86 protein-coding genes (1 of these 86 running past the window's edge) are annotated in these 115,343 nt (G+C 47.4%); 60 read left to right on the forward strand and 26 right to left on the reverse strand.

What is annotated here, in order from left to right; genetic code table 11:
* From AC1DXC_RS19775 to AC1DXC_RS19870, 20 genes are all read left to right on the forward strand, one after another.
* The coding region (locus AC1DXC_RS19775; protein ID WP_477460907.1) for a cadherin-like beta sandwich domain-containing protein at positions 1-915 on the forward strand (915 nt) is incomplete at its 5' end.
* 235 nt (positions 916-1,150) lie between these two features.
* A complete protein-coding gene (locus tag AC1DXC_RS19780) occupies positions 1,151-2,086 on the forward strand; it encodes a PorP/SprF family type IX secretion system membrane protein (RefSeq protein WP_477460908.1) in 936 nt (311 codons plus the stop codon).
* An 80-nt stretch (positions 2,087-2,166) separates the two neighbouring features.
* On the forward strand, positions 2,167-6,912 hold the full coding sequence (locus tag AC1DXC_RS19785) for a DUF6603 domain-containing protein (RefSeq protein WP_477460909.1): 4,746 nt from the start codon (positions 2,167-2,169) through the stop codon (positions 6,910-6,912).
* A gap of 4 nt (positions 6,913-6,916) precedes the next feature.
* Complete coding sequence (locus AC1DXC_RS19790) at positions 6,917-8,578, forward strand: hypothetical protein (protein ID WP_477460910.1); 1,662 nt, start codon at positions 6,917-6,919, stop codon at positions 8,576-8,578.
* A 24-nt stretch (positions 8,579-8,602) separates the two neighbouring features.
* Positions 8,603-9,544: a hypothetical protein gene (locus tag AC1DXC_RS19795; RefSeq protein ID WP_477460911.1), complete on the forward strand. Its 942-nt coding sequence runs from the start codon at positions 8,603-8,605 to the stop codon at positions 9,542-9,544.
* Positions 9,534-13,529 carry a hypothetical protein gene (locus AC1DXC_RS19800; RefSeq protein WP_477460912.1) on the forward strand — a complete coding sequence of 1,332 codons (3,996 nt, stop codon included), beginning with the start codon at positions 9,534-9,536 and terminating at the stop codon, positions 13,527-13,529. The genes AC1DXC_RS19795 and AC1DXC_RS19800 overlap by 11 nt, the downstream gene beginning before the upstream one ends.
* A gap of 26 nt (positions 13,530-13,555) precedes the next feature.
* A complete protein-coding gene (locus AC1DXC_RS19805) occupies positions 13,556-14,815 on the forward strand; it encodes a hypothetical protein (protein ID WP_477460913.1) in 1,260 nt (419 codons plus the stop codon).
* Positions 14,816-14,819: 4 nt separating this feature from the next.
* Positions 14,820-15,377 (forward strand): phage tail protein, encoded by a 558-nt coding sequence (locus tag AC1DXC_RS19810; protein WP_477460914.1) that lies wholly within the window; start codon positions 14,820-14,822, stop codon positions 15,375-15,377.
* A 22-nt stretch (positions 15,378-15,399) separates the two neighbouring features.
* Positions 15,400-15,960 carry a tail fiber protein gene (locus AC1DXC_RS19815; protein ID WP_477460915.1) on the forward strand — a complete coding sequence of 187 codons (561 nt, stop codon included), beginning with the start codon at positions 15,400-15,402 and terminating at the stop codon, positions 15,958-15,960.
* Positions 15,961-16,033: 73 nt separating this feature from the next.
* On the forward strand, positions 16,034-16,567 hold the full coding sequence (locus AC1DXC_RS19820; protein WP_477460916.1) for a phage tail protein: 534 nt from the start codon (positions 16,034-16,036) through the stop codon (positions 16,565-16,567).
* Between the two features lie 56 nt (positions 16,568-16,623).
* Positions 16,624-17,262, forward strand: a complete 639-nt coding sequence (locus AC1DXC_RS19825) for a phage tail protein (RefSeq protein ID WP_477460917.1) — start codon at positions 16,624-16,626, stop codon at positions 17,260-17,262.
* 30 nt (positions 17,263-17,292) lie between these two features.
* A complete protein-coding gene (locus AC1DXC_RS19830) occupies positions 17,293-17,889 on the forward strand; it encodes a phage tail protein (protein WP_477460918.1) in 597 nt (198 codons plus the stop codon).
* Positions 17,890-17,989: 100 nt separating this feature from the next.
* A complete protein-coding gene (locus tag AC1DXC_RS19835) occupies positions 17,990-18,541 on the forward strand; it encodes a phage tail protein (RefSeq protein ID WP_477460919.1) in 552 nt (183 codons plus the stop codon).
* Between the two features lie 12 nt (positions 18,542-18,553).
* Positions 18,554-19,096: a phage tail protein gene (locus AC1DXC_RS19840; protein ID WP_477460920.1), complete on the forward strand. Its 543-nt coding sequence runs from the start codon at positions 18,554-18,556 to the stop codon at positions 19,094-19,096.
* Positions 19,097-19,150: 54 nt separating this feature from the next.
* Entirely contained in the window at positions 19,151-19,672 is a 522-nt protein-coding gene (locus tag AC1DXC_RS19845; protein WP_477460921.1) for a tail fiber protein, read from the forward strand.
* Positions 19,673-20,162: 490 nt separating this feature from the next.
* Positions 20,163-20,462, forward strand: coding sequence for a hypothetical protein (locus AC1DXC_RS19850; protein WP_477460922.1), 300 nt, complete (start codon positions 20,163-20,165; stop codon positions 20,460-20,462).
* 10 nt (positions 20,463-20,472) lie between these two features.
* Positions 20,473-23,034 (forward strand): DUF5686 and carboxypeptidase-like regulatory domain-containing protein, encoded by a 2,562-nt coding sequence (locus AC1DXC_RS19855; RefSeq protein ID WP_477460923.1) that lies wholly within the window; start codon positions 20,473-20,475, stop codon positions 23,032-23,034.
* 46 nt (positions 23,035-23,080) lie between these two features.
* Entirely contained in the window at positions 23,081-23,557 is a 477-nt protein-coding gene (locus AC1DXC_RS19860) for a MarR family winged helix-turn-helix transcriptional regulator (RefSeq protein ID WP_477460924.1), read from the forward strand.
* Between the two features lie 158 nt (positions 23,558-23,715).
* Complete coding sequence (locus tag AC1DXC_RS19865) at positions 23,716-24,633, forward strand: ChbG/HpnK family deacetylase (RefSeq protein WP_477460925.1); 918 nt, start codon at positions 23,716-23,718, stop codon at positions 24,631-24,633.
* Between the two features lie 122 nt (positions 24,634-24,755).
* Entirely contained in the window at positions 24,756-25,445 is a 690-nt protein-coding gene (locus AC1DXC_RS19870) for a hypothetical protein (protein WP_477460926.1), read from the forward strand.
* Here the strand turns inward: AC1DXC_RS19870 and AC1DXC_RS19875 are convergent.
* Positions 25,442-25,780, reverse strand: a complete 339-nt coding sequence (locus tag AC1DXC_RS19875) for a hypothetical protein (RefSeq protein ID WP_477460927.1) — start codon at positions 25,778-25,780, stop codon at positions 25,442-25,444. The genes AC1DXC_RS19870 and AC1DXC_RS19875 overlap by 4 nt on opposite strands.
* Positions 25,781-25,888: 108 nt before the next feature.
* On the opposite strand from AC1DXC_RS19875, the gene AC1DXC_RS19880 reads away from it, so the two are divergent.
* The 4 genes from AC1DXC_RS19880 (at position 25,889) to AC1DXC_RS19895 (ending at position 38,031) form a co-directional block, all read left to right on the forward strand.
* Positions 25,889-26,539, forward strand: a complete 651-nt coding sequence (locus AC1DXC_RS19880; protein ID WP_477460928.1) for an NAD(P)-dependent oxidoreductase — start codon at positions 25,889-25,891, stop codon at positions 26,537-26,539.
* Positions 26,540-26,846: 307 nt separating this feature from the next.
* Positions 26,847-30,263 (forward strand): T9SS type B sorting domain-containing protein, encoded by a 3,417-nt coding sequence (locus AC1DXC_RS19885; RefSeq protein ID WP_477460929.1) that lies wholly within the window; start codon positions 26,847-26,849, stop codon positions 30,261-30,263.
* A 465-nt stretch (positions 30,264-30,728) separates the two neighbouring features.
* A complete protein-coding gene (locus AC1DXC_RS19890; protein WP_477460930.1) occupies positions 30,729-34,136 on the forward strand; it encodes a T9SS type B sorting domain-containing protein in 3,408 nt (1,135 codons plus the stop codon).
* A 457-nt stretch (positions 34,137-34,593) separates the two neighbouring features.
* Positions 34,594-38,031, forward strand: coding sequence for a T9SS type B sorting domain-containing protein (locus tag AC1DXC_RS19895; protein WP_477460931.1), 3,438 nt, complete (start codon positions 34,594-34,596; stop codon positions 38,029-38,031).
* A gap of 106 nt (positions 38,032-38,137) precedes the next feature.
* Here the strand turns inward: AC1DXC_RS19895 and AC1DXC_RS19900 are convergent, their stop codons facing one another.
* The 4 genes from AC1DXC_RS19900 to AC1DXC_RS19915 form a co-directional block, all read right to left on the reverse strand.
* Positions 38,138-38,320, reverse strand: coding sequence for a hypothetical protein (locus tag AC1DXC_RS19900; protein ID WP_477460932.1), 183 nt, complete (start codon positions 38,318-38,320; stop codon positions 38,138-38,140).
* Positions 38,321-38,513: 193 nt separating this feature from the next.
* Positions 38,514-38,993, reverse strand: a complete 480-nt coding sequence (locus AC1DXC_RS19905) for a GyrI-like domain-containing protein (RefSeq protein ID WP_477460933.1) — start codon at positions 38,991-38,993, stop codon at positions 38,514-38,516.
* A gap of 60 nt (positions 38,994-39,053) precedes the next feature.
* The gene (locus AC1DXC_RS19910; protein ID WP_477460934.1) at positions 39,054-39,218 is read right to left on the reverse strand and encodes a hypothetical protein; all 165 of its coding nucleotides are present in this window, start codon (positions 39,216-39,218) and stop codon (positions 39,054-39,056) included.
* Between the two features lie 205 nt (positions 39,219-39,423).
* Positions 39,424-41,247, reverse strand: coding sequence for a M61 family metallopeptidase (locus tag AC1DXC_RS19915; RefSeq protein WP_477460935.1), 1,824 nt, complete (start codon positions 41,245-41,247; stop codon positions 39,424-39,426).
* A 181-nt stretch (positions 41,248-41,428) separates the two neighbouring features.
* Here AC1DXC_RS19915 and AC1DXC_RS19920 point away from each other — a divergent pair, with 181 nt between their 5' ends.
* The 3 genes from AC1DXC_RS19920 (at position 41,429) to AC1DXC_RS19930 (ending at position 43,978) form a co-directional block, all read left to right on the forward strand.
* Complete coding sequence (locus AC1DXC_RS19920; protein WP_477460936.1) at positions 41,429-41,935, forward strand: DinB family protein; 507 nt, start codon at positions 41,429-41,431, stop codon at positions 41,933-41,935.
* A gap of 182 nt (positions 41,936-42,117) precedes the next feature.
* Positions 42,118-42,987, forward strand: a complete 870-nt coding sequence (locus AC1DXC_RS19925) for a pirin family protein (RefSeq protein ID WP_477460937.1) — start codon at positions 42,118-42,120, stop codon at positions 42,985-42,987.
* Between the two features lie 136 nt (positions 42,988-43,123).
* On the forward strand, positions 43,124-43,978 hold the full coding sequence (locus AC1DXC_RS19930) for a pirin family protein (RefSeq protein WP_477460938.1): 855 nt from the start codon (positions 43,124-43,126) through the stop codon (positions 43,976-43,978).
* Here the strand turns inward: AC1DXC_RS19930 and AC1DXC_RS19935 are convergent.
* The 3 genes from AC1DXC_RS19935 to AC1DXC_RS19945 form a co-directional block, all read right to left on the reverse strand.
* Positions 43,942-46,359 (reverse strand): GAF domain-containing protein, encoded by a 2,418-nt coding sequence (locus tag AC1DXC_RS19935; protein ID WP_477460939.1) that lies wholly within the window; start codon positions 46,357-46,359, stop codon positions 43,942-43,944. The two genes, AC1DXC_RS19930 and AC1DXC_RS19935, sit on opposite strands and share 37 nt — an antisense overlap.
* Before the next feature lie 44 nt (positions 46,360-46,403).
* Complete coding sequence (locus AC1DXC_RS19940; RefSeq protein ID WP_477460940.1) at positions 46,404-47,546, reverse strand: putative sensor domain DACNV-containing protein; 1,143 nt, start codon at positions 47,544-47,546, stop codon at positions 46,404-46,406.
* A gap of 219 nt (positions 47,547-47,765) precedes the next feature.
* A complete protein-coding gene (locus AC1DXC_RS19945) occupies positions 47,766-48,461 on the reverse strand; it encodes a phosphatase PAP2 family protein (protein WP_477460941.1) in 696 nt (231 codons plus the stop codon).
* 137 nt (positions 48,462-48,598) lie between these two features.
* Between AC1DXC_RS19945 and AC1DXC_RS19950 the strand changes: the two genes are divergently transcribed.
* The 8 genes from AC1DXC_RS19950 to AC1DXC_RS19985 all read left to right on the forward strand — a co-directional run bounded on the left by AC1DXC_RS19950 (position 48,599) and on the right by AC1DXC_RS19985 (position 58,040).
* On the forward strand, positions 48,599-49,849 hold the full coding sequence (locus tag AC1DXC_RS19950; protein ID WP_477460942.1) for a Pycsar system effector family protein: 1,251 nt from the start codon (positions 48,599-48,601) through the stop codon (positions 49,847-49,849).
* A gap of 6 nt (positions 49,850-49,855) precedes the next feature.
* Complete coding sequence (gene ppk1 / locus AC1DXC_RS19955; RefSeq protein ID WP_477460943.1) at positions 49,856-51,907, forward strand: polyphosphate kinase 1; 2,052 nt, start codon at positions 49,856-49,858, stop codon at positions 51,905-51,907.
* A 2-nt stretch (positions 51,908-51,909) separates the two neighbouring features.
* A complete protein-coding gene (locus AC1DXC_RS19960) occupies positions 51,910-52,809 on the forward strand; it encodes an SdiA-regulated family protein (protein WP_477460944.1) in 900 nt (299 codons plus the stop codon).
* Between the two features lie 67 nt (positions 52,810-52,876).
* The gene (locus tag AC1DXC_RS19965) at positions 52,877-55,456 is read left to right on the forward strand and encodes a BamA/TamA family outer membrane protein (RefSeq protein ID WP_477460945.1); all 2,580 of its coding nucleotides are present in this window, start codon (positions 52,877-52,879) and stop codon (positions 55,454-55,456) included.
* Between the two features lie 315 nt (positions 55,457-55,771).
* Complete coding sequence (locus tag AC1DXC_RS19970; RefSeq protein WP_477460946.1) at positions 55,772-56,707, forward strand: ring-cleaving dioxygenase; 936 nt, start codon at positions 55,772-55,774, stop codon at positions 56,705-56,707.
* Between the two features lie 2 nt (positions 56,708-56,709).
* On the forward strand, positions 56,710-57,333 hold the full coding sequence (locus AC1DXC_RS19975) for an alpha/beta hydrolase (RefSeq protein WP_477460947.1): 624 nt from the start codon (positions 56,710-56,712) through the stop codon (positions 57,331-57,333).
* A gap of 61 nt (positions 57,334-57,394) precedes the next feature.
* Positions 57,395-57,682, forward strand: coding sequence for a GNAT family N-acetyltransferase (locus AC1DXC_RS19980; RefSeq protein WP_477460948.1), 288 nt, complete (start codon positions 57,395-57,397; stop codon positions 57,680-57,682).
* Positions 57,683-57,686: 4 nt separating this feature from the next.
* A complete protein-coding gene (locus AC1DXC_RS19985; RefSeq protein ID WP_477460949.1) occupies positions 57,687-58,040 on the forward strand; it encodes a cupin domain-containing protein in 354 nt (117 codons plus the stop codon).
* A gap of 42 nt (positions 58,041-58,082) precedes the next feature.
* Here AC1DXC_RS19985 and AC1DXC_RS19990 read toward each other — a convergent pair whose 3' ends face one another.
* The 3 genes from AC1DXC_RS19990 to AC1DXC_RS20000 all read right to left on the reverse strand — a co-directional run bounded on the left by AC1DXC_RS19990 (position 58,083) and on the right by AC1DXC_RS20000 (position 62,173).
* Positions 58,083-60,704: a PAS domain-containing protein gene (locus tag AC1DXC_RS19990; RefSeq protein ID WP_477460950.1), complete on the reverse strand. Its 2,622-nt coding sequence runs from the start codon at positions 60,702-60,704 to the stop codon at positions 58,083-58,085.
* 359 nt (positions 60,705-61,063) lie between these two features.
* The gene (locus AC1DXC_RS19995) at positions 61,064-61,627 is read right to left on the reverse strand and encodes a hypothetical protein (RefSeq protein WP_477460951.1); all 564 of its coding nucleotides are present in this window, start codon (positions 61,625-61,627) and stop codon (positions 61,064-61,066) included.
* Positions 61,628-61,648: 21 nt separating this feature from the next.
* Positions 61,649-62,173, reverse strand: a complete 525-nt coding sequence (locus AC1DXC_RS20000; protein ID WP_477460952.1) for a DUF6702 family protein — start codon at positions 62,171-62,173, stop codon at positions 61,649-61,651.
* Positions 62,174-62,239: 66 nt separating this feature from the next.
* On the opposite strand from AC1DXC_RS20000, the gene AC1DXC_RS20005 reads away from it, so the two are divergent.
* Entirely contained in the window at positions 62,240-62,824 is a 585-nt protein-coding gene (locus tag AC1DXC_RS20005) for a HupE/UreJ family protein (RefSeq protein ID WP_477460953.1), read from the forward strand.
* Positions 62,825-62,850: 26 nt separating this feature from the next.
* Positions 62,851-65,256, forward strand: a complete 2,406-nt coding sequence (locus AC1DXC_RS20010) for a M1 family metallopeptidase (RefSeq protein WP_477460954.1) — start codon at positions 62,851-62,853, stop codon at positions 65,254-65,256.
* A gap of 421 nt (positions 65,257-65,677) precedes the next feature.
* Here AC1DXC_RS20010 and AC1DXC_RS20015 read toward each other — a convergent pair whose 3' ends face one another.
* A complete protein-coding gene (locus AC1DXC_RS20015; protein ID WP_477460955.1) occupies positions 65,678-68,347 on the reverse strand; it encodes a T9SS type B sorting domain-containing protein in 2,670 nt (889 codons plus the stop codon).
* A gap of 192 nt (positions 68,348-68,539) precedes the next feature.
* Between AC1DXC_RS20015 and AC1DXC_RS20020 the strand changes: the two genes are divergently transcribed.
* The 4 genes from AC1DXC_RS20020 to AC1DXC_RS20035 all read left to right on the forward strand — a co-directional run bounded on the left by AC1DXC_RS20020 (position 68,540) and on the right by AC1DXC_RS20035 (position 71,671).
* A complete protein-coding gene (locus AC1DXC_RS20020) occupies positions 68,540-69,370 on the forward strand; it encodes an MBL fold metallo-hydrolase (protein ID WP_477460956.1) in 831 nt (276 codons plus the stop codon).
* 4 nt (positions 69,371-69,374) lie between these two features.
* Complete coding sequence (locus AC1DXC_RS20025) at positions 69,375-70,052, forward strand: pseudouridine synthase (RefSeq protein ID WP_477460957.1); 678 nt, start codon at positions 69,375-69,377, stop codon at positions 70,050-70,052.
* A gap of 71 nt (positions 70,053-70,123) precedes the next feature.
* Positions 70,124-71,362, forward strand: coding sequence for a beta-ketoacyl-ACP synthase II (gene fabF, locus AC1DXC_RS20030; protein ID WP_477460958.1), 1,239 nt, complete (start codon positions 70,124-70,126; stop codon positions 71,360-71,362).
* Positions 71,363-71,374: 12 nt separating this feature from the next.
* Positions 71,375-71,671 carry a DUF1456 family protein gene (locus AC1DXC_RS20035; RefSeq protein ID WP_477460959.1) on the forward strand — a complete coding sequence of 99 codons (297 nt, stop codon included), beginning with the start codon at positions 71,375-71,377 and terminating at the stop codon, positions 71,669-71,671.
* Positions 71,672-71,765: 94 nt separating this feature from the next.
* Here AC1DXC_RS20035 and AC1DXC_RS20040 read toward each other — a convergent pair whose 3' ends face one another.
* The 11 genes from AC1DXC_RS20040 to spt form a co-directional block, all read right to left on the reverse strand.
* Positions 71,766-72,341, reverse strand: a complete 576-nt coding sequence (locus AC1DXC_RS20040; protein ID WP_477460960.1) for a CAP domain-containing protein — start codon at positions 72,339-72,341, stop codon at positions 71,766-71,768.
* Between the two features lie 120 nt (positions 72,342-72,461).
* Entirely contained in the window at positions 72,462-73,244 is a 783-nt protein-coding gene (locus tag AC1DXC_RS20045; RefSeq protein ID WP_477460961.1) for a hypothetical protein, read from the reverse strand.
* A 221-nt stretch (positions 73,245-73,465) separates the two neighbouring features.
* On the reverse strand, positions 73,466-74,404 hold the full coding sequence (locus AC1DXC_RS20050) for a phosphatase PAP2 family protein (protein WP_477460962.1): 939 nt from the start codon (positions 74,402-74,404) through the stop codon (positions 73,466-73,468).
* Position 74,405: 1 nt separating this feature from the next.
* Positions 74,406-75,023: a sterol desaturase family protein gene (locus tag AC1DXC_RS20055; protein WP_477460963.1), complete on the reverse strand. Its 618-nt coding sequence runs from the start codon at positions 75,021-75,023 to the stop codon at positions 74,406-74,408.
* Positions 75,024-75,028: 5 nt separating this feature from the next.
* Positions 75,029-75,631, reverse strand: coding sequence for a DUF4833 domain-containing protein (locus tag AC1DXC_RS20060; RefSeq protein ID WP_477460964.1), 603 nt, complete (start codon positions 75,629-75,631; stop codon positions 75,029-75,031).
* Positions 75,624-76,340 carry a CDP-alcohol phosphatidyltransferase family protein gene (locus tag AC1DXC_RS20065; RefSeq protein WP_477460965.1) on the reverse strand — a complete coding sequence of 239 codons (717 nt, stop codon included), beginning with the start codon at positions 76,338-76,340 and terminating at the stop codon, positions 75,624-75,626. The genes AC1DXC_RS20060 and AC1DXC_RS20065 overlap by 8 nt, the downstream gene beginning before the upstream one ends.
* 34 nt (positions 76,341-76,374) lie before the next feature.
* A complete protein-coding gene (locus AC1DXC_RS20070) occupies positions 76,375-78,924 on the reverse strand; it encodes a DUF5686 and carboxypeptidase-like regulatory domain-containing protein (protein ID WP_477460966.1) in 2,550 nt (849 codons plus the stop codon).
* Between the two features lie 382 nt (positions 78,925-79,306).
* On the reverse strand, positions 79,307-80,629 hold the full coding sequence (locus tag AC1DXC_RS20075) for an inositol-3-phosphate synthase (protein WP_477460967.1): 1,323 nt from the start codon (positions 80,627-80,629) through the stop codon (positions 79,307-79,309).
* A gap of 104 nt (positions 80,630-80,733) precedes the next feature.
* On the reverse strand, positions 80,734-81,717 hold the full coding sequence (locus AC1DXC_RS20080) for an NAD-dependent epimerase/dehydratase family protein (protein WP_477460968.1): 984 nt from the start codon (positions 81,715-81,717) through the stop codon (positions 80,734-80,736).
* Positions 81,714-82,832, reverse strand: a complete 1,119-nt coding sequence (locus AC1DXC_RS20085; RefSeq protein ID WP_477460969.1) for a hypothetical protein — start codon at positions 82,830-82,832, stop codon at positions 81,714-81,716. Before AC1DXC_RS20085 ends, AC1DXC_RS20080 begins: the two co-directional genes overlap by 4 nt.
* Positions 82,833-82,928: 96 nt before the next feature.
* The gene (gene spt, locus AC1DXC_RS20090) at positions 82,929-84,143 is read right to left on the reverse strand and encodes a serine palmitoyltransferase (RefSeq protein WP_477460970.1); all 1,215 of its coding nucleotides are present in this window, start codon (positions 84,141-84,143) and stop codon (positions 82,929-82,931) included.
* 342 nt (positions 84,144-84,485) lie between these two features.
* Between spt and AC1DXC_RS20095 the strand changes: the two genes are divergently transcribed.
* The 4 genes from AC1DXC_RS20095 (at position 84,486) to AC1DXC_RS20110 (ending at position 91,398) form a co-directional block, all read left to right on the forward strand.
* On the forward strand, positions 84,486-85,823 hold the full coding sequence (locus AC1DXC_RS20095) for a TolC family protein (RefSeq protein ID WP_477460971.1): 1,338 nt from the start codon (positions 84,486-84,488) through the stop codon (positions 85,821-85,823).
* Between the two features lie 9 nt (positions 85,824-85,832).
* Positions 85,833-87,014, forward strand: a complete 1,182-nt coding sequence (locus tag AC1DXC_RS20100; protein ID WP_477460972.1) for an efflux RND transporter periplasmic adaptor subunit — start codon at positions 85,833-85,835, stop codon at positions 87,012-87,014.
* A 59-nt stretch (positions 87,015-87,073) separates the two neighbouring features.
* Entirely contained in the window at positions 87,074-90,253 is a 3,180-nt protein-coding gene (locus AC1DXC_RS20105) for an efflux RND transporter permease subunit (RefSeq protein WP_477460973.1), read from the forward strand.
* Between the two features lie 608 nt (positions 90,254-90,861).
* Positions 90,862-91,398 (forward strand): hypothetical protein, encoded by a 537-nt coding sequence (locus AC1DXC_RS20110; protein WP_477460974.1) that lies wholly within the window; start codon positions 90,862-90,864, stop codon positions 91,396-91,398.
* 186 nt (positions 91,399-91,584) lie between these two features.
* On the opposite strand, the gene AC1DXC_RS20115 is transcribed toward AC1DXC_RS20110, so the two are convergent.
* Positions 91,585-92,778: a pyridoxal phosphate-dependent aminotransferase gene (locus AC1DXC_RS20115; RefSeq protein ID WP_477460975.1), complete on the reverse strand. Its 1,194-nt coding sequence runs from the start codon at positions 92,776-92,778 to the stop codon at positions 91,585-91,587.
* Between the two features lie 498 nt (positions 92,779-93,276).
* Here AC1DXC_RS20115 and AC1DXC_RS20120 point away from each other — a divergent pair, with 498 nt between their 5' ends.
* The 5 genes from AC1DXC_RS20120 (at position 93,277) to AC1DXC_RS20140 (ending at position 97,700) form a co-directional block, all read left to right on the forward strand.
* Entirely contained in the window at positions 93,277-94,113 is an 837-nt protein-coding gene (locus AC1DXC_RS20120; RefSeq protein WP_477460976.1) for a hypothetical protein, read from the forward strand.
* Between the two features lie 253 nt (positions 94,114-94,366).
* Positions 94,367-95,281 (forward strand): hypothetical protein, encoded by a 915-nt coding sequence (locus AC1DXC_RS20125; protein ID WP_477460977.1) that lies wholly within the window; start codon positions 94,367-94,369, stop codon positions 95,279-95,281.
* Positions 95,282-95,443: 162 nt separating this feature from the next.
* Positions 95,444-96,058, forward strand: a complete 615-nt coding sequence (gene recR, locus AC1DXC_RS20130) for a recombination mediator RecR (protein ID WP_477460978.1) — start codon at positions 95,444-95,446, stop codon at positions 96,056-96,058.
* A 6-nt stretch (positions 96,059-96,064) separates the two neighbouring features.
* On the forward strand, positions 96,065-96,901 hold the full coding sequence (locus AC1DXC_RS20135; protein ID WP_477460979.1) for a glycosyltransferase family 2 protein: 837 nt from the start codon (positions 96,065-96,067) through the stop codon (positions 96,899-96,901).
* Positions 96,885-97,700, forward strand: a complete 816-nt coding sequence (locus AC1DXC_RS20140; RefSeq protein ID WP_477460980.1) for an SDR family oxidoreductase — start codon at positions 96,885-96,887, stop codon at positions 97,698-97,700. The genes AC1DXC_RS20135 and AC1DXC_RS20140 overlap by 17 nt, the downstream gene beginning before the upstream one ends.
* A 141-nt stretch (positions 97,701-97,841) precedes the next feature.
* Here AC1DXC_RS20140 and AC1DXC_RS20145 read toward each other — a convergent pair whose 3' ends face one another.
* Together AC1DXC_RS20145 and AC1DXC_RS20150 are read right to left on the reverse strand one after the other, a co-directional pair.
* Positions 97,842-98,129 (reverse strand): hypothetical protein, encoded by a 288-nt coding sequence (locus tag AC1DXC_RS20145; RefSeq protein ID WP_477460981.1) that lies wholly within the window; start codon positions 98,127-98,129, stop codon positions 97,842-97,844.
* A 251-nt stretch (positions 98,130-98,380) separates the two neighbouring features.
* Positions 98,381-99,319 (reverse strand): ion channel, encoded by a 939-nt coding sequence (locus AC1DXC_RS20150; RefSeq protein ID WP_477460982.1) that lies wholly within the window; start codon positions 99,317-99,319, stop codon positions 98,381-98,383.
* A gap of 211 nt (positions 99,320-99,530) precedes the next feature.
* Between AC1DXC_RS20150 and trpD the strand changes: the two genes are divergently transcribed.
* From trpD to AC1DXC_RS20200, 10 genes are all read left to right on the forward strand, one after another.
* Positions 99,531-100,520 carry an anthranilate phosphoribosyltransferase gene (gene trpD / locus AC1DXC_RS20155; RefSeq protein ID WP_477460983.1) on the forward strand — a complete coding sequence of 330 codons (990 nt, stop codon included), beginning with the start codon at positions 99,531-99,533 and terminating at the stop codon, positions 100,518-100,520.
* A gap of 1 nt (position 100,521) precedes the next feature.
* A complete protein-coding gene (locus AC1DXC_RS20160; RefSeq protein ID WP_477460984.1) occupies positions 100,522-101,142 on the forward strand; it encodes a phosphoribosylanthranilate isomerase in 621 nt (206 codons plus the stop codon).
* 5 nt (positions 101,143-101,147) lie between these two features.
* Entirely contained in the window at positions 101,148-102,329 is a 1,182-nt protein-coding gene (gene trpB, locus AC1DXC_RS20165) for a tryptophan synthase subunit beta (RefSeq protein WP_477460985.1), read from the forward strand.
* A gap of 336 nt (positions 102,330-102,665) precedes the next feature.
* The gene (locus AC1DXC_RS20170; protein WP_477460986.1) at positions 102,666-105,092 is read left to right on the forward strand and encodes an ABC transporter permease; all 2,427 of its coding nucleotides are present in this window, start codon (positions 102,666-102,668) and stop codon (positions 105,090-105,092) included.
* A gap of 95 nt (positions 105,093-105,187) precedes the next feature.
* Entirely contained in the window at positions 105,188-107,584 is a 2,397-nt protein-coding gene (locus AC1DXC_RS20175; protein ID WP_477460987.1) for an ABC transporter permease, read from the forward strand.
* Positions 107,585-107,687: 103 nt separating this feature from the next.
* Positions 107,688-110,099, forward strand: a complete 2,412-nt coding sequence (locus tag AC1DXC_RS20180; RefSeq protein WP_477460988.1) for an ABC transporter permease — start codon at positions 107,688-107,690, stop codon at positions 110,097-110,099.
* A 153-nt stretch (positions 110,100-110,252) separates the two neighbouring features.
* The gene (locus AC1DXC_RS20185) at positions 110,253-112,664 is read left to right on the forward strand and encodes an ABC transporter permease (RefSeq protein WP_477460989.1); all 2,412 of its coding nucleotides are present in this window, start codon (positions 110,253-110,255) and stop codon (positions 112,662-112,664) included.
* 392 nt (positions 112,665-113,056) lie between these two features.
* The gene (locus tag AC1DXC_RS20190; RefSeq protein WP_477460990.1) at positions 113,057-113,734 is read left to right on the forward strand and encodes an ABC transporter ATP-binding protein; all 678 of its coding nucleotides are present in this window, start codon (positions 113,057-113,059) and stop codon (positions 113,732-113,734) included.
* A 13-nt stretch (positions 113,735-113,747) separates the two neighbouring features.
* Positions 113,748-115,088 (forward strand): TolC family protein, encoded by a 1,341-nt coding sequence (locus AC1DXC_RS20195; protein ID WP_477460991.1) that lies wholly within the window; start codon positions 113,748-113,750, stop codon positions 115,086-115,088.
* 177 nt (positions 115,089-115,265) lie between these two features.
* Positions 115,266-115,343 carry the 5' end (the start) of a porin family protein gene (locus AC1DXC_RS20200; RefSeq protein ID WP_477460992.1) on the forward strand. 522 nt of this gene lie beyond the right edge of the window, so 78 of the gene's 600 nt are visible here — the first part of the coding sequence; it begins with the start codon at positions 115,266-115,268; the stop codon falls past the right edge of the window.

Below are 115,343 nucleotides of genomic sequence, written 5' to 3' on the forward strand. Positions count from 1 at the left end.
CTGGTGTCTGCAACGGGGAGCGGTGATGAGAATTATAAAACATCGGTAGCCAATACCGCAACAAGCATCGTACTGACGCCTACGGCATTGGAGGCCCATGCTGTTATCCGTGTAAACGGTACTGTCGCAAGCAGCGGCTCTCCGCTTTCGATACCTCTTACCGGTGCCGTTACGCAGGTTACCATCCAGGTAACCGCAGAGGATGGTGTAACCACCAGGACGGCGACGCTTCAGGTAAATAAAACAGGGTCTACCAATGCCTGGTTAACACAGGTGGTTTTAAGCCCATATGTAACGTTAAGTTCTGTTTCCGGCAGCAGCGATTATAATTTTTCGGCATCGGTAGGTGCTAATATTAGCAGCGTTACATTAACCGCCACGCCAAGTGATTCCAAAGCTATCATACGGGTTAATAACGTAGTGGTAGCCGGTGGGGCAGCCTCCGGGGCGATAGCGCTTTCAGCGGGATCCAATGTGATCAGTACGGTGGTAACAGCCGAAGATGGCATAACCACTAAAACCTACACTATAACGGTAACTCGCGCCTCGCCACCGGTTATAGCAGCCATTACACCGAATAAAAACCAAATAGACGTACTGCAAAAAACAGAGGTAACACCTGATGCGCTGCCGGAATTGGTAGTAAAGCAAGCACTATCGCCCAATGGAGACGGCGTAAACGATAGGTTTACCATACAAGGCATCAACGCTTTCCCTGATAATACGGTAAGGATTATGAACCGCAACGGCGATGTGATTTACGAAGCTAAAGGGTACGACAACTTTGGCCAATCTTTCGACGGGCACTCGTCTAAAGGTACGCTGCAGCAACCGGGCACCTACTTCTACTCGTTAGAGTATAAGAACGGCGCGGAGACCAAGCGTAAAACGGGCTATCTCGTAATCAAATATTAAGTATTGTTTTGCCCTGTGATACTTGTTTATTACAGGGCAAAGCCTTAAATATAGGTAGCCCGATACCTGATAAAACCCTCACGAAAAGCTGTATTTACCCTTTAGAAAAATACAATTTTTAGGCAAGTTTGTATAGTAGCAGGCACAGAGATGAGAAAGCATATACAGCAGGCTATATCACAATTAAATATTAAGTCCTGGTAGATATATCTTTGGACTCCGGTATATTTTGAAAATGAATAAGCATAAACAGGCCGCTGCAATCATGACGAAATACATAAAACTGATGGCCCTAACCCTGCTGCTCTTAACAGGCGGCGGGGCGATGGCCCAGCAGAACATGTTCAGCTATAACCAATATGCAGATAACCTTACGCCGGTAAACCCGGCTTATTCACTGCTTGATAAGGCCAACAGCCTCAACGTGCTGGGCCGCAGGCAGCTGATAGGGCTGGAGGGCGCGCCGAGCAGCCTTTTTATAAGCGGCAGCTTTGCGCTGGAGCAGATGGGGGCAGCGGCAGGGTTCTTCGTGGTGAACGATAAGTTCGCGGTAGAGAACCAAACGGAGGTTAACGCTTTCTTCGCCAAATCGGTACAGTTGAGTGGTGGCAGCTACCTTTCGGTATCATTGAATGCGGGCATCCGCAGCTACGTTGCCAATTATTCCACACTGGATGCCAGCGACCCGCTCTTCAGCCAGGACGTGCGGGAGACCAAGCCGAACATCGGCTTCGGGGTAATGTTCTACGGCGATAATTATTACGTGGGATTATCAGTTCCCGAACTGAGTTTCCGCAACCTGGGCAATGCCTCGGTACAGCAGGCCAACTACCTGCGCAGCCACTACTACTTTAGCGGCGGCTTCCTGGCCAAACTGAATGATGACGTGCAACTGAAACCGGCGGCGCTGGTATCGTACCTACAGGGTTCGCCCGTGGTGGCCGATTTCTCGGGCACGTTCTACCTCAAGGAGCAGCTGGGCCTCGGGGTAAATTACCGCACCAACAAGCAGGTGGCGGGCATTATCTCGGTAAACGCCAACAGCTTTAAGGTTGGCTACAGCTACCAGTTCAATACATCATCTACCAATTTGGGGGGCTTCAACAACGCCACCCACGAGGTAAGCATCAGCTACCGCTGGGGTACCGACCTACAAAGGAAACTTTTATAACAGCTAAGGCCAAGGCTGTTATTCTATATACAAGTGTTCTGAACCTACTACGTCTACGTTCCTAATTTTTATTTACAACTATGAGTACACCCGACCTAAAACAAATAGGTTCCGAGGCTATTGACCTTGGGCTATTAATTGGTTTGCTGAAAGGCACCAAAGCTGAGCCGAAGCCAAATTTGGAATGGTTCCCTCATCCAAAAGATGAGTTAACCAAAGCCTTTAACTGGCCCCACCTTAAGCCCGTTGTTGAATCTTTTATGGGCAAGGCGAAAAACCCTATCGATAATAAGGAAGGCAGCATCTTCAACGAAAACTGGTTCCCGGTTACCGTAGACGATGGCAAAGGCGGCACAAAGAACTCCGGCTTTTACCTGGTGCAGAAAACGGCAGATCCGCTGGCCTTGCTGGGTATCGGCATGCACAAAGAATTCAAATTCAAAAATGACGCGGTTACCATCAACCCTTTTGTATTTACGCCTATTTTCCAGATGCCGGGTAAGGCCGATACCACCGAACCGCTTTTTGCCGTGGATAAAAACGGCCCGATCGAAATAGGTTTTAAATTGAGCGTCGATATCGCGCGGGCGAAATTCCTTTCCTGCAAAGAGGTGCTATTTTGGGTAACGTTCGATCTGAAAGAAAATACGATTAAACCCGAAATAAAGCTGATAGACCCTGTAAAGCCCGAGGGGCTGCAAATACCCACGCTACGGGAAATGCTCGATAAGGTGCTAGGGATAGATGGCGTAAAAGATTTCCTCAAGAAAAAGATAATTGCCGATAACGAAACCATTACCACAACCTGGGCCGATTTGCTTAAAACCCTCGGCTGGCTGGTAGAAGAGGCCGACGGTACTTATAAAGCAGGCGATATCATACTCCCCGGCAAACAGGTGCTGGATTACGTTACCGATACTATCAAAACCGCGTTTGAAGAATTCATGGCGGAAGACCATGAGTTCACCCTGATGGAGCACAAAGCCAAGGAGGGCGAAGATGAGGCTACCTGGAAGATATCGCTGGTGAAAAAAGCAGGCCGCTATGGCGTCAATATACAGGTTGCCGATGTAGTTGTAAACAGCAGCCCGCTAATGAAATTGCAGCTAGGCAGTTTTACTGCCGACGAGACCGACTGGATAGAAGCCGCAGGCGGCACCGCGCCCGAAAGCACGGGACTGAATTTTTATGTACTTAGTGAGGATACGAACGGCCTGGGCGTTTCTTTCGACCCGCAGTTTGAGGCTATAAGCGTTGGCGTGGATATTTCAAAAGCCGACGGGCAGCCCTTGTTCGATGTGCAAGGCTACAGCCTGGAGCAAGCCCAACTACGAGGCTTTTTCTCCAGCCTAAGCAACGAGTGGGGAGTAGCTGCCGCAATTAATGATGTCTCGCTGCCGCTTGGTCCATCTGCCGAAGGCGAAGGCGTGGCGCAAACCCTGCTAGCATCGGGCGGAGAAGCAAAGGAGGAAGAAGGAGACAAGAAACCCACCGTAAACCCGGCATTCTCATTGCTCGCAGCGTACCAAACCAATTTCTACCTGCAATTATTCGATGAAGACGGGCAACCGCAGAACATCGTAAGCATACCGCTGCACAAATCCTTCGGCCCTGTGGCCCTAAAAGATGTGGGCATAGGCTGGAGCGACGAAGATAGGGCCCTGTTGTTCCAATTAAGCGGCGGCCTTAACCTTGATGCCCTGAAGCTTGACCTTGATAAGCTAACCGTAGGCGTGCCTGTAGCCACACCAGGCAGCCCAAACACATTTTCGCTCGGCCTCGAAGGCTTCGACCTTACCTTTAAGAGCGGTGCCGTAAGCATGGCCGGCGGTTTCCTCAAAAACGTAATAGATGCCGGGAAAGAAACCGAGCGTACGGAATACAATGGTGCTGTAGCCATACAGGCAGCAAGCTGGGGCATCACGGCCCTGGGTTCCTTCGGCACGGTAGGAGAAAGCCCATCGCTGTTTATCTTCGGCGTGTTGAATGCCGCATTGGGCGGCCCACCGGTATTCTTCGTAACGGCCCTGGCCGCAGGTTTTGGCTACAACCGCAAAATTGTAATGCCGGCCATAAACCAGGTACAGAACTTCCCTTTCGTAAAAGCAGCCATCAACCCCGGGTTATTCACCGGTAAAGATACCGACAAGGTGCTGGCAAGCATGTCTGAATCTATTCCGCCCGAACTTGGCCAGTACTGGTTTGCGGCCGGCGTTAAGTTCAACTCCTTCGAGCTGCTTAATTCATTCGCGTTGTTGATACTACAGTTCGGCAAGAAATTCGAAGTGGATATTTTGGGCCTCAGTACGCTGCAGTTGCCAAAACTCCCTGCCGACGCTAAATTGAAGCCTTACGTAAACGCGCAGATGGCCATCAAAGCCACCTTCGAGCCCGAAGAAGGCTTGCTGGCCGTGCAGGCGCAACTGGCCGATAGCTCTTACGTAATACACCCATCTTGTAAAATCACCGGTGGCTTTGCCTACTATTCCTGGTTCAACGGACCACACTCCGGCGATTTTGTAGTGAGCCTTGGTGGTTACAATAAAAACTTCGATAAAGCGGCGTACCCGCATTATCCAACCGTGCCGCGTTTGGCATTCAACTGGAAAGTTTCCAGCAGCATCAATTTCAATGGCGAAGCCTACTTTGCGCTTACCCCATCATGCGTTATGGCAGGCGGCAAGCTGTCGCTCACCTACCAGGAGGGCGATTTGCAGGCCTGGTTTAAGGCCGTGGCCGATTTTCTTATCGCCTGGAAACCGTTTCATTACGATATCGGCATCAGCATAAATATCGGCGTATCGTACCGGGTTAATATTGCTTTCATCCACAAAACCATTACGGTAGAGCTTGGGGTCGATGTGCAGATGTGGGGCCCTGAATTTGGCGGCGTGGCAGAGATAAGCCTGTATATCATTTCCTTCACCGTAGGCTTTGGTGCCGACAAAAGCACCGAGCAAAAAACCATCAGTTGGAAAGACTTCGCCAGCTACTTCCTATCGGGGGGCGATGCCAAAACCCAACTGCAGGACTTTGCCGATGCACCAAAGACCGACAATATCATCACCATAAACACCAACGCGGGGCTAAAACAAAAGATAAAGAAAGGCGCGGAAGAGATCTGGGTGGTAGATGCCGGTACCTTCGCTTTCAACGCTATGTCGTCGTTCCCGGTATCGCGTATCACCTTCATAACTAAAGAGGGCAGGGTAGATGCGCCGAAGATTGACGGCAAAGCATTTGGTATAAAGCCGGTTGGTAACGTAACCCTTGATGGCGATGCCTCTAGGCTCAATTTAACCATCCGGAAGGAAGATGGCACCGTATTTAAGGCCTACAGCTTGGAAGGATGGCAGTTAAGGCCAAACACAGATAACGTACCGGAGGCTATGTACGGAGCCGTTAAAAACCCTAAAGAAAAACCTGAGGCAAAACTGCTGGGAGGGGTAACCAAGGGCATCAAGTCGGCGCTTCCGCCTTTGCATCCCGCAACAGGGCCTGATAAGTTTGGTTCTATAAATCTGGCTTATTCCAAGCTGGCCGGGAAAAATTACGGCCTTGATGCTACGGCCCGCGCAACAGAAATAACCTTAAGCACAAGCGGTTCGCTGGATGTGATAAAAGCAAGCGTTGCAAGCGATGCTGTAAGAGATGCCCGTAAAGGTATCATTGATGCCCTGGGCCAGGTTCTTTCGCTGGCCAGTGCCAACAATGATATGCATGCCATGGCTTCAGAACCTAAGAATATATTCCAGGGTTCGCCTATGCTGGCCAATGCGGCCGCACAGCCGCAACCGGTTAATACTGCCGATAAGATGGTTGCCGGTACCCGCACCACCTTAAGGCGCAATGCCGTGTTGACCGGTGGCCACCAGCTAAAGGCCACCATCATCAAATACAGCTTCGATAAATCCGTGCAAACGGGCCTCATCATGCGCACCGGCTTGTACAATACCGCGGCTTCTAAAGGCCGCTACGGGCGAGCCAATCCTGTAGACACATTTGATCTTACGGCCGGCATGCTGCAGGTATGGGAATTGGATCACACGGCCGGTGCCGAAACGCTGCAACACTCGGGCGCGGTTGCCGCACGTATGATATTATTCGATGAGTATCTGCGGGTAATTACCGATAAGGTGCTAAGTTGTGCCGGTATAGCAACCGAAGCAATCCCGGCTAATGCAACCCAGATGTGCCTGCAGGGGCTCAATGGGGTAAATACAGCCCTCGCCGGCTGGCACGAGCAATCGTGCCTGGTTTTGGTAAACCCCAAATACCTGGTGGGCAAAGGCTGCCTCGTCCGCCCCAAAAACTCGCATAGCGTGGGCAAGAAGCAATACATACATGATACAGGCTTGGTTGAGGGCCGTTCGTTGGTACTCAATAACAGCAATGCCGAAAAGGAGGGCTGGATAGAGACGCGTTTTTACCCCGGCGTAAAGCAAGTATTCGTGCTGGTAAGGCCCGATGCTGATGCCACATCCGCAGCACCGGCATTCGATACGGTGGTGAAACTTATCTATACCGATGATGCAGGCAGCAAGGCGGCTTTGGTACTGTCGGCAGATGCTGTAGGCGCGAACGGTGCCGAAGCTTGGGCCGCCTTTACCCTGCCCGATGTGGTTGCCGGCAAACACTTCAGCATATGGGCCGAGACCGAATCTAAAGCCGGGTTGCAACTGGCTGGCACAGCCGGTACAGCGCAGGCGATATCCGCGTGGACTGCCGGGCTAAGTAAGCAGCTGGCAACACAGGATGCCGGGCTTGACGAAGGCAACGCAAAGAATAAATTAACTGTCAGCTTAAAAAACGTATTAAACTACTAAAGCCATGAGCAACTTAACTACAATAGGCCCTAATGAGATGCAGTTTCTGGATAGCAGCATACCCGTACTTACGGGCGGTACCTATAGGATAGATGTAACGCACGATATAACAGAGAAGTCCTACGGCGTAGAAGGCAATTACAAGCTCAGCCAGGAATTCAAGGTGTTGGCAGCGCGGTTCGCTTTACCGCCGGGCAGCGTACAGGGGCAATACCCCATGCCGGATAGCCGTACCGATTTCCATACCAACCTGCCTTATATCGTATTCAATGAGCAAAATTTGCCCTGGGCACGCCAAATCAGCGGCGATACAGGCAGCACACCCTGGATGGCCCTGATGATATTCCGTGCAGACGAGATCATATACGATAACCCCATCAACGCAGTGCCTAACCCCACGTTATCCACCATGCGCACGGTAAAAACCGAAGTGGCCGGGTATAATGCCAACAAAACCCTGGGGCCGGATATTAAGTTGGATGATGAGCTGGAAAGAAACATTTTGCCGGCGCTGCGGGCAAACACTATTGATGTATTGGCGAGCACGTTCCAGCAACTGGCGCCTACGCTGGCCGAATTGGAATACCTGGCGCATATACGCAAAATAAACAGTGGCGGCCTGGTAGCCGATGGGCAAACCGGCGAGCGCACCTATGCAAACCTGCTGGCCAATCGCCTCGCCAACCCCAATAACGAAGCGCTTTATTATGCCCACCTGGTATCGTTAGAAGGATGGGCCGAATACCTGCCGGGTGCTACCCCGGCCAAAACCCTCCCTGCCGATCAGAAACTGCGCCTGGTGAGCCTATACAGCTGGAAATTCAACAACAAAAAAGAAGGGGTAAGTTTCGGCAGGCTGATGGAGAAGATGAGTTCGGGTACGCTGCAATTACGTTTCGATGCGCCTGCCGCCTGGCCCCAAAAAGATACGGATTACACCGATGCGCAGAAAGAAGTCAAAGCGCGTTACGCCGATGGTTATGTGGCACTTAACCATGATACCCGTACCGGCGAAAAGAGTTTTGCCTGGTACCGCGGCCCATTTAGCCCTGTAAAGCCGGTAATCATCAGCAATATAAAACCGGTTATTGCCGCGGGCGACTTCCTCACCCATATCACATCGGCAGATAAAGCCATGATTTACGACGCCAAAACCGGCGTGTTCGATCAAAGCTACGCCGTTGCCTGGGAACTGGGCCGCCTGCTAACGCTGGCCAACCGCCCCGCAGCCATTGCCATTTGGCAGTGGAAGAAACAGGGCATGAAAAAACTGCAGGTGCTTAACCTGATGATTGGCCACCAGCTAAAAAGGAAAAGGAAACTGCTGGGCGCCGAAGCTACATTGGAGCTTAACGCCCTGCTTGATGGCGTAAACTGGCTGCAATTGAAAGATGACCTGATGGACGACCAGACGGGCAAATACATTTTCATGAACTACCTGGGCCGCAGGCTTGGCAAGCACATACTGGGAACAGGCGGCGAAAACGGGCCGGCCGTAGCTATACTGGATCCCTCGGGCGTGCAAAAACATTTGGAGAAACTGCCGGGCGTGCTAAGCAAGGGCGAACTGCAATCGGCACTGGAGAACGGCACCGATCCGCACGTGGCGATTTTTGAAAAACTGGATGCCGCACATCGTGTTTACAGCACTCCTAAACAAGATTAACCCCATTACCTAACCATTACAACCATGAATACTGATATAGGGATAACCCAGATAAAGAATATATTGCAGCACCAGTCCGCACAGCACCTGTTGCACGATGTAGCCGCTACAGACGGTGCGGTTGATAAGTGGCTGGCCCGCCTCATCCTGCTTGGCGATGTGCCTTTCCAGGATTTGATTGCCGATACCCGGCTGCTGCCGCAAAATGCCATCCGTTTTTTTTATGTAGACCCAAGCTGGCTTTACGCATTGATAGATGGTGCGCTAAGCATAGGTACCAACACTTCTGCCGAGGGCCTTTTTACCGCCGTTATGGCCGAAAGCGTGCGCGACCGGTCATCAGTAGTGGCCAATAAAATGCGTGCGAAGCTATTGGGCATGGACAACGCGCTGACTGCCGAGATGGAACCCCTACAGGATAACCTGGTGGCGGGCCTGTTGATGCGATCAGAAATCGTAAGGTCATTCCCGGGGCTTAAGATTATCCCTACCTATTCCTCTAACAGGATCATAAACCCAGTGCCACTGCGATACGAAACCCTGAGCGACGATTTGCTGCTGGTGATATTCCCGGCGGTGCCGCAATCTATAAAAATACAGCAGCCGCCACAGGGGCTACAGTTCGGGTTTATAGATAAAGCCACTGCCACCGCGCCGTACCAGGCGCGGCTGCGCAACATCAGCGGCCCAACAACGGGCATGCAGGTGGTGAAGGATGGCAAGGAGGTTTTGGCCAACATTCCGTCGGCTACGCTGTTCCGCCCCGATGCAAGCACGAGCGACAAAAAATACGTGGTGGATATTAATACCCTTAAAGGCACCATACAGGCCAGCCTGCAGGCCAGCGGGGCATATCCCCAGCCGGTGAAGCCTATAAGCGCATCGCAGTTTGCCATGCAGATAATCAACACCCCCGAAGAAGCCATATTTGTTAACACCCCAAAAAAAGAAGAAGATGAGCAATAATTCAATTTGGGCAGGGCCAAGGCTTTTGGTGCCCATTACCGTAAACGGGCTGGTGGTTACACAAGTGCCCAATACCACCAAATTCTCCATACAATCATTAAACCTTAAACAGGAATTCGAAGAATTTGGCCCGCTGAGCCCGCGGCTTTTTACGCCAACCACGGCTAAAACGCGGCCCGACCCTGGCGTGCACCTCAACTGGGCCCTGCCCGATGGCATGACCAAGGGTAAAATAAATAAAGAAGGCAAGGTAGAATACCCTTACCTACCCAATCGCTGGATGATAACCCGCTTTAGCACCGACCCTGGTAAACGCCGGGCCTGGATAGTGAAAAGCGACGAAATGAGGGAAACCCCATTTCCCGACCAAAAGGTAAACCCGCAAATTATTAAGGACAACAACGGCGTTGCCGAGGTAAAATACATTGGCCACTGGTACGATTTCGAGAATTTTAACGAGCCCGGCGAACCGGCCGAACTGATACTGACAGCAGTGGGCAACTCCGACCCTATGTTTACGGCTTATGCGGGTAATAACGCTTTCGTATTCAGCTTTATAGATAAGCTATCTGATAGTAATGCCTTGAATGTAAGCTACATGGTATCGGGCTGGTATTCTAATGCGTTGTACGATGTATTGTACACCAAGCCCAAAGTAGGCAAGGAGTGGGAAGACCGTACCGGTTGGCTGGCCACCATGAATAAACTGCAGTGGAGCGTAGGCAGCCAGGCCATAACAGATAATGAGGACCTGCGCAAAGCCATAGCGGCCGGGCAAAGGTACCTGGGCCAGCAGGGGGTTGAGCCATCTAAGGAAATAGAGGGTACATATGCGGCACAAACGCTTTGCCATGGCCTTCTTTTAAACGTAGAGTGGCCGGGAATAACGCACCAACCATCCAGCATGGTGCCGAATGCACGCTTAGATAAATCGAGCGTTTACATATCGGCAGCCAATAGTGCTACAGATTGCCTTGCAGCGTTTATGCAATGGCAGCTGAATTTCAACAACCCTATAAAGAGCGAAGTACCTGGCGACGATAGCGAGGTAGAGATAATGCTGGAGGCTTTTGCCAATAAAATGCTTAACCAGCCCGGCGGCGTGTACGATACGCCCGAATTGCATAATGCCATCCGCGAAGCGTGGTTTGGCAAACTGCCGGGCGGGCGCATATGGGTTGCGCAGGCAATACCCAAAAATGGCACGCCCAACCCTAACGATAGCAAGAGCAGCCTGGCCGAATTGCCCACCAACCGCGCCGATGAATTGGCCGCGCTGAACGGGCTGCAGGCAGATTACGACAGCAAATACCGCGATTTGATCAGCCGCCAAAAACTGCTATATGCCGATTGGCTTAAATGGAATATTGCTAAACAAAGTCTGACGCCGCCGGTGGCCTTGCCGGAGCTGGAGCGCGTACTGAATATATCCTTGCAAAAAGTAAACGAGCTGATGCTGCCTTTACCAGCTGCAAAAAAAGTGATAGAGGATACCAGCATAGCCCTCAAGACCGAAATTGAGAAAGAATTTGAACTGAAAGATAAGCCCGCGAACGAGTTTTACCGCCCCAACGACCCCGTATTGCTGGTAAACAATGCTAAGCGCAGCTATAAACGCGGCGAGGATATCGTTTACAGCGAATTCGACGATATGCTGTTCACCCGTTTCAGCGGGCAGTTTATCAACAGCTTGGATGTAAAACCCGGCAACGAAGTAAAACGGGTAACCGCGCGCGATATTTGCGAGCCGATGCCTGCCAGGGAAGGCATACCATCAGAAGTTTACGCCTTGCTTGATGAGGCCCACCTGCTCGATACCAATTTTGCGCTACGTATTGCAACAGTGGCCACGGGTGATCCTAAGCCGGATTCTCAATCGGAATTCGTAAAAACAATCATGAAACAGCAAACGCTGGTATGGAACAAACTGCCCGATACGCCTATAGATCAGCGCACTATTGAAGAAATATCGGGCTTCAACGCAAGCGACGAATTATTTCACGTACCCTCTAAAATAGGCGTTACGCAATGGGAGCAACCCTGGACACCGCTTTACCTGGAGTGGCAGGTTGGCTTCGTGCCCAAAATAGATACCGATTTAAGCAACTGGGAGTTCGACGGGCGCGATTTCAACTGGAAGAAAGGCACACCCATCCCAGATCCGCGCCCCGGCGATAAAGTTTTTCAGGGCCGGTCTATCCTTACGCCGGCGCAGGCTGCTATCATGCGCAACCGCCTCGAGGAATTCATAAGTACTTTCGATGGCAAAAAAATCCCGCCCGATTACGAACCGCTGCAGGATGTTTTGGACGGCGTAGGCAATTGGGACGTGCTTTCGCAAACGCTTACCGGCTTTAGCATGCAAATGCTGCAATGGGATCTGGAGCAGTTTGGCTACCAGCCGCAGGATGCCTTTGCCGGCCCGGTTGGCGATGAAGCGCACGGTATGGTGCTTGCCGGTTTCCCAAACAATTTCTTCCCCGTGCGGGCTGGTTTCGTAAATATTAAAAGATTGTGGATAGTAGACGATTTTGGGCAGGTGTACGATATCACTGCCGACTATGTTCCCTCGGGCAAGGTATTTAACGCCATACCAGGCATAGGCGTACGCCCCGGCGACTATGACATTAAGCTGCAGTTGCCCACTTCTTTCCAGTTGCCGCCGCGCTTGTCGCAAGGCTCCAGGCTCAACTTCGATTTCATATCGGCCGCCAATGATGCGGTACGCAGCAGCCAATCGTTACTTACTACACCGGTGTGCGGCTGGGTATTGCCCAACCACCTTAACCATAGCGTAATGGTGTATGATAATGCCGGCATATTTATTGGCGAGGTAATGTTGATGGGCGCAACGGGGGCTTACCACGCCCAGTGGGTGCCTGCACCTTTTGATGGCTGCCATGCCGATGGTATCAACAACAGGCATTTGAAAGGCTTTGTGCGGGGCTTGCTTGGCAGTGCCAGGGGAGATGAAGGCACGCAGATGAGCGGCAAGGCCCTCAGGAACTTCTCACAGGCCATTGATGAAACCCTTTGGGGCGTCGACCCCTTGGGCGAGCGTAACAACCAAAGCTTATCTATATTGGTAGGCCGCCCCATAGCAGTGGTAAGGGCTGCCATGGGCCTCGAGCTTTATGGCAATGCCAGCACCAACCTGGCTTGGGAGCGCACAGGTCAAAATGATACCGGAGGCGTAAATAACTACAAGTTCCCGGTACAGATAGGTAGCCTGGAACTGGGCCAGGATGGCGTGATGGGGTATTTCGCTAACGATGATTATTCGGCTTTCAATACCGTACACAACGCCATGATAATGGACCCTGCATCGCCGCCATACATCGTAAACAAGTACACACCCGTGCAGCCAAATGCAGCAGCCGTGCATATAACCCTGCTGCTGGATCCACGTGGTGCCATCCATTGCTCCACCGGCGTGCTACCCGTTTTGAATGTAGAACTGCCCGAATTGTACATAGGCAAGGTACTTGACGATATGCTGGTTGAATTTAAGGCCGGGCCGTTGCTGGTTGATAAAACCCAATGGTGGCTGCCATTGCCGGCTGGCGTGGGGCAACAATGGAGCTGGCTGCAGCCTTACCGGGAGGGTGATGAGCTGGAGTGGTCTGAAGTGCACGATCTGGTGGCGGCCAATGCAGTACCTCAGATGAGCGCAAGCCCTAAAACCATCGTTGAGGGCAGGCTTAAGCTTACGGGCGTACTGGGCGATCAAATGCTGTTGCTCTTCCTGGAAGTTGTTGGGCAAAAACAACCTTACAGCTTCCCTGTCGATACCACCGTACAGGTTGGCTGGGCATCGCAGGGCGCAACAAGCGCTACGCTGGCTATAGGTAATGCGGATGCGGAAACCGTACCTGCCAATGAGTCGGCTTACGCTTATACAGTAACAAAAACACAGGATATTACCCTAACCATCACCGATGGCAAAAGCACGCAAAAGCTAACCATCAATATAGCCTTAGCATAATTAACCTTAAATAATTAAAACAAACAATGAGCACAAACACAACTCATAGCACAGATAGCCCGATAGTAGCTTCTTTATATCCACCGAAGGTAAAAATATCAGCAACAGATACCCAACAGGCCTTCGATGCCATCATCGTGATTATTGAAAATACCGGGCCCGATGTTTACCTGAAGCACGTGCAAATAGACCTCCCCGTAGGCCCGGATGAGAACCAACTGGTACTGGATAATACCGAAGGCGACATACAGCCGGAGGACGACAAGGACTCGCCATGGAAAATAGACAAAAAAGGAGATAAGGCGCATTTTGAAATTAAGCCCAAGGTTTCCGGCGTAACGAAAATACTGTTGGAATCTAAGAAAAGCTTTAGCTTTAAGCTAAACAATGTCATCTTTAACTATAAAGAGGGGACCGCGCAAATTACGGTGAAGGTAGCAGTAGATCCGGATACGAACCTGGAATACAAGTTGGATATTACCAAGGTTATCAATACCGAGGCCAGGCTGATTTTCACTATCGACCACCAGACGATAGACCCGGGCACTGTTTGCAACCTCAATTGGGATGGCGATTTTATTGATACTTACACGCTATCATCGTCTATCAGTCACGATAAAACGGAGTATAAGAAGCATGGTGGCTTGCAAGTTAGCCCAACGCGCACCACCCAATACATCATGGACGCTAAGAGCAAAGACACCAATTTGCAAATACAGCGTACCGTTACCGTTTTTAACCCTTTGCTTTCTCCTGTTAAGGTTAGTGCCAAAGCTGTAGACAAGGGGGAATCGGTAGAGCTTACCTGGGCCACCGAGTATGCTGATGGGGTAAAACTGGAGTGTACTGATAAGAGCATCATCTTGAAAGAAAAATATCCGCCGCAGGCACCCGGAAAGTTGCCGGAGCCGGCTCCCCAACCTGAAAGGGTATTTATAGGGCCCATCACCAAACCAATAACCATTACTGCCTGGGCCGTAAAAGGATCGGTAGAAAGCGCTAAGCAGCACCCGAACGTAGTAATTAACCCACCCTTGATAGAGGCTTTCAATATTACCGCAGAGCCGTTAGCGGCCAACAAAAAATGCAGCTTTAAACTCGATTGGAAGATAAAAAACTACAGTTCTTTCGAAATAATAGAACAAAACGGTCACACGCAGGATATCAGGTTGCCTATACCCGCCGGTGCAGTTGAGTTTGTGGTTGAACCCGCGTACGAACAAACTAAATATAAACTGAACGTTTTCGAGATAGCCACAAAAAAGGGGGAAACAAACGAAGATTGATATTATGGAAAATACAATCAGGACTGCCACACAAGAGGTAACCGCTATAATAAACAATATGCCTGTGGGCACTATAATGCCCTTTGTGGGCACAGATGCCAAACTTGCAGCTTTAGATGCGAAAGGATGGCTGCTTTGCAACGGGCGCAGGGTAAGCAAAACCAAATACCCCCAATTATTCGACACCATAGAATACATGTGCGGCGGCGAGGGGAACGAATTTGATTTGCCCGATCTGCAGGGGGTGTTCCTACGGGGGGTAGATTCAGCTGATGGGGCCAAACAACGCGACCCTGATTCGGCCGAACGCACATCGCAAAGTAGCGGAGAAAAAATAGGCCGCAGGGTTTTAAGCCGCCAGAGCGATCAGTTTGCCGAGCATAACCACAATATCCACATCGTGGTGCATCACGATAACATACACATGGCAAATAAACCCGAATACTGGAAACCGGCAGTAGACGTAAAATTAGAGAACACATCTAACGCAGGCGGCAAAGAAACGCGGCCCAAGAACGTGTACGTGTACTATATCATATTTGCGGGGCTGCCAACCTCTTAACCATTAATCAAGCTAATACACGATGGAAACGATCACTAATGGGCTGGTAACGGCCGACGCTGTAGCCAATATATTTAATTTGCCTATAGGTACCATAATGCCCTTCGTGGGCGATAAAGATGCAGCTTCAGCGCTGCGCAACCAGGGCTGGCTGCTTTGCGATGGCGCGCTGGTAAGTAAGGATAAGTACCCGCAGTTGGACGCTGTGATGAAGAATGCGGCCGGTGCAAAGGGAACTGATTTTAATTTACCCGATTTCCGCGGCTTTTTTATGAGGGGACACGACCCGGACGCAAAGATGGACCCCGATGCTGCCAACCGCACCCGCCAGGGCGAAGGCGGTAACGACGGCAATAAAGTGCTTACCCAGCAGCCCGATGCCATGATAAAACATGTGCACGGCTATAGCAGGCATAAGGCCGACGGCGTTTACTCTATAGGCAAACCCGAAGGTGGTTACCACTGGGATAAGTTCGTAGCAGATGCCGGTGACACCTTCGAAGCGGGTACCAGCGTAGAAACACGCCCCAAAAACGTAACGGTAAACTATATCATATTTGCCGGTTTGCCTAAAACCGCATAACCCGCCTAAATAATTGATGATGGAAGATCTACTAAGAAGCGTTGCAGCGCCCATAAATATTTGGCCCATAGGCATGATAACACCTTTTTCGGGAGATAAAGGCATGATTACTAAACTGGAAGCTGAAGGCTGGTTGCCCTGCGACGGCAAAGAATTGGCCCAGGCAGCCCATCCCCGTCTTTTTCAGATATTAGGATACAAATGCGGTGGGGCATCCCCAAATTTTTGCGTGCCCGACCTCCGCGGCGTGTTTTTACGCGGTGTAGACGGCGAAGGCGCAATTAGCCGCGACCCGGATGCGGCTACGCGTAAAAGTCACACCTCTGATGCGCTGGCCCCTAACCAGGTTTTATCCCGCCAGGATACGGAGGTAAAAAGCCATGCCCATATAATGCCGCAGGGTTCGCAGTGCGAAGAAAAAGCACATGCCTTCGGCAATTGGATGTATGGATCGCATGGGTACCAAAGATTTGATAGGGCCACGGCAGTAGACGAGCTTGTTACTACTGAAACGGGCGCTGCCGAAAGCCGTGGGGTGAACGTATCCGTAAACTATATCATTTTTGCCGGCCCTGCAGTGAAGCCCGCTTCAACCCAAAACCTTTAATAGAAAATGTATTTGCGGCTGCTGCCGGCATCGTAAACTTTATAAACCCAATAAACATGGAAAATGAAAAGCATGAACCGCTCGTATCACAAACAGTGTCTGCCCGTATTGATGCATTGCCTGTGGGTACTGTAGTGCCCTTTGCCGGGAATGATGAAACAGCAGCAGACCTAAGCGGCATTGGCTGGTTTCTATGCAACGGGGCAACGCTGGGCAGGAATGATTTCCCCGTTCTTTACGACATATTAGGTTACACGTGTGGCGGCAAGGGCCTAGGCTTCTGTGTGCCCGACCTTCGCGGCGTGTTTTTGAGAGGGGTGGATGTACCTGCAGGAGACGCCGGAACACACCGCGATCCCGATGCGGATAAACGCACCAGCCATACTTCCAATGAGGAGAAAGCTCCCAATAAGGTTTTATCGCGCCAGGTTGATGCGTTAAAAAGCCATAAACATAATATACCGAACGGGCCGGTGTATGTAGACACTATAACGGTAGGGGCGTCTTTGTTCGATCAATCGCCCCCAACACTTTATCTGCAAAGGTTTGACAGGGCGACGAAAGAAATTATACTCCCAACGCTTGATACCGGCGGCAAAGACACCCGCCCGGTAAACGTATCGGTCAACTATATCATTTTTGCGGGGTTGCCACGAAATAAAGAACAATTGATACAGCAGGCGCAACCGGCATAGCCAACATTAACCCTTATAAGACAATAATATATGGAAAATAGAGAGCATGAGCCGCAGCCGAAATCGGTTACGCAAGCTTTTATAAATACAATGCCGGTGGGCACCATAATGCCTTTTGCAGGCGATGCAGAGGCAGCCCGGGAACTGAATGAATACGGCTGGTATTTGTGCGACGGTACCGGAGTAGGCCTGGCAGGCCACCAACGCCTTTTTAATATATTGGAAGAAACATGCGGGAAAAAAAACATGGAAATCGTCCTGCCCGACCTGCGCGGCACATTTTTAAGAGGGGTAGATGCGCTCGACGAAAAAGAGGGCACCATCCGCGACCCGGAATCAGGTGTGCGTACGCGCCATAATAACGGCGAAATAATTGGCAATAAGGTTTTATCGCGCCAAGCGGATGCACTTAAAAGCCACAGGCACGAAATAGAGCATGGAAAGGGCTCGCGGTATGCGGATACAGTAAAGGTAATGATGGGCGATTCGCATGAGTTCGACAATTTCCACAAAGCAGCGGAAGGACAAACTATCTCCACGGCCGATACCGGGGGGAAGGAAAGCCGCCCGGTAAACGTATCGGTAAACTATATCATTTACGTAGGCTTAAACAACAGCCCGCTATAAAATGGGTTAGCCCGGTGAGTAAGGCATTGATAAACTACATTGTTTTCGCGGGTTTGCCGGGGTAATCAACTAATGTAAACGACATAATATATTTCATCAAATGGAAAATGCAATAATAGCAACAGCCGAGGTAACCGCACATATAGAGTGTTTGCCAATTGGTATGGTAATGCCTTTTTTTGGCGATTTAACAAAGCTTTCCGGGCTTACACACAGAGGTTGGCTGCATTGCAACGGCGATATGCTGAACAAGGATATCTTTAATCAACTGTTCGATGTAATTGGTTACAGCTGTGGCGGAAGCGGGGCCAGTTTTGCTTTGCCCGATATGCGTGGCGTATTCGTGCGAGGTGTTGATGGGGGCAGAGGGCAGGACACCGATAAGGATAGCCGCACCCGGCAAGGCAGTGAAGACAAAATTGGCGATACCGTCGGTAGCTACCAAAAAGACGAGTTTAAGGCCCATAAGCACAGTACCGAGATCTATAAGAACGACGGCTTTCAACTGAATGATGCCAAAACCGGTTGGTGGCCACCCAATCAGTATAGGCCGCAGGATTCTACGACGGTTGGGGGCAGCGAATCGCGCCCCAAAAACATCTCAGCCTACCACATTATTTTCGCAGGATTACCTAAACAAACCCAAGTATAAAAAGAATACATTATGCAGAGCGATAACACAACAGCGGCTGATACCGCGCAACTGTACAACGTACCGGTTGGCACCGTAATGCCATTTATGGGCAACGCTGCCAAACTTGAAGCATTGAAAGCCAAAGGCTGGCTTTACTGCAACGGCGACGCCATTAACAAGAATATGTATAACGACCTGTTCGACGTGATCGACTATAACTGCGGCGGCGGCGGCGATAATTTCAATCTGCCGGATATGCGAGGCGTATTCGTGCGGGGCGTAGATGGCGGCAGGGGGCAAGATACAGATAAGAACGACAGGACTAAACAAGGTACCGATACCAAAACACCCGATGCCGTAGGTAGCTATCAAAAAGATGAGTTTAAGGCCCATAAACACGTTACAGAGATTTATAAGAACGACGGCTTTCAGCTTGATGATGCCAAAACGGGCTGGTGGCCGCCACACGTTTACAAACCACAAGATTCTACAACGGTAGGAGGCAGCGAAACCCGACCCAAGAACATATCGGCATACTACGTTATTTTTGCCGGGCCGCCAAAAACTGTTTAACTAATTGATTTAATAAAGATATGGAAGTAAACGATTTAAAAGCTGTAACAGATAATGCAACTGCCAACCAATATCTACAATATGCCGGTAGGCACGGTAATGCCTTATATGGGCTTGTTCGAAAATTTGATAGGGCTGCGCGCTCAAGGCTGGCTACCCTGCGATGGTACGGCATACCTGCACACCGAATTTCCCTTGTTACACCTAGCAATTGGAAACTCCAGTGGTGGCGATACCAGCAGCTTTAACGTACCCGATTTGCGCGGCGTTTTTATAAGAGGTGTAGACCGGGCCGAGAATCCCCGCGACCCCGATTCTGGTGCCCGCGAGGCACAACACCCGGGAGGGTTAGCCGGTAATAACGTGGGCAGCTACCAGGGCGATGAATTTAAAAGCCATAACCACACAACAAATGTATGGAAGCCTAAGATTGGGTGGGACGTACAAAGTCCTACTGGCGACTGGTGCCCGCCACATGATGAAAAACCAGTGGCCTCAGACAGCAAGGGCGGAAACGAAACCCGCCCAAAAAACGTAGCTGCTTACTACATTATTTTTGCCGGCTTGCCCGCCTGATAACATTCCTTTTCCTCCTGATTAATTATAGGCCTCGCTCTGTTTATCAGACCGGGGCTTTGTTGTTTACTACCGCCGCTTTGGCGAAATACCAACCCCAGCGTTCGTTGATTATCGAAATACCGTTAATGTGGCTTTTGATTTTATTATTTAATTTATTGATTATCAATTAGTTGATTATCTGGCGTGTCTTTGGGTTGTAGTCATCCAAATCACCATTTGCAAACGCATGTCATCTACCAAAATCAACCTTTCGTCAGGCCCTTAACCATCTTGAGGATGGGGCTCTTTTCTCATCTTAGTGTCATAAACACACCCGGTTTGAAATGTTTGTCCTGGCTGGCCGTCTACAATCGTAACAGCAAAAACACACAGGATGCTCACAAAATTCATTTTAGTGTCACAAACACACTAATAGTCAAAATAATCGTAAACTAAGTTGACCATATTAGTCAACTTAGTTTACCTTTGTGCTATCATTTACAAAGTCATGAAAAACGTTGCCACCTACCAAACAGATACTACCGCAGCCGCTGCCAACAGGGCCGCAAATGCTACCCTTCTAAAAACGTCTGCCAAATATATGGTAGAGGCACTGGGTGAGGGTATCAAGCAAAGCCTTAACGGTATGGATATCAACGTGGAGTTCATCACCCTAACCGTTCGCAGCGTAGCGCATGCATCGGGCAAAGGCGTAAAAAAGCTAATAGAAAAATACGGCGCCGCGGGCCGCCAACTGGCCCAAAAGCGTTTCCATTATAACAGTACAACTACCTTATCTCATTCCTAATACCAATACAATGAAAACGATTTTCAAACCGCTCATAAAAAGTTTTATTTTATTACTGCTCTCGTTTGCGGCCATTACCAGCCTGCACGCGCAAAACACCGTAGTAAAAGGCATTATAACCGATGCCAAAACGCATAAGCCCATGCCTTACGTAACCGTAACGTTTGCGGGCAGCACTATTGGCAGCGGCACCAATACCCAGGGCCGCTACAGCATCAGCACTACCGAAAAATACAGCCAGATACAGATAACCTTCGTAGGCTTTAAAACTACAACCCGCACCATAGAAGCCGGCAAAGAGCAGGAAATCAACATCGCCCTGATAGAAGATAACCAAACGCTGAACGAAGTGGTGGTAAAATCGGGCAAGAAGAAAAAATATACCAATAAAGATAACCCCGCCGTTGCACTGATACGCCAGGTGATTGCGCATAAAAAACAAAACCAACTGGAGGACTACAACTTTGCCGAGTACAAACAGTACGAGCGTATGAGCTTTTCGCTGAGCAACCTGAGCGAGAAATTCAAGAACAAACGCATATTTAAAAACTACCAGTTTTTGTTTAAAGAGCAGGATTCTACGCTCATCGGCGGTAAAACATTGCTGCCGTTATATCAGGAAGAAAAACTATCTGATAACTACTACCGCAAATCACCATATGCAAAAAAGCAAGTGATATCTGCCAACAAACAGGTGAAATACGATGAAAGCTTCGTAGATAACCAGGGCCTCACTACATACTTTAACCGTATGTACCAGGATATCAATATCTATGATAACAACGTATCGTTGCTGAGTAATCAACTACTGAGCCCGATAGCAGATCACTCGCCCGATTTCTATAAATTCTTTATTACCGATACCCTCAAGGATCAAAAACCAAACCTGATAGAACTGAGCTTTACGCCGCGCAATACCAACGGCCTGTTATTCGAGGGGAGGATATACATTACTATGGACGGCAACTACGCGGTGCAGAACGCGGTGTTGAATGTAAACAAGAACATCAACCTCAACTTCGTTCGCCAGATGCAGGCCACGCTTGCCTTCGAAAAAAACAACGATGGCAAATACCACCTGAGCCAAAGCGATTTGAAGATAGAGTTCGGTATCAACAAAAATAAAGGCGGCGGCGTATATGGCGAGCGTTTGGTATCTATCAACAACTTTGTGGTAAACTCGCCCCGTACAGATGATACTTACAAAGGCCCCGCGCAGGTTTTTGCAACTAACGCCGACGATAAAGACGATAAATATTGGCTGATGAGTCGCCCCGACACGCTCGATGCAGCAGCTGCCAGCATCTACAAAAATATCGATAGCCTGCAAACTATCCCATCGTTCAAAAAAACCATGGATATTGCTACGCTGGTGCTTGCCGGGTATAAAAATTATGGCAAGTTTGAGGTTGGCCCCGCCAATACATTCTACAGCTTTAACCCGGTAGAAGGCTTCCGCCTGCGTTTAGGCGGTCGCAGCACGCCGCAACTGAGCAAGCGCTATTACTTTGAAACTTATGGTGCCTACGGTACCAGGGATAAAGAGTGGAAATACTTCTTAAGCAGCACTTATTCCATCAATAATAAATCCATCTATTCGTTCCCGCAGAATTATATAAGGGCAAGTTTCCAGCACGATACCAAGGTGCCGGGCCAGGAACTGCAATTCGTGCAGGAGAGCAGCGTGCTGCTATCATTCAAGCGCGGTGCAAACGATATTTGGCTGTATAATGATATCTTCCGTTTGGATTACGTGCACGAATTCAGCAACCACCTTTCGTATGCTATCGGTTTCAAAAAATGGAACCAGGATGCAGCAGGTGCGTTGAAGTTTCAGAACCTGCTGCCAAACGGTAACCTGAACGATGTGGGCACTATCCACACCTCCGAGCTTTCAGCATCTTTGCGCTGGGCCCCGCACGAGAAATTTTACCAGGGCAAACTATACCGCACGCCTATACCTGATAAGTACCCCATTTTTACCTTGAACTATGCACAAGGCGTTAAGGGCCTTGTGGGCGGCGATTACAATTACCAAAACGTAACGGCCAATATCACCAAGCGTTTCTACCTTTCGCAATTGGGCTTTACCGATGTAAGCACAGAGGGCGGCTACTTGTTTGGCCAGGTGCCTTTCCCCTTGCTGGATATTCACCACGCCAACCAAAGTTATGCGTTCCAGCTGTACTCGTACAACTTAATGAATTTTCAGGAATTCGTGAGCGACCATTATGCCAGCATTAGCATAGACCATAATTTCAATGGCTTTTTGTTTAACCGCGTGCCTTTGCTTAAGAAATTGAAGCTGCGCGAGATTATCGACTTTAAAGCACTTTGGGGCGGCGTACGCAGCGAGAACGACCCAACTAACAATGCCAACCTCCTGCGTTTCCCATCGGGGGCTAACGGCGGTACCTATGCGCTGGGTTCAACCCCGTATATTGAAGGAAGCGTTGCCGTAGGTAACATCTTCAAGGTGCTGCGGATCGACCTGGTAAAACGCTTTACCTACCTGGATAACCCCGGCGTATCTGAGTACGGTGTAAGGGCCTTTGTTAAGTTCGATTTTTAATGTATATTCGTTTAAACCAGTTGTATCTTTTAATCGTTATATAATCATGGCAGACGACTGCAACACAATTGAAGATTCTAAAAGGATCACCTGTAAATTGGTGTACCTGCTGAAACGTTCGATAGACGATTGGAGCATGAAAAAGCTCTGCCGCATGGATAACCCCGATTTCAACAATGCGCATATCCCTTTTTTTATGAGCATAGGTACAACAGGTATTACTAACAATGCACTGGCTGGTAAGATGGGCGTAAGCAAACAGGCAGCCAGCAAAATTGTAAAGGAATTGGAAGCCACTAACATGGTACGAAGCGAAAAAAGCGCTGAAGATGCCCGCGCCTCTATGCTTTATTTAACCCCGCAGGGAGAGAAATTTTACCTGCACTTAAAAAAACAGGTAGATAATTTAGAGAACGAATACAAAAAGGTAGTTGGCGTAAAAAACTACGAGGCTGCTATAGACGTAATGCTTAAGCTGGTGAAATTCCACGAGGATTATAATTGCGCGGGAGAGCCGGTTTAGCCATATAAAGGATAATTTTTAATCGATATATAGTTTTCAATAAGAGCCACGGGGATATTCCTTGTGGCTCTTATTATATTAGGCAAACTCAGATCCATTCCCTTCGTTATTTGGTTTTAATTGGCGAGATTAGGGCATCTCACAATTATAAAGTCCTTATGAAATTTCCTCTTAAATCATGCTTCGCGATAGCCCTGCTACTCGCCTTCGCGGTTAATCTTTCGGCACAAAATAAATTGCCGCAACTGTTGATACGGCTGGATGATATAGGCATGAACCATTCCGTAAACATGGCCATGGAGCAGGTGGCCAAAACGGGGATGCCCTTCTCTGCTTCGGTACAGTTTGCCTGCCCCTGGCACCAGGAGGCTGTGGCCATACTGAAGAAGAACCCGCAGATAAGCGTGGGCGTGCACCTTACGCTTACTTCCGAGTGGCGGTATTACCGTTGGGGGCCGGTGCTGGGCAAAGGAGCTGTGCCCAGCCTGGTTGATGGGGTAGGATATTTCCACCAGTCAACCGGCGATTTTGCGCACAGCGGCTACAAAATGGAAGAGGTGGAGCGCGAGCTCACCGCCCAGATAGCGCGCGCGCTTGCGACGGGACTGAAAATTACCTATCTCGACCCGCATATGGGCGTTGCGCTATCCACTCCGGCCATGCGCGCTCTTACCGAAAAGCTGGCCCATAAATATAAACTGGCCATATCGCCGCTAAGTACGGTAAGCTATTTCGGCGAAACCTACCTGGAAATGTGGGGCGAACCCGTAGCCACGAAAAAGAAAGCATTTTTGGCCTATGTAGGAGGAAAGCTGAATCCAACGCGACCCAATCTGGTAGTGATACACGTTGCCCAAATGGGGCCGGAAATGGATGCATTGTTTGATATGAACGCCGGTATGATGAATACCAAAGAAGGCAAACCCCTCACCAGCCTGCACCGCCAAACCGAACTGAATATGCTGCTTTCGCCCGAGTTTAAAGCCATGCAAGGGAAGAAATTCGTGGTAGTAAACTATGAGCAAATGTTGAAAGGTAAAGATATTAGTGTGTTGAATGCGGTGGATGGGAAGTAGGGGCTGCGGATGTGCAAATTTTTGATTTCAGATGTGCAAATGCGAAAAGGGTGCGTTATTCACGCGTCATTGCTTCGTGCCCCGCTATGAAGTAATTGTTAATATGATAACTAAACAAATAAATGAATAGGTCATTTTCTTTTCCGGCAATTTTAATTTTTAGCGCTCTTTTACTCTCAATGGAGGCAAAAGCACAAAATATACCCGGATACTCCGTTTACAAAGTGGGCGACTTTATAGTTTCCTCCAGGCAACCCATGAAGGTGGATTTCATGATGAAAAATACGCAGTTTAAGAATGCGCTAAACAAGGATACCTTGTATGATGATGGCAAATATCTCATTTTAGGTAATTCGGATGTGCTAGCGGGTGTGTATAAAAAATACAAAGTTCCATATGATTTTTCGGCTTATAAAGTAAGTGTTTATAAAGGCAAGCTCGCCCAGCCCGATTTTAGAACAGATACCGCAGCTTGGGAATTTCGCACCCAAATAAGAAGTCAATGCAAAGAAAATGGAATTAATTTCGCAGGACATTTTACTGTGGTACAATGGGGATGTGGCACTGAATGTAGCGAATTTGCAATCGTTGATAGGATAACCGGGCATATATATTACTCCAGTATTTATCATAGTGGAATAAATTATTTGTTCAACACATTACTTTGCAAGCCTGACAGTAATATGGCAATTATGAACGACTGGATGCTGGACGGATTTAAGGGCTATGTTTATTGTGACAGGCCCTACTGGAAATTAAAAGTAGTGGAGTGGGTTGACTTTAAGTTTCGCGTTTTAACAATTCAAGATTAAACCGGTAACGTCGGGTCAACCTTCGCGGTAACTTTTTTGTAGATAGAAAACCCGCCATAAGCGTAAACCACAGCAATAAATACATATACCCAAATGGATATGTTTCGCCCGGCGAATATCAGGTAGGAGTAGGGGATGCTGAAACATACACAGGCAATGAGCAGCTGCGTCATGAACGGTTTTTTGTTGCGCATGTTTTTGATTACCCAGCCCAAAAAGAAAAAAAATAACGGCTTACTTACCAAGTAAAGTATAGCAAGCAGCAATGGATTTACATCGTGCTCTTCGCCGAGGCTGAACAGCCAATCCTTAAACATTTCCAGGTATTCCATCATTGGATGCAAGGTAGGGTTTTCTGCGCAATTTGCAATGCTTTGGTCGGCGCGATAATCCTTCGTATCCGCATAAAATGGCTAGATTAGTGCTTTATAAACCACCTTATTATGCGCGTATTGATTTTAGGTGCCACAGGCCGCACCGGCAAACTGCTGTTGCAAGAAGCTCTGTCGCGAGGTTATACCGTAAATGCATTGGTGCGCGATAAAAGCAAGGTGCCTACGAATTCTGCTTTAACCTTGTTCGAGGGCCTACCTACCGATAAAGCCGCCTTAAGCGGAGCTATGGCCGGGTGCGAAGCGATACTAAGCGCATTGAACATCTCCCGAAATTCTGATTTTCCCTGGGCTAAGCTGCGTACGCCAGCCAATTTCCTTTCCGTAACAGCAAAAAATATCATTGAGCTTGCGCCGCAGCACAGCGTCAGCCGGATTATCCTCACTTCGGCATGGGGAACCAACGATACACGAAATGATATCCCCTGGTGGTTTAAATGGGTGATAGACAGCAGCAACGTAGGCTTTGCCTACCACGACCATGAACGCCAGGAGGATTTATTCGCCTCATCGGCTTTAAAGTACACCATCGTTCGCCCCGTCGGGCTTATCAATTCATCAAAAATCAAAGCCGTTATCGTTAGCCATGATAACCAACCCCGGCCACGCCTTACCATCAGCCGGGGCGATGTGGCTAAATTTATGCTACATGTACTGCAGGACGATCTTCTTTCGCGCCGGATGCCCGTAATATCCTCCTGAAAATATTTAATCCAGACGGTTTTAGGATACCGCTAATTAACTGTGAGTTTTTATTTTTTTAATATACGGGTGGCCTTTTTGCTATCGCACTTGTATTTATATGTATCATATTTATTACAAAGCAATTTTGTTATTATTTATAAATGATATAATAGTTCAAACATTTATATTTGGAGCATACAAAGCCGTAACCTACTGCTGTTTAGATTGACTAGGCACAGTTATTTATCACAAATTATATTCGCTGACCGATTCAATAAATCAGCAATCACGTACACCCGTTTTCGCACACCTATAACATACTGATATGATGAAAAACCTTACCTCATCGGCAATTTTATTGCCCAAACTTTTCTACAGGAAAGCTAAAGCAATAACGTTGGCGCTCGTGCTAACCTGCGCCGCTATTTCGGCGTTTGCCGCTAAATCGATCCCGATTTCAAACAACAGGCATAATGCGGCATTTGCATCCACCATTACTTCCTTTGCACCCTCATCGGGTGCTCCGGGTACGCTGGTTACTGTAACAGGTACCGGTTTTACCTCGGCATCTACGCTTATTATCGGCGGTAAGCCTGCCATAGTAACCTCATTTACTGCTACGCAAATTGTAGGGATGGTAATGCCGGGCGCTATTACCGGTAAGGTAACCGTTAATACCGGTGCCGATGTGAATTCAGCAACCAATTTTACCGTAACGCCAACGCCGTTCCCTTCAGTACAACAAGGCGCAAAGCTCATCGATACTGCTATACGCAGGATAGGTTATGGGGCAATGGTATTAACGCAACAGGGTTTATCGGTTGTGTTGAGTGCCGATGGCAATACGGCCGTAGTTACGGGTTCAGCAGGCGGCTCCTCTTATGTTGGCTACCTGGTGTATACACGTTTAAATAATAAGTGGAGTGTTTCTACCTCTTTTGACGCCGACTTCGATGGCCAAAATAACTTGGCCCTGAGTGCAGATGGCAATACCGTATTAATAGGTAGCGAACTGGGTGCGTCGCGACCAGCAAAGTTATACAGGCGTACCAACAATGTTTGGGGAGCCCAGGAAACCCTGAAAGATTCGGTAGGGAGTACTGTAGCGCTTTCTGCCGACGGCAAAACAGCCATATTAGGCAAGCAAACACGCGGTGGAAATTATGGCGGCGGCGGGTATACGCCACGAGGCATAACTATAATGAAACTGGTTGGCAATACCTGGCAGGCACAAACTGCACCGGATGTGCCTGTCGATTCCGCACAGTTTGAAGTATATCACCAGACGCAATATGATGAAAACGGAGAAATGATACCTTACGAACCACAACGTTATTACGCTTATTCAGGCAGCCCGGGCAACCTGGTAACGATAAGCGCCGATGGTAAAACAGCAGCATCAGTGTCTTTTGGTCTCTTTGGAAGGTACAGTTACAGATTTAGTATCGGTTATACCGTAATTTACGCGCTTACCCCCACCGGATGGGCTGTACAAACTAAACTTCCGCAAAGCTATTCTATAAAATTGAGTGCCGATGGTAACACGTTTGTTGCCGACGGTAACGTTTACGTTCGCACGGGCAATAGTTGGTCGTTACAGCAACAATTAGCAGTCAGCGGAGGCGTCGCTTCTTTAAGTGCAGACGGCAACACTGTGCTGTTTACCGACGAACATTTGGTAGCCTACACCCGTACCGGTGCCACCTGGACACAAAGGACAGTTCTGCCGGAAAATCCGCCGGCTATAGTTGACGAGAGTGTTACCGGCAGAACGGCCGCGCTAAGCGCCGATGGAACAACAGCTTTTTTAGGTGTTCCCGGCGATAAAGCAGTTACAGTAAATGATGCCAGTGGTAATCCCTTTTCGTTTGCCGGATCGGTAACGGCTTACGCAGTAATCCCGCCCGTTATTCGCCCAACCGGTGTTGCAACTAATATTACTTTCTTTCCGCAAGCGCCTGATAGTATTCAATTTTCGTTTAAGAACGGCAGCGGTTCGGAACGCGCTGTATTTATTAAAGAGGGCAGCACAGGTTTCCCAACAACAGTTGATGGCGTTGCCTACACAGCCAACCCGAAATTTGGGCAGGGCACACCCGCCGGAGCGGGCTGGTATTGCATTTACAATGGGCCCCACACGCGTACAGATGCCATCCCGCTTATGGCCGGGCTTAAACCCAGTACACCGTATATTATAGCGATAGTAGAATACAATGGTAAATATGGTACCGAAAAATATGCTACGGCAGGCGCTACCGGTAAAGTAACTTCTGATGATTTAAACATACGGGCAAAAAACGTGGCGTTCTCTAATACCACCGGCACCACAACCACCCTAAGCTGGACAAACGGCAGCGGTGTGGGCCGCATGGTTTTTATGTCGACCACCCCATTTGATAGTGGTGCGGGCCCGTTAGACGTTTATTACTCTCCTAACACCAGATACGGCTCGGGCAACCAGGCAAACGGCTATTACTGCGTTTACAATGGTACAGGCAATACCGTAAACATTACCGGCTTAACAAGCGGCCAAAGGTACCGGGCAATTGTTTATGATTATAACGGCAGCGTGCAGGCGCCAAGGGTAATAAAAGTATACGAAGTAACTGAATCCGCTGCAAATGTAGTAACACCAATGGCAGCGCCAACAGGCTATGCCACTGGCTTAACATTCAGCGGAACCACTGCATCAACCACTACCATGAGTTGGACAAACGGCAATGGCACATCGCGCGCTGTATTTATTAAAGCGGGGACATTAGGTTTCCCGGCACCGGCCGATGGCGTATCATATGCAGCCAATGCCAACTTCCCCGTGGGGGCGCAAATTGGCACTACGGGCTGGTATTGCGTTTACAACGGAACGGGCTCATCTGTAAATATCACCGGGCTTACAGCAAACACCAATTACCATACTGCAGTGGTTGAGTATAATGGCACAACCGGCAGTCAAAAGTACCTCACCAGCAAAGGAGGCCCGGCAGATGTTAAAACACTGGCGCCACCAACCGGCCCGGCAACTCCGCCAACGGGCTATGCAACAAGTTTAGCGTTCAGCAATACTACATCCGCGTCAACTACTTTAAACTGGGTGAGCAGCAATGGCAGGGCACGCGCGGTATTTCTTAAGCTGGGTACCAGCGGCGCACTGAATGTTGTACAAGCCACCACTTATACCGGCAACAGTAGTTTTGGTGCAGGCTCGGTAGTTGGTACGAACGGCTGGTATTGCGTTTATAATGGCACAGGCAACAGTGTAAATATCACAGGTTTAGCCGCAACAAGCACCTACCGGGCCATTGTGCTGGAATATAACGGCACAGCAGGTACCGAAGGCTATAACCTAAGCCGGTATAACGGGGCAAATGTTACCACCACAGTAGCCCCAACTATGTTACTTACTACCAATCAGAAACGCTTGCTTGTAGAGCAGGACTTATTGGCAGACGATGCAACGTCGGGATTAAACGTCCATCAGGGGATGTCGCCCAATGGCGATGGGCAGAACGATGTATTTACCATAGATGGCATCGGTGCCTACCCGCAGAACACGGTTAAAATTATAAATAGCAACGGCGACATAATATATATAGCCAGCGGTTATGATAATTATCTTAAAGCGTTCGACGGGCACTCGGCAAACGGCACCCTGCAAAAAGCAGGTACTTATTTTTATTCGTTAGAGTATAAAAAGGGAGCGGAGGTGATAAGGAAAACCGGTTACCTGATCCTTAAGTTCTAATACACCGATAATGGGGTATCCACATTATTTATAAGCAAATGCCACGCAGAAAATACTGCGTGGCATTTGTTTTTTTAAGCCTCTGATGGCGTTTTCTTATCGAATTTAATAAGTAAAGTGAAAATCGTTCAATAACTGCCCAGTCAATTGCATGGGTTTAAAGAAATTATCCGCTTAAAAGGTGATTTTATAATCGTGAAGTTATTTTCTCTGCTTGAATTTCGTTTTAATTACATGCTCTAATATTGCCCCAATATTTATTAAATTTTAGCATTTCATTCAGGTGATATATAAGTTAAATATATATATTTGGCATATACAAAGCCGCAACCAGCTGATGTTTAAAATTTTAAACACTTAGTTATATAAAAACAACCTTATCACATCTGTCGATGCCTATTTAAAAAGTATGTGCATTTATTGGTGAATACTTAGTAACTCCATTGTACACAAATACTTTTAAATATGATGAAAATCCTTACCTCATCCACAATTTTATTGCCCAAACGCTTTTCGCCAATACTTAAAAGCGTAATTGCCACAGCAATCATATTATGCATCAGCATAATGGTATCCTTTGCCGCTACCATCACATCCTTTTCGCCGGCTTCGGGGGCACCCGGTACGTTGGTAACCGTAACAGGCAGCGGGTTTACATCGGCTTCAACACTCACCATCGGCGGCAAACCGGCAATAGTAGTATCGTTTACTAATACCCAAATTCTTGGTATGGTAATGCCCGGAGCAGTTACCGGTAAAGTAACCGTCAATAACAGCATAAATTCTGCCACCGATTTTACGGTAACCGAAACGCCTTACCCGGGCTTTCAACAGGGCGCAAAGCTTATTGATACGGTTAAACGAGCTCTTGGTTTTTATTCACCCTTTGTTGCTCAGGCGCAAGGTGCCTCTGTAGTGCTGAGTGCCGATGGCAATTCGGCTATCGTAAATGGTAGTGGCTCCTACACTTACCCGAGTTATCTTTTTTACGCCCGTACAAACGGCATATGGGCAGTATCCGCAGTATTTGGCACCAGTTTCAGAGACCCGGTTTATGGTAATAACCTTGGTTTAAGCGCAGATGGCAACACCGCATTAGTAGGAGAAAATATGGGGGGCTCGTTACCGGCGAAGCTGTATAGACGTAATAATGGCGTTTGGGCAGAGGCCGGCACCTTAAACGATTCTCTGGGCAGCGTAGTTGGGCTTTCTGCCGATGGCAAAACGGCTATTTTAGGTAAGCGGGTGCGGGGCGGCAGTTACGGCGGCGGCAGCCATACCGCAACGGGTATCACTATAATGAAATTGATAGGCAATACCTGGCAGCCACAGCAGGTGCAGGACGTTCCTCAAAAAACGGAAACCAAAGTGCGCTACAGGCCGTTTAATCCGTCTGATTATGACGAAGATGGGAACCTGATTAACCCGCCCGATTATTATACGGTGAGTAGGAGCGTACCCGGCAGCTTTGTGGCTATAAGTGCCGATGGTAAAACGGCTGCAGCATCCTCTCATGCAAACTATGGCCGGTACAACTATCAGTTCAACCTGGGTTACACCGTTATTTACGGGCTTACATCAACCGGTTGGACAGTACAGGAAACATTTCCGGAATCTTACTCATTAAACCTGAGCGCCGATGGAAACACCTTGTTGGCAGATGGGGTTGTTTACATCCGCAACGGAAACGCCTGGAGCCAGCAACAGCAATTACCCTACGGCGCGGGTTCTATCAGTGCCGATGGCAACACGGTTATGTTTGCCAGCGAAACGCCAACAGTTTTTACCCGTACAGGCACCACATGGGTGCAAAAGCAGGTAATGCCACCAACCTCTCCCGCTGCGGCGTATAGCACTATTGCGCTTAGCGCCGATGGTGCAACAGCCTTTTTGGGGGCTCCGACCGATACCACGCGTACGGTAACAGAGACGTACTGGGGCGGGGAAATTCATAGCCCTGTAGGTTCGGTAACCGTTTATGGCGTAAAACCCTATAACCCGCTAGATCACGCCATCGCTATAACTTTTTCAAATACAACCGATAAAACCACCACCTTAAGCTGGCCACGCGGAAACGGCACTACCAACCGCGCGGTGTTTTTAAAGCTGGGTACGGCAGGCTTGCCTGCACCGGTTAAAGGTACAGCCTATACCCCTGATAGCGTTTTCGCAGCGGGCAGCTTGGCGGGTACCGGTTGGTATTGCGTTTACAATGGTAAAGGCGGCTACGTAAATATTACAGGCTTAAAAACCGGCACCACCTACACGGCATCGGTAGTGGATTATACCGGCAGCGCCAGAGCCGAAACCTACCAGGTAACCGGGACTACTGCGCGGGTAACTACGCCTGTTGTAGCACCGGTTTACCCTACCAGTGTAGAAGCTTGGTTTGCTAAAAACCGTGCAACAATGGTAGATATTAAGGCCTATCCTAGTGAGCCACATCCGGTGGGATATGCCCTATTTGTGAAAGAAATGATTAATATAAATGTATTACCAGGGCTACCTTCGCCCGGGAGTGCCTCTTATGCAGCGAATACTAAATTTGGTGCCGGAGAACAAATAGGCACCAGCGGCTGGTTTTGTGTGTATAATGGTTCATTTACTCCTGAAGCAGTAACTGTAACCGGCCTTACACCCGATAAAGCTTACCGCATTACGGCTGTTGCCTATAATGGCAGCATGGAAAACCCGGTTTATGAAAATGCAGACTACCTGGAATATGCGAGCACATCATGGAGGATGTACACTTTTGATCCGCCAACAGGATATGCCACAGCTTTGGCATTCAGTAATACCACCGCAACATCCAGTACACTAAGCTGGACCAACGGAACCGGCGCTTCGCGTGCGGTATTTATCAAAGCCGGCTCGATGGGTGCCCCTCAACCTTTAAATCAGTATCTATACGAGGCAAGTAACCCGTTTACACAGGGTAGCCCGATTTACGATGGTACCGGTAGTTCAGATTGGTATTGCGTTTACAACGGTACGGGTAGTTCTGTAAACCTAACAGGCTTGTCGCCTGCTACAACCTACCGTGTTGCCGTGGTAGATTATAACCACGACAACAGCCCCGTGCCTATTAGCTACGTGGAACGCTTTAACGGCGCAAATGTGACTACATTGCCGGTACCGGGTGCACCTGCAACTCCGCCAACTGGTTATGCAACAAGTTTAGCGTTCAGCAATACGGCGGCAACTTCAACCACTTTAAGTTGGGTAAGCAGCACTGGCGCTAAACGTGCGGTGTTCCTAAAAAAAGGCACGAGTGGCGCGCTTAATGTTACGCAAGGCACCACTTATAACGCAAATAACACATTTGGGTTAGGTACGCAAGCAGGCACAAATGGCTGGTACTGCGTTTACAATGGCACAGGCAGCACTGTGAACCTCATGGGTTTAAATGCCTCCAGCACCTACCGGGCTATAGTGCTCGAATATAATGGCACGGCAGGCGCAGAAGGCTATAACTTGAGCAGGTATAACGGCGCAAACGTTACCACTACCGTGGCCCCGGCCCTGATACTTACCACCAACCAAAAGCGCTTGCTGGTAGAGCAGGATGTACTGGCAGACGATGCAACGTCTGGATTAAACGTCCATCAGGGGATGTCGCCCAATGGCGATGGGCAGAACGACGTATTTACCATCGATGGCATAGGAGCCTATCCGCAGAACACGGTTAAGATTATGAACAGCAATGGTGACATGATCTACAGCGCCAGCGGTTACGATAATTACCTTAAAGCTTTCGACGGGCATTCGGCAAACGGTACCTTGCAAAAAGCAGGTACGTATTTTTATTCGCTGGAATATAAGAAAGGCACGGAGAGCATTAGGAAGACTGGTTATTTGGTTATTAAATATTGATAATAAACACGCTATGGAGCGGTTTATAAATCTGTAAAAACGATACTTCGGCTAAAATTAGCGAGTCTGCTTTGTATCGATTTTTAATAAATACACTAAGAGGCCGTCTCATACGCAGGTGTGAGGCAGCTTTCTGGCTTAATGCTTTAATTCATTTTTAACCTGCAAATTATTCGCTATTGTTCCCATTAATATTTATGATAGGCATATAATCTTTATATTCCATCAATTAATATTGGTTTATATACCTACCAATAGGTATTGTTGCCTTTTTTTCTGAAACATACGCCGAAAAAATATATATTTGGTATATACAAAGCCGCAACCAACTGGCATTTAATTTAATACTCGTCAGTTATATAATTAACCTTATCACATCTGTCGATGCATATTTAGAAAGTATCTGCATTTATTGGTGAATACCCAGTAACTCCACTTGCACTTAACAAAGCTAAATATGACGAAAGCCCTTATCTCATCCGGAATTTTATTGCACCAATTTTCTCGTTACAAACTTAAAGCGATTGCTTTGGCGCTGGTTTTGGCATCTGCTACATTGGCGGCCATTGCTTCAAAGCCAACTGTTGTTGCAGATAGAAGAAGTAGTAGGGCATTTGCCTCAACCATTACATCCTTTTCACCGTCTTCCGGGGCACCGGGTACTTTGGTTACCGTAACAGGCAGCGGGTTTACATCGGCATCAACACTTACTATCGGCGGTAAGCCCGCTATAGTTACGTCATTTACTGCAACTCAAATTGTTGGTATGGTAATGCCGGGCGCAGTTACAGGTAAAGTGGTAGTTGCCAGTGTAACTTCTGCCACCGATTTTACCGTAACCGAAACGCCATACCCGGCTTTTCAACAAGGCGCAAAGCTTATCGATACAACAATCCAATACGGCCCTTACAACGTGAAGCAAACATCTGCCCTGGCCGCTGATGGAAACTCAGCACTTGTAAACATCGGCTCAAGCTATCTTTTTTATACCCGTAAAAACAAAACGTGGACTGTTTCTTCAGCATTTATAGGCAGTAACGGATACAGAACAGTTAGCAATTACCTTGCTTTGAGCGCAGATGGTAGCACCGCATTAATAGGAGACGACGCAGGGCCTGCTAAGTTGTACAAGCGCAATAATAGCGCTTGGCAAAATGCCGGTACGCTAAACGATTCTTTAGGTAACGTAGTAGGGCTTTCTGCCGATGGCAAAACAGCCATATTAGGTAAAAATGCGTATGGTGGCAGTTATAGTGGCGGCGAAACTGGCCTGGGTATCACCATCATGAAACTTGTTGGCAATACCTGGCAGAAACAAGAGGTGGCGGATGTTCCAAACTACACAGAAGAGCATGTGTACTTTGGTATGATCCGTTTTGATGAAGAGGGTAACGTGACCAACACCCCTCAATATTATACGGTGGGTAGGGGATCTCCGGGCAACCGCGTGGCCATAAGCGCCGATGGCAAAACGGCCGCAGCATCCTCTTTTCAAAACGCCGGGCGTTACAACCGCCTGTTTAACCTGGGTTACACCGCTATTTATAAGCTATCGTCAACAGGGTGGGAAGTGCAGGCAGTGCTACCGGAATATCGTGATTTTAAGTTTAGTGCCGATGGAAATACTTTTTTGACAGGCGGACTTGTTTACGTTCGGAACGGGGCTGTATGGAGCCTGCAACAGACATTACCCTACGGCCGGGGGGTTATGAGTGCCGACGGCAACACCATTGTATTTGCCGCCCCAACGCCTACTGCCTTTATCCGTACAGGCGGTGGCTGGGTACAAAAAGAAATACCTGCGCCAAACCCGGCGGCTGTTGCAACAGAGAATACTTTGAACAATATTGCCCTTAGTGCAGATGGCGCCACTGCATTTTTCGAGGTCCCGGACGATGCAACACGCAAGGGCCAATCTGGATTGCCGCTTGGTTCGATAACCGTTTATGGTACCGAACCATATAACCCACTTGATTACGCTACAACCATATCATTTTCAAACACAACCGCTACCACCACCACTTTAAGCTGGCCTCGCGGAAACGGTACTACAAATAGGGCTGTGTTTTTAAAGATGGGTACGGCAGGTTTGCCTGCAGCTATTAACGGTACAGCATATACCCCCGATAGCTCATTTATGTCGTTTAACTCCTGGCTAAAAACAGCCAGTGTGGCCGCTACCGGATGGTATTGTGTTTACAACGGAAAAGGAGGCTATGTAAACATTTCAGGACTTAGAACCGGCACCACCTACACGGCATCGGTAGTGGAGTATACCGGCAGCACCGGAGCCGAAACCTACCGGGTAACCGGGGTAACCACCAGGGTAACCACGCCTGTTGTTGCTCCTAATTACTATACATTTGTACGTGCCACTCCCGGTAAAAACCCTGCCACGATGATGAGCATCGAATACTCTCCTAATGGGCCGATGCCGGTTGGGATTGCCATATTTGTGAAAGAAATAGGTTTAGCCAGCAGCATTTTTTACCCATATAATTATAGTGAAATACCTTTGCCCGGAACAGCATCTTACGCGGCAAACAATAAATTTGGTACAGGCGAACAAATAGGTGGTAGTGGCTGGTTTTGCGTTTACAATGGCGAATATTCGCCGAACGTGGTAGGCGTAACCGGTTTGCGGCCTGGTGCATATTACCGTGTTGTTGCTGTTAACTATAACGGAAGCAAATCAAACCCGGTTTATGCTGAGCCAGACTATAGGGGTAGTACGGGCGATACATACAGAACAAATAGCTTCGACCCGCCAATAGGATATGCCACGGCTTTAACATTCAGTAACACCACAGCAACATCAAGCACATTAAGCTGGACTAACGGCACAGGTGCCTCGCGCGCGGTATTTATCAAAGCTGGTTCGTTGGGTGCGCCCGGGGGCTTGGATGTAAATTTAAATAGCCCCGAAGCAAGTAATCCATATACGCTGGGTAACCCAGTTTACCAGCAATCGGGCAACACAGACTGGTATTGCGTGTATGCAGGTACAGGCAGTTCCGTGAATTTATTAGGCTTATCACCTTCAACCACTTATCGCGTTGTCGTAGTGGATTACAATGGTGGCGACGGTGCATCACCTGCAGCCTTTGTGGCGCGTTTTAATGGCGCAAATGTAACTACCACGGCACCCGTTGGCGCACCTGCTACGCCGCCAATAGGCTACGCAACAGCTTACGTTTTCAGTAACACCGCAGCAACATCAACTACCTTAAGCTGGGTAAGTAGCAATGGCACTGCGCGTGCGGTATTCCTCAAAAAAGGCACTAGCGGCGCACTTAATGTACTGCAAGGGCATGCTTACGCAGCCAGTAATATATTTAGCCTTGGCGATATGGTAGGCACTAACGGCTGGTATTGTATTTATAACGGCACTGGCAGCAGCGTAAGCATAGCCGGCTTAAGCGCATCAACCGCCTATAGGGCAATTGTGCTTGAGTATAATAAAGTTACAGGCGTTGCCGGCACAGAAGGCTATAACCTAAGCAGGTACAACGGAGCCAATGTTACCACTACCGTGGCCCCGGCGCTGATACTTACCACCAACCAAAAGCGCTTGCTGGTAGAGCAGGATGTACTGGCAGATAACGCCACGCCCGATTTGAACGTACGCCAGGGGGTATCTCCTAACGGAGATGGGGCGAACGATGTCTTCACCATAGATGGCATAGGCGCGTACCCGCAGAATACGGTAAAGATTATGAACAGCAATGGCGACGTGATCTACAGCGCCAGCGGTTATGATAATTACCTTAAAGCTTTCGACGGGCACTCTGCAAAAGGAGATTTGCAAAAAGCAGGTACTTATTTTTATTCGCTTGAGTATAAGAAGGGTGCAGATACGATACGGAAGACCGGTTATCTGATAATCAAATATTGAGATAAGTAAGCGGCCCGATGGCTGCATTTATAAACAGCAAACGGCCACCGGGATTTCCCTTGTGGCCGTTTGTTGTTCATGATGATATACGTGCCTATCGGCTGCGTTAGGCCCGCTCTTCGCCCTCTTTGTTAAGCAGCTCCAATTTGCCATCTGCGTTAACACCGTAGATGGAATGTATTTCTGTTTGTGCCTTAAAATCGGGCTCTCGTCGTTTGGTGCGTGGGCCAATCAAGGGCGTCAACACCAAAAAACAAGTAACAATGATTTGTATAATTACGTCTTCCATATCGATAAAGGCGGGCCTCCTATTTATTAAATATATGTTAAGGAAATAGCATGCTTAATATAAGCATAATTTTAAAAAGAAGCCATTTTTTGCTTCCTTAACATTTGGTAGCTGTAGTTTGTTGGCCAAACTAATTATTAGTCCGCTAACAGAAGGTAAATGTTACATTGCCTTTATATTAATGCCTTAAACGCTATATTTTGCTTATCGGTATCCATATCTCTTCTTCGCTATCGGCGCTATCGCTTTTATACTTCTCGCCCATAACCGCAAAATGAGGCCTTTGGGCAACTCGGTAGCCCGAGGTAGGCAGCCATTCGGTAAAAATATAGCGGTAGGTTTCGGGGCCGTTTGCGGCTGGGCCGTAATGGGTAAATACGGCATACAAGCCCGAAGGCATGTTAAGGATTTCCATATCCGCGGGTACATCGAAGGTTTCGGAAACCTCAACGGCTGCCCATTTCTCGAATGAAGCGGCTGGATTAAAAGTATCGAAAAATGCGTCGGGGTAAACCTCTATCGAGTAAAGCTCCGTACCTATGGTATTGCTTATTTCCTTTCGCCGCGGCATAAAACCGCGCCAAAGTTGCCTGGTTTTGTTATTGATGTACGACATATTGATGCGCATGCCGCAGAATGGCTTAGCTGGCAGGGTTTCGAAACGTGGCTGCATAGCGGGCAAATCTCGCGAACCCACTACAGAATAGGAAATTTTATTTACGGATGGGCGGCGTTAAATCCGGTCCTCGTCGCGGCCATGTTTTTCAGGCTGGGTGCCTTGCTCGTTCATGTCGCTCTCAAACTGCTTCTCGTCTTTCATGTTTTTGCGCACCAGCAAAAAAATAATCAGCAAGGCTACTGCAACAACAATGGCCACAACGGTATAATCGATTTGCATATGTTTAAGATTTAATTGGCAGATGCAGAGGAAGGGGTCGAACCTTCAATATGCTGCCGTTTCAGCGCCCTGCTTAAACTCTAAAATTACCATGCAAATATACGTTGCGGTTTAGGGGTATTTCTGATTAATTAATAACTTAACAAAGAATTAATCAAACTAGTGCTTGCCAGAAGCCGGATGCAGTTATGACGGCATTCACAGGCTATTTCCCCTCAAGGGCTTTCAAGGCCGCTTGTTGTTGGGCAGTTGGGTCGGCAACCGGCGCAAGGTAATTTTTGGTTTTAAAATGGCCGTTAAAAATAGGGCCTTTCAATACTTTTTCCTTGCCATCGCGCAGAACGGTTATCTCAATATCGGGGTGTAGGGTGTTCTCGTTAAAGTACTCATCCCAAATGCTGTCCAAATTATCTGATGTTACTTCCACGCCATCAATCTTCTTGAATATATCGCCCTCTTTTACTTTCAAGGGGTTATCGCCCACGCTAACGAACAGGAACGTGCCGTCCTGAAATTTCAAGCCCATCTTACCCGGATAATAAGCTTGCACATCGCGCAGCGCGGCGTATTCGTAACCCACACGGCCAAAGTATTCGGCATATGGCAGGGTTTCGGTACCTACTATGTATTTATCGATGAACAATTTAACATCCGGATGCGATGCAGCCACGAATTCGTTCAGGAAATCATCGTCATTAAAAGGTTTGCTGGCCCCGTATTTTTTGGTAAGGGTAAGGATCACTGATTTTAAATCCTTCGCGCCGCCTGTTTTGTCGCGGATGTACATATCCAGCGCGAACCCTATTAACGCTCCCTTGTTATAAACACTGTTGTATTTCTTTTGGAAATCGTCCTCCATTACGCGTTTGCTCATTTCGGTCATCGAAAAATTACCGAATTCCTCGGCAGCATTCATCTTGCTGCGCATTTCTTTAAAAAAGCCTTTCTCGTCAACCAGTCCGTTTTGCAACTGTATCAGGTGGGCAAAGTACTCAGTAACGCCTTCGTACATCCACAGCTGGGCCGACATCTTAGGGTCGGTAAAATCGAAATTCTCTATCTCGAAGCTATGCAGGTTAAGTGGTGTTTGGATATGTAAGAACTCGTGCGACGATACATCGTTCACCATCGATACCAAATCTTTTTCATATGCCACCTCGGGCAGGTAATAAAGTGAGGAGTAATTGTGCTCCAATGCGCCGTAGCCACCTTCGCCGTTTTTGCGGTCGGCAAGGGCCTTTTTAGGGTCCTCGAAGTAATAAAGGAACTGGTACGATTTTACCGGCAGGCCGTTGAAGAATTTGTCCAGCGATGCAGCAATAGGCTTAAGATATCCCGCCACCTGTGCGCTCTTCACTTTGCCTGTGGCCGAGAAAACAAATACATTTATCTTGCTTTTGCCTACATAAAAGGAAATGGTATCGGGCCGGGCATAAATCACCGGGTTATCAGCCAGGTACACGTAATCGCGGGCTTTTATAAGATCCTGCTGCGCCGAGGGGTGCTCCACATCCAGATGGGTGGCTGCAAAAAAAAAGTCGGGCTTGCTGATGGTGATTTCGATAGGTAACTTTTTGTAGTCCTCGAAATAACCATAAAAAGCGTGATTATTCATCACCACGTTTACGCCGGCCTCGATGTTGCTGCCACCGGGCTGGAAGATAAAGTCGTCGTGCTTTTGGTCCCAGGTATCGTTAACCTGGTATTTGATGGTCGTAAGCGTGTTGGCATTGCTTATGCGATACTGGTTTTTGTTCAGCTTCTCGGTTTTTAGTTTTTTGCCGGTATTATCAAAGGCCTCGAAATCGACGATGAAGCGGCCAAAATCTTTACGGGCATAAGAGCCGGGTATTGCTTTAGGGAACGAGAATATAGTGCTGGCCTGCGTAATGGTTGGCGTGGTAAGCGTAACGGATACGCGGTCGTCCTTAATGTTCAATAAATCTACGGCGTAGGCGTATTTCTGTTGCGCAATTGCAAAGGTGTAAATAATTGATAGTAAGGTAGTTGCGATGGCGAATCTCTTCATGGCGGGCAATAAGGTTTATGATATCAAAATAGCGCTTTATTTGCATTTCGCAAAAAGAAGAGAAAATAAATCTTCGTCGCATATCACCCGCTAAATAGCCGTATTTGCACCTTACGGCATTTAGGCCGCCGCCGTACCTTTATCATGTAAACCAAAGTACTACACATTTGTAATCAATACTATGAAAGAGCAAGCCATTAACGAATACAAAACCGCCACCGATAACTTCCTGAGAATATTGGCGATTTTTAACGAGCAACAGTTTAACGCTTTACCCTTTGAGGGTAGTTGGACAGCCGGCCAGGTGGCCGACCATATGCTGAAATCGCAAACCGGCTTGCCGCAGGTATTGACCGGCAATACCGAACCTGCTAACCGTAAGCCCGACGCCTCGAATGAAATCATAGAGAATATATTCCTCGATTTCAGCACCAAGCTTAAATCGCCGGTATTTATTTTGCCAACAGAGGAGTCGTTGAATCGGGCCGACATGCTAAGCAAGTATCAAGACAAAAGCGAGGAGATACAACAAACCGCCCAACCATTAGACGATACCGACATATGCCTCGATTTTGAAGTACCCGGCATCGGGCCATTTACCCGGCAGGAGTGGCTGCATTTTGTAGCCTGCCATACCATAAGGCACACCAGGCAGTTAGAGAATATATACCAGCGGTTGATAGATTAGTTTTTTGGTGACTAGTAAATGGTTGCATTGTTGTTTAGCGTTAAGCTAATTTTCTCGGGCTTAGCTAACCCTTAACTACTCACCAAACCTTAATCTACATTAACAATTCTCATTAACCTACCTTATTCTGCGCGTATGGTAAATGACCTACTTTTACATTATTAAAGAAGAGGAAATATACCATGATAAAATCGATAGAAAGAATAATCCCACGCCCCGCCCGGCCAGGTATGGTTGGCGACGGCTTCAGGGTTTACAATATGATACCCGGCGCAGGCATCAGCCAGCAGCGCATCAGTCCGTTTTTGATGCTTGATTTTAACGCCGAGTTTGATTTCGGCCCATCGGAACATCTGCGCGGGGTAGATGTGCACCCGCATAAAGGCTTCGAAACAGTTACCATTGCCTATAAGGGCAGCGTTGCTCATCACGATAGCGCGGGCAACAGTGGCATCATCAACCCAGGCGACGTGCAATGGATGACAGCCGGAGCCGGCATCCTCCATAAGGAATATCATGAGCAGGAATTTTCGCGCAGGGGAGGCCCCTTCGAGATGGTGCAGCTTTGGGTGAATTTACCCAAAAAAGATAAATCGGCGCAGCCCGGTTACCAGCCCATTACAGCAGACCAAATGGGTAAAGTACAATTGCCTGGCAATGGTGGCATAGTAAACGTTATTGCAGGCACTTATAATAATACAACAGGTCCGGCAAGCACTTTTACCCCCGTAAATTTATTCGATATTAAGCTGAATGCAGGCGGCCTCGCCGATTTTACTGTACCTGCCGGACATAATACTGCTTTGCTGGTTATCAACGGCAACGTGGAAGTGAATGGGCAACAGGCTAAAGAGCATAGCTTTATATTGTTCAAGAACGAGGGCGAAGAGATAAGCATCAAAGCCGATGCCGAAAGTGTTGTTTTAGTATTGAGCGGCGAACCCATCAACGAGCCTATCGCCAGTTATGGCCCTTTCGTGATGAACACCCAGCAGGAAATTGTTGAGGCGATACAAGAGTTTCAGTCGGGGAAATACGGCGAGTTGGTATAAATATTCATATTTTAACCACAGAGGGCACAGAGAAAAACACCGACGCGCACAGAGATTTAAGAGTCAACAACCGCAGATCTGTGCGCCTCTGTGTGCAACGTCCGCGTTCTGTGGTTTTAAAATAATAACGCTCATTATGAAAAAGAAGATAAAGCACATCCTTTTAGGTCGCGAGAAGCAGATAACGAGGGAGGATAGCGTAAGGCAGCCCTTACCGCATATGGATTTCAGGTTCGCCAACCCTTTTATTGTGCTGCATCACCTGGGGCCGAAGCAAATTGAGCCCGACCAGCAGCTGCGTATCCATCCGCACCCTCACCGGGGCTTTGCGCCGGTTACTTTTATGTTGCAGGGTGAGGGTTACCATAAAGACAGTGCGGGCCATAACGAAACCGTGAAAGCCGGCGATGCCCAGTGGATGTTCGCCGGCAAGGGCATACTGCACAGCGAGGGGCCGACGCAAGAGCTATTGACGCAAGGCGGCGTACAGGAATTGCTGCAGCTTTGGGTAAACGTACCCGCTGTAAATAAATTCGACGAGCCCAGCTATCAATCGGCCGCAAAAGAAGAGCAACCTTTGGTTTTGGAACAGGACGGCGTAAGCCTGCATTTGGTAAGCGGGCAATTCGACGGCAAAACCGGGCCACTAAAAAGCATCACCGCGGTAATATCGGTAGTGGGCAAAATTGCCAAAGGCAAAACCGTGCAGATTGCCGCCACCCCCGGCTATTGGACGCTGCTTTACATTGTAAAAGGCTGCCTGAGCGTAAACCTGGAGACAGTAAATCAGTATAATCTGGTTGTGTTTGAAAAAGACAACGAAGAACTTATCCTCTCCGCCGAAGAAGATACCCAAATACTATTCCTTTCTGCCGAGCCTATAGATGAGCCGGTAGCAGCTAAAGATAACTTTGTGATGAATATCGCCGAAGAAATTGAACAGGCCATAGCCGACTATAAAAGCGGCGTGTTCGGCTCGTTGGCTTTTTGATATTTCATCTCTTCCGGGTCTATCACCTCCAGCAATTCATCATAGGTGTAGCATTTTTTCGATGGCAGGCTGCTATCGTACAACACCTTTACACGAATGGCTTTTAAGCCCGATATGCCCTGCAAATCCTCAATTTCCAGCATTTCTACTTCTTCATCCACCATCTTCTTCATCTGCAAAAAGCGTATGTAGGTGAGGTATTCCACTTCCTCATCATGGTTAGAGTACACGATGGTGAGCTTACCTATGGCCGTAATCCGTTCCGTAGTACCTTTTACAAGGGCCTTATCTATACGTTTCTTTACGATTTCGAAACGAGCGTTATAGGTGCCATCCACATCAAAGCGTTTCTCATCCATCCGGAAACGGATTGAAAGCGGAAGGCTGAACGCCAGTATCAGCGAGGTTACTTCAAGCGGGTAGGGCAGTATCTCGCGGTTAAAGTGGTGTTCAAGTTCCATTTCGCATAAAACCTGCAATTGCCATAAGCGCAGGTTGTACACATACTTCATGTCGAAGGGTTTCGATGGGGATATTTTTTCGCCTATGTACAGGTTATGCTCTACGCCATCTGTTTTAAAACGTTCGTAATAATGCGGGTAGTAGCTTTGTGCTTCGGTTTGCCAGCGATCCAGCATGGTTGCCATGCGCTCGTTGATAATAGCCACGGTGGTTTCATACTTGCGCCGCTGCAGGTGGAAATCGCCCATCTTGTCGGCATCCTCAAAATACTTTTCTATAGCCGGGCTATTGGGCACCTCCAGAACAAGGGCCTCCTTAAATATGGGGTGCACCAAATGGTCCAGGTAGTTTTGCAGCTGTTGTTCGGTATCTGCCTTCAGCGCGGTGCCAAGCTCTATTTCGTACGACCGTAAATGCTGGAGTACGCTTTCCAGTGATTCTACGCCAGAGGAAACGGTCAGCTTGCCTACCAGGTTAATGGCGGCCGTAAGTTGGTTCTTCAGGTCGGTTTGCAGGCTGTTGTTACGCGTGTCTGATGAGCCTTTGATGTCGACCTGCCCATATAGCGGGTACACGTTGGTAAAGGTAATCTCGCGCAGGGCGTAAGGCTTCTTCTCCGCCTTTAAATAAAGGTATTTATCCACCTCTTTCTTAAATTTCCAGTAAACGCTTGGGTGTATGCTGGTATATTCGTCTTGTATAATGGCTTGAACCTGGTTTTGCTTTTCAGAAACCTTACGGGCGATGGTATCGGTTAAAAACGGCATTACCACATCCAGTTGGTTGGCGTTTACGCTATGCAGCTCGCCTTTACGGCTCGATACCAGCTCTATGATGCCTAGCATCTTGCCATCTTTAATTACCGGGGCAAGTATAAAGCTATTGATATTTTGTTCTTTAAGCCGTTTGGCCAGCTTGCTGCCCGGGTTTTTTGCCCAAAGTTGCTGCGTGTCGGCCACCGCGAAATAAACCCTATCCGTAACTACGCCATTCAGTGAGTTCATGCAAAGCGCATCCGTGCAAAACTCCTCTTCTATATCTTCAGGCAAAAAGAAACTGCCGAGTTGCGAACTGAATTTTGGTAGGCTAAACACTTGTTCCTCAGGGTCGAACTCGATGAAACCGACGCGCAAATCAGCGATGCGGTATATCGAACGGAATACAGACAGAATGCTCTCGTAAGGATTTACCTCAGCAGAATCTCGGCCAAGCAAGGCGCCTTTTAAGGATGATACAGCACTTTCCACTGTGGCATCGTACAGCGTAATCAGCCCGAAGCCCCGCAAATTCCAGCTGCCTATTGGGAATTTTTCTTTCCACAGGTCGATGTTGCTGAAGTTATCGGTAAGCATGGTTATGTCTTCCGGCGTTATCTCAACAGCTTTTTCATTAGGCGAAATCTCAAGGAAATCGGCATTATACAATATGCGGTAATGCTTGATGATACCATTGGCATCGGGTATATCATAGTAAAGCGGCTTGGAAAAATTAAGGCGCGTACCATATATGGCATCCAGTATAATACAGCAGGCCATAATGTAGAACGATGGTTCGTCGTAATCCCTGAAAGAGATGTCGAATCCTTCCCCGGCCGATTTCAGGATGTTTTTGAAGCGGTTGGTTTGGTTAAAGAGAATGTCCTGGTAAGGGATGCTCACCGCTTTTATTTCATTATCCGTTAAGGCCCTGGGGAACAGGCTATCCAACAGATGGCTTATTACCTCAGTATTGTCGATTATTTGGCTTTTTTTGGTGATGCCGTCCCGCAGTTCGGGAAAGGGCTTTATTTCTTCGAGGATAGCCTGCGCGTAAGCGGCCGCCGGTCCGGTTTGGGCGGCGAGTTCCTCGTAATGCTCAATCAGCTTATGGAATGAGATATGGAGGCTAAAGGGGCTATCTGCTAACGCATTTAAATTCATAAATATATAGTACAGTACGGTAGACTAATTGTTAAGTTAAAATGTTACAACAGCAACACATCAATGCGGTGTGCGTGCACCATCTGCATTTCTACAGACCATGCAAACACGGTGAACTGCCCATCCTGGGAAGCTACCAACGCAATGGCATCGTTTTGATCGTAAACAAACTGGGCCGCTGCCAAATGCCGGGTGCCGCCGTTTTGTGCGGGGTGTACCTTGATAGCTTTTGCTTCTGCAAGGGGTTCGGTCAGTACGATCTGGCCGATGCGGGCACTTTTTTCTGCACGGGTAAGCTTTGCGCCAAAAGCAAGCAAATCGTATTTGTTGGTGATGATGGTAGCGCCATCAACCGCCGTGAAACCGCCGATAAGGTCTATTGCTTCTAAAAGCGATTCCTGCCATTCGCGCTTCTTGCGTTCGGTATCATTAAGCGACAGCAATTCCGGTATGGCACTATAGGCCGGTGTAACCGGATATTTTATAGGATGTACAACAGATTCGTGCCACTTATCAGTACCCACCGGCACAATAGCTACCAGGCCGCCCTTGCCGTGCAAGCGCATAGAGGAGGCTAACTGCACCAGCACGTTGAACGATTCGCCCATAAAAGAAGGGAGCGGCATATTCGCCAGCGATTTAAGCAGCACGGGGCAATCGGCGACGCCCATGGTAACCTCGTCAAGCACCTTTATTTGGTCGCCCTGCAACACGGCAATGTTTACAAATTTGCCAAAACCATCAACCCGGCGGTGTTTGATCACCAGTAAGCCCGGCTCTACCACTTCCAGTACAAAACAAATAGAGGGGATGCTGTGCGTAGTGCCCCATATAAACAGGTCGTCGCCCTCGCGCCAAACGCCAAGGTGTATGCCGGGTTGCTCCACGGCGGGGGCCAGTTTTATCAAATTCTGTGGCGTAAGCCTAAGTTTTTGCCCGAATATCAAAGGTTTATCGGATTGTGTGGGACTAAGCAATGCCAGCGATATCTTTGGCGAATGCCCTTCCTCGCGCCGCAGGCTGGCCCAAAAGCCGATATCGATAACGGCCTCTATAATCATGCTATCGGGCGCGGTAGCCAGGTTTACGCCTATAATCTCCTGCGCTTCAAGCAGGTGCTTTTTAAAGTGCGCCTCAATAACAGGTGCAACAATGCGGGCAGGCAAGTAGGTAGGTTCTGATAGCATTTGGGGCAGATAGTATGTTAAGGCAAAATTAATTAATTACTGCCCTTTTTATATATAAAATATTCTTTATGACTTAATTAGGAGGGAGTGTTGACTATTGGTTGACTATTTGTCTGAACTCGAATTTTAAGGAATTTTTAGAATGGGCAGAATTGAATGACAGTTGCGTACAATGCTTCTGTAAAATTCCCCCAAATTCGAGTTCAGACAAATCCCCCTCTAAAACGCTGGCTTCAAAGCCAATGCCGTGCCGCTGCCCAAAGCCGCGCCGCCCAATACATCGGTAGGGTAATGCACGCCCAGGTACATTCGCGAATAAGCCGTGCCGCCGGCCCATAAAAATGCAGGCGCTACTACATACCATTTTGGGTAAGCCCTTGATAGGGCCATGGCGGTAGAAAAACTGGTAGAGGTATGCCCCGATGGGAACGAGCTTTCGCCGGGGATATAAACCGGCACTATCTTTAAATTACGGATGAACGGGCGGGGGCGGCCTACCAGTTTCTTGATCAAATAAGTAGCCACGAAGGTAATGGCCGTGCTGCTGGCCACATAGCCCGCGTTTTCGCGCATATTGCGGTCGTTAGTAATAATGCCGCCTACCAGCAAGGCCGCAGGCACGCCTATGTTGCCGTACATCAGGTTGCGCGAGAGGAAGCGCATGGTAGGCGTTACCTCGGGCGTTCGGTTTAATGCAAGGCTTATCATGGTACGGTCGTCAAACCGTTGGATGAAGTTATCTACTTTAGGCACCACAACGGCAACTTTTGGTTTTGGGGCGGGTAGGGCAGCTACGGTATCCTTGGGTGGTACGACCACTGTTTGTGCAAAGGATTGAACGCCCCCCGCAAAAAATGTTAATAACTGTGCCGCTATGGCTATTTTGATCGTGCGCTTGTAAAAAAAACTCATCATAGGTGTACGGCTTTGTTTTAATATTTATATTTATCGCAAACCGTGTATTTGTGTTAGCAAAGTACTCAATAAATTGTTTTGCGCCTAATGCGTTTGCACACAATTTTAGGTAAGGGTTGTTATAGCAGCATCTATTTATGAACTACCAGCAATTGATAAAACAGGTTAGCGAGCATGTGCTGGCCTATTACAAAACCCACGGCGATCCGCGCCTTGTTTACCACGATAAAAAGCACACCGAAGGGGTAGCCGCGCGGGCAACAGAAATTGCCAATCACTACCAGGTGAACGATCGCGATTACTTTGTTGTAGTGGCGGCCAGCTGGTTCCACGATACTGGCTACATGGTGGATATAAACAACCACGAAGAAAAAAGTGCCGAACTGGCCGTTGCCTACCTCAAAAAAATCGGCTTACCTGAGGAAGATATCGCCGATGTAAAAGGATGCATCATGGCCACCCGCATGCCGCAATCGCCCTTAAGCTTGCTGGAGAAAATCATCTGCGATGCCGATTTGTACCATCTGGGTACCGACGATTTTTTCGATACCGATAAAAAGATGCGTAAAGAAGGCGCGACCCTGCATGGTCTGGAGGTTAAAAAGGCTGAGTGGTGGCGCAAAAGCATCGCGTTTTTATCGGCACATCAATACCATACCGATTATTGCCAGGTGCTGCTGAACAACTCCAAGCGCAAAAACATCGAAGAATTGAAGAGCAAGTTGGCCAAGGCACAGGAAAAAGAGGCCGACAACCAGGCTGCTGCGCGGATAGCCCCTGTACCGGTGGTGGCCGATAAAAAAGCCGACAAAAAGAACAAAGATAAGGACAAGGAGAAACAGGAGGAGCCCAAAAAAGGCATCGAGACCATGTTTAGGATAAGCTCATCCAACCATCAGCGATTGAGCGATATGGCTGATAACAAGGCCCATATCATGATAACGGTAAACTCTATTATTCTTTCGGCCATCATCAGTTTGGTGCTGCGCCGCCTTAGCGAGAACGAGTTTTTGGTTATCCCTACCTTTATCCTGTTAGCCATCAGTCTGCTGGCTATTACTTTCTCTATCCTGGCCACGCGGCCGTCAATCCCCGCAGGGTTGTTTACCCGCGAAGAAGTGGATAATAAAACCGTGAACCTGCTGTTTTTTGGCAATTTCTATAAAGCAACTTTAGAGGAATATACCTACGGGATGGAGAAGATGATGGACGATAAAGACTTTTTGTACGGTAGCCTGATAAAAGATGTGTACGCGCAGGGCGTGGTGCTGGGCAAAAAATACAGGTTGCTGCGCATTGCCTACAATATCTTCATGTTTGGGCTGATCATTTCGGTATTGGCGTTTATTGTATCGTCGGCATTTTTTGCGGGTAAACCTATATTGTAAAGGCTTATGCAAAAGTACTTCAACCGCGACCTGAGTTGGCTTGGCTTTAACCAGCGCGTGCTGGACGAGGCTGCAAACACGGCCGTGCCGCTGATGGAACGTATAAAATTCCTGGCGATATACTCTTCCAACCTCGATGAGTTTTACCGTGTGCGCATGCCCGTGCTGCGTGCCCTCCAAAAAATTGGCGAGAAAAAAAGTAGCGAAGTAGATGCCGATAAGCAGGCTGATATATTGCAGCAGGCATCGGCACTTATACTGGCCCAGCAGCAGCATTTCGGCGAGATACTCACTACCCAACTTATTCCGTTGCTACTTAAGGAAAAAGTAAACCTGATATATAATCAACTGCTGCCTCAGATTTTGCAGGCAGAGGTGAGCAACTACTTTTTAGCCGAGGTGCTGGCCTTTTTGCAGCCCATTGCATTAGATGCTACCCACGGTTTCTTCCCCGAAAATAATAAGATATATTTTTTAGTAGAGTTGCGCGAAAACAATACCGATAAGCTGGTACTGATTAATATCCCATCTGATAACCTGCCGCGCTTTTACATGGCGAAAGCCGATGGTCTGCAGTACATCTGTTTCCTGGATGATGTTATCCGCTGGAACCTGGATAAGCTGTTCAGGCATGCCGAAATCAAAAACTGCTACAGCTTTAAAATTACCCGCGATGCCGAGCTCGACCTGAAAGACGAGTACTCGGGCGACCTTTCTGAACAGATAGAAAAACAACTCAACAAACGCGATTTGGGCTTTGCCACTCGTTTTTTATATCAGGCCGATATGCCCATGTGGATACTGGATAGCCTGAGCAATTACCTCAACCTTAATAAACCCACCAGCATGGAAGGGGGGCGCTACCATAATCTTAAAGATTTCTTTGTCCTGCCTGTTGGCGCGCCTGGCCTGGCGTACGATAAATGGCCGGCAGCAATGCTGGAGGATATCCGTCCCGATGAATTGATTGCCGATGCATTGGTCCGCAAGGATCTGCTCATTAACGCGCCCTACCAATCGTACGATACCATACTGCGGTTTTTTAACGAGGCAGCCAATAACCCCGATGTAGAGGAGATAAGCGTTACGCTTTACCGCGTAGCCAGCGATTCAAAAATAGTGAACGCCTTGATCAGCGCCGCCAAAAACGGCAAAAAGGTGCGGGTAGTGGTAGAGCTGAAGGCCCGCTTTGATGAAGCCAACAACATCAAATGGGCAAAAAAAATGAAGAGCGCAGGTGTGGACATCATCTACAGCGTTACCGCGCTAAAAGTGCATGCCAAAGTTGCGCTGGTAAAAACGCGAAAAGGCGGGCGCATGGCCTACACGGGTCTTTTGGCTACCGGCAATTTCAATGAAGGTACCGCCCGGTTCTATACCGACCATATTCTGCTCACCGCCAACCCCAAATTGCTGCGCGAGGTGGAGCTACTATTTATATTCCTGGCTAAACGCGAGAAGCCGACCGAGGACAACCACATCGATTTTAAAGATATACTGGTAGCGCAGTTTAATCTGCAAAACCGCTTCCTGGAACTGATAGACCGCGAGATAGCTTTTGCAAGGCAGGGCCTGCCCGCCGCCATCACCATTAAGATGAATAACCTCGAAGAAAAGGTGATGATTGATAAGCTCTACGAGGCATCGCAGGCGGGGGTGAATATATCGCTGCTCATCAGGGGGATATGCTGCCTGATACCGGGCGTAATGGGCATGAGCGAGAACATCAGCATCAAACGCATCGTTGACCGTTACCTGGAGCACGGGCGGGCATTCATCTTCAATAACAATGGGCAGCCTGAAATATTTATGGGCTCGGCAGATTGGATGAACCGCAATATATATCATCGCATTGAGGTTTGTTTCCCGGTGTATGATGAAGCCATAAAGCAGCAGATAACAGAAATAATTGCGCTGCAACTAAACGATAATGTACAGGCGGTGTTGTTGAATGAACAACTACAAAACATTAAGCCGGAATTAACCGGTACGCCGGTACAGTCGCAACAGGCCATTTACCGGCACTTAAGCCAAAAAGAGGTTGTATTAACACCATGAGCATGAAAACGGTAGCCATTTTATTTTCTGTAATCATATTAGGCGTCATTGGCGCATCCTGTAGCCAAAATGATGGCAAACAAAGAAAAGGCAAGCACAAAAAGGATAAAGAAAAACAGGAAGCCACTGCCGTATCGCCGCCGGGCTATGATTTAAGCAAGCCCCAGGAATACAAGATGCCATCAGAATTGCTGGAGATATCGGGCATTGCCTTCAACAAGGGCGACGACAACCTTATTTATGCCGAACAGGATGAGAACGGCAACATCTATTACCTGCATCCGGGTGATAAAACAGCAAAAAGTGCTAAATTTGGTAAACATGGCGATTACGAAGACGTGGCCGTTGGCAACGGGCAGGCTGTAATCCTCCGCAGCGACGGCGAGTTGCACAGTTTCCCGCTTACCGAGGTGAAGGGCGGCCAGATAAAGAGCCAAAAGGTAAAAAACCTGGTGCCGCCGGGCGAGTACGAGGGCATGCACTTCGATAACGAGAGCGGCAAGCTCTATATCCTGTGCAAGCAATGTGCTATAGATAAATCTACCGATAACAACTCGGGTTATATATTCAACCTGGGCACCGATGGCAGCATTACCAAAACAGGCGATTTTACCGTAAATGCCAGCACGGTTGATAGTGAAGGCGAGATAAAAAAGTTCAAGTTGCGCCCATCGGCGCTGGCGCGTAACCCGCTTACCAAACAGTGGTTCATCGTATCATCTATAAATAAGCTGCTGTTGGTTACAGATGATAAATGGAAAGTGCAGGCGAGCTACCCTTTAAGGGGTTTCCTGCAGCCGGAGGGAATAGCTTTTGATAGTAAAGGCAACCTATACATATCCAATGAAGGCGACGAGTTGGCCAGTGGGAACATATTGTTTTTTAAGTACACGAAACCCTAATGATAAAATACCGATAACATAGCAGCATGCGCCAGCCGCATTCGGCTACATAAACATCCCTGATCCTATGCGTAAATACCTACTGATCCTATCCGCCATACTTGCTACCGCCACCACGGGTTACGCGCAGCAAAATACAGTTAACGAATTGCCCGCGCCCCAATTCAGGGACAGCATTGTAGTAAAAGTACACCCTTCCTATAACGATGTTACGGGTGCCCATAAATGGCTTTTCGGCAAAAACTACCGCGAGGAATGGGCCGTGCCCGTTAAGCTGCCCATTATCAGGATAAGCGAGGTATATGGCGGTCTTACGCCCGATAAAGAGGGCGGGGGCTATCAATCCAAATCGCTAAGGCTTAAGGATAAAAAAGGCCACGAGTGGGTGATCAGGAGCGTAGAGAAATCGCCGGACAAGCTGCTCCCACCGAATTTTGCGGGTACATTCGCGGTAGATTGGCTTGACGATGCTATCAGCGGGCAGCACCCATTCTCGGCCCTGATTGTTGGCCCAATGGCCGAGGCCGCCAACGTACCGCACTCCAATCCGGTAATTGGCGTTGTTGCAGATGACCCCGCGCTGGGCAAATTCCGCCAGAAATTTGCCAACACCATTTGCCTGCTGGAAGAACGCGAACCCGGCGGCAATTCTGACAATACGCCCAAGGCTTTGGGCAAAATCATAGAAGATAATGACAACCATTTTGATGGCGAGGCATTTTTGCGCGCACGCCTGCTGGATTTGCTGGTGGCCGACTGGGACCGCCACGAGGACCAATGGCGCTGGCTCGACCGCCAAAAGGGCAACGGCAAAATGTACATCGGCGTACCCCGCGACCGCGACCAGGTACTGCACGTAGCGCAGGGGCTGTTTCCAAGCATCGCATCTTTGCCCTTCATCACCCCGGCTATAGATAATTTCAGCGGGGAGATACCCCGGGTGAAATACTCCATTTTCAAAACCCGTTTCATCAAACCTTATACCGATGCACAGATATCTTTTGAAGATTGGATGCGTATTACCAACGCCTTTGTAGCTGCAGAAACCGATGCCGTATTGGAAGCCGGCTTGCGCAAAATGCCGGTCGAAGCTTACAACATCAGGCATGATAAATTGCTGGCCGAGCTGAAACAGCGCCGCGATGCCATCCCGAAGGCGATGGAGGAGTATTACTACTTCATCAACCGCCTGGTAGATATACGCGCCAGCGATAAAAACGAACAGGTGACCATTACCGATGCGCCGGATAACGGCATGCGGGTGCTTATCCAAAAAATAACCAAAGAGGGCAAGCTGGGTGATACTTTGCTGAATATGGTGTACAAGCCTGCTATTACCCACGAGATAAGGCTATTTATATCGGGCGGGGACGACCATGTGACGATAAATACCGCTAGTTCCACCATCAACCTGCGCGTGGTTGGCGGCAAAGGCAACAAAATTTACGAGGGCATCAAATCTAACGGGCGCGTAAAGCTTTACGATAAGCCGGATAGCCTAAAATTCATCGGCGACGAAAGCATCTTTAGGAAGCGCCTTTCGCGCGATACCTTCAATACCAAATTCGTCCCTTCCTATCCGTATAATGTTTGGATGCCGCTGGCTACCGCTGCTCTCAATGCCGATGACGGCTTTTTACTGGGTCTGGGCGTGCAGTACACCAAATACGATGGCTTCCGCAAGCTGCCTTATACCAGCTTGCAGCAGCTGATGGTGACCCATTCTTTCTCTACTGACGCGTTCAGGATACGTTACAGCGGCGAATGGATACATGCCTTCGGTAAAACCGACCTACTGATGAACGCCAAAATACAGGCACCGGATAACACCATGAACTTCTTCGGTTTCGGCAATAGCACGCCGCTGGTAAAGGGACCGGATTACCGCAGGTTTTACCGCACCAGGTTCGATACCTATCAGTTCGACCCGGCGTTGCGCTGGCGGCTGGATAGCGTGCAAAGCATCAGCGTTGGCCCATCGTTCCAATATTACCATTTCGATGCCGAAGGCAATGCAGGCAGACTGATTACTAATCCGCCACTCATCAATTCATACGATAGTTTGATAGTAGATAAAGACAAAGTGCATGTGGGCATAGCCATTAACTATATTGATAACGAGCGTAAAGGCGGCGTATTTCCCAACGATGGGCACTATTTTACCGTTAGCTTAACCGGTTACCGGGGATTGAACAGCTACTCCAAATCGTACGGGCAACTGCGCTCGGAGTTTACTTTCTATAAAAAACTAACCAACCATGGCGCATTGGTAATAAGCGATCGTGTAGGCGGCGGTATTACCGTTGGTCGCCCGGCCTTTTACCAGGGCATGTTTTTGGGCGGGCAGGGCAACCTGCTGGGCTTCCTTCAAAACCGTTTCGCGGGCAAGCATATGGTGTATAACAACTTCCAGGCGAGGCTAAAACTGGCCAACATCAAGGGGTACTTATTGCCCGGCCAACTGGGCATCAGTGGGTTTTATGATGTGGGCAGGGTATGGGCCGATAATTACAACTCAGGCGGCCTGCATCAGGGCGTAGGCGGCGGTGCGTATTTTTCGCCGGCGGCGCTTATTGTAATACAAGTGTTGGCCAGCCACTCTGTGGAGGGCTGGTACCCGTATGTGAGCTTGAATTTTAGGATATAACAGGACTCTGCCCCACGTCATTGCGAGGAACGAAGCAATCTCCCTATTCGCAGGTCGGATTTGCATAGCGGCTCTTCATACGTAGAGATTGCTTCGTTCCTCGCAATGACGCGGTGGTTAGGCTTGGTTTGAAGAACACTCATTACTTCTTCGTTATTCATCATCTGCACATTCAAAATCTAAAATCTGCACATCTTTCTTAACCTACATTAACTTTCCGTTTTAACCTACATTAAGTTGAAATGCTGTGTTTATACCGACATTTGATATCAACAAACAAGAACAAAACACAAACAATTTAAAGGACACAATATCATGGAAAATACAATAAACGGCATCCACCACATCACAGCAATAGCTGGTAATGCCAAACGCAACTATAACTTTTACACCAATGTTTTGGGCCAGCGCCTGGTTAAGAAAACTGTAAACTTCGACGACCCTGAAACATACCACTTATACTACGGCGACAAGGAAGGTACCCCCGGCAGCATCCTTACGTTCTTCCCATGGGAAGGCATACAAAGCGGCCGCAGAGGCGCGAGGCAGGCTACCGAAATTGGCTACTCGGTACCAAAAGGCAGTCTTGATTTTTGGGTAAATCGTTTCGAAAAACATAACGTGATCTATAACAAAGTGGCCGAAAAATTTGGCGAAGAATACTTAACGGTATTAGACCCTGATGGCCTGAAGCTAGAGTTGACCGCATCAAAAAATGCCGATAACCGCTTGCCTTGGGAAACAGACGAAGTTAAAGCAGAGAACGCTATTAAAGGCTTCCATAACGTAACTATCACTACTAATAAAATGCAGCCTACTGCCGATATTTTGACCGGTGTATTTGGCTACAAATTGTTAGAGCAACACGTAAACCGTTACCGTTTCGTAACTGATGCAGTAGAAAACGCCAATATCGTTGACCTGGTTGAAGTTGCCGGAGAAGTTGCAGGCCATGTGGCCGGTGGCAGCGTACACCACGTAGCCTTTAGGGTAGCCAACGAGGAAATATTGATGCAATACCGCGAAAAGATTGCCGCTTTAGGTTTGCACATTACTGATAAAATAGACCGTAACTACTTCTATTCATTATACTTCCGCGAACCGGGAGGCGTGTTGTTCGAAATTGCTACCGATAACCCGGGCTTCGCAGTCGACGAATCGGTTGAAGAATTGGGCCAGAACCTGAAATTACCTGCACAGCACGAACGTTTCAGGTCGGCATTAGAAAAATCGTTACCAAGTTTGGTTTAATTATGTATAGCCACACAAAGCAAATTAAAACGGCGGGTGCAGCACCCGCCGTTGCCAAAGGAGCGCTGATACTATTGCATGGCAGGGGTGGCACCGCAGCCAATATTATAGGCGTGGCAAATGAGTTGGATGTAGATGGTTTCTCCATATACGCGCCGCAGGCCACCAATAATAGCTGGTACCCCTTGAGTTTTTTAGCACCCGATGCACAGAACCAGCCCGCCTTAAATTCGGCATTGGAAATGGTGGATGAAACCGTGAAACAGGCGTTGGCAGACGGTATCCCGACGCATAAGATATACTTCCTCGGTTTTTCTCAGGGGGCATGTTTAACACTGGAATACATCACCCGCCACGCCCAACCATTTGGTGGCGCGGTTGCCTTTACAGGCGGACTGATTGGCGAACGCCTGAATTTAGATAACTACAAAGGCGATTTCATTGGCATGCCCGTATTGATAACCACAGGCAACCCCGACCCGCACGTGCCTTTGAGCAGGGTGGAAGAGAGCGTGAAAGTTTTGAAAAGCATGGATGCAGCGGTAACGCTGAAAGTTTATAACGGCAGGCCGCACACCATCAGTCGCGAAGAAATTGATCTGGCTAACAGCACCATATTTATATGAACAAACTTATAGCATGGCTGTTAGCCAAATGGACCGCGAGCAATTTTAAAAAGGTAAGGAAATGAACTACGACGATACAGAACTAATAAACAACGAAGCCATCCACAACTTTGAACTATTTGTGGATGGCCATCGTGCCTTTATCGATTATAAAACCAAGGATAATAAAATTTACCTCATCCATACCGAGGTGCCTAAAGAACTGCAGGGCCAGGGCGTTGCCGAAGCGATAGTAGAGAAAGCCTTTAAATACATCGAAGCGCATCATTTAATATTGATACCGCTTTGTACTTACGTACAAGTTTTCCTGCGTAAACACCCCGAATGGGACAAGCTTTTAGCAGCTTAATACAATGGAGCAATTTAAAGTAACCCGCGTATATGCCGATGCAAATGGCGATAGTTGTTTTGATGATGTGTTTTACCCGCTAACCAATGGCGGCCCGATTGGCCATCTATCCCAAAGTGTGGCGGTAAAGGAAGTTGTTTTCAGAAAAGTACCCGCGGGATATAACGACCTTCATACTGCACCAGCAAAACAATACGTGGTGCTGTTGGATGGTGGTGTAGAAATAGAAACCTCGCTTGGCGAAAAACGTGAGTTTGAGCAGGGCGAGGTTTTATTAATGGAAGACACGACAGGCAAAGGTCACCGCAGCAGTAATCTGGAGCAGCGGGAGCGAAGTTCGTTGTTTATAATCTTCTGAATTAGGGCACGGAGGGCTAAAACAGCTTTAGCCTATCGCCCGTTAAAGCTCAGGCTCCGTCGGTTTGCTTTTGCCGGGCTTAGGGTTGCCCTCGGCCATTTCCCAAAGTATTTCGTCCATCCGTTCCAATTCCGTTTCGATGTATCCTAACACCTGGCTATCTGAGGGGTTGGTACGTAGCATAGGGAAAAGCCCCATCAAATTTGCTAAAGGGCTCCTGATCAGGTGCGATTGCTTCCACGTCATCTCACGTATTTTTGCGATATGCGATTGTATGCTCTGGTAGGCTTTCTGTAGGTCTTGTTCCGCTTCTTTCCGTTCGGTAATATCGGTTATGGCCAATACCAGGCCGAGTATTTTATTGTCTTTATCAGCTATCGGGAACATCCTTACAAAATACCACAAGTGGCTATCGTTTGCCTGCGGGTAACTAACCTCGTAACTTATGGCGTTACCCTTAAAAACATCGCGCGTATATTCCAGGAATTGTAAACGCCTGTCATCCGGCATCAGATCATATATTTTCGCGTTACTGCCGGGTTCAAAATTGAACTCACTTTTTGCCAGTACCAGTGCCAGCTTGTTGTATTCTACTAAATCCAGGTCGGCATTTAGCAGTGCATAGGCGGTATCGGTATTACCTAAAATGGTTTGTAGGTTGGCTTCGCTTGCTTTAAGCGATTCTTCCGCCTTTATTTTTTCTGTAACATCGTTTGTTGATGAAAGCCTTACAAATTGCCCCTCGAATGTAATGTCCTGGGCAATGATGTTGACTAAAATTTCGGTTCCGTCTTTTTTAACATGCTCAATAACGCCAAAGTCGGTAGCTTCCCGGAGGTCTGCCTGATATCTCCCCATCAACGTGTCCCAATACCTAACCGGTCGCAATTTTTTAATATCCATGTGCAGCAGCTCTTCGGGCGTATAACCATATAATTTCGCGGCTGCGTTGTTGGCGGTTATCACCTTCATATCATCTTTAGCAACAATCCATAAAGGTAAAGGGCTGCTTTCAAAAAGTAATTTATATTTCTGCTCAGACCTCTTTAGCTCATCTTCAACCTTTTTGCGGTCGGTGATATCTATCATCGAGCCGATGAAGGTAGGCTCGCCTTCAAGCAAAGCGCGGCTCCCGTAAAATTCTATCCAGTTAGCGCTGCCATCTTTTCTTTTACACATTGCCTCATAATGCACACTGTCTACACCCTCTTCCCTTCGTAAATGGACCATTTCGAGTAGGCTTTGCCGGTACTCGGGGTGTATAAGCTTTTCAATAGGATCGGTGCCGATCAGTTCAGCCAACTCATAACCAAATACTTCGGCGAACCATGGGTTTACATATACTATTTTTCCGTTTTGAACAATGTATATCCCCACCATCGATTTTTCGGCAAGTGTGCGGAACTTTATTTCGGCTGTGCGCAATTCTGCTTCCATCAGTTTCCGCCGGGTAACGTCGCGGGCCACAACCAGTATCCTTTCGTCTACGAATTTCTTCAGGTTTATCTCCACATCTATTATATGGCCATCCTTCTTAATGATCTTTCTTTCCGCAATGATCGATTTTCCCGGTTCCAGGCCTGTGTAGACCAATGGATAGTTTTGCAATATTTCGGCATTTAGTAGCGAAGTGATGTTCATTTGCAGCAATTCTTCGCGACTGTAGCCCGTCATATTACATAGGCTGTCGTTCACATCCATAAAATCGCCCGCATTGCTTAATACATATATCGCATCCGAAGCATGTTCGAACAGCGAGCGATACCTTTCTTCGCTTTTTTGCAATTCGGTATTTAAATCCTTAAGCCTTGCAGAGCGCTCTTCAACCTTTATTTCGAGGCCTGCATTTATATCTCTTATTGCCTGTTCGGCTTTTGAGCGTTCGCCGTCTACTTTGTTCAGCCAGTTTGCCGTTATCCATATCATCACCAGGCTGGTTGCTAAAAGGCTGATGGCCAATAGTGATATGCCGATTTCGGGCGGAAGGATATGGAAGCGCTCGCTTTGGATACGCAGGGAGCCAAAAAAGATAAGCACCAGCATTAAAGTGATAAAATGCCGCCGCGCCATGCGGTTGCCTACACCCGGCCCTGTAAATAGCCTGGCAATACCAAGGTGGGGGTTCAAACGCGCAGCTGCCAGCGATAGCATAAACAGCAAAATAGCTGTATGGATAGCCATGGAGCTTGCATAGGATAGATTGTACAGTAACGACACGCCATAAACATACCCCATTATGGCAGCGCCTGAGATTGCCGTAACGATATGCAGCAGGTATTGGAAAACGACATGGAATTTGCCCGGACGGGTACTTACTCCCAGCAAACCCGAACCCAGCAACAGAAAACTCGCAGCGGTGTTATTAGCCATGCGGCCGGAGGGTGGCAAGCCGGCAATTGCCGACTGATGATCGTTAACCAATAGCTGGTCAATATGGGCATCGAAATGTAAAAGATTTTGCAATAACGTAATACCGCCAATAAGGCTTACCATTATCAGCAGCATGCGGTAGGTAATATCAGCCCTTTTACTTTGCTGCGTGCTTCGTAAAGCTAGTGCCGCCCCCAGCAAAACAAAGCATATGGCGGTATTCGCCTTCATGGTAACAAGGCCGGGGATTACGCTTTTCAGATTTTCTATGCCGAAAAACCACCCTATAAGCACAGTTATTCCCGTAAGGACTGAGAACAGGCCAATTCGTTTATTTGCTTTATTGGGTAAAAAACGACTATCGGGTAATGGCTTATAATTCTGAAGCAACTGCAACCAGGTTTATTTTAAATAAATGTAGAACTAATCGTTGTAATGCTGTATAACAAATTTGTGATATAATTTATGCGGATGCATGCTGTATTTACAAGGATACCAAGGGCAATAGCCACCGCAGCAGCAACCTGGAGCAGAAGGAGCGGCGTTCGTTGTTTATTGTTGCCTGAATCAGCGTTTTCAGGATTTGAGAATTTTCAGGATGATTGCGATAGAGTTTGGACACTTAATCTGAAGCAAGATTATAGAATGTCTTATTACACCAATGAGAAAGCTTGTTCTTCTAAATAGGCAGCTCCGCGTAAAACGCCGTAAGTCCCTAATCTTTTTACCGAAAGTTTTTTGTCTAATAGATATTTTAGTTGGTTAGACGTTCTTTGAACTGCCGTCCAATCCCACGATTCTACATTTCCCTTGATGGGGTTGGTGCTTTCCGACTTTAAAGCTCCCTTTTGATTCCAATGCCCTATGTGTGAATGCTTAAGGGTTTTGCCACTTACCCCTCCTAAATAGAGCTGCATAAGCCCCCATCCTTCTGTCGAAAATCTAAAAGTATGTCCTTTACAATATTTCGGGTTCAGTTCTATTTTTCTAAAATTCGGCTCCCCATTAAACCGCGGCGACCATAATTGAAAGTGAATCGCAGACGGCTCTTCATTTTTTAAGTCGAAACAAGAAGTGATATCACTTAGCGATTTGTAATTTTTTACAGTTTCTCCCAAGCGGGAATATAAATCGAAGATTTGTAAATCGGTTTCCTCAAGAATATAAGTTAAAATGGCAACTTTATCCGATTCGTCCGCAAAGAAATCGTATGTCATTTAGGGCTTAACTATGTATTATTAAAAGTCCTGACTTACTTTCCGCGCCGGGCTATCCAACTTGGCGCTCTTGCGTATGCCGCCTACTGTCATGTGTACAATGTTCAGCTGGTCGTCGTAAAGGTTCTGTAGCAGGCTTACGTCGGCATCAATTTTTTTGGGTGTGGCAATCTTGCCCGATTCCAGGTAAACATTCACCGCTTCTTTATTGATCTCGTAGCCGAGGTAACTCAAAGGCAGGGCGGCTCCGCCGGTGCGAACCTGTAGGTGGGCGGCGGCATATTTCTTTACCAGGTCGTCCATAGCGGCGTGCATATCGGGTTTGGTCAAATCGGTACGGGTGTTGAATTGCTTTGTAAGCGCAAGTTCGAAATCGTCGGTAAAAATGGTTAGGATAACCTCCATCTGGCTGTCTTTGGCGTTGTAGCTGATATCTGATGTGCTTACGTGCAGCGGGTGGAAAGCTGCGGTAGTGGGCTTATCAACCCAAAAAGTACCCAGTAAAATGTAACAATATAATAGCGGTTTGGCCAATAAAGCAGTCATAACAGTCCCTGGTTTTATTTATAATTAAAACCTGCTAAATTTACGGTTTCAACGCCTGTTTATTGCATGTCTGATTTTGTTTTTTATTTCGGGTTAGGATGGAAGCATATCATTAGCCCGGATGCGTTGGATCATCAGCTGTTTATTTTAGCGCTGGCGGCGGTGTACACGTTCAAAAACATCAGGCAAGTGTTGATACTGGTTACCGCCTTTACCATTGGCCATAGCTTAACATTAGCCCTCAGTGTGCTTGATGTGATACGCTTCAGCAACAAATGGGTTGAATTTTTGATACCCTGCACCATTTTTATAACCGCCCTCAACAATATCCTGCGGGTTGATAAAAAGGAGGGGAGCGCAAAGGTAAATTACTACCTGGCGCTGGGTTTCGGGTTGATACATGGCATGGGCTTCGCCAACAGCATCCGCATCATGCTGGCGCAGGATCAGGGCGTAGGCATGGGGCTTTTCGGGTTCAATATCGGGCTGGAAGCCGGGCAGATCGTAGTGGTAGCCATCATCCTTGTGCTGGGCTGGCTGTTCATGAATTTATTGCGGGTGCGGCGGCGCGACTGGGTATTTTTTATATCTTCGGGTGTGTTTGCACTGGCTATAAAAATGGCGGTGGAAAGGCTCCCATTTTTGCATTGAAAACTTTTTTTAACTTAAACAGATATATGAAGCGGATCTTTACAGGGATTTTATTCGTGATTGGCACCGTTGGAGCATCCTTTGCACAGGATATCCAGAACAACCCGGGCAGTAATCACGGCAACAAATTCGAGCAGTTGGGTACTATTCTCAACACGCCGAACGAACAACGCACGGCCAGCGGCGCGCCGGGCGTAAAATATTGGCAGCAGCGTGCCGATTACAATATCAAATGCGAACTTGACGAGAAGAACCTGACGCTCAAGGGCAGCGAAACGGTTACTTATTTCAACAACTCGCCCGATGTGCTTACCTACATTTGGCTGCAACTGGACGAGAACGAGCACAGCTCGGTTAACAACGCCGGCTATCAGGCCAGTTCTACTATGCCTAAGCAAACCACGCTGCAGGGACTCGACCGCACCATCGTGCGCAACGGCGATGCGGATAACGGCCTGGGTGATATCATTACCAAACTAACCGATGGTACGGGCAAAAAACTGGCCTACACCATCAACAAAACCATGATGCGTATAGAGCTGCCTGTTCCGTTGAAATCGGGTCAGCAGTTTATATTCAACATCGACTGGAACTACAAGATAACCGACCGTATGACCGTTGGTGGCCGTGGCGGTTATGAATTTTTCCCCGGCGATGGCAATTACCTGTTCACCATGACACAGTGGTACCCACGCCTTTGCGTGTACAGCGATTTCCAGGGATGGCAAAACCATCAGTTCACCGGCCGTGGCGAGTTTGCGCTTACCTTCGGTAACTTTCACGTGCAGATGACCGTACCTGCGGATCACGTGATAGGTGCAACCGGCGAGTGCTTAAACTACGCGGCTGTTTTAAGCCCGGCTAAGCTTGCCCTTTACAATAAAGCAAAAACATCAACCAAACCAGTAGAGATAGTAACCCTTGCCGATGCTAAGAAAGCCGAAGGCGCACCATCTGCCGCCAAGAAAACCTGGGTGTTCCAGGCCAACAACGTGCGCGATTTTGCATGGGGGTCTTCACGTAAATTCATATGGGATGCCATGGGCCAAAATGTTGCCGGCAAACCGGTGATGTGCATGAGCTTCTACGGCAAAGAGGCCTACAACCTATACAGCAAATACTCTACAAGGTTGGTGGCGCATACCATCAAAAGCTACTCTAGCTTCAGCATCAACTACCCTTACCCGGTTGCACAAAGCGTAGAAGCATCAAACGGTATGGAGTACCCGATGATCTGCTTCAACTACGGCCGTACCGAAAAGGACGGCACCTATAGCGAAAGCACCAAAAACGGCATGATTGGCGTTATCATCCACGAGGTTGGGCACAACTTCTTCCCGATGATTGTAAACAGCGACGAGCGCCAGTGGAGCTGGATGGACGAGGGCCTCAACTCTTTCGTGGAGTACCTTACCGAAGAACTTTGGGACAATAAATTCCCGAGCAAAAAAGGTGCGGCATACACCATCGTTGATTACATGAAACTGCCTAAGAATGAATTGGAGCCTATCATGAGCAACTCCGAGAACATCGTGCGCTTCGGGCCGAATGCTTATACCAAACCGGCTACTGGCCTCAACATCCTGCGCGAAACCATCATGGGCCGCAAGCTGTTCGATTATGCCTTTAAAGAATACGCGAAACGCTGGGCATTCAAACACCCAACCCCTGCCGATTTGTTCCGCACCATGGAAGATGCCAGTGGCGAGGACCTGGATTGGTTCTGGAGAGGTTGGTTCTACGGAACCGACCCTGTGGACATCTCTTTAGATTCGGTAAAAGTTGGCAAAGCCGATTTGAAAGACACTTACACCATGCCACGTGGCCCATCGACAACTGCGAAAGTTGCAGGCCCTGCGGTAAACAGTTTCGAGGACATCTCCAAGATACGCAACCGTACCGATAAAAGCATCGTTTTCCAAACAGATAGGGATACCGCTACGCACGATTTCTACTGGAAATATGCACGTGGCCTGGCTGGTGTGGATACGCTTAAATTTTCTAACCTGATAAAAGCACAAACCCCGCCGGTGTTCGAAACCGACATCCCAACCACGGATGACAAAGCGAAGTATGGCTCTAAATATGCTTACCAGCTAAATTTTAGCAATAAAGGTGGCTTGGTGATGCCTATCATCGTAGAGTTTAAGTTTACAGATGGTACAACGTTTACCGACCGTATCCCTGTACAAATCTGGCGTTTGAACGAGAAGAACTGCAGTAAATTCTACGTGCTGGATAAGGAAGTAGCATCTATCAAGTTAGACCCTATGCGCGAAACTGCCGATATCGACGAAACCAACAATTTCTGGGGCAAAAGCGGCGAGCCGACTAAATTCCAGGTGTTTAAACAAAAGATGGGCGCTAACGGCCCTGTACGTGGCCAATCTACCGGCGTAAACCCAATGCAGGTAGCTACAGGCAGCAAGTAAAAGAAAAAGGCATTCGGCCCCCCGACCGAATATATATAAAACCAACAGCCGGCTAAGGAATTAGTCGGCTGTTTTTTGTTTGTGGTATTTCCAGTTTTGTTTTATAGAAATTCCGGACAAATCCGATGAAATTGGGTTGACTCGAGCGACGTTTAGGTGCCGGTTTTTTGTTCCCGCAGCGGGCTTAAACTTCCCATGATACCATTAAAAATCTGCGTTTTTCGGCGTTTTTCTTAGCTTTTCTGTGTTTTTACTGAAAATCCTAAAAAGGCCTTTTTTGGCGCGCAGTGGCCGTTTTTGGCTAAAAGCCGCGTTTTCGGGTCGCAAATAATTTCCAGCTTTTTCCAATTTTTGAGCTCTTTTTCGCTATGGTTTTCCAGGAAATTCTAGCTTGTCTGACGTGGCGAAGGTCTCTGGGCGCTTACCTCAGTATCGTCACATTTCCGCTCAACGCAATCTGCCCGTCGCCGGGGTCAATCACATAATAATATACGCCGGCAGGCAAAAGCTTACCCCCGAAGGTGCCATCCCATACTTTGCTATACCCTCGGGAAAGGATAATTTCTGTACCATTACGGTTAAAGACGCGCACGGTGCAGTTGGGGTACGATGCCAGTGCAGGTATCTTCCAGGTGTCGTTTATGCCATCGCCATTTGGGGTGAAGGTGTTAGGTGGTACTATGCTCAGCGGCGCCATCGAAACCTGCATGGTAATGGTGTTGCTGGTTACCGGCGATACGCAACGTTGGGTAAATGTGACGGTGCAGTTAACGTTATCCTGGTTATGCAAATCCGCTGTGCTGAATGTGAGCGAGTTCGTGCCAACGTCAATGCCATTTACATGCCACTGATAGCTTAGAGGGGTGCCGCTTGTGCTGGCGGTGAATTGTACGATAGCGTGTTCGTATATTTTCGTGGTGGGCGTAGTTATGCTTACCGTTGGCGCGGGTATTTGCGTATCGTAAGCATTCACGGTTAATACTCTGGATACCGTCTGCGAATCGTAATATAAGGGCGTGCCGCTTTGAACCGCCCTGATGTAAGTACTGCCCGGCCCCACAATATGCACCACGCCCGACTGGTCTACAGAGGCCACTTCCGGCTTGGTGCTGGTATATATAATTGGCGTTGCGGTATTGGTGCTGGTGCCTGCAACCGAAAAATCAGCATCGCACAAGGTTTTTTCTGCTATAGATGGGAACTGCATCGTGGGCCCGATTTTGGTGATGCGGAGCGTATGCTGAACAGACGCGGCCGGCAAATAGCTATCGTTACCCGCCTGGCTGGCCGTGACGATGGTTTCGCCCGCGCTTAAGATATGCAGCGTATTATCGGCATTGATGGTGGCTACAGCCGGGTTGCTGCTGGTGAGTACTAACGGTGTTTCCGTTTGCTGACTGGTAACCTGCGGGTCTAAATTATGGTCATGTTCATCCCAAACAGCGGGTGATGCAAAATCAGGGAACGTGATAATGTTCGGTATCTTGTTCTCGTTGGGCACCACTTTTAGTTTCAATATCGTAGTGCTTTTGCCGCCGCTGTTATAAGCGGTAATGGTGTAAGGTGTTTCGGGCGAAAGTGCGGTTGGCGTACCGCTGATTTGCCCCGTACCGGTGTCGAAGGTTAAACCTACAGGTAACGCCCTGTCTATCGTATATCTGTCGAAGGATATGGTTTGGATATAGTTGCTGCCGCTGGCTACGTAAATGAGGCCCTCCTTATCGAAAGTAAGGCTGTAAGGCACCTCCATATAGGTTTTGGTGCCGGTGGCATCCATCAGGCTAACTGTAAAAAGGTTGTTATCTTTATCTATCCGCCGCAAAATAGCGTTCCCTTCGTTGGCGGCGTTGTTGCCCAGGTCTAGTATATAAATATCGCCTGCGGCATTTACGCCTACCGCGCTTGCACTGCCAAAGCTGCCCGATAAAGCAGGTCCGTTTGCCACTGTACGTTGCCCATTGCCCGCAACGGTGCTCACCAACCCGCCGGGTGTCATTTTTCGTAAGGTAAGGTAATCGGCTATCAGGAAATTGCCGTTGGTGAATACGATATCCTGTGGGTTAACGAAAGATGCGAGCGTACCCTGTCCGTCGGCAGCTGCGCGATTGCTGTTGCCTGCAATGGTGGTAACGGCACCCGCAAGCGTTACTTTTCTGATAAGCCTGTTCCCCTGGTCTACAGCGTAAATATTGTCCTGGCTATCCATAGTGAGGCTAAATACACCATCGAAACGCGCTGTAGTTCCGTTACCGTCTACGTTGCCGGGTACAGAACTGCCGGCGAGGGTGGAGGTAATACCCGCAGACGTTACTTTGCGGATAGAATAGGTATCGGCCACATAGGCATTCCCGGCTTTGTCGGTAACCACGCCTCTGGGCCCCTGCAATTGCGAGGTGCCATACGCACCATTGGCGTAGCCCGGCCCGGCAAATCCGGTAGTGGTAATGAAATGGCCGTCGGGCATCATCTTACGCAGGGCATAGTTATTGAAATCGGTAACGAAGAAATTGCCTGAGGCATCTATGGCCACCTTGATTGGTGTATCAAACTCAGTTGCGTCTTTTTGGCCGTTGTTACGGCCGGGGTGCCCTGTGCCGGCAAAATTCAGCAGCAAACCGTTAGAATAGCGCAGCACATCGCCACCCTTATTTTCGGGCAGGATGGGTGCTGCGGGCGTTTTCAGGTAGAGCGTTTGCGGTGTAGCGTAACTGATGACGGGCGGGGCGGCTATAAATAAAACCTCGTCGCTTATTTTGATATTGAGCGTTGCCTGGCTTGGGCCGGCTGCGTTCCTTGCTGTAATGGTATAAACCGTGGCAGGCGATAGCGCGGTGGGCGTACCGCTGATAACGCCGGTATTGGGGTTAAGCATAAGCCCGGCAGGCAGCGGCTTATCTATGCTATAGCCGTTAGGCTCCACCGCGCCACCCTTTTGCTCGGGTACAAGCGGCGTTATAGGCGCATTTATGGTATATATTTTTGGCGATGCATAACTAATTATGGGTAAGTCTATTGTCCTTGCCGTAGCGACTGCGATGCGGGAATGAGGGGCCGGGTATGCCGATTCCGGGGCATGCGCAAAAGATGCCATCGCGCAGCATGCAGAAAGTGAAAAGCTTTTAATAAACTTTTTTATCATCATATGCAGTAACAGGGTCGCCCGGCTTCAATTATAATTGGGATACCAAATTACCCTTTTTTGCTAAAGGTTTATACTAAAAGTTAATAAATACACTACTCCAAAGCTTTCTAATCCCCGCCAAAATGTTTTATTTTGTAAGCTATGCCGGTTTTTATAGCATCATTGAATTCGGGGAGTAACGGCAATTGCTATTACGTGGGCAACGAGCGCGAAGCCGTGCTGATAGATGCAGGCATATCCTGCCGCGAAACCGAGCGGCGTATGGCGAGGCTTGGGCTTTCCATGCAAAAAGTAAGGGCCATCTTCATCTCGCACGAACATTCAGACCATATACGCGGCCTGGGCGTGCTGTCGCGCAAATACCGCATACCCGTTTATGTTACTCATAGCACGTCGGGTTATTGTGGCGATGTACCCGCCGAGCTTTGCATCGCGTTAAAGGGTTATACGCCGGTTGCTATCGGCAGCCTGCAGGTGAGCGCATTCCCCAAGCATCACGATGCTATCGACCCGCATAGTTTCCTGGTTACCGATGGCGATATCCGTATAGGCATATTTACCGATATCGGTGCGCCCTGCGAGCATTTGATCAAACACTTTAACCAGTGCCACGCCGCATTTTTAGAGGCCAATTACGATGAGGCCATGCTGGAGGCCGGCCGTTATCCATACCATCTTAAAAAGCGCATCCGTGGGGGCAAGGGGCATTTATCCAACCGGCAGGCCCTGCAGCTTTTTATAGACCATAAGCCGCATTATATGAGCCATTTGCTGCTGGCCCACCTCTCCAAAGATAATAACGACCCCGAACTGGCCCTGCAACTCTTTCTGCAGCATGCCGGCAATACCAACGTAAGCGTTGCTTCACGTTATAACGAAAGCGAAGTATATACCATCTATCCCGAGGGCGCGCCTATAGCCCAGCAGTTAGCGATTAACCAAATTACCGGGCAGTTTCAGTTTGTCCTATAACCCGATGCTTGATATACTTTACCAGGACGATTACCTCATAGCCATCAACAAGCCGCATGGCCTGTTGGTGCACCGCTCATCTATAGCCGCCGATGCCGAAGAATTTGCCTTGCAACTACTGCGCGACCAAACCGGCAAAAAGGTAAACCCGGCGCACCGTATAGACCGCAAAACGGGCGGCGTATTGCTGTTTGCCTTTGATAAGCCAACAGAAATTGCCATGCAGCAAGCCTTTATGGAAAATCGCGTAAGCAAAAAATATTTAGCCATAGTGCGTGGCTACACGCCGGATGAGTTGGAGATTGATTACCCACTGCGCAAGGAGAACGGCACGCTGCAGGATGCGCTCACCCGTTTTAGTACGTTAAAACGCGCCGAATTGGGTGTGCCGTTGGGCAAGCACCCCACCTCAAGATATTCGTTGGTTGAGGCAACGCCACAGACCGGCCGCATGCACCAATTGCGCAAGCATTTTGCGCACATTTTCCACCCCATTATAGGCGACCGCACGCATGGATGCAACAAGCAAAACAAGCTGTTCAAAGATAAATGGGAAATGGAGACCATGCTGCTGCATGCGGCTCAGCTGAGCTTTGTACACCCCATAACTGGCGCGGAAGTTGTAATAGATGCACCGTTACAGCCGGGATTTGCGGCGGCCATGGCAATAATGGGTTGGTGAAAAAATTACAAAATAATAAATATTACTGTAGTACTTTTGCGCTACTAAAATTTAAACGGTTATTTTAATTGATGAAAAGAGTTGTTGTTACCGGCCTTGGGGTTTTTTCTGCTACAGGTACGGATATTGCCGGGTTCTGGAATAATATTGTTGAGGGTAATAGCCCCGCCAAAGAGATTACCCGGTTTAACCCGGAAAAGTTCAAAACGCGCTTTGCTACCCAGATAGCCGATTTTAATCCCGCCCAATACCTCGATAGGAACGAAATAAAACGCAGCGACCTGTACACGCAATATGCCCTCATCGCTGCCGACCAGGCGATCGCCGATGCAGGAATCGATGTAAATGCACTATCGCCATTCGATATCGGCGTGATATTCGGTACGGCGCAGGGCGGTATGGATACCTTCGAGCATCAGTATAAAGAGTTTGCTGCCAAAAACTTCGAGCCACATTTCAACCCTTTCTTTATCCCAAAAACGCTGGTGAATATGGCCGCAGGGCTAATATCCATTAAGCATGGTTTTATGGGCGTCAACTTTTCTACGGCTTCGGCCTGCGCAAGCGCCAATACAGCTATAATGGATGCCTTTAATTATATCAAATTCGGTAAGGCCAAGGTTATCGTTACCGGTGGTTCTGATGCGCCTATCAGCGAGGCATCTATCGGTGGGTATAATTCCTTAAAAGCCTTATCTACCCGCAATGCAGAGCCAACCAAGGCATCACGCCCCTTCGATGTAGAGCGCGATGGTTTCGTAATGGGCGAAGGTGCAGGCGTTTTGATTTTGGAAGAATATGAACACGCTAAAGCCCGCGGTGCGCATATCTATGCCGAAGTGGGGGGCGCAGCCATGACCTCGGATGCCTACCACATCACCGCCACGCATCCCGAAGGTAAAGGCGCGATAAAGGCTATGCAATTAGCGCTGGAAGATGCCGGACTCAATACAAGCGACATCGGCTTCGTAAACGCGCACGCTACATCTACGCCGGTAGGCGATATCAGCGAAGCAAAAGCTATCAAAGCCGTATTTGACGGGCACAACGGATTGCACGTAAGCGCAACCAAATCTGTAACCGGGCACTTGTTGGGTGCAGCAGGCGCGGTAGAGGCCATCATCAGCATAAAAGCGATTATAGAAGGCATAGTGCCGCCAACCATCAACACCCAAACCATCGACCCGGAGATACCGCAGGGGCTGAATATCGTGATAAACGAAGCCATTGAAAAACGCGTAGATGCCGCTTTAAGCAATACCTTTGGTTTCGGTGGGCATAATGGCGTGGTAGTATTTAAAAAAATTTAAAAAGAAAAGGATATGAGCAATAACGATGTAATGAAGAAACTCCGCGTGGCCCTTTCGCTGCGCGACGATGATATTATTGAGATATTGAAGCTCGCTAATTTTCGTACCACCAAAACCGAGCTGAGCGCTATCTTCCGTGCCGAGGATCATCCAAACTTCCAGCCTTGCAAGGATCAGTTACTGCGCAATTTTTTGAATGGCCTGGTAATTTACAAACGCGGCCCAAGGCCCGATAACCGCGAGAAGAATAAAGAAGCTGCGGCTAACGCGAAACCTACCGAAGGAAAACAGGGCGAAGACAAACCTTAATCAAAAATATCGAACACCGAATGCCCAACATCTAATGATGAAAGGGAAGTCCTTCGATATTGGGAGTTCGGAATTCATTATTCGATATTTATCACTAATGCTTATCCCCGTCTTTAGGTATTAAACGATACTTGCCCGATTTGATCATCTTTTGTTCCTGGGGCGAGAAGGGTACGCGGCCGCCAAAATCCTGCACCCAATAATGCTCGGTTTCGGCAATGCCTATTTCTTTGAAACGCGGCTCCATCAGGTTTTGGCAATGCCCCTCGCTTTTGAACCAGCCCGCCATCACTTCGGCAATGGTGCTTTGGCCCATGGCAATGTTTTCGCCCACCATAAAATTTTTGTAACCTTTGAAAAAGTAGCCTGCAAAAACAATGCGGTCGCTCATGCTGCGGCCATCTTTGCTGGTATGATCAAAGTATTCGCGGTTTGCCATATCGTCGGCATGGCCTTGCGCGGCTTTCTCCAAATTATCGTTCCAGATTAACGGAGCGGCTGCCGGGTACCACTTGCCGCCGCAATTGCAGCCTTTGGTGCGCGTTTTATTAATCAGCCTTAAAAATTCCCGCTTAAAATTTGCGTCGCGGTTCTTAAATCCGGTATAGGTAAAGCCGCATACCAGCAGTACGCCCAAAACTAACAATGCGCTAAAAAAATGCTTTCTCATTAACAGGTACAGACGCGCTTAAGGGTCTGTGGTTTAACCTAACGCAAAATAGGGGAGCTTATTTTTTACGCCGCCGGCTGCGGATCCAAAATATCAATAGTGCGGCTACAAGCGCAACGGCTATAAAGATGCCACCGCTTTTTTTGGAGATGCCTTTTTGGCTTTCGCCGGCTTCCTGGCTACCGTTATCACTGCTTTTTTTTTTATTGCCGAGTCTATCGTTCGGGTGCCGATGGTGTCTCGTGCAAAGCGTTGGATGGCCAGCATCTTTGCCGCTTCGTCGCGCTTAAGGCTATCCAGTATAACATCGGCGCGTTTAAAAGCGACGGCTCCTTTGGCCGGGTTATCCATTCGGTTATATAAAAAGCCGTAGTTTTTTTGCACGGTTGCTTCCCATCGTGGCATGTGGCCGGCTATGGATAGGGAGAGGGCTTCGTTAAGATCGCGCATGGCGAGGGAGAAATCCTTAATCTCCATTTTTACCATCGAAAGCTTTACCAGCGAGGTAATAACGTTAAGCGTATCATTTTTGATACGCGATATGCTGTTAGATTGCAGGATGAACCATTTGGCCTGGCTGAACTTGCGCTGTGAAAAATACACTTTTGCCAGGTTATCGAAACTCACCCGCAAGCCCAAAGAATCGTTATAGCGACTGTAATAATGCAGGGCCTGCATGGTATAATTGAGTGCTTCTGTTTGGTACAGGGTACGTTTGCGACGGTTGGCAATGGTATCGTACTTAAGGTAAACATTGGCTAACAGGGTGTAAATAGGCGCTTTGCACGAATCGGCAGTAACCTGCAATTCCTGCTTCAAGGTATCGGGGCTCACCTGCTGCTGCGCGGCTTGCACCTTAATTGCGGCTGATATCAATAAAATAAGGAAAACGATTTTCTTCATCCGCTGGCTGATAGATTTTTTGCTGAATGCTACCCAAATAGCATGCCCCAAATGGGCATTGCAGGTAACTAAAGTGCAGATACCAGGCCTTTTTTATTCGGTAGATTATAAGTGCCTGATATATAACTCAAAAATGGACAAAATATATTAATTAAAGCCAGGCTATATATAAATAATATGAAATAGAAGTAGCTAATACGATACAATAAAGTCCGCAGCGTTTATTGTATCAGTTTTTCGTAGTTGAGGAGCGACCTCTTAAGCCAGGCCGAGTGCGAAAGGATAAGGTTGAAGAGCAGTATCCCCAGGCTGGCACAGGTAATACCGGCCAAAACATCAAGCACGTAATGATGGCTGGCATAAACTGCCGTAAACCATATCCCTACCGTTACCGTTGCAAAGAATATATTGATGGCGCCCAGGCGGTTCTTGATGCCGTAATACAATACGATAACCGGGTAGGAGGAGTGCAACGATGGCATGGCCGCAAACACGTTTGAACCCTTAGCATAAATAGACTTGAATACAGTTACGTTGAAATACTTATCGAACCGGGCCAGCCCTGCGGTATTGCCCTGCGTAAGCGGGTGGAAGTTGAAGCCGTGTACCTGTATATACCATGGCGGCGCGGCGGGGTAGGTGTAATACACCACAAAGCCCAGCAGGTTTACCACCACGAAGGTTAAAGAGAAATATAAAAACTGCTGCTTGTTGCGGAAGAAAAGGTACGCCGCAAAGCCCAGCGGCACGGGTATCCAGCACAGGTAAAATACACCGGCAATAATATCGGTGAAGGTATTGCTTTTAAGCAATAGGTATTCGTTTGGCGTGAGGATAGTGTTATTGTAACGGATGCCGAAAAGGCTTTTTTCGGCGTTGTAAAGGTGGCCTATGGCTACAGGGTTGTAGTTGTAGTTGGGGAAAGCCTTCATGTAATCGAAGATTATCCAGTACACGATGAAGATGGAAAAGCCTAAAATAAACTTGCGCGTGATAACCGATGCGTAGAAAAGCACATTAAAGATACCGATCAGCACCAACTGATCTGACTTGAAGCCAAGCAGCAAACACGATAAAATCAAATACAATAACGACAGGCCCGATACAATACTGATACTTTTCTGATTGATCTGGACGCCGTTATCAACAGCATTAGCCATCCTACTTCTTAATAAAATCCGAATTAAAAATCTTGTCCCACAGCGGAGAGCTTACGCCATAACCTTTGGTAGGGTCCTGGTAGTGGTGCAGCATGTGGTGTTGTTTTATCCTTTTCCAAAACGAGCCTTTGAAGTTGAAATGGTGTATGGCGTAGTGCGAAATATCGTACGCCAGGTAACCCAATATAAAACCCGGGAAAAAGCCAAAAATATAGTTTGCAGGCAGCAGGGCATTAAACAAAAAGTAAAAGCCGGTGGCCAGCGGTATGCTTGCCGATGGCGGCATTACCAAACGCTTGGCATCGCTGGGGTAATCGTGATGCACGCCATGGAAAATGAAGTGCAAACGCAATGCCCAGCCCTGTTTTGGCACAAAATGGAACACGAAACGGTGCATGATGTATTCGGTAAGTGTCCATATGAACAGGCCGAACAAAAACAGCCAGATATAGTTCAGCGCGCCGATATTCCTGTCGTATGCAAAATAGCTGCATACCAAAATAACGGGTATGAAGATTATAAGGGGCACAAAAAAATGCACCTTTGATAAGCTCTCTAAAAAGTTACTCTTAAACATCCTCACAGATTCCTGTGAATTTGATACAAAATTTTTTGCCATAGCAGTTAAGGTTTAAAACGTTCTGTAACTTCTTTACCTGTCACGGGGTCTACACCTTTTATTTCAATATATGTTACGTTTGGAGCAAACACAGAGCCTCCGTCAATCTGGATAAAAATACTTTGAAGGATTAGCTGTTTTTTTGCTACAGTTGCGAAGATATGATATTTTCCGTCAGCACCCCTCATCAGCGTGAGAGGAAATTTTTTGTATGACATAATTCTGATATCATACTTATCGTCGCTCAATTTATCCACAGTTACCCCATACGCAAATTTGCGCTGTACAAAAGTTAGTTCGGAGGGTTCTCCCTTCCCTTCAGCATACCTCAGCCAATATACATGTATCGGGGCTTCCTCGTTAGCTTTACCGGTGCCGGCATCAATGTTAATATCATAAGATAAGGCATTGATGTTGGGCGAGCGCTGCAGGTAAAATAAGCGCTTGCTGTTAGGCGGCGGGGTAGGGTATGCGCGGCCATCCGCAGCCTTGCGCACCTTTGATGTATCTGTTTGCAGGGTACTGATAGCACGCGCGGCGGCGTTATGCCACATGCTTACCAATAGTACCAGGAAAACAATGGACTGCTTCGCCGCGCTTTTATTCATTTTCGGTCTCTGATAGTGCTTTCTTGGCATCTACCAGGCGTTTAAAGGCTGTTAAATTTGTTAGCACGGCCAGTATGGCTATCGGGAACGTGAATATCGACATGGTTTCGAACACGTGGAAACGTATGCCCGGTATCCATAATTTATAATCGCCGCCGATGTAGTTTGAGGCCACACCGCAGGCAATTGCAAATACCGCTATGGTAATTACGCGCTCGGGGCGTTGCATCAGGCCACCTTTGCATTCTACGCCGAGGCCTTCTGCACGGGCACGCACATAGCTCACCATCATAGAGCCTATTAGGGCAATGAAAGCGAATATCGAACTGAGGAAATAGTGGTGCGATACCAGGTAATAACATATGCCCAGGAACATGATCAGCTCCGAGTAGCGATCAAGCACAGAATCGTACAAGGCGCCGAATACCGATTTCATATTGCCTAAACGTGCTACCTGCCCATCAAGCATATCAAAAAGGCCCGCAAAAAGTATAAGCCCGCCGGCCCAGCCTACATAGCTCAGGTTAGCGCGGTCGCCGTCTTCGCCGCCTACGATAAATATCGCCGCAACGCCTACGTTCAAAATAAAGCCGATAGAAGTAACGGCATTGGGGGTTAAGCCAAGTTTAATCAGCAGCTTAACAAACGGATCGATAATTTTATATATCCCAAGCTGTAAGCTGGTGCGTATAGATGTATGCTGTTCCATTTCAGAATAAAAATAAATAAAATACTACAAATAATTAAAAATCGAACTTTATTTTCACCCGAACGCCAAAGGGGGCAACGTCCGGATGGTCTAAGTACGAAAGCCTTTTCACCAAATCAACCCTTATGAACTTAAAAATGTTTTCAACACCAACACTTGCTTCCATATAAGGTTTGTTGCCAAGTGCATAAGTAATGGGCACGCCGTTACCGTCTGTTGGGAACTGGTAAACCGACGAATTGAGCGTTGGGTTATTATTGTTGCCCAAGCCGCCGTATAATGCTTTGAACGACGCAGTTTCGCGCCATTTAAGTTTTTTGAACAGTGGCACCTTGTTAAAGAAGAAGCCGCCGAAATGCTGATCGATATTGATGCTGGCGTACCTATCGCTCACGAACTCCAAAAAGTTCATCAGGTTGTACGAATCGATAACGTAGGCATAGGTTTGGTTGGCACGATGGATATCCAATAAGGGATAAGGCACGGTGCCGAAGATACGGCCGCCCTCCAGCGTAACATCTGAGAAACCGAACGGCGCGATATAAAAGCGCTTATCGAAACGCGCCCTGAATTTTTGGTAGCTGTACTGTCCGCCCAATACATCCTTAAAACCTGCGGTATAATCCAGGCTCAAGATAGGGTACTTGTTAATGATAGGTACCCTGAACAGCTTCCCCTGGTAAAACTGCTCGTTGGGCGCGTACCTGATGCCTGCCGAAACCTCGGTAGTGGTCAGGTTGTTGAATATGGTGCTCGGCCCGTTCTGGAAGGGGAACAACGAACCTGCCGGGGTTTGCACCCATTTGCGCCCGCCGAAATTGAACGACAGGTGGTTCTCCAACTCGTGCACGTAATCAATCTTATACTGGTCGTTATACAGGTATTTATCATTGGTGCCTCGCTTAAACGACAGCAGAATGTTATCTTCTGATATAAACTGCAGCTCCTGGCCGGGTATCTTAGTATCTCGCTGAAAACTTACGCGGAGGTAATTCTGCGGGAATTTGTAAACACTTTTGGCATTGAACGAATAAGTGGCAGCCAGCATGTATTTCCAGCGCTCATCTTTAAAGCCGTAAGCGCCGTAGCCCTCAAAATAATAGCGTTTGCTCAGTTCCGGCGTGGTGCGCCCGCCTATCCTCAGTCTGAAACCCTCGATAGGGTTAAAACTGTAGAACGTACTGGCCGGCCCAACTTCAAACTTGCCGAAGCCTTTATAACCCGCAAGCAAAAGCGTAACCAAATCTGCCGTCCGCCTGAATGATGGCATATGCGTAAGGCTATCGATATTCTTGTACACTTTAGATTCGGCAGCGGTCAATGTATCCAGGCGGTTCTCGGCCCAGAACTGGTCGCTGCGGTGCTTTACTTCGTCGTCTTCCAGGTTTATATCGGGCGTATATAAAACATCGGGCTGGTATTTATTGGTAATGTAATTTTTATACGTAAGCGTACGTATACCGAAGAGGCCGCCCTTCCGCTTGGCCGATACGCCAAAATCGGCGTAAGTGTTGCTTTTGCTAAGGTGGTAGCGCCCATCGGGGTTCAGCTCGAAATCCTGATCTACATGCATCGAGCGCACGAAGTTTACGTTGATGTTTTTGTTGATGGTTAACCCGGCTTTTTGCACCGCGTAGTTGCCATCCAGCGTGATATAGATATCGCCCTCGAACAATACATCGTTGGTGTTTCGGGGTGTAAAGCTCAGTTGAACCAGTTTTTTGTTATCGGCCGTGGTGATGGTATCAGTAATGAAAAACTTATAATAGGTAGGCGCAGCATCGGCAATCGGGCTCATGAATTGGCGGCCCAGCAGGTATATGCTGTTGGTATAAATATCAACCTTTTCGTAAAGGTGCTTAAAGTACTGGCCAACGCCTTCGTTATCAACGGCAGGGCCAAAATTTACGCCTTTTTCGCCAAGTAGCACGGTTTTGGTAACCTCGGGATTTTTGCGGTAATACACCTGCGAAAGCTTCTCTACCAGGTAAATAGGCAGCAGATTTTTGCCGGCGTAGCTGGTACTGTCGCGATTATCAAAAACGAATTTGTACTTGCGGAAGAATTTTTTCTCGGATATCTTATCAGACAGGTTGCTGAGCGAGAACTGCATCTTATCGTACTCCTTGTATTCTACGTAATTGTAGTTCTCGGGGCGGTTTTTGTCTTTATTGGCTATAACTTTGCGTATAAGCTCAACGGCAGGGTTATCTTTATTAGTGTATTTGGGCCGCTTGCCGGCTTGTATAGTAACCTCGTTAAGTTGCTGTGCGGATGGGAACAGTTTGATATTTATTACCTGCTCTTTGCCGGGCACTACCGCCACTACGGCATCTTTATAGCCCAGGTAAGTGATTTTTAACTGCGAGTATGGCTTTGCCGAGCGGAGGCTGAATTGCCCCGCATCGTTGGTATTGGTGCCGATGGTGCTGCCCGTAAAACTAACGCTAACGAAGCCCAGGGGTTTCTTATTGCCGGCATCGGTAACAACGCCCGTTACTACCGTATTTTGTGCAGCTAAGGTTGTGCTTACAAATAAAAGTGCAATAAAAAATAAACGCTTAAAAGTGTTTTTACAAATCATTTAGTAAACATGCTCGTTACACAAATACAAAGCCAAAGGTAAGTAAAAAACCCTACAGACTATTGTGGTCAAAAAGTCAAAAATCGGTACATATCATAGTCCTTACGCCTTGCTACCTCAAAATTGCCCCATTAAAAACAGCTTTATACCGTCATCAGGAAAGAATGTTGCTATGCTTATAACCGGGTAGATAGACGGCCGAAGCGGATAATTGTTACTATATACGCAGAAAATGCTACCGTAGTGTTGCAAAGTTCATAAATAATCGAAGGGTAAGATTATTGTTGCTGTGCAGGCAATTAGGGTGGGCCAAAGGTAAAATAAAAAAAACAGGTTAGGCAATGCTGCCTAACCTGTTTCTGTTTTGCGTTTATAGCAAATGTTATGCTTCTGCAAACATATCGTCGTAGTAATCGAGGCCCAGGTGGGTAATCAAATCTTCGCCCATCAGGTAACGCAGGGTGTTCTCCAGCTTGATGAGTTGTTTGAAGATATCGTTCTCGGCATGTAAGCCCGGCGCGGTTTGCGGCGACTTCAAGTAGAACGATAACCACTCCTGTATGCCGCTCATGTTGGCGCGTTTTGCCATATCGCTGAACAAAGCAAGGTCTAAAGCGATAGGGGCAGCCAGGATAGAATCGCGGCAAAGGAAGTTGATCTTGATCTGCATTTTGTAGCCTAACCAGCCAAAAATGTCGATGTTGTCCCAGCTTTCTTTATTATCGCCATGTGGCGGATAGTAGTTGATACGGATCTTGTGGAAGATCTCGCCGTACAATTCCGGGTTATCCTCAGGGCGCAGGATATCTTCCAGTACGCCAAGTTTTGATACTTCCTTGGTTTTGAAGTTATCCGGATCGTCCAATACCAAACCATCGCGGTTACCCAAAATGTTGGTAGAGAACCAGCCGTGTACACCCAGGCTACGTGCAGCAAGGCCCGGAGCCAAAACGGTTTTCATTAAAGTTTGGCCTGTTTTGAAATCCTTGCCCGCAATTGGGGTTTGGGTAAGCTTAGCCAGTTCTATCATAGCCGGGATATCCACGGTTAAGTTAGGGGCGCCGTTTGAGAATGGTACGCCAAGCTTCAAAGCCGCGTAAGCGTAAATCATGCTCGGGGCGATGCGTTTGTCATCGTCGATCAAAGCCTGCTCGAAAGCCGCTAAAGTTTCGTGTATTTCAGAACCTTCGAAGTAAACTTCGGTAGAACCGCACCAAACTAAAACAACACGATCGCAACCATTTTCTGCCTGGAAGTTTTTGATATCGTCCATCACCTGCTGTGCAAGCTCGTAACGGGTACCGGTTTTTACATAAGTACCATCAAGGTTTTTAGCGTAGTTTTTATCAAACGCAGCTTTCATTGGCTTAATAGCCTGTAAACCTTCTTTTACCTGGTTCAATAACGATTCTTCCAAAACCTTGGCGTTCATAGCCGATTCGTAAACGTTATCTTCATATAGGTCCCAACCGCCAAAAACGATGTCTTCCAATTTGGCCAAAGGCACAAAATCTTTAATTTTTGGATGGCGGTTCTCAGTTCTCTTTCCTAAACGGATGCTTCCCATTTGTGTAAGTGAGCCCACAGGTTGGGAAATACCTTTCTTTACGGCTTCAACGCCGGCAATTAACGTAGTAGCTACCGCACCCAAACCAGGTATTAAGATACCTAGTTTACCATTGGCAGGTTTAATGTTGATTTTCATTTGTATTGGTTGTTTAAAAGATCGAATAATGAACAGCCATGGGTTTTGTTAAGCGCGGGCCCATAAGCCTTTCATTGTTTTGTTTGTTAATATAAAATAGAGGCTTACAGCCATTTATTTTCTTTATACCAGGCCAGTGTTTCGGTTAAGCCTGTGCGCAGGTTGTAGCGTGGGTAAAAACCGAGTTCGGCCTTTGCTTTTTCTATGCTGCAATCCCAATTTACGGCTATCAATTCGGTTATCTTCTCCGGGTTTAACCTTAGCGCCTTGCCGCGCAAAGAACTCAATTTTCCGTTCATTGCTGCAATTATTTTTACAAAGTTTACAGGCAGATGAAATTTAATTGAACGTAATTTTAACGTTTCCTTAACAGTATCGCCCAATTCGTACCGGCTGTAAAAATTACCGTCGGATATATTGTAAGTGCTTTTGGCCGGTGCAAACAATGCTTTTACGCTTGCCGCAGCTAAATCTTTTGCGTGCACAAAACTAACTTTTTGCTCGACATTACCAATGTAGGGCTCGAATCCTTTTTTTGCTATTTGCCTTATAAAAAGGAATATGCCTTTTTCCCGGGGGCCATAAACTGCTGTTGGACGCAAAATAGTATAGTTTAGGGCGGGCAGGGCCGCTATCTTTTGTTCGGCAAGCAGCTTGCTTTTACCGTAGGCCGAAATAGGGGCCGGTGTAGTGCCCTCGGTAATAATGCCGCTAAGTTGCTTCAACGGGCCAACGGCAGCCAGGCTGCTTATCAATATGAATTTTTTTATGCCGCAAGTTTCGGCTGCTTTGGCCAAATTGTAAGCAAACACGGCGTTTACTATCGTAAACTCTTTTTGCGATCGCGCGCTGGTTACGCCGGCCGCGTGTATGATATAATCGTACCGCTTTTCTTTTATCTCTGTCACCAATGCTTCCGCATCGTTGTACTTCAGGTGCACCAATGGCACCCCCAGGTTGCTTAAGTGGCTGGTATCGCTGTTTTTGCGCACCGCTGCGTATGCCTCAAAATTGTTCTTAAGCGCTTCCTGTATAATATGATATCCCACAAACCCACTCGCACCGGTTATTAAAACCCGTTCGCTCATATTGTTTTCTCGTATATCCGGTATGTTTTGTACTGCTCGCCGCCAATAGCTTCGATAGCACGGTTCACCATATCGTTCTTTTCTAAGGTCCAGCTCGCTTCGGCATATTTAAGCCCTTTACGCCTGTACTCTTTTATGATGCTGCCGTAAAGGCAAGCTTCGATGCCCATTTTGCGGTAACCATCTATTACGCCAAGCAGCATAATACGTATGCCTTGTATCTTGCTTTTGTTGAGCAACAGCTTGAATATGCCTGTAGGCAGCAAACGGCCTTTCTTGATGGTTTTTAATATCTGGTTAATATCCGGAATAGCTACGCCGAAGCCTACTATCTTGCCGTCCTGCTCGGCCACCAGGGCAAAATCAGGATCCAATATCATCTTCAGATCTTTGGCGGTGTAATCGAATTCCTCATTAGTCATGGGGAAGAAGCCCAGGTTTTTGTCCCATGCTTTATTATATACCTCGCGCAGAGCATCGGCCTCTGCTTTAAAGTTCTTGAGGTTTATTTTGCGGATGGTGATGCCGCTGTTGCGCGTAAGGCGCTCTTGCAGCCTATCCAGCATCTGCAACGATTTATCGTTATAATTCTGGCCGTCCCAGTGCCATGCCAGCAGGTCGGTTTGTTTTTTGAAACCGGCGTTTTCTAACAACGTGATATAGTACTCCGGGTTGTAGGTCATCATCACCATAGGCGAGCTATCAAACCCTTTTACTAAAAGGCCGCAGGTTTCGTTGGTTGATGGGTTAACCGGGCCTACAATGGTTTCGGCACCTTTTTCTTTAAGCCATTTTATAGCCGTATCGATTAACAGGTTGGCTGTTTCCTGGTCGTTTATGCATTCAAAAAAACCAAAAAAACCATCATTTACATTGTTGAACTTATTGTGGTTATTGTTTTGGATAGCGGCAATGCGGCCAACTATTTTATCGCCATCGTAAGCTAAGAATGTTTGCAGCGACGAATGCTTGTGGAAGGGGTGCGTTGTCAGGATGTCGCGCTGTGCGATAAATAATTCCGGTACGTAATATGGGTCGTTCTTATACAACTCATGCGGGAAATCAATAAAAGATGCGAGTTCTTTTTTTGATTTCACCGAAACTATTTTTTTCATTTTGGAGGGCTTAAAAATAAATGCCGATGCAAATGCGGTGTGCAAATGTATCGGCTTTATATGGTTTTATTTTATAAAAGTAAAATTAACTTCTCGTTACAGGGAGGTATTAGCCAGTTTTTTTAAGGGTACGCCAACTGCTTTAAATGCAGCAATGAGTTTCTCAACAGCCTCGTCTATCTGCTCAAAGGTGTGCGTAGCCATCAGTGAAAAACGCAGCAGCGATGAATCTGAAGGTACCGCAGGCGATACTACCGGGTTAACAAATATGCCCGCGTTTTGCAGGTAATTGGTTACCATAAAGGTTTTGTCGTTATCGCGTATGTAGATAGGCAATATCGGGCTTTCGGTTGCGCCGAGGTCGAAACCTTCGTCGGTAAGCAACTTAACGGCATAATTGGTGTTATCCCAAAGCTTCTGTATACGTTCCGGTTCTGATTCGATGATATCCAGGGCGGCAATTACGCTGGCTACGGAGCCTGGGGTCATGCTGGCGCTGAACATTAAAGAGCGTGCGCGGTGTTTGATATAATCAATTGTTTCGTAATCGCTGGCAATGAAACCGCCAAGCGAGGCCAGCGATTTGCTGAAGGTGCTCATGATGAGGTCAACTTCGCTGGTTAAACCAAAGTGCGATGCGGTACCCGAGCCGTTTACGCCTATAACGCCAAGGCTGTGGGCATCATCAACCATAATGTTTACGCCGTATTTATCGGCAAGCTCAACTATAGCAGGCAGTTTTACGATATCGCCTTCCATGCTGAAGATACCATCTACCACGATAACCTTTACGGCTTCTTCGGGCAGAATGCTGAGCTTGCGCTCCAGATCTACCATATCGTTGTGGGCGTATTTGATAACCTTAGAGAACGACAGGCGCGTACCATCTATAATAGAGGCATGATCATATTCGTCTAAAATTAAATAATCGTTACGCCCTGTGATACAAGATAGCACGCCCAGATTAACCTGGAAACCGGTGCTGAATAACACCGCGGCTTCTTTGCCTACGTAGTTAGCCAGGCGGCGTTCCAATTCGATATGGATATCGAGCGTGCCGTTCAGGAACCTCGAACCCGCACAGCCGGAGCCATACTTATCAACAGCTTTCTTGGTAGCTTCTTTTATCTTAGGGTGATTTGTAAGCCCCAGGTAGGAGTTAGACCCAAACATTAAAACACGTTTGCCATCAATCATAACTTCAGTATCCTGACCGCTTTCTATAGGGCGGAAGAAAGGATACAGTCCCTGCGCGCGGATCATGTTCGCATCCTGAAACTGGGCAATCTTATCGTGCAGTTTTTTAACCATTTATTAACACTTCTTAAATTTTCTGTAAAAATACCATGAATATGCTTATCTGCGGCATTAGATGTACAAATTTTTTTACACTATCTTAATACAGCACTATTCACAATCATAAGGCAAATTAATTAAAATTTTATTTAAACAATGTCACGATTTTGAAATTTGTAATAAAAAAACAAAAAAAGCCTGTTGCAATGCAATAATTATCTTATTTAAGTAAAAATCCTGTTGCCAATTTCTTATTGTTTCTGCAAAATCTCATATTCGTGAACTCTATTATTTAAATAAAGAATCAACGGAGGCCCCTCGCTCCGGTGTCCGTTTTTTTACCGCTTCACCATTTTTATGAAAAAAAACAGCTGCATATATATCACTAATATACTACTTTTTTTTCCCGTTTTACTATTTGCGCAAACATCTGCCGATACCACCACCTCCTTTACTATAAAGCAAAGCATAGCTTTTGCGTTAAAGAACCAGCCATTGCTTAAGCAATCGATAATAGACGAGCAGATAAACGAACGCGACATCAACATCGGCTTATCGGGATGGCTGCCGCAGATCAATAGCAGCAGCAGCGTGCAGCACTATTTTCAGCGGCCAACAGGCGCAGCCACCGGTGCAGGCAATGGTACAGGTCAAAACCTGGCCATAGCGCACAATGTATCAACTCTGGGCCTCACCGCCAGCCAGGCACTATATAATAATGATGTGGTGCTGGCATCCAAAGCATCAAAATACTCGCGCCAGTATTATCAACAGAATACCGAGAGCAGTAAGATAGACCTGGCATCAGACGTAAGCAAGGCCTTTTACGATGTGCTGTTGTCGCAACGCCAGCTGGATATCATCAAAGAAGATATCCTGAGGTTGCGCCGTAGCCTGAAAGATGCCACCGCCCGCTACCAGGCCGGAGTGGCAGATAAAACCGACTATAAGCAGGCTACCATATCGCTCAACAATGCGCTGGCATCGCACAAGCAAACCGAAGAAGCTATCAAAAGCAAAACCGCCTACCTTAAACAGGTAATGGGCTACGACCCGGCCAGGCGGCTGGTGCTTCAGTACGACTCTGCCCGTTTACAGGCCGAGGCCGTGATAGATACCAACGAGGTAATCAACTACAGCAACCGTATAGAATACCGCCTGCTGGAGACCAGCAAAAACCTGCAGAACCTCAATGTACGGTATTATAAATGGGGCTTTTTGCCATCGCTATCCGCAACCGGCGGCTACAGCCTGGCTTACTTTAATGATAGTTTCAGCAAGTTGTATAACAGCAGTTTCCCAACATCGTATGTGGGCCTTAGCCTTACGTTCCCCATTTTTACGGGCACCAAACGTTTGCAGAACCTAGCCAAGGCACGTCTGCAGGTGCAGCGTACCGATCTGGATATAGAGAACACCCGCAACGCCATCAATACACAATATGCGCAGGCATTGGCCAGCTATAAAAGCAATTATACCAACTGGCAGGTACTGAGCGAGAACGTGCAGCTGGCCAAGGATGTATATAAGGTGGTAGACCTGCAATACCGAGAGGGCATCAAAACCTACCTCGACGTAATTGTATCGCAGGCAGACCTGCGCACCGCCGAACTGAATTATTACAACGCACTATTTCAACTATTATCAAGCAAGATCGATCTGCAACGTGCACTGGGCACCCTACAGGCCGAATAAAAACAGCATATGAAGAACAGCTATATCTCCTTTATTATCGCCGCAAGCGTTTTGGCGCTTTCGGCATGCAAAAGTTCAGACAAAGGCACGGGCGCACCTGTGCTGCCGCCCACCCCGGTAAACGTGGTGGAAGCGCAAAAATCCGAAGCCCTTTATTATGATAAATACCAGGGTATTGCAGTTGCGCTCAATACAGTTGAGCTGCGCAGCCAGGTAGGCGGCTTTATTACCGGCATCTCCTTTAAGGAAGGCGATGTGGTTACCAAAGGCAGCCCGCTTTATGAAATTGATCGCCGCAAATACGTAGCTGCTTACGAACAGGCAAACGCCAACTTAATAAGCGCCAAGGCCAACCTGGTAAAGGCCCAAAAAGATATCGACCGCTACAATATGCTGCTGAAGGCAGATGCTGTGGCGCGCCAAACAGTAGACCAGGCGGCCGCGGCCTTCGAAACCGCGCAGAGCCAGGTAGCAGTTGCCAGGGCCGCTTTGGCATCTGCCGCAACCGATCTTTCTTACGCCACTATCCGCGCGCCGTTTACGGGGCGTATAGGTATATCGCAGGTAAAGCTTGGCGCGCAGGTTACGCCGGGCACTACGCTGTTGAACACCATATCTACAGGGAACCCGATAGGGGTAGACGTGGTAATAAACGAGCAGGACATCAACCGTTTTTATAAGATACAGCAGCATGCATCGGATACTACCTTCAAGCTGCAACTTTCGGACGGCACCACCTACGCCCAAAACGGCAAGATATTCGCTATCGACCGTGGTGTAAACAACCAAACCGGTAGTATAAAGGTGCGAGTACAATTCCCTAACGCCAATGATGTACTGCGCGACGGCATGAGCTGCGTATTGCAGGTACTGAACGATAATTCGGGTGAGCGCGTGCAGATACCTTATAAAGCTATTACCGAGCAAATGGGCGAGTTTTTTGTGTTTACCGTAAGGGATACTACGGTTAAGGACACCGCAGCCGACAAAACCATTAAGGACCGCCGCGATACCCTGGCCCACCAGGTGAAAGTAGTGCTTGGGCAACGCATACAAAGCAACGTAATAATTATGCAAGGCATAAAACCCGGCGACAAGGTAATTACCGAAGGTTTCCAGCGCCTACGCGATGGGGGCAAGGTAACCCAGGGCCCTGCAGCACCGGCACCCGGCGCGGCACCAAAAAAATAAAAGATACTTAAAGCGGATAAGGGAGCATATCCCCATTTTTTAAGCTAAAGAAATAGATAATGATTGCAGATGTTTTTATAAAACGCCCCGTAACCGCCATCGTGATATCGCTGGTGATCGTGATAGTGGGCATACTATCTATGCTGAGCCTGCCGATAGGGCAGTACCCCGAAATTACGCCGCCAACCGTACAGGTTACCGGTAATTACGTGGGTGCCGATGCCTTAACCGTTGAGCAAACCGTTGCCACCCCGGTAGAGGTACAGGTAAACGGTACCCCGGGCATGACCTACCTGCAAAGTAACAGCACCGGCAACGGCGCCATGAGCATGACGGTGAACTTTGAAGTAGGTACCGATATCAACAATGCCGCGCTTGATGTGCAGAACCGTGTAGGCATTGCCCAGCCGGGCTTGCCGCAGGAGGTGCAGCGCCTCGGCCTTATCGTTCGTAAGCGTAACCCAAGCATTTTGATGCTGGTAGCCATGTACTCTGAAAACGGCACGCACGATGTAACCTTTACCGATAACTATACCAACGTATTTATAAAGGATGCATTGCTGCGTACTAAAGGGGTTGGCGACGTGTTTACACGTGCCGATGATTTCAGTATGCGCGTATGGTTAAAACCCGATAAACTGGCTGCCCTGAATATGACTGCTGCGGATGTTACTGCAGCCCTGCAAGAGCAGAACGCGCAAGTAGCCGCCGGTACCGTTGGTGCAACCCCACAAATGAAAGGGCAAACCTTCGAATACACCGTGCTGGTAAAAGGCAGGTTGACCAACCAGGCCGAATTTGAGAATATTGTAGTTAAAACGCAGCCGGGCACAGGATCGATAGTGCACCTTAAGGATGTGGCCAGGGTAGAGCTGGGCAAGTTCAACTATGCCGGTAACTCCTTTGTAGATGGTAAACGTGCATCGTACCTGCTGATATACCAGGCGCCAGGCAGCAACGCCATCGAAACTGCCGATAACGTGGTAGCTACCATGGAGCAGCTTAAGCTATCGTTCCCTAAAGATATCAAATACGTGGTGCCTTTCGAATCGGTTACGGTAGTAAAGGTATCGCTGGAGGAAGTAATAGAAACCCTGGTTATTGCGCTGGTGTTGGTAATCATCGTGGTGTTCCTCTTCCTGCAAAACTGGCGTACCACGCTTATCCCGGTACTGGCTATCCCGGTATCTATAGTAGGTACGTTCATCTTCTTCATACCGCTGCATTTTACCATCAATACGCTTACGCTTTTCGGCTTTGTGCTGGCCATTGGTATTGTGGTGGATGATGCCATCGTAGTGGTAGAGGCTGTGCAGCATTATATGGACGAAAAGGGCATGACCCCGCAGGAGGCCACACAACACGCCATGAAAGATATTTCGGCACCGGTTATCGCCATCGCGTTGATATTGGCGGCGGTATTTGTGCCGGTAGGTTTTATCCCCGGCATCGTAGGTAGGCTTTACCAGCAGTTTGCTATAACCATCGCCATATCGGTACTGATATCGGCATTCGTAGCTTTATCGCTTACGCCTGCGCTTTGTACCATATTATTGCGCCCGCATAAAATAGATGACAAATCTAAAGGCTTAAATAAGTTCTTCTTCAAATTCAACCAATGGTTTGACAGGGTTACCGGCCGTTACCGAAATTCTGTAGATAGGGGTATCAGGAATTCCAAGTTTGTGGTTATTATACTGGTATGTGTGGTAGTAGGTACCATATTGCTGTTCAAAAGCAAACCATCAGGCTTTATTCCATTGGAGGATGAAGGCCGTGTGTATGTTACTTACGATTTGCCCGAGGGCGCATCTACAGAACGTACAGTAGCCGTGTTACATGAGATGATGACCGTGTTGGATAGCGTGCACGCTATAAAGCACTATGCTGCACTGGGCGGTTTAAATGCGGTGAACTTTGCAACAAAATCAAACAGTGCCACCATATTTGTGCAGCTGAAGCCATGGGAGGAGCGTAAAGACGATAAAGATAAACTACAAGGCGTTATTGCCACCATCACCAAAAAACTGGCTCGGTTTAAAGAGGCTAACGTAGTGGTAATTTCCCCGCCGGCTATACCGGGTTTGGGTAATACGGGCGGTTTCTCGTTTATTTTGCAGGAAAAACAAGCAGGCGGCGATATCAAGAACTTTGAAAAAGTGCTGAATAATTTCGTAGGCGCCGTTAATAAACGCCCCGAGATTGCCCGCGCGTTCTCGTTCTTCGGTGCGCATACGCCGGCTTACCAGCTCACTATCGATAGGGAAAAGGCCAAGAAACTGGGCGTGCAGATATCCGACGTGAACAGTGCCCTGCAAACGTACATGGGTAGTTCTTACGTGAACGATTTTACTATCTACGGCCGAAACTTCAGGGTGGTAACGCAGGCCGATACCAATTACCGCACGAATATCCAGAACATAGGGCAGTACTTCGTGCGTAACTCATCAGGTGCCATGGTGCCCCTGAGTACGCTCACCAGTTATAAAGTGATTGAGAATGCGCCATTGATATCGCACTATAACCTATTCCGCTCGGCAGAGATAAACGGTGCCACCAAACCGGGCTTCAGTAGCGGCGATGCGATAAAAGCCTTGCAGGAGGTTGCCGCAGAAACGTTACCGCAAGGCTACGGCTACGAGTTTTCGGGCCTAAGCCGCGAGGAGTTGCTATCCGGCTCTAAAACCATTTACATATTTGCCTTGTCGATAGGTTTCGTGTTCCTGTTTTTGGCTGCCTTGTACGAGAGTTGGTCGGTGCCGTTCTCGGTACTGCTGGCCGTACCGCTTGGTGCTTTTGGCGCGATATTGTTCCTCTTGTTCGATAAAAACTTAACCAACAACGTTTACGCGCAGATTGGTTTGATTACGCTGATAGGTTTGGCGGCCAAGAACGCCATCCTGATAGTAGAGTTCGCCAAAGAACGTGTGGATAAGGGTATGGACCTGGAAAAGGCCACGCTGGAAGCCGTAAGGCTGCGTTTGCGCCCTATCATCATGACTTCGATGGCCTTCATCCTGGGCGTACTGCCCTTGCTGTTCGCATCGGGCGCAGGTGCCGAGGCTCGTAAAACCATAGGCTTCACGGTATTCGGCGGTATGCTTACCGCAACTTCGCTGGCGATATTCATTGTGCCGGTGCTGTTCTACATCATCACTAAATTTGCCTACGGCAAAAAGAAACTCGCCGAACTGGAGAAAAACTACAAACCCGACCCGGAGATAGACCCCGAAGCATAAAATAACAAACCTAGCCCCTTGAAAAAGGGGCTTTTTTTATCTTGTGTTGGTCGTTTTTTTAACCGCAAAGTGCGCAAAGATTTGTTTTTTGTGAGCGCAAAGAGCACAAAGATTTTTTTCGCGCAAGGTTTCCAAAGCGCGACTATTTGATAGTTCACTTTACAAGTCTTTTCATCGGCTTGCAAAGCTTTGCGCACTTTGCGAAATCTTTGCGCCCTTTGCGGTTATTTTTACCACAGCAGGGGTTCATGATGATATGGTTTTTTATTTTCTCCTGCCAATTTACCCCATCGTGGCATGAAAAACAGATGAAAAACAGCCCTCCAATTACGGCTCTTATATGCAACAGCATACAGTTTTGTATGTTATCGCCCACATAACCGCTTTGCTTTACTGTTGGCCAACAACGCTGTTTCATAAACCGCAGGCAGTAACTATGCACCCAAAAATTACCTGATTATCAACAAATAAGGGAGATGCGGAGTGCTTTTCGCAAGCAAATTCCCTTTTAATTGGCATTAACGCAATGTTAAGTTTGGCATCGTGGCAAAGTATTTGTAAAGGGGGAGGTAACACAATTTTAAATTGTATTACTAAAAAACACAACGATGAAAAAAATGACAACCTTAGTAGCCGCCGCATTTACAGCAGCTGCTATATTTTTAGGAACAAACGCTAATGCACAAACCTCTACATCATCTCCGGATTCAAAAGGATGGCGCTTTGGTATAGGTGTTGAGGCATTAGCACCAGTAGGAGACCTGCACGATTTCTCGAGCTTTGGCTTGGGCGGTACTGCACGTTTACAGTATGATATCAAAAGCAGCTTATCATTCACCCTTACATCCGGTTACTACAACTTTTTCGCTAAGGACCAGGCCGGCGTAACCAACCTACCAGACCAAGGCATAGTGCCCGTTAAATTAGGCGTCAAAGCATTTTTTGCACCAAAATGGTACGTTGGTGCTGAGGCCGGTGCCGGTTTCGAAACCAAATATGCTAAGGATACCAAACTTATCCTTGCTCCGGGTATCGGCTTCGCAGGCGATTCGGGTTGGGACATAGGCTTGCGTTACGAGCATTTCTCTGGCCAGGGTAACGGCTATGGTACAGCAGGCTTACGTGTAGCTTACGCATTTTTGTAAAAAGCAACGTATTTAGTTTTAACAGAAAACCCTGTTTGTCATCGACAAACAGGGTTTTCTGTTTTACCACCCCGTCATTGCGAGGCACGAAGCAATCTCCCGGTGAGCAGAGCAACTTTGCATATCCGCTTGTCCAACGTAGAGATTGCTTCGTTCCTCGCAATGACGATGGGGAGGGAATCCTGCTTACGCCAATTTACCCAGCGCCTCTTTTATCCTTCTCACGGCTTCTATCAGCTTATCTTCCGCCGCTGCGTAAGATATGCGTATCGATTTTTTATCGCCGAAGGAGTCGCCGCCTACGGTAGCCACATGCGCTTCTTCCAGCAGGTAAATGCTCAGCGAATCAGAATCGGTAATGGTTTTGCCATTGTAGCTTTTGCCGAAGAACGAAGTTACATTCGGGAAAAAGTAGAACGCGCCTTCGGGCAGGTTAACCGTAATACCCGGTATCTCTTTTAATAATTCGTACACAATGTTGCGGCGTTTTTCAAACTGCTCGCGCATGGCGTGCACGGTTTCCAAGCCGCCGGTGTAGGCGGCAACGCCCGCTTTTTGGGTGATAGAGCAGGTACCCGAGGTAATCTGTCCCTGTAGTTTGTCACAAGCAGCAGCAATCTCGCTGTTGCTGGCGGTGTAGCCAATGCGCCAACCCGTCATGGCGAAAGCCTTGCTCCAGCCGTTCACAATGATTACGCGATCTTTGATATAATCGAACTGGGCGATAGATTCGTGCCCGCCGATGAAGTTGATATGCTCGTAGATCTCATCACTAAGGATGTAGATATCCGGGTGTTTTTCAAAAACTTTGGCCAGGCTTTCCAGCTCGGCTTTGCCGTAAACGCTTCCGGTAGGGTTACATGGCGACGAGAACATAAATAGCTTCGTTTTCGGCGTAATGGCCGCTTCCAACTGCTCGGCAGTGATCTTGAAGTTGTTTTCAACGGTAGTATCTATAAAAACGCTAACGCCTTCGGCCAATTTCACTATTTCGGAGTACGATACCCAGTACGGCGTAGGGATAATCACCTCTTCGCCGGGGTTCACCAGCGAAAGCACGGCGTTGGCAAGCGCTTGTTTGGCACCGGTTGATACTACTATTTGGTTATCGGTAAAATCGAGGTTGTTTTCGTTCTTCAGTTTGGCTACTACGGCCTTGCGCAGGTCGGGGTAACCGGCTACTGGGGTGTAGTAGGTAAAATTCTTGTCCATAGCTGTTTTAGCAGCTTCCTTAATGTGCTCAGGGGTGTGAAAATCAGGCTCGCCGAAGCTGAGACTGATCACATCAACGCCTTTGGCCGCCAATTCGCGACCCATTTTTGCCATTTTAATGGTCTGGGATTCCGACAGGTTGTTTATCCTGTTACTTAATGCGCTCATATAAATTGTGTTATTGCGGCAAATATAGAAAAATCTATTGCTGGTGGGTGGGGGAGGATTAGATTTGTCAAATTTAGAAAGTTGACGGATCTATTCACCACATCGTCTCACCACATCGTCATTGCGAGGAACGAAGCAATCTCTACGCAGGCAGAGCCGCGCCCTATTAATCACATTTGTCATTGCGAGCGATAGCGCGGCAACCTCATAGGACAATCGAATATGCAAAGTTGGCCAGCATTAGCGGAATATCCTATGAGGTTGCCGCGTCGCTCCCGTGGCACAACTCCCGCACTGCTTCTCGCAATGACACGGCGGTGAAGGAATACGCAATACCGCTTTGCTTATCCGATTGTCCTACTTAGAGATGGCTCTCCATAGCGTCAACTTTGCACACGGACACAAGCCGGGGACGCTTACTACAGCGATAGAAATAAAACTTCGTTTTATTAATTAACCAATCCGGAATTGCCTACATTGCTTCAAAATAATACACCAATGCCCGGCTTTATAAATACCGCCTTAATCCTTATCCTGGCCATTTCGGCATGCGCACAAAAGCCCGCGGATAAAGCAGCAGCAAGCCCCAAACCGGCCGCACCAAAGCTTAAAAACATTACTTACGCCAATGGCTCAACCAAAGTAATCCACGTATTCGTGGCCCTATGCGATAACAAATACCAGGGCATAGTGCCCGTACCGAAAGCCATCGGCAACGGGCAGGACCCGGAAACCAACCTTTATTGGGGGTGTGATAACGGCGTGCGCACTTACTTCAAAAAAAGCAAGGAATGGCAGCTGCTTAAAAAGGTGAAAATGAAAGGGATGATTATGGAGCGGCTAGTGTTCAAGCACCGCAGTAAGGATGCCTACCTGGTTGCCGATGCCTGGGATGGCCGGTCCATCGAAAGGACTACCGAAGATTTCTTGTATAGCTCTGCAGGGCAATTGAAAGATACCATCCATTATAATAAACAAGTTATCGGCATTGGCGGCAATGCGCAATTGCTGGCCTATATAGGGCACGATGGCTTGATGGATTTCGGCATGGCGGATAAATTTCACAATACCGACGGGCAAACGCGCGATTGCATCATTTTGGCCTGTATCAGTAAAAGCTATTTTAAAGGCTACATAACCACTGCCAAAGCCAATCCGCTGGTTTGGACAACCGGCCTCATGTGCCCCGAAGCATACACCCTGCACGATGCCATCACCGGCTACCTCAACAACGAGCCGCAGCAAAAAATAAGGAGCAGGGCAGTGGCGGCGTATGTAAAGTATCAGAAATGCAGCGTTAATGCCGCATCGAACTTGTTGGTATCGGGCTTATAGGTAGATTGTTCGGGCTGAAATTGGTGTGCGTTTTTTGAATGATTTTGAAAGAAATTCATTAATTAGGCGGATAAAAACGATTGTTTTTTGAAGGTTTTTGATGGTTTTTTCGTAATGTTGTTAGAACCGTAGAATCGTTAAATAAGCGTTCAAATAATATTTTTTATCTTTTTTGGCTTAACGCCAATGCTTTTAATACTTATATTTATTGTAGGGATTTTTAATAATTCAGCCTGCCAAAAAAATATTGCTGATGAGTTTGTTTTCATTTTTTAGTAGTAAAAACGCTGCGAAACCAGATTGGTCGCCATTTAGCAATGCCGATAGTTTTCAGCTTTTTATGAGCATAGTGGAATCTAATGTGCGTCCTTACAATTATCAAATCGATATCGATAAGGGCGTGATAAACCTTGCACTACAAGAGGGTTACACTGCAGTTGTTCAACTACAAAACCTCGCAAAAAAGTGTTTGACCGTTCAGCCATCAGAATACGAGCGGTTAATTCAGGCTTCGATAGGTGATTTAGTGCTGGAATTTACTAAAGACGCATCCGCAGGAATACCAATTAATGAGATGATAGATGAAATCGGTGTAAGAATATTACCGGCTTACATCTTTCAAAAGATGGCAGATAAATCCTATCTCGGATTTAACATTACCGATGATTTGTTTTGCTTTTTTGTGAGGGATGGACAACAAACTGTTGTAAATATAAGTGAACAACAAATACAAGAATTGGGAATACCGCTAAGCCAGCTCTTTACTATTGGCAGAGATAATATTCGAAATAAGTATCCCTATAAAATTGCCCTTGCTCAAAAACGCATGTATTTGATTAAGGCCGACTATTATTTTGCACCAAATATTTTGCTTGATATCGGTCAATTTCCTCAATTGTTGGGTGAATACGGATCGCTTGTGATAGTACCATGCGGAGCGACGGCATTGGTCTCTCCTATAAACGATTTCGCGGTAACTCAAGACGTGTTTATGTTGTCGGCGATTGCCGATAAGTATTATTCGGACGAGTCGGACCCAGTGTCGCGCAATATTTACTGGTATTATAACGAGGAATATACGCTTATTCCTTTTGATCATCAAAAACGCAATTTCGACTCGCTACCACAAAATTTCTTGCGGCTATTAAAAACTTTAGAGCAAGTTTGAATTGTCGTTAAGTATGTATGGGGATGTTCCAAAGTGTTCCGCCCAAAACTGTAACTATTTGATAATCAATACTTATTCAAAAATAAGTGGTCCACCTGCAAAAGTGGAACACCTGCCGTTTTATCGGTTAGCGAACTCATCCAAAATCCTTAAATTCGCCCAATGAATTTTTCATCTAAGCTGCTGGAAGATGCCGTTGCCGAATTTGCCAAACTACCGGGCGTGGGTCAAAAAACCGCCTTGCGCCTGGTGCTGCACCTGCTTGGCCGCGAAAAAGAGGAAGTGGCCCGCTTCAGTACAGCGGTAAATCGTTTGCGCAACGAAATACAGTTCTGCAGCACCTGCCACAATATATCCGATAGCGCCGTTTGCGAGATATGTTCTTCCAAAAAGCGCGATCATTCCCTGGTTTGCGTGGTAGAAGACACCCGCGACGTAATGGCCATAGAAAACACTAATCAGTATAATGGCGTGTACCATGTGCTGGGCGGCCTTATTTCGCCGATGGACGGTGTTGGCCCCTCTGATTTACAGGTAGATACACTTGTGGAAAGATTGAAAGACGGTGAGGTTAAAGAAATCATATTTGCCCTTAGCGCAACCATGGAGGGCGATACCACTATCTTTTACCTGCACAAGCGCTTAAAACAATTCGATATAAATATCTCAACCATTGCCCGTGGCATAGCTTTTGGTGGTGAATTGGAGTACGTTGACGAGATTACGTTAGGAAGGTCTATCGTAACCAGGGTTCCGTACCAAAATTCATTATCCTGATAGCTTATGAAACTCTCTGTTATTGTAGTTAATTACAATATGTGCGCTTTGTTGAAGGCTTCTTTAGACTCTTTAATAAAAGCATGCAAACATATTGATTATGAACTGATTGTGATTGACGATGCTTCTGCCGACCGCTCGGTAAAGATCCTGCAAAGCGAGTTCCCCAAAGCTGATATCATCGTGAACGCGAAGCATTTAGGTACTGCCAAAAGTCGTAACCTTGGGCTGACGCAAGCTAAAGGAGAGTATGTTTTACTGGTCAGTGCGGATACAATTACCGCCAGCAATGCGCTGGAGGGCACCCTCTCTTTTATGGATAACCACGAACATGCAGGCGGCGTAGGCATCAGGATGCTTACCCCACAGGGGCGTTTCCTGCATATATCTCGCAGGGGTTTCAACCGGGCCTGGGAGGCTTTTTTTAAGCTTACGGGGTTAGCGCGACATTTCACCAAATCGAGGCTGTACAAAAACGGCAAAGATAATTGGGTAGATGAATTCGAGACCGCCGAGGTTGACGTAATAAACGGCGCGTTCATGCTGTTGCGCCGCGCCGTGGTAAACGAAATAGGCGGGCTGGACGAACGCCTGAGCATGTTCGGCCATGATATCGACCTTTCGTACCGCATCAGGCTCGCCGGCTATAAAAATTACTATTACCCCAAAAGCTATATCCTCAACTTCCGTAAACAGCAAAGCGCCAAATTTACCTGGGACTACATCAGGCATTTTTATGGTGCTATGATTATATTCGCCGCCAAATACCTGTTCCGTATGCCCGAGATAAAAATACCGGGAGTACCGCAGCTGTTTGCCCCGAACTATGAACTGGAAAAATAAGGTAGTCATCATCACCGGTGCTTCGTCAGGCATCGGTAAAGCCCTCGCCATAGAACTTGCCAGCCGCGGCGCCAACCTGGTGTTGGGCGCGCGGCACTTCGTAAACCTCTGCACCATTGCTCAAAATATCGAAAGCCACCAAAAGGTACGCGCCGTTGCCGTGCAATGCGATGTTACCGTGGAACAGGATTGCGCAATGCTGGTAAAACAGGCCATGCTTACCTTCGGCAGGGTAGATGTACTTATCAACAACGCGGGCATCAGCATGCGGGCGCTATTTAAAGATGTAGACCTGAAGGTTTTTAAAAGCCTGATGGACGTAAACTTTTGGGGCACCGTCTACTGCACCAGATACGCCCTGCCTGAGATTACCAAAACTCAGGGCAGCATCGTCGCGGTATCGTCCATAGCCGGCTATAAAGGCCTGCCGGGTCGCGCAGGTTACTCGGCTAGTAAATATGCCATGAATGGTTTTATGGATGCCTTGCGGGTAGAGAATCTGAAAACCGGCGTTCACATTATGGTGGCCTGCCCCGGTTTCACCGCATCAAATATCCGCAATACTGCCCTTGATAAAAACGGCACCGAGCAAGGCGAAAGCACGCTGGAAGAAAACAAAATGATGACCTCCGGGCAGGTAGCCAAAATCATCGCTAACGGCATTGAAAACCGCAGCCGTACCCTCATTATGACCACCCAGGGCAAACTCACTGTATTCCTAAGCAAATTCTTCCCCACGTTTTTAGATACACAGGTTTATAAGGTGTTTGCGAAGGAAAGGAATGCGCTTTTGAAGTAGTTCATAGTTGATAGTTCATAGTTCATGGTAGGAGTTCATGGTTCGTAGTAGGAGTTTCCCCCACCATGTCATCCCGAACGAGCGACGCAGGCATGTGCGCGGGGGCGAGGAGGGAACTTATGCGGGATGCGAATCACCGCTTCACAGCGTATAATCAAAAAGAGCCCCCTCGTTTACAAAAACTTGTACGTGATAGAAATTATCCGCAGATAGCTTGTATTCAAAAAACACGGTGATTTGATTTTTTCCATATTCTATAAAGAAAAAATTCTCCAATCCTTCTGACGCGTTAGTGTCCACTGTTATCTTTAAGGTTGCTCCTGATTTCAGCTCCTCATAATAAAAACCTGGTTCTAACACCACAAAAAGCAGTTCATCGGTAGTGTTGGTGAGCCTCAAATTGAGCTTCTTTACTGGATCTGTTTCCATTTTTTAAATCTAAGTTTTGTCATCCCGAACGAGCGGCGCTGGAATGTGTGCAGGGGCGAGGTGGGAACTCATACAGTGTGCAGGCCCGACAAGAAAATACCACCGTCATCCTGAATTTATTTCAAGCCCCCATCATAAAAGTGGCCACCATGCTAACGCGCTTTGCATGACGGCGACCTGCCGTGTGGGGTACCGAAACAAGTTCGGCATGACGATGAGTAACCACCTGCAAAGACCAATGAACCAGTGAGCTAATGAACGAATGAACTAACTTTACTCATATCCAGCACTATCCTTCCTTCTTCATCCCTTTCAAACATCGGCACAAATTTGGCATCCCAAACCATATCGGCGTAGGTGTAAGAAGTGCGCGAGTGCACGGTTTGCGAAAAGGTATCGTCGAAAGCTTTGAGTAGGACGGAGAATGATGCCTGGGTGCGTTCCAGTTCTTCGGCGGTGATATCGGCGAGGGGGCTGTTCTCATCCAGCGGGTGTACTATCGTCCAGTTGAGGGTGAGGATGCTTACTTTAGAGCGTTCCAACTCCAGCGGGAAGAAACGGCGGGTTGCTTTGCCATCTACGATTTCGTTGTAGGAGAAAACCACCTCCACCTCTAAATCGATAAGCACGTTCTTCCGCAGGTTCGACATACGAAACATCAGGCCTTTGCCATCGCCCCGGTAAGGGCTCACCAATAGGTTCTCGCTGTAAACAATTTTGGCCGAGGGTTTTGAGAACCGACCATACAGCAAGCCCGTAGCCAATGCGAAGGCTAACAAGCCAATCATCGATTCGATAGCCGCTACGCTGTTGGCCACCACGCCGTGCGGACTGAGATGCCCGTAACCCACCGTAGAAATGGTTTGCGCCGAAAAGAAAAAGGCATCCAAAAAATGGCCCAAGCCGTTTGTGCCGGTAGAGCCATCAAGACTATCCATGCCTATCAACGTATAAATGCTGGCAAAGAACAGGTTGGCGAACAAATAGCCGCTCAGTATGATTACCCAGAATTTCCCCCAGCTCATTTTGATGAGCGTATGGTAATTATCGGCGGTATTGAAAGGGGAGAGGCCTTTGCGCCGCACGTTTACCGAGCCATCTTTATTGATGAGCGGCTGGCTTTTAATTACCGGCTGCGGGCCGAAGCCAAGGTCGTTCTCGGGGTTTACTTTCTGCTCTTTTATCGCCATATCAATTCGGGTGCTGGGCTATGCTCGTAAAATTATCATTCTGCTTGCTTTTAGTGAAAAGTATTTCCATATTTGCCATACAAAAGAAAATGAAAGCATTGAACAACAATTGGTGGTGGCTTAACGAAAATTCGTAAGGCAGCCTCATTTTTTGTTTTTTACAGATATACAGAAGGGTTGCCGCAAGGTAGCCCTTTTTTTATGCCCAGATATGAAACAGATACTTAACCATCTATTCGAACACAAAACATTCAGCCGCGAGCAATCGAAAGAGATTTTGAAGAACATCGCGCTGGGTAAATACAATAACTCGCAAATGGCCGCGTTCATGACGGCCTATTGCATGCGCAGCATCACCGTGAACGAGTTGGAGGGTTTCCGCGACGCTATGCTGGAGCTTTGCCTGCCCATAGACCTGCAGGCGGGCGAACTGATAGACCTTTGCGGTACGGGCGGCGATGGCAAGGACACCTTCAATATCTCTACGCTGGCATCCTTCGTAGTAGCAGGAGCCGGTTATAAGGTAGCCAAACACGGCAACTATGGTGTATCCTCGGGCTGCGGCTCATCCAACGTAATGGAGCACCTGGGCTACGTGTTCACCAACGACGTTGATAAGCTGAAAACCAGTATCGATAAAGCAAATATTTGTTTCCTGCATGCGCCACTGTTCCACCCGGCTATGAAAACCGTTGCGCCTATCCGCAGGGAACTGGGCGTTAAAACGTTCTTTAACATGCTTGGCCCAATGGTAAATCCTGCAAAGCCGGGCAACCAGCTGGTAGGGGTTTTCAACCTGGAACTGGCGAGGGTGTATGCCTACCTGTACCAAAAATCGGGTATCAAATACACCATATTGAATGCATTGGATGGTTACGACGAGATATCGCTCACCTGCGATTTCAAGACCTTTTCTGCCGAAGGCGAAAAGATAAACACCATAGAAAGCCTGGGTTTCGAGAAATTACAAGAGAGCCAGATAACAGGCGGCCACACCGTGGCCGATTCGGCAGATATATTCATGAAAGTGCTTAACGATGAAGCTACCAAAGCGCAAACCAGCGTGGTGCTCAGCAATGCGGCCATGGCCATTAAAACCATGTCGCCAGGCAAAAGCTTCGCCGATAGTTTTTATGAGGCCGAGCAATCGTTGGTAAGCAAAAAAGCGTTGCAAAGTTTCAAGAACCTGATTGCCAATTAACATGAGAGTAAAAGTTTGCGGCTTAAAATACCCCGAGAATATAAATGCCGTAGCGGCGTTATCGCCGGACTTTATGGGTTTTATATGCTACAGCCGATCGCCCAGGTTTATAGGCGAATTGGATGAGGATATCCTGGCCCTGCTGCCCGACCATATCCTTAAAACTGGCGTGTTCGTAAACGCATCTATCGAGCGGGTGAACAAAACCATCAATAAGTACGATTTTGAGGCGGTGCAACTGCATGGGGTAGAAAGCTCTGAGTATTGCGCCATGCTGCGCAGCAAAGTCATTGTAATAAAAGCCTTCGGTGTAGATGAGCAATTCGATTTCGGCAGGTTGGAAGCTTACGCGAACAAGGTGGATTTTTTCCTGTTCGATACCAAAACGCCGGCGCATGGTGGCTCGGGCCTGAGCTTCGACTGGGCCGTACTGAACCAATACACCGGCGATACCCCTTTCTTTCTATCGGGTGGCTTAGGCTTGGATAACCTGCACGAAGTGGGCAACATTAAGCACCCCATGCTGTACGGGGTAGATTTGAACAGTAAGTTCGAGTCGGCACCAGCGATAAAGGACATAGATAAACTAAAAAAGGCATTCAATACTATCAAAAATATTTAAGAGCGATGAAATACGGAGTAAACGAACAGGGCTACTATGGCGATTTTGGTGGGGCCTACATCCCCGAGATGCTATACCCCAACGTAGAAGAACTGCGGCAGGAATACGTGAAAGTAATGGAAGACCCAAGCTTCAAGGCAGAATTCGATCAACTGCTGCGCGATTATGTGGGCCGCCCTTCACCCTTGTATCATGCCAAAAGGTATTCGGAAAAATATGGTGCAAACATCTTCTTTAAACGGGAGGATTTGAACCACACCGGTTCGCATAAAATAAACAATGCCATTGGGCAGATATTATTGGCGGCCCGCCTTGGCAAAAAACGCATTATAGCCGAAACCGGCGCGGGGCAGCATGGCGTGGCCACAGCAACCGTTTGCGCGTTAAAAGGCATCGAATGCGTGGTGTACATGGGCGAGATAGATATGGCACGGCAGGCACCCAACGTATCGCGCATGAAGATGCTGGGCGCTAAGGTAGTGCCGGCAACATCGGGCAGTAAAACGCTGAAAGATGCTACCAACGAGGCCCTGCGCGATTGGATAGGCAACCCGGTTGATACGCATTACATCATCGGCTCGGTAGTTGGCCCGTACCCATATCCGGATATGGTGGCCAAATTCCAGTCTATCATCTCCCTCGAAGCAAGAAAGCAACTATTAGAGCAAACCGGCAGCGAATTGCCACAATACGTAATGGCCTGCGTGGGCGGTGGCAGCAACGCCATGGGTATGTTCTACCATTTTTTGGATGATGAAAGCGTAAAGTTGGTAGCCGTAGAAGCAGCAGGGAAAGGCGTGGATAGCGGGCATTCCGCAGCTACCACTTTCCTGGGCAAAGAGGGCGTATTGCACGGCAGCCGTACTATATTAATGCAGACAGCAGATGGGCAGGTAGAGGAACCATACTCCATTTCCGCAGGGTTGGATTATCCCGGCATTGGTCCGCAGCATGCGCACCTTTATAAAATAAACCGCGCCAAATACGTCAGCATCACTGATGATGAGGCCCTGCAAGCCGGCCTGCTTTGCTCGCAGATGGAAGGCATTATCCCCGCTATAGAAACCGCGCACGCGCTGGCCTACCTGGAGAAGATGACCTTCGAGAAAGGCGATAATGTAGTCATCTGCCTATCGGGCAGGGGCGATAAGGATTTGGATACGTATATCAAGTATTTTGGGTATTAGAGATAGATGTGCAAATTTTAGATGTGCAGATTGACACGCTACACTCAGCGCCACGTCATTATAAGGAGCGGCGCGAAGCGCCGCCATCACCACCGCGTCATTGCGAGGAACGAAGCAATCTCCCGATAAGCAGGGCGACCTGCATGGCGGCTCTCCCTACGTAGAGATTGCTTCGTTCCTTACAGCAATGACGTGACGGTTAGGTGTATCATAACCGAACACTAACTGTTACGCTTACGGACAATTCTTATAATACCGATTGTTTGCAAGTTATTGACAATAAGTTACTTACAAAACTGGTATAGCTTTTAACTTTGTTAGGCCAAAATCGGCCTTATGTTAAAAAATTACTTCAAAATAGCCTGGCGTAATATCCGTCGCCATAAAGGCTATTCCATCATAAATATCTCCGGCTTAAGCGTGGGTATTGCAGCTTGCCTGCTCATATTCGTTATCCTGCAGTTCGAGCTTAGCTTCAACACCAGCTTTACTAATTACAAAAGCCTTTATCATGTGGTAACACAGCAAATGGGCGAGGATGGTACCACCTATAACCCGGGCGTATCCGTTCCTGCGCTCGATGCTTTGCGCAACGATTTCCCGCAGGTAAAATTTGCTGCGTTGAACTCCAGCTATGGCAGCCAGTTAACTGTACCGGGGAACGATCCTACCAACGCCGCCAATGATAAAAAGTTTACGGAGCCTATTGGCGTATTCTTTATGGAGCCGCAGTTCTTCGATATTTTTCATTTAGACTGGATGGCCGGCGATAAAAGCGTTTTAAAGCAGCCAAATATGGTAGTGATAGACAAAAGCACCGCTACCAAATACTTTGGCGACTGGAAACAAGCTGTTGGCAAAACGCTGAAAATGGATAACGTTTTAACGTTGAAAGTAGCCGGTATAATAGCAGATGCGCCGGAAAACAGCGATTTTCCGCTAAAGATAATGGTATCTTACATTACCTGGAAAGACCATCCGAAAGACTATAATTACAGCAACGAATGGGGCTCGTTAAGCAGCAACCACCAAATATTTGCCCAACTACCGGGAAATATGACGGCTGCAAATATGGATAAGCAACTCATAGGCTTTACCGCAAAGTACAGCGAGGATAAAACTAAAGTAACCCGCGCGCATTTTTTACAGCCTTTGGATAATATGCATTTTGATACCCGTTTTGGCAACACCATTGGCGACCATAGCACCAGTATGGCAACGTTGCGCATACTTGGGCTTATTGCCATACTTATCATCGTAATGGCATCTATCAACTTTATAAACCTGTCTACCGCGCAATCGGTAAGTCGTTCAAAAGAAGTTGGTATCCGCAAGGTGTTGGGCAGCACCCGTCAGCAGCTAATCTTCCAGGTAATAGGGGAGACTACACTTATCGTAGTATTTTCAGTTTTAATTGCTATCGCAATAGGCAAACTCGCATTACCATACCTTAAGAACATTGCCAGCGTGCCTGATGACATCGGTTTATTTAACATTGGCACCGTGCTGTTCCTGTTGTTAACCACACTGGCGGTTATCGTGTTATCGGGTATATATCCTGCGCTTATCGTATCCGGCTTTAAACCTATACTGGCTATCAAAAATAAAATCACAGCAGCTTCGGTTGGTGGCATCCCTTTACGCAGGGCCCTGGTAGTTGGCCAGTTTGTTATTGCGCAGTTCCTCATCATCGGTACGCTGATAGCTGTTAAGCAAATGAATTATGTTAACGATGCCGACCTGGGCTTTAATAAAAGCGCAGTATTGATATTGCCAGGTTATACCGATAGCATCAGCCTGGGCAAAATACAAACCTTTAAACAGCAACTGCTGCAAAACCCGCAGGTAAAATCGGTAAGCTTTGCTTCGGATCCACCGTCGTCAGAAAATAATTGGGGGTCTAATTTTTATTACAACAACGATAAAAAGGGCGCAACGTTTGCTACTTTCCTGAAATATGGCGATGCCGATTACTTTAAAACTTTCGGCTTTAAATTTGTGGCCGGTAAAGGTTACGACCCTGCCGATACCGTTCGCCAGGTGGTAGTTAACGAAACACTGATACACAAACTGGGCGTAAAAAGGGCTGAAGATGCTATTGGAAAAACGCTGAAAACAGGCGGCATGAGATCATGGGCAACTATTACCGGCGTGGTGAAAGATTTCAAAACTAATTCCATGCGCGATGCTGTTAAGCCGATAACTATTGCGCCACTCAAGCAATTCGAATCATTGGCTGCTGTGAAAATAGAAACCAGGAACCTTTCTAAAACAACGGCCGATATCAAGGCCCTATGGGAGAAAACCTATCCCGAGTATGCCTATACCGGCTACTTCCTTGATGAGAATATTGCGAAATTTTACGAACAGGAAAACAAGCTGGCATTGGTGTATAAGATCTTCGCCGGCATCGCTATTTTTATTTCCTGCCTTGGTTTATACGGCTTAGTATCGTACATGGCAGTGCAGCGCACCAAAGAGGTCGGCGTACGCAAAGTGTTAGGCGCATCGGTTGCCAACATCGTGTTTATGTTTTCCAAAGAATTCTTACTGCTGATAGGTATTGCTTTTGTAATTGCTGTGCCTGTGTCCTGGTACATGATGTCGGAGTGGCTGCAAAATTTTGCATATCGAATACCCATTACACCCGGCGTGTTCGTGCTTGCCATTGTAGGTTCCATTACCATAGCCTGGCTAACCGTAGCCTACAAAGCCGTAAAAGCCGCACTGGTAAACCCGGTGAAGAGTTTGAAGAGTGAGTAAAGTAGATTCAAGAAATTAGAGTCAAGAGTCAAGATAAAATCGGTGTTAATCGGTGAAATCAATTTAATCGGTGAAATCCGTGTAATAAAAAAACTATGATAAAGAACTATTTTAAAATCGCCTGGCGTAATTTGTGGAAGAACAAAATTTCGTCGATAATAAATATGGTGGGGCTTTCCGTTGGGATGGCTGCCTGTATTGTTATCCTGTTATTTGTATCGTACGAGAAGAGCTTTGATAGCTTTCATGGCGAAAACATTGTGAGGTTAAACGAAGTGCAAAAATTCCCGGGCATGGCGGCGTCTCAAAAAGTGGCGCTATCTATGTACCCGATGGCACCTGCTTTAAAGGCAGAGTTTCCGGAGGTGAAAGATTATACCCGTGTAAAGTGGGATGCGAAATATCAGCTTACTTACAACGAACAAAGGGTTTTTGTACCGCAGGCCTTCGCGGTCGATTCATCGTTTTTTAACATCTTTAAATTTGAAGTAGTTAAGGGCAATGCAATTGATGCGATCACAAAGCCAAACAGCATTGCTATTACACAGCAAACCGCCGAAAAACTTTTTGGTAAGGAAGATCCGATAGGGAAAATAATAAATCATTACGGGGGCGATACGGTGAAATTTACGGTAACAGCTGTTATGGCAAATATCCCCCAAAACTCTCAGCTACAATTTGATGCTTTGTACTCCTTAGCCGGCATCCATCAAAAGTGGATGGATAACTGGGGTGGTAATTGGCTAAATACCTATCTCAAAGTAACCCCCGGTACAAATTTAAGTGCGTTTGAGGCCAAGATGCCCGCCTTTCTGAAGAAACACATGAACGGCGATGGCTGGAAATATTACGAGTTGTTTTATTTGCCGCTAAAAGATGTGCACGCCGGTTCTGCAGATATTGGGCTAGATTACTTAAACTTTCAGAAGTTCGACCAGAAATCAACCAATATGTTTGCAATCATTGCCATCATTGTGTTGATCATCGCCTGCGTTAATTTCATGAACCTTTCTACAGCGCGCTCTGCCGATAGGGCTAAAGAGGTAGGTATTCGCAAATCCATCGGAGCCAACCGGCCGCAACTGGCTTTGCAGTTTTTGGGCGAAACTATTTTGTTGTCGCTGCTGGCATTGCTGTTGGCCATCGCCTTGGTAGCGCTGGCGTTGCCTTATGTAAATAACCTAAGCCTGCGTAGTATCTCGTTGCCTGTTTTTAGTAAACCATTATTCCTGCCTCTTATTATATTAAGTACCATAGGAGTAGGCATACTATCAGGCGCTTACCCGGCGTTGTTCTTGTCGTCTTTTCAGCCGGTGAAGGTGTTGAAGGGCTCGGTAGAAATAGGTAAAAATAAAGGAACGTTGCGCAATATATTGGTTGTTGCGCAATTTACCAGTGCGGTTTTCCTGATGATTGCCACGGTATTTGTAGTGAAGCAGCTGCAATTTATGCAGGGAAAAGATCCTGGTTTTACCCGTGAGCAAATGGTAACCATCCCGCTTGATAGGATTTCCGGCCAAAAGTACCAGCTATTTAAACAACAACTATCAAACAGTACACTCGTAGCCGGCGTTACCGCCTCCCAGGATCAGTTGGGGAGTCATTTAGACCAGTCGGGGGTTAACTTTAAGTATAATGATTCGCCGGTGAGGGAAATGGCTGCAACACAGCTTATAGTAGATAATGATTACTTAAAAGTGTACGGCATCAAAATGGCAGAAGGAAAGAATTTCTCTTCGGAAAAATCTGCCAACGGGCGGGAGTATATTATTAACGAAGCCATGGCGAATGAACTTTTAAAAGATCATCCTAAGGCTACACAGGCTTCTTTAATAGGCCAGCGTTTCGGTTACGATTCATTGGGTGTTATTACCGGGATATGTAAAAACTTTAATTTTAACTCCCTGCATTTTAAAGTTGAAAATTTATTTATCGTAAACCAGGATCAATGGGGGTTCCGGACTGTTTCTGTAAAAATAAAACCGGGCAAGTCAAAGGAAGCAGTGGCGTTTATAACAAATACCTGGAAGGAAATAAATCCCGATCACCCTTTTGAGTACCAGTTCCTCGACGATCATTTCGCGGAAGTTTATCGCGCCGATAACCAGGTAAGCAAAATTGTGGGCATCCTCGCCGGCTTAGCTATCTTAATTTCGTGCCTTGGTTTATTCGGCCTCGCATCCTTCTCAGCAGAAAAACGGGTTAAAGAAATAGGCGTGCGCAAAGTGTTGGGCGCATCGGTACAAAACATAGTGCTGCTGTTATCAACGCACTTTATAAAATTGGTATTGATATCAAACCTCATTGCCTGGCCACTTGCCTGGTACGCTATGAACTTGTGGCTCAAAGATTTTGCCTATCACATCAGCATATCCTCAGGCACGTTTGTTTTCGTGGCGATTTTATCGGTGTTCATCGCACTGTTAACCATCAGTTTCCAATCGGTAAAAGCAGCGATAGCTAATCCGGTGAAGAGTTTGAAGAGTGAGTAAAGGATTTGTCATTGAGTCATTAGGTCATTGAGTCATTTGGACTAGTGGCCAATAAACAAATGACTCAATGACAACGAAGTGAATGACCCAATGACAAAACGATATGATAAAGAACTATTTTAAAACCGCATGGCGCAGCCTGCTTCGCAATAAAAGCTATACTATTATCAACATCACCGGCCTTGCCATTGGCATTGCCGCTTGCCTGCTGATATTTTTGGTGGTGCATTTCGAAACCAGTTTCGATAACTATCACACCAAAAGAGACCATATCTACCGCGTAATTACCGAAAGGCATACTCCGGATGGCATCAAATACAAAGGCGGCGTACCCATGCCGGTTGCGCCTGCACTCAGGGTTGATTATGCGCAATTGCCGCAAGTGGCATCTGTTTTCAACAACTACGATTTGCAGATGAACGTTGCCGATGTGCGTACCGGGGAGGTGAAAAAATTCAACGACGATGATGTGTACTTTGCCGAGCCCCAAATGTTTAAAATATTTGATTTTGAATGGCTCGACGGTGATAAAAAAAGCGCATTAACCGAACCGAATACGGTTATCCTTTCGCAACGGGTTGCCGAGAAATACTTCGGCAAATGGCAGGATGCAATAGGTAAAACCGTGCGTTGCGATAATAAAATAGACCTGAAAGTTACCGGGATTTTGAAGAACCATCCCGCCAATACCGACCTGCCTATAGACATCGCAGTATCGTACAGCACGATAAAACATACGGGCTATCAGCAAAACCTTAACGACTGGGGCAGCAACCTAAGCGCGCATGCCTGCTTCATCTTACTGCCGGATAATGTGAGTCCCGCCGGTTTTAATAGCTTTTTAACATCATTTGTAAAAAAGTATAAGCCAGAGAAAGACAATAAGGACTTTTTGAAACTGCAGGCCTTTACAGAGATGCACTACGATAGTAAAGTGCCCATTTTCAGCGGGCAGGTATTCAGTAAAGATTTAATCAAAACCATCAGCCTCATCGGGATTTTCCTGTTGGTGATTGCTTGTGTTAACTTCATCAATCTGGCTACGGCTCAGGCGATAAACCGCTCTAAAGAAGTTGGCATCCGTAAGGTATTAGGCAGTGGCCGTAAGCAGCTCATCCTGCAATTCATCAGCGAAACTTTTATTATCACCCTTATTTCGGTTGGGTTAGGCATTGGGTTAAGTGAGGCAGTATTGCCATCATTAAACAACCTGCTGGAAGTACAGCTGAACGCCAATTTCCTGGCAAGTACCGATATCATCCTGTTTCTGATTGCTGTGATAGTAGGCGTTACGCTTTTGTCGGGGCTTTATCCAGCAGTTGTACTCTCGGGCTTTAACCCTATTGCGGCTTTAAAAAATAAGATCAGCAGTGCCAAGAGCGGCGGCGTTACCCTTAGGCGCAGTTTGGTGGTATTGCAATTTGGCATTGCCCAGGTTTTGGTTATCGCAACTATAGTAGTGATAAGCCAGCTCGATTATTTTAAAAATAGCCCCTTGGGCTTTGACAAAGAAGCGGTTATAACGGTGCCTTTAGCATCAGATAGTGTTAGCCGCCTTAAACTCGCTGCACTACGTAACGAGATTATCAAACAGCCCGGCGTGCAGGATTTTAGCCTGAGTTATGGCAGCCCCTCGGATGATAAAAATTGGGGCACAAGCTTTAAGTATAACGACGCGCAGGAAAATGCTGATTTTAAAGCCAGCTTAAAATGGGCCGATGAAGGATATTTTAAATTGTACGGAATGACCTTTGTTGCCGGTCGCCCATATGTCAAAAGCGACACGTTGCGGGAGTTTGTTATAAACGAGGCGATGGTGAAAAGCCTTGGCGTAAAAGATGCTAAAGATGTTATTGGTAAAAATATCAACATTTGGGATAGAAGAGCAGCCCGGATAGTTGGCGTGGTGAAAGATTTCAACACCGTATCGTTGCGCGACCAGGTGCCGCCGGTTATTATGGGTGCCTGGACAGACCAATACGAAGTAGCCAACATCAAGCTTAAACCCGGCAACGTCAAACAAACCCTTGCCGGTATAGAACAGGTTTGGAGTAGCACTTTTCCTGAGAATATTTACGAGTACAAATTTTTGGATGACAAGATTGCCAACTTCTATAAAAAAGAAGATCAGTTATCGGTGCTGTACAAAATCTTCGCAGGCATTGCGATATTCATCTCATGCCTTGGTTTATACGGAATGGTATCGTTTATGGCCGTGCAACGCACCAAAGAGGTGGGCATCCGCAAAACCCTTGGCGCATCGGTGGGCAATATCGTTTACCTGTTCTCTAAAGAGTTTACCCTGCTAATTGTGGTGGCCTTTGTAATTGCCGCGCCGGTTTCCTGGTACTTTATGCAGCAATGGCTGCAAGGGTTTACCTATCGCATTACCCCCGGTGCGGGGGTATTTGTACTAACCATTTCCTTATCCATCATCATCGCATGGCTAACGGTTGGTTACAAAGCAATAACGGCCGCACTGGTAAATCCGGTGAAGAGCTTGAAGAGCGAATGATTTTTTCATTGAGTCATTAGGTCATTAAGTCATTTGTACTTGCGGCCAATGACTCAGTGACAACGAAGTGAATGACTCAATGACAAAAAATACTTGTACTTGCGGCCAATGACTCAATGACAACGAAGTGAATGACTCAATGATTAAAATATTATGATAAAGAACTACTTAAAAACAGCTTGGCGCAATTTGTTGCAAAACAAAGCCACATCATTCATCAGCATAGCCGGGCTGGCAGTCGGTATTTGCTGTTTTCTTTTACTGGCAACCTACCTCATCAACGAGTTGAGGTACGACCGTTTCCACGAAAAGGCCGATCAAATAGTACGCGTTGCTTACACCTATAAATCTGCCGATGATAAAGAAGGGCGTTACCTGGCAGTTACCCAAACCGCCGTAGTACCGGTTTACAAGCAGGAATTCTCGGAGATTGCGGATGGCACCCGGATATTCAACTACTCGGGCAACGGGCCGGCTGCTGTACAGTATGCCGACAAGATATTTAACGAGAAAAGCATGCTGGCAGCCGACGCATCCTTTTTTAAGATGTTCAGCTTCAATTTCATCAAGGGCAATGCAAAAGAGGCCTTATCAGCCCCATCGTCTATTGTCATCAGCGAATCTACCGCTAAAAAGTATTTTGGCAGCGACGACCCCATAGGGAAGATACTAAAGGTAAACGAAAGCCATAACCTGATGGTGACCGGCGTAGTAGAGGATGTGCCTGCTTATTCGCAGATAAAGTTTGATATGATAGCAAACTCGGCCATTATGCCGGGCATTAAAGAGCTTAAATGGAACTCGGCAAGCAACTATTCCTACTTCTTGCTGAAACCGGGTGCTGATGTAAATGCCCTGCAGGCAAAAATGAATGCCTATATCAAAAACATCCTGAAAGAACAAAACAGGGATGCAATTACTTTATACACGCTGGAGCCACTTACCAGTGTGCACTTATACTCAAACGCACTATACAGCCTCGAAGCTGCGGGTAGCATTAAGTATATCTATATTTTAGGCATCGTAGCTGTAGTGCTGCTGTTATTAGCTTGCGTAAACTTCCTTAACCTGGTTACGGCCCGGTCGGCAGAGCGTGCGCGCGAAATTGGTGTACGTAAAGTTATGGGTGCATTACGCGGGCAACTCTTCGTTCAGTTTATTATGGAGGCCGGTATTATTACGCTGTTTTCCTTATTGGCAGGCGTGGTTTTGCTTTACGTGCTTTTCCCGTCGTTTAGCACCTTTACCGGCCAGCAATTAGGCTTTAAAACCTGGAATACCACCTGGCTGGCAGAGGCACTTGTTGCTGTATTTGTTTTGGTAACACTGCTGGCAGGTACATACCCGTCGCTGTTTCTATCGGCATTTAAGCCAATTGTAACCTTAAAAGGCAAAGTATCGGGCCAACCCGGTGGTAATATGCTGCGTAAATCATTGGTTATCTTTCAGTTTGTAGTGTCGGTGTTCTTTATTATCAGCACACTGATAGCAGGTAGCCAGTTGCGTTACATGCAAAGCTTAAACACAGGTATCAATCGCGAACAGGTGATGGTGCTTGATATCGGCGGCATCCCGTACAACAATATCGCGGCCTTTAAAAGCGAGATAAACCAGCAAACCGGGGTGTTAGGCTCAACCGCCAGTTACGACTCGCCGGTAGATGTGCGGGGTGGGTATTCCATCAACACCGCTGACGGCAAAGCTGCTGACTATAGCCTTTCGGTAACGGCCATACCTATCGAAAAAAGCTTTATCCAAACGCTTGGCATCCAACTCATCGCCGGCAGGCAATTAAATGTAGATGACGAGCTGCAGGTAATGAATAAAGAGAGCGAAAAGCGCAACTACAGCTTCGTTTTAAACGAAAAGGCGATAAAGGCGCTCGGCTGGAAGCCTGAAGAGGCTATCGGCAAAAAAATAGGGCTTAACGGGCGTATGGGTACCATTAAGGCCGTTGCCAAAGATTTTAATTTTGCATCGCTGCACCAGGAGATAACACCTATAGTGATGTTCCCCGAGTACGATTGGTTTGGTAAGCTGCTTATCAAAACCTCCGGGAAAAACACAGCGGCAACCATAGCTGCCGTGCAGGCCAAATGGAAAGGTTTTTATCCAAACAAACCATTCGATTACCACTTCCTCGACCAGGAGTTTGAAGAAATGTACAAAACCGACCAGCGTACCGGCTCCATATTAAAAGCCTTTACCATGGTTACCATATTTATATCCTGCCTTGGCTTGTTTGGCTTAGCGGTGTTCAGCACCCGCCAGCGGGTTAAAGAAATTGGCATACGCAAAGTATTAGGCGCCAATGTAATGAGCATTGTAGGGCTTATCTCTTCCGATTTCCTCAAACTGGTTTTGATAGCCGTTATCATATCATCGCCGCTGGCATGGTATGCCATGAGCGCCTGGCTGCAGGATTTTGCCTTCCGGATAGATATCCAATGGTACGTTTTCCTGCTGGCAGGAGGGATGGCCATCTTCATCGCTTTCGTAACGGTTGGCTACCAGTCGTTTAAAGCCGCGCTGAGCAATCCGGTGAAGAGCTTGCGGAGTGAATAGAAATTAGAATCAAGAATCAAGAATCAAGAATCAAGAGCCAAGAATCAAGAATCAAGAGCCAAGAATCAAGAGTTCAAGAATCAATAGGCAAAACAAGAGCCGGGATGTTATTCGTCCTGGCTCTTGGCCGTTTTAGATAGGTAACCAATGAGTCCATCGTAATTCCTGTTGTCTTGCTTCTTGTTTCTAAAAGTCTTATTTCTTTCCCAAAGACTGTATCATTACCGAACGCACGCTGTACATAAGCGTACAGTATTACGTTCGAAATTTAAATATAATATACTGATATGCAATGTATTATAACTTTGGTATGTTATTGATACTTCAATGCCAAAATCAAATTAAGAAATTGCAACCAGTAAACAATTATCCATTAATCTTAACCAGTTAAAATGTTATCACTACAGCATATTTCGAAGTATTACCAGGTTGGCGGCAACAAAAATTTTGTTATCAACGATATCAGCCTGGATGTTGATGAGGGCGAGTTCGTATCTATCATGGGGCCATCGGGTTCTGGTAAATCTACCTTGCTCAATATCATCGGCATGTTAGATGAGCCATCTACAGGCTTCCATTACTTCGTAGACCAGCCCGTTCACCAGATGAAGGAAAAACAACGCTCGGCTTTGTACAAACAATACATCGGCTTCGTTTTCCAGGCATATCACTTGATTGATGAGCTAACCGTTTACGAGAACATCGAAACCCCGCTGATATACCAGGATGTGAAAAGCAGCGAACGCAAAGCCATGGTTGCCGATATGCTGGATCGTTTTAACATCGTTGGTAAAAAGGACCTTTTCCCGGCGCAACTATCGGGCGGGCAGCAGCAATTGGTGGGCATAGCCCGTGCGCTGATAGCCAAACCCAAATTGCTTTTGGCCGATGAGCCAACCGGTAACCTCAACAGCAAACAAGGCGAAGAGATTATGGAATTGTTCCGTAAGCTGAACAAAGAAGATGGCGTTACGATTATCCAGGTAACGCACTCCGAAAAAAATGCGGAATACGGTTCGCGCATCATTAACCTGCTGGATGGAAGGGTAGAATCTTCAAAAAAATTCTGAACTACAACATACAATGCGATACTTTAAATACCTACTTTTTAGTCTTTCCCTGCTAATCCCGGCACTGGCGCACAGTCAGGTGGCCGATACCACGCTTACCCTGCAGCAATGCATAGATATAGCGATAAAGAACAACCTCGACGTGAAGAAGAGCGAGCTGGCGTTGGCAACTGCGCAGGTGAACTCCAACCAGGCCAAGGAATTTATGCTGCCCGCCATCAGCGGCCAGGTAGACCATGGCATCAACAACGGCCGCGGGATTGACCCATCAACCAACACTTACGTAAAGCAGTCGTTCAAATCGGGCAATTACAGCCTCAACGGCGACTTAACCGTTTTCAGCGGCTTGCAGAACCTCAACAACATCAAGCAAACTTCGCTGGCCTACCAGGCCGGTAAAATGGACCTGCAACAAGCAAAGGACCAGATAACCATCAACGTTATCACTGCCTATTTACTGGTACTGAACAATACCGAACTATTCAACCAGGTAAAAAACCAGTTGGATGTTTCTAAAAAACAGGTAGAACGTTTAGAGATATTGGAGAAGGAGGGAGCCAACAAGCTGCCATCAGATCTGTACGACCTCAAAGGTACCTACGGCGATAACCAATTGAATGTGGTAACTACCAACGCTACCTTAAAAACATCTAAGCTAAACCTGCTGCAGATACTCAATATCCCTTACAAGGAGAATATCTCCCTGCAGCCCATCAATGCCGACGACCTGGCCAAGCAAACCACAAACTCTGCCGACCAGGTGTATGATATCGCCCTAAACCAGCTGGCCTATATAAAAGCAGCCATCCTGAGGCGCCAAAGTGCCGAGAAAGGTGTTAGCGTAGCAAAGGGCTCATTATTACCAACCGTATCTTTATATGGCGGCATATCTACCAACTACTCCAGTGCAGCACAGCTTAACGGGCAAACCATTGGTTATTACGATCAGTTCAAGAATAACTACGGCACGCAGTTTGGCATAAGCTTAAGGGTGCCTATCCTCAACTACATGCAAAACCGCAACAAGGTGGCCCTGGCCAAAATACAGTTGCAGAACAATATCTATGTAGAGCAAACCACCAAGGTGCAACTGAAACAGAACGTAGAGCAGGCCTACCTCAACATGACCTCGGCCTACGATAAGTACAACGTGCTTACCGATCAGGTGAAAGCCTACACCGAATCTTTCCGCACGGCGGAGATAAGGTTCAATGCTGGCGTGCTTACCTCGGTAGATTTCGTGGTGGCCAAAAATAACCTCGACAGGGCAAAAATAAACCTCATCAACGCCCGCTACGAAGTTTACATTTATAACAAAATTTTAGATTATTACCAGGGAAAATTATCATTATAATAAAATTTGCTTTGTATTGTAATATTATATTACATTTATCGCAGAATTAACCCGGTACCCGGTACGCCATTGTCAACGGCGTACCGGGTATTTCCAATTCCTCCTTTTCCGCTTTTTACTGTCAACTCTGCAACACAAAACCTATATTGCGTTGTTAAACACTAAAACCGCAATCCAATGAAAAAAATCTTATTTACAGTAGCCATCGTATCGTTATTTGCATTTAAAAGTCAGGCGCAACTTTTGCCAAAATTC

The sequence above is a fragment of the Mucilaginibacter sp. P2_D11 genome, assembly GCF_056404435.1.

Excerpts from the sequence above, each read along its gene's own strand:
- AC1DXC_RS20180 (WP_477460988.1), top strand. The coding sequence starts at position 107,688 with ATGATAAAGAACTATTTTAAAACCGCATGGCGCAGCCTGCTTCGCAAT.
- AC1DXC_RS19875 (WP_477460927.1), bottom strand. The coding sequence starts at position 25,780 with ATGATGGAATACCTGGAAATGTTTAAGGATTGGCTGTTCAGCCTCGGC.
- AC1DXC_RS20045 (WP_477460961.1), bottom strand. The coding sequence starts at position 73,244 with ATGAAGAAAATCGTTTTCCTTATTTTATTGATATCAGCCGCAATTAAG.
- AC1DXC_RS19820 (WP_477460916.1), top strand. The coding sequence starts at position 16,034 with ATGATAACACCTTTTTCGGGAGATAAAGGCATGATTACTAAACTGGAA.
- spt (WP_477460970.1), bottom strand. The coding sequence starts at position 84,143 with ATGGTTAAAAAACTGCACGATAAGATTGCCCAGTTTCAGGATGCGAAC.
- AC1DXC_RS20040 (WP_477460960.1), bottom strand. The coding sequence starts at position 72,341 with ATGAGAAAGCATTTTTTTAGCGCATTGTTAGTTTTGGGCGTACTGCTG.
- AC1DXC_RS19880 (WP_477460928.1), top strand. The coding sequence starts at position 25,889 with ATGCGCGTATTGATTTTAGGTGCCACAGGCCGCACCGGCAAACTGCTG.
- AC1DXC_RS20195 (WP_477460991.1), top strand. The coding sequence starts at position 113,748 with ATGCGATACTTTAAATACCTACTTTTTAGTCTTTCCCTGCTAATCCCG.
- AC1DXC_RS19810 (WP_477460914.1), top strand. The coding sequence starts at position 14,820 with ATGGAAAATACAATCAGGACTGCCACACAAGAGGTAACCGCTATAATA.
- AC1DXC_RS19780 (WP_477460908.1), top strand. The coding sequence starts at position 1,151 with ATGAATAAGCATAAACAGGCCGCTGCAATCATGACGAAATACATAAAA.
- AC1DXC_RS19925 (WP_477460937.1), top strand. The coding sequence starts at position 42,118 with ATGATAAAATCGATAGAAAGAATAATCCCACGCCCCGCCCGGCCAGGT.
- AC1DXC_RS19850 (WP_477460922.1), top strand. The coding sequence starts at position 20,163 with ATGAAAAACGTTGCCACCTACCAAACAGATACTACCGCAGCCGCTGCC.
- AC1DXC_RS19965 (WP_477460945.1), top strand. The coding sequence starts at position 52,877 with ATGCGTAAATACCTACTGATCCTATCCGCCATACTTGCTACCGCCACC.
- AC1DXC_RS20125 (WP_477460977.1), top strand. The coding sequence starts at position 94,367 with ATGAGTTTGTTTTCATTTTTTAGTAGTAAAAACGCTGCGAAACCAGAT.
- AC1DXC_RS19795 (WP_477460911.1), top strand. The coding sequence starts at position 8,603 with ATGAATACTGATATAGGGATAACCCAGATAAAGAATATATTGCAGCAC.
- AC1DXC_RS19800 (WP_477460912.1), top strand. The coding sequence starts at position 9,534 with ATGAGCAATAATTCAATTTGGGCAGGGCCAAGGCTTTTGGTGCCCATT.
- AC1DXC_RS20065 (WP_477460965.1), bottom strand. The coding sequence starts at position 76,340 with ATGGAACAGCATACATCTATACGCACCAGCTTACAGCTTGGGATATAT.
- recR (WP_477460978.1), top strand. The coding sequence starts at position 95,444 with ATGAATTTTTCATCTAAGCTGCTGGAAGATGCCGTTGCCGAATTTGCC.
- AC1DXC_RS20055 (WP_477460963.1), bottom strand. The coding sequence starts at position 75,023 with ATGGCAAAAAATTTTGTATCAAATTCACAGGAATCTGTGAGGATGTTT.
- AC1DXC_RS20100 (WP_477460972.1), top strand. The coding sequence starts at position 85,833 with ATGAAGAACAGCTATATCTCCTTTATTATCGCCGCAAGCGTTTTGGCG.
- trpD (WP_477460983.1), top strand. The coding sequence starts at position 99,531 with ATGAAACAGATACTTAACCATCTATTCGAACACAAAACATTCAGCCGC.
- AC1DXC_RS19900 (WP_477460932.1), bottom strand. The coding sequence starts at position 38,320 with ATGGAAGACGTAATTATACAAATCATTGTTACTTGTTTTTTGGTGTTG.
- AC1DXC_RS20145 (WP_477460981.1), bottom strand. The coding sequence starts at position 98,129 with ATGGAAACAGATCCAGTAAAGAAGCTCAATTTGAGGCTCACCAACACT.
- AC1DXC_RS19905 (WP_477460933.1), bottom strand. The coding sequence starts at position 38,993 with ATGCAGCCACGTTTCGAAACCCTGCCAGCTAAGCCATTCTGCGGCATG.
- AC1DXC_RS19860 (WP_477460924.1), top strand. The coding sequence starts at position 23,081 with ATGGCAGACGACTGCAACACAATTGAAGATTCTAAAAGGATCACCTGT.
- AC1DXC_RS19930 (WP_477460938.1), top strand. The coding sequence starts at position 43,124 with ATGAAAAAGAAGATAAAGCACATCCTTTTAGGTCGCGAGAAGCAGATA.
- AC1DXC_RS20085 (WP_477460969.1), bottom strand. The coding sequence starts at position 82,832 with ATGAAAAAAATAGTTTCGGTGAAATCAAAAAAAGAACTCGCATCTTTT.
- AC1DXC_RS20015 (WP_477460955.1), bottom strand. The coding sequence starts at position 68,347 with ATGGCATCTTTTGCGCATGCCCCGGAATCGGCATACCCGGCCCCTCAT.
- AC1DXC_RS20140 (WP_477460980.1), top strand. The coding sequence starts at position 96,885 with ATGAACTGGAAAAATAAGGTAGTCATCATCACCGGTGCTTCGTCAGGC.
- ppk1 (WP_477460943.1), top strand. The coding sequence starts at position 49,856 with ATGCAAAAGTACTTCAACCGCGACCTGAGTTGGCTTGGCTTTAACCAG.
- AC1DXC_RS19815 (WP_477460915.1), top strand. The coding sequence starts at position 15,400 with ATGGAAACGATCACTAATGGGCTGGTAACGGCCGACGCTGTAGCCAAT.
- AC1DXC_RS19915 (WP_477460935.1), bottom strand. The coding sequence starts at position 41,247 with ATGAAGAGATTCGCCATCGCAACTACCTTACTATCAATTATTTACACC.
- AC1DXC_RS20000 (WP_477460952.1), bottom strand. The coding sequence starts at position 62,173 with ATGACTGCTTTATTGGCCAAACCGCTATTATATTGTTACATTTTACTG.
- AC1DXC_RS20010 (WP_477460954.1), top strand. The coding sequence starts at position 62,851 with ATGAAGCGGATCTTTACAGGGATTTTATTCGTGATTGGCACCGTTGGA.
- AC1DXC_RS20020 (WP_477460956.1), top strand. The coding sequence starts at position 68,540 with ATGCCGGTTTTTATAGCATCATTGAATTCGGGGAGTAACGGCAATTGC.
- AC1DXC_RS20135 (WP_477460979.1), top strand. The coding sequence starts at position 96,065 with ATGAAACTCTCTGTTATTGTAGTTAATTACAATATGTGCGCTTTGTTG.
- AC1DXC_RS19830 (WP_477460918.1), top strand. The coding sequence starts at position 17,293 with ATGGAAAATAGAGAGCATGAGCCGCAGCCGAAATCGGTTACGCAAGCT.
- AC1DXC_RS20150 (WP_477460982.1), bottom strand. The coding sequence starts at position 99,319 with ATGGCGATAAAAGAGCAGAAAGTAAACCCCGAGAACGACCTTGGCTTC.
- AC1DXC_RS20115 (WP_477460975.1), bottom strand. The coding sequence starts at position 92,778 with ATGAGCGCATTAAGTAACAGGATAAACAACCTGTCGGAATCCCAGACC.
- AC1DXC_RS20035 (WP_477460959.1), top strand. The coding sequence starts at position 71,375 with ATGAGCAATAACGATGTAATGAAGAAACTCCGCGTGGCCCTTTCGCTG.
- AC1DXC_RS19835 (WP_477460919.1), top strand. The coding sequence starts at position 17,990 with ATGGAAAATGCAATAATAGCAACAGCCGAGGTAACCGCACATATAGAG.
- AC1DXC_RS19950 (WP_477460942.1), top strand. The coding sequence starts at position 48,599 with ATGAACTACCAGCAATTGATAAAACAGGTTAGCGAGCATGTGCTGGCC.
- AC1DXC_RS19885 (WP_477460929.1), top strand. The coding sequence starts at position 26,847 with ATGATGAAAAACCTTACCTCATCGGCAATTTTATTGCCCAAACTTTTC.
- AC1DXC_RS20110 (WP_477460974.1), top strand. The coding sequence starts at position 90,862 with ATGAAAAAAATGACAACCTTAGTAGCCGCCGCATTTACAGCAGCTGCT.
- AC1DXC_RS19935 (WP_477460939.1), bottom strand. The coding sequence starts at position 46,359 with ATGAATTTAAATGCGTTAGCAGATAGCCCCTTTAGCCTCCATATCTCA.
- AC1DXC_RS19975 (WP_477460947.1), top strand. The coding sequence starts at position 56,710 with ATGTATAGCCACACAAAGCAAATTAAAACGGCGGGTGCAGCACCCGCC.
- AC1DXC_RS19895 (WP_477460931.1), top strand. The coding sequence starts at position 34,594 with ATGACGAAAGCCCTTATCTCATCCGGAATTTTATTGCACCAATTTTCT.
- AC1DXC_RS19805 (WP_477460913.1), top strand. The coding sequence starts at position 13,556 with ATGAGCACAAACACAACTCATAGCACAGATAGCCCGATAGTAGCTTCT.
- AC1DXC_RS20060 (WP_477460964.1), bottom strand. The coding sequence starts at position 75,631 with ATGAATAAAAGCGCGGCGAAGCAGTCCATTGTTTTCCTGGTACTATTG.
- AC1DXC_RS19995 (WP_477460951.1), bottom strand. The coding sequence starts at position 61,627 with ATGACATACGATTTCTTTGCGGACGAATCGGATAAAGTTGCCATTTTA.
- AC1DXC_RS19790 (WP_477460910.1), top strand. The coding sequence starts at position 6,917 with ATGAGCAACTTAACTACAATAGGCCCTAATGAGATGCAGTTTCTGGAT.
- AC1DXC_RS19870 (WP_477460926.1), top strand. The coding sequence starts at position 24,756 with ATGAATAGGTCATTTTCTTTTCCGGCAATTTTAATTTTTAGCGCTCTT.
- AC1DXC_RS19855 (WP_477460923.1), top strand. The coding sequence starts at position 20,473 with ATGAAAACGATTTTCAAACCGCTCATAAAAAGTTTTATTTTATTACTG.
- AC1DXC_RS19940 (WP_477460940.1), bottom strand. The coding sequence starts at position 47,546 with ATGCTATCAGAACCTACCTACTTGCCTGCCCGCATTGTTGCACCTGTT.
- AC1DXC_RS20025 (WP_477460957.1), top strand. The coding sequence starts at position 69,375 with ATGCTTGATATACTTTACCAGGACGATTACCTCATAGCCATCAACAAG.
- AC1DXC_RS20050 (WP_477460962.1), bottom strand. The coding sequence starts at position 74,404 with ATGGCTAATGCTGTTGATAACGGCGTCCAGATCAATCAGAAAAGTATC.
- AC1DXC_RS19785 (WP_477460909.1), top strand. The coding sequence starts at position 2,167 with ATGAGTACACCCGACCTAAAACAAATAGGTTCCGAGGCTATTGACCTT.
- AC1DXC_RS20185 (WP_477460989.1), top strand. The coding sequence starts at position 110,253 with ATGATAAAGAACTACTTAAAAACAGCTTGGCGCAATTTGTTGCAAAAC.
- AC1DXC_RS19890 (WP_477460930.1), top strand. The coding sequence starts at position 30,729 with ATGATGAAAATCCTTACCTCATCCACAATTTTATTGCCCAAACGCTTT.
- AC1DXC_RS20190 (WP_477460990.1), top strand. The coding sequence starts at position 113,057 with ATGTTATCACTACAGCATATTTCGAAGTATTACCAGGTTGGCGGCAAC.
- AC1DXC_RS20170 (WP_477460986.1), top strand. The coding sequence starts at position 102,666 with ATGTTAAAAAATTACTTCAAAATAGCCTGGCGTAATATCCGTCGCCAT.
- AC1DXC_RS19960 (WP_477460944.1), top strand. The coding sequence starts at position 51,910 with ATGAAAACGGTAGCCATTTTATTTTCTGTAATCATATTAGGCGTCATT.
- AC1DXC_RS19970 (WP_477460946.1), top strand. The coding sequence starts at position 55,772 with ATGGAAAATACAATAAACGGCATCCACCACATCACAGCAATAGCTGGT.
- AC1DXC_RS20095 (WP_477460971.1), top strand. The coding sequence starts at position 84,486 with ATGAAAAAAAACAGCTGCATATATATCACTAATATACTACTTTTTTTT.
- AC1DXC_RS19985 (WP_477460949.1), top strand. The coding sequence starts at position 57,687 with ATGGAGCAATTTAAAGTAACCCGCGTATATGCCGATGCAAATGGCGAT.
- AC1DXC_RS19825 (WP_477460917.1), top strand. The coding sequence starts at position 16,624 with ATGGAAAATGAAAAGCATGAACCGCTCGTATCACAAACAGTGTCTGCC.
- AC1DXC_RS20120 (WP_477460976.1), top strand. The coding sequence starts at position 93,277 with ATGCCCGGCTTTATAAATACCGCCTTAATCCTTATCCTGGCCATTTCG.
- AC1DXC_RS20160 (WP_477460984.1), top strand. The coding sequence starts at position 100,522 with ATGAGAGTAAAAGTTTGCGGCTTAAAATACCCCGAGAATATAAATGCC.
- AC1DXC_RS19945 (WP_477460941.1), bottom strand. The coding sequence starts at position 48,461 with ATGATGAGTTTTTTTTACAAGCGCACGATCAAAATAGCCATAGCGGCA.
- fabF (WP_477460958.1), top strand. The coding sequence starts at position 70,124 with ATGAAAAGAGTTGTTGTTACCGGCCTTGGGGTTTTTTCTGCTACAGGT.
- AC1DXC_RS20005 (WP_477460953.1), top strand. The coding sequence starts at position 62,240 with ATGTCTGATTTTGTTTTTTATTTCGGGTTAGGATGGAAGCATATCATT.
- AC1DXC_RS20075 (WP_477460967.1), bottom strand. The coding sequence starts at position 80,629 with ATGAAAATCAACATTAAACCTGCCAATGGTAAACTAGGTATCTTAATA.
- trpB (WP_477460985.1), top strand. The coding sequence starts at position 101,148 with ATGAAATACGGAGTAAACGAACAGGGCTACTATGGCGATTTTGGTGGG.
- AC1DXC_RS20175 (WP_477460987.1), top strand. The coding sequence starts at position 105,188 with ATGATAAAGAACTATTTTAAAATCGCCTGGCGTAATTTGTGGAAGAAC.
- AC1DXC_RS19845 (WP_477460921.1), top strand. The coding sequence starts at position 19,151 with ATGCAACTGCCAACCAATATCTACAATATGCCGGTAGGCACGGTAATG.
- AC1DXC_RS19920 (WP_477460936.1), top strand. The coding sequence starts at position 41,429 with ATGAAAGAGCAAGCCATTAACGAATACAAAACCGCCACCGATAACTTC.
- AC1DXC_RS19980 (WP_477460948.1), top strand. The coding sequence starts at position 57,395 with ATGAACTACGACGATACAGAACTAATAAACAACGAAGCCATCCACAAC.
- AC1DXC_RS20105 (WP_477460973.1), top strand. The coding sequence starts at position 87,074 with ATGATTGCAGATGTTTTTATAAAACGCCCCGTAACCGCCATCGTGATA.
- AC1DXC_RS19910 (WP_477460934.1), bottom strand. The coding sequence starts at position 39,218 with ATGCAAATCGATTATACCGTTGTGGCCATTGTTGTTGCAGTAGCCTTG.
- AC1DXC_RS20070 (WP_477460966.1), bottom strand. The coding sequence starts at position 78,924 with ATGATTTGTAAAAACACTTTTAAGCGTTTATTTTTTATTGCACTTTTA.
- AC1DXC_RS19840 (WP_477460920.1), top strand. The coding sequence starts at position 18,554 with ATGCAGAGCGATAACACAACAGCGGCTGATACCGCGCAACTGTACAAC.
- AC1DXC_RS20080 (WP_477460968.1), bottom strand. The coding sequence starts at position 81,717 with ATGAGCGAACGGGTTTTAATAACCGGTGCGAGTGGGTTTGTGGGATAT.
- AC1DXC_RS19865 (WP_477460925.1), top strand. The coding sequence starts at position 23,716 with ATGAAATTTCCTCTTAAATCATGCTTCGCGATAGCCCTGCTACTCGCC.